Source organism: Flavobacterium potami, from assembly GCF_020026915.1.
Classification (GTDB): Bacteria; Bacteroidota; Bacteroidia; order Flavobacteriales; family Flavobacteriaceae; genus Flavobacterium; species Flavobacterium potami.
Genome location: NZ_JAINUY010000002.1, coordinates 692,056 through 807,398 on the forward strand (window position 1 = coordinate 692,056; position 115,343 = coordinate 807,398).

Below are 115,343 nucleotides of genomic sequence, written 5' to 3' on the forward strand. Positions count from 1 at the left end.
TGATCAGGCAAAGCAATTGCAGGATGTGCACCAATTGAAAAAGGTAATTTTTCAGTTCCTTTATTAAGTACTTTATATTCCAACTCTAATGAACTTTCGTTTAAAGTATAAATAAGCTGTAACTCAAAATCAAAAGGATATTTTTTTAAAGTTTCTTCTGAAGATTTTAAAGAGAAAATAGCTTTGTTTTCAGCTTTTTCAATTAACTCAAATTCCATATCACGAGCGAAACCATGTCTAGGTAATTGGTATTCTTTGCCATTAATTTTATAAGTATTGTTTTTTAATGTTCCGACAATTGGAAAAAGAACTGGAGAATGTTTCCCCCAGAAATCTGGATTTCCTTCCCAGATATATTCTTGTTTTTTATTGTCTTTTAAAGAATATAATTCTGCTCCAAGATGTTTTATTGAAGCTGTAAGTGTTGAATTTGAGATTGTTGTATTCAAAATATGTTTTCTAAAGTGGTTGTTTTTTATATTGACGTAAATATATTTTATAAAAATAACTTTTTTACAAAAAGGACTAAATTATTTTATTGATAAAATTTTGCTAAAATTGAATTTATGTTTTGAATTTTCTCTTTAAATAGCTTTTTTTTTCATTAATTTGCTACATAAACAGCTAAAAAATATGAAAAAGCAATGTGCAAAAGCCATTTTAACCGCGGCTTTATTTTTTGGGATTTCTTCAGTTTGGGCGCAGCAAACTCCTTCAGCGACAACAGCAAATCCAGTAAATAATTACAATTATCATGATGCCTTTGGACCGCATTTTTACACAAAAAACGGGACTTCAACTCGTACAGCAAGTGGTCAGCCAGGAGTTGAGTACTGGCAGAATAGGGCAGATTATCAAATCACGGCAAAATTAAACGGAACAACAAACGAGATTGTTGGTACAGATGAAATTACATATACTAATAACAGTCCAGATAAATTAGGTTTTCTTTGGCTGAATTTGGATCAGAATTTATTTAAAGAAGATTCTAGAGGTAACGCTGTTGTGCCTTTGACAGGAAGCCGTAACGGTGCTCAAGGACAGGTTTTTGACGGTGGAAACAAAATTAAATCTGTAAAAGTTATTTCTGGAGGGAAAACCAAAACAGAAGTTGAAGCAAAATATATCGTTACAGATACAAGAATGCAGATTTTCCTTCCACAGGAAGTAGCAGCAAAAGGAGGTTCTGTAAAAATTAAGATAGAATTCTCTTTCATCGCACCTTTTGAAGGATCTGATAGAATGGGAGTTTTAGAAACTAAAAACGGAAAAATCTTTACAATTGCACAATGGTATCCGCGTATGTGTGTGTACGATGATGTAAGAGGATGGAATACTGCTCCATATTTAGGTGCTTCTGAGTTTTATTTAGAATATGGTGATTTTGACGTAAAATTGACTGTTCCAGGAAATCACTTTGTGGTAGCTTCTGGAGAGTTGGTAAATGGTCAGGAAGTATTCTCTGCAGATCATTTGAAAAAATATAGAGAAGCTTCAAACAGTGATAAAACGGTAACAATTCGTTCTGAGCAAGAAGCTAATACTGCTTCAACTGCGGGAGCAGATAAAACTTGGCATTATAAAATTAAAAATGCACGTGATTTTTCTTGGGCATCGTCTCCAGCTTTTATCTTAGACGGAGCAAAAATCAATCTTCCAAGTGGCAAAAAATCATTAGCATTATCGGCTTATCCAGTTGAAAGTGCAGGGCAGGGCGCTTACGGACGTTCTACAGAATATGTAAAAGCTTCAATTGAGCATTATTCTAAACAATGGTTCGAATATCCTTATCCAGCGGCTACAAACGTAGCAGGAAATGAAGGAGGAATGGAATATCCTGGAATTGTTTTCTGTGGATGGAAATCTAAAGGACAAGATCTTTGGGGAGTTACAGATCACGAATTTGGTCACATTTGGTTTCCAATGATTGTGGGTTCAAACGAAAGATTATTCGGTTGGATGGATGAAGGTTTTAATACTTTTATCAATTCATTAAGTACTGCTGCATTTAATAATGGTGAATATAAAGAAGAGCCAACAAATTTACATGAGCAAGCAGAACCATTTACAAGACCTGATTTAGAAACTATTATGAGTTCTCCTGATAATATGAAGGAAGCAAATATCGGTATGTTGTGCTATTTTAAACCAAGTGCAGGTTTAGTTATTTTAAGAGAACAAGTTTTAGGAAAAGAGCGTTTTGATAATGCATTTAGAACGTATATTCAACGTTGGGCATACAAACACCCACAACCAGATGACTTTTTTAGAAGTATGGAAAATGTTGCTGGAGAAGATTTAAGTTGGTTTTGGAGAAGCTGGTTTGTAAACAACTGGCGTTTTGACCAAGGAATCAATTCAATTAAATATGTAAAAAATGATCCTGCAAAAGGAGTAATTATTTCAGTTGAAAATTTTGATAAAATGCCTATGCCGATTGTTTTAGACGTGAAAACAAAAAGCGGAAAAGTAACAAGAGTTAATCTTCCTGTTGAAATTTGGCAGAAAAATAATGAATGGTCTTTCAAACATAATTCTACTGAAGAAATTGAAAGTATTACTTTAGATCCTGATCATGCTTTCCCAGATAATAATGAATCAAATAATGTTTGGACGGCAGGAAAAGGTAAAGTTGTAAAAGATGTAATCTTAGATGGTTATTTAGGAACTTTTGTAACAAACAGAGCGCCATTAACTATTGAAGTGACAGAGAAAAACAGTACTTTGAATGTTGAAATAACAGACTTTCCAAAGTTTTCTGTAAAACCAGTTGAAAACGAAAAAGATACATTTGAATCGAAAGGTGCTGGTTTAAAATTCAAATTTAATGAAGCTAAAACTGGATTTGATATGATTGTTTTAGGAAATGGACAAGTAATTCCGTTTACTAAGAAGTAATATTTAAATTGCAATATTAAAAATTCCAAATTCCAACTTTTGTTGGGGTTTGGGATTTTTTTGTATTCAGGTTCCAAGTTTCAGGTTTCAAGTTCCAAGTTTCAAGTTCCAAGTTTCAGGTTTTAGATTGACGGTTTTTAGGACAAAAGAGAAACCTTAGAGCCTTAGCACCTTAGAATCTTAATACCTTCAAAACAAACATTACATTAAAAAAATGTTAGAATTTTAATTTTTTGTTTTGTAAATAAAAAAAATATGTACTTTTGCACCGATGAATAAAATAAGTTTACATATAACTTCTTTGTCACGGACAAACTCACCGATTACTTCTCCCGAAGTACGGACGCTATCTATATAGAGTTCACTGAGTTTTATAGCCGTATATTTATTCATATCCATTTTTCATTTTGAAATCACATAATTTGTCCATTGGACAAACATATCCTAAAAGTATTTATTATTTTGTAAATTTTCTTAATCAAGGTTTTGATTTTGAGAATGTTACTTCTTTTATGCTTAATTTTATTGGATTCAATTCTGGATTTCAAACGAGTCAATATGCTTTAATTTTTAACTCTAACTTCAATTATTGAAATGAAGATCTCTATTGTTGTTACCCAGGAAGAACACTTCAAATTCGCACAAGAAATCTGCGATACGATAGAATCATCTGCCTTGTTAAGAGGTACGGGGATTGCTAAAAGAACTCCTGAGTATATTCAGAAAAAAATGTCGAATGGTGATGCGATGATTGCTCTGGCCGATGGAAAATTTGCAGGTTTTTGTTATATCGAAAGCTGGGAACATGGAAAATTCGTGGCGCATTCTGGCTTAATTGTACACCCTGACTACAGAAGTTTAGGTTTGGCAAAAAAGATCAAATCGAAAGTTTTTGATTATTCTTTGAAGAGATATCCTGATGCTAAAATATTCGGAATTACAACTGGTTTGGCGGTAATGAAAATTAACTCTGAATTAGGTTATAAACCTGTTCCTTTCTCAGAATTGACAACTGATCCAAGTTTTTGGGCTGGATGTAAAACGTGTACAAACTTCCCAATTTTACAAAGCAAAGAAAACAAAATGTGTCTTTGTACTGGAATGTTGTACGACCCAAAAGAAAAACAAAAAAATCCGCCGAGACATCCTTTTAACGAGGCTGTTTTAAGCAGATTGAAAAAAATCAAACAGGCTTTATTTTTAAATAAAATATTGTCATTTTTTGTTTAATAAATTAAAATAGAAAAAATCTCAAACTGCTACATACGAAAGTATTAGCCTAAATTATAAAAAATGAAAAAAGTAGTATTAGCTTATAGCGGAGGATTAGATACCTCGTATTGTTTGAAATATTTAAAAAATGAAAAAGGATACGAAGTTCACACTGTTCTTGTTGACACAGGAGGATTTTCTGCTGAAGAATTAACAGCTATTGAAAAAAGAGCTTATGAATTGGGAAGTGCACAACACGCAAACCTAACAATCGTAGACAAATATTATGATAAAGCTATTAAATATTTGATTTTCGGAAACGTATTAAAAAACAATACTTATCCATTATCAGTAAGTGCAGAGCGTGTTTTTCAAGCTATTGAAGCAATTAAATATGCTAAAAAAGTAGGAGCAAGCGCAATCGCACACGGAAGTACTGGTGCAGGAAATGACCAAATTCGTTTTGATTTGATTTTTCAAACGATCGCTCCGGAAATCGAAATCATTACACCAATTAGAGATTTAAAACTTTCAAGACAAGAAGAAGTTGATTACTTATCTCAAAATGGAGTTCACTATTCTTGGGAAAAAGCACAATATTCTATCAATAAAGGACTTTGGGGAACAAGTGTTGGAGGAAAAGAAACTTTAACTTCAGGACAGCCATTACCAAGTGAAGCTTATCCTTCGCAATTACAAAAAGATGGAGAAGAAAAAGTTACGCTTCATTTTGAGCAAGGAGAATTAGTTGGTTTAAACGGAAAAACAGATAAACCTTCAAACAATATTGTAGCGCTTGAAAAATTAGCAAACGCTTACGCAATTGGAAGAGATATCCACGTTGGAGACACTATCATCGGAATTAAAGGAAGAGTTGGTTTTGAAGCTGCTGCTCCGTTAATTATCATCAAAGCACACCATTTATTAGAGAAACATACTTTAGGAAAATGGCAACAATACTGGAAAGAGCAGTTAGGAAACTGGTACGGAATGTTGTTTCACGAAGGTCAGTTTTTAGATCCTGTAATGAGAAACATCGAAACTTTCTTGCAAGACACTCAAAAAACAGTAAATGGAACAGTAACTGTTTCATTAAAACCATATCACTTCTCACTTGACGGAATCGAATCTGAAAATGATTTGATGAACACTGGTTTCGGTCAGTATGGCGAAATGAACAATGCTTGGACATCTGAAGATGCAAAAGGATTTATTAAGATTTTAGGAAATGCTCAAAATATTTTCTCATCTGTAAACAAATTAGACCATGATTAATGTCGGAATTATTGGTGGTTCGGGCTACACAGCCGGAGAACTCATTAGAATTTTAATGTATCATCCAAAAGTAAATATCGATTTTGTTTACAGTACAACAAACGCTGGAAAACCTCTTTCTGTAGCGCACCACGATTTGATGGGCGATATTGAAATGAATTTCACAGCTGAAATCAATCCGAATGTGAATGTTGTTTTCTTGTGTTTAGGTCACGGAAAATCGATTTCATTTTTGAAAGAAAATCAGTTTGCAAGTCATACTAAAATCATCGATTTAGGAAATGATTTCAGATTGAATAAGAATGCGCATTTCGAAGGAAAAGATTTTGTTTACGGATTGCCAGAAATCAATAAAGCTGAAATCAAAAAAGCAAATTATATTGCCAATCCAGGTTGTTTTGCAACGGCTATTCAGTTGGCTTTATTGCCTTTAGCAGAACATAATTTATTGAATAATGATGTTCATATTAATGCAACAACGGGAAGTACAGGAGCAGGAGTAAGTCTTTCAGAAACTTCTCATTTCAGCTGGAGAAACAATAATATGTCTCATTACAAAGCTTTTGAACACCAACATTTAGGTGAAATTTCAGAAAGTTTGGTTCAGCTGCAAGATGATTTTGACAGTGAATTGCTTTTTATTCCGAACAGAGGGGATTTTCCAAGAGGAATTTTTGCAACGCTTTACACATTATGCGATGACAGTTTGGAGCAATTAGTTGAAAAGTATGAAGAGTTCTATAAAAATGAACCTTTCGTAACGGTTACAACAGCCAACATCAACATGAAACAAGTGGTTCAAACAAATAAATGCATCATTAGTTTATTGAAAAAAGGAAACCGGGTTCTCATAACATCAATTATAGATAACTTAACCAAGGGTGCTTCAGGACAAGCGATCCAGAACATGAATTTAATGTTCGGATTAGAAGAAACCACAGGTTTACATTTGAAACCAAGCGGATTTTAGGAAAAATTTGTTTCAGGTTTTAAGTTTCAAGTTTCACGTTCTATGTGTAACCTGAAACATGAAACCTGAAACTCAAATCAGTTTCAAGTTCAAAGTTTCAAGTTCTGCAGATAACTTGAAACATGAAACCTGAAACAAAATAAACAAAACAAAATGAACTTATTCAACGTTTACCCATTATACGATATCACTCCAGTAAAAGCTATTGATTGTACAATCATCGACGATAAAGGAGTAGAATATTTAGATTTATACAGCGGACATGGTGTGATTTCTATCGGACACACTCAGCCGGATTATGTAGCAAAACTTAAAAATCAAATTGATCATTTAGGTTTTTATTCAAATGCGATTCAGAATCCTTTGCAGGTTGAATTGGCACAGAAATTAGGAAAACTTTCAGGATTAGAAGATTATGAATTGTTTTTATGCAGTTCTGGAGCTGAAGCAAACGAAAATGCTTTAAAATTAGCTTCTTTCCATAACGGAAAATCAAGAGTTGTTGCTTTTCATAATTCTTTCCACGGAAGAACTTCTGCAGCTGTTGCCGTTACAGATAACAAAAAGATTGTTGCGCCAATAAACGCTCAGCAAGAAGTTACATTTTTACCTTTAAACCAAATCGAATTGGTTGAAGCTGAATTAGCAAAAGGAGATGTTACGGCGGTAATTATCGAAGGGATTCAAGGAGTTGGAGGTTTGGACCAAGGAACAACGGAGTTTTTTCAGGCTTTAGAAAAAGCATGTAAAAAACACGATGTGGTTTTAATCTTAGACGAAGTACAGTCAGGATACGGAAGAAGCGGGAAATTCTTCGCTTTCCAACACCACGAAATCAATGCTGATATTATTTCAGTTGCAAAAGGAATGGGGAACGGTTTTCCAGTTGGAGCCATTTTAATTTCTCCAAAATTCGAAGCAAGTTTCGGATTATTAGGAACTACTTTCGGTGGAAGCCACTTGTCTTGTGCAGCAGGAATTGCAGTTTTAGATGTCATTGAAAAGCTTGATTTACAAAAGAATGTAAATGAAGTTTACGAATATTTCTTAGAAAAAATCAAAGAAGTTGACGGAATCAAACAAGTAAAAGGAAAAGGCTTAATGCTTGGAGTAGAGTTTGATTTTGATGTAGCGGCTTTAAGAAAGAAATTAATTATCGAAAAACACATTTTTACAGGAAGCGCAAACAATAAAAATCTATTAAGAATTTTACCGCCTTTAACTGTGAAAAAAGCAGATATTGATACGTTTGTAAAAGCTTTAAAAGAAAGTTTAGAAGAATTAAAAAACTAATTCTCATTAGTTAAACCTGACGGGTTTTCAAAACCCGTCAGGTTTAAAATAAAGTTTCGATAAAAAGAAACAACCAAAAAACAACCAACCCACTTGAAATTATGAAACCATTATCAATAGAAACACGCAATGCGGTTTTGCGGACTATGGCAAAGCTGGTCGAACAGGAGCGGAATCAGATTATTTTGACCAATCAGGAAGATTTAAGCGATTACGACGGTTCGGATTTAGCGATGGAGGAACGTCTGAAAGTAGATGATAAAAAAGTTGATGAAATGATTTTGTCACTTAATCAACTTGCTTCTCAGGAAGATCCTATTGGCATTGAGCGTTTTCATTTTACTCATGATAATGGAATTAAAGTGGTCAATAAAACCGCAGCGTTCGGAACCATTTTGATTATTTACGAATCTCGTCCAGATGTTACAATCGAAGCAGGCGGAATTGCTTTTAAATCCGGAAATAAGATTTTATTAAAAGGCGGAAAAGAATCTCTAAAATCAAATTTAAAGATTGTAAGTCTTTGGCATAAAGCTTTAGAGGAAAATGGAGTTTCTAAAGACTGGGTAGAATATCTGAATTATAACAGAACCGAAACCCAAGCATTTTTAGAAAAACCAACTCAAAAAGTAGATTTAATTGTTCCGAGAGGAGGAGAAAAATTAATTGAGTTTGTAAAAGCACACGCGACTTGCCCAGTAATTGTAAGCGGACGCGGAAATAATTTTGTTTACGTTCATCAAGATGCTGACACAGATTTAGCTTTAAAAGTAATTTTAAATGCTAAAACTGCTAAAATTTCGGCTTGTAATGCTTTAGATAAAGTTTTGATCAGTTCGAAACTTCCAAATTTTGAAGGTTTTACGGCGATGTTGATCGAGGCTTTGATTGAATCAAAAGTGGAAGTAATTGTCGACAAATCATTAGAAAATTTCGAGAATACGAAAACCATTCAAAACGAAGATATTTGGTACGAAGAGTTTTTGGATTATAAAATCGTAGTCGGAACCATCGATTCTCAGGATCATGCCATTGATATGATTAATAAATACTGCGGCGGACATTCAGCAGCAATTATTACAAGAGATAACGAAGTTGCACAACAGTTTATGGAATCGATAGACGCAGCAGCGGTTTACCAAAATGCATCAACAAGATTCACAGACGGCGGACAATTCGGTCTTGGCGGAGAATTAGCAATAAGTACTGATAAACTGCATCAAAGAGGACCAATTGGTTTACAGCATTTGGTAACTAATAAATGGTATGTTTATGGAGAGGGGCAAATTAGGTAATTGAGATAATTTGAAAATTGAGGCAATTAGATAATTAGAAAATTGAGGCAATTAGATAATTAGAAAATTCTAAAAAAAAACTTAGAATCTCAGCATCTTAGAACCTTAGTATCTTTTAAAAGAAATGGCAAAAAAGAGAATTTTATTAAAAATAGGAAGTAATACTTTAACCAAAGAAACCAATCATATTTCGCGGGGAAAGATTGAAGATCTTGGAGTGCAGATTGCAGCTTTAAACGACGAATACGAATTTATCATCGTAAGTTCTGGAGCAATTGCAGCGGCAAAGCAATTTGTAAAGCTGGATAATCAAGATAAAGATGTTTTTGTAAAACAGGCTTTAGCTTCTATCGGACAACCTCATTTAATGCGGATTTACAATGAGAATTTTAAGGATTTAGGATTAAATACTTCGCAGTGTTTACTTTCTTATTCTGATTTTGAAAAAGAGCAAACCAAAAAGAACATTGTAAATACCATTAATGTATTGGTTAAAAACAATTACATTCCGATTATCAATGAAAATGATACCGTGGCAACAGATGAGATTCGGTTTGGAGATAACGACAAATTAGCGGCTTTAACAGCGGTTCTTTTAAATGTTGATATTCTGATTATTGCAACCAATACAAACGGAATTTACACGAAAGAGACTTTTCAAAATGAAGTTCCGGAAACCATAAAATTGGTAAATGATTTAAAATCGCTCGAAAAAGAAATCGGAGATTCAAAATCATCGCACGGAACAGGAGGAATGCAGTCCAAAATCGAAGCAGCAGGAATTGCAAAAGCAGCGAATATAGAAACTTGGATTGTCAACGGATTGAATGACAATTTTATTCTGCGGGCACTGAAAGATGAAATTCCATTTACTAAAATAATTTAATGAGTCAATTAGATAATTAGAAAATGTCACAATTATCTAATTATCAAATTATCAAATTTTCTAATTAAAAAAAACATGAACTATATCTCAATAAAAGAAATCAACTCATTATCAAAATGGGTAAACCAAGCGATCAAAATCAAAAAGAATCCGCTTAAAAATCAAAGTTTAGGTAAGAATAAAACTTTAGGAATGTTATTCTTCAACCCAAGTTTAAGAACGCGTTTGAGTACTCAAAAAGCGGCTATGAACTTAGGAATGAACGTAATGGTAATGAATTTTACTAGCGAAGGATGGACATTGGAATTTGAAGACGGAGCAGTAATGAATTCTGGAGCTTCAGAACATATTAAAGAAGCTGCAGAAGTAGTTTCACAGTATTGTGATATCATTGCAATTCGTGCGTTTGCAGGATTGGTTGACAAAGAAAAAGATTATGCTGAGACAGTAATTTCAGGATTTTTGAAATACGCTACAGTGCCAATCGTAAACATGGAAAGTGCTATACGTCACCCATTGCAATCATTAGCAGATGCGATTACGATGGAAGAATTCAAACCAAGACATAAAAACAGACAAAAAGTAGTGCTTTCTTGGGCACCGCATCCAAAAGCTTTACCACAAGCAGTTGCCAATTCATTTGTAGAAATGATGCAAATGCAAAAAGATATGGATTTTGTAATCACACACCCAGAAGGTTATGAACTTAGTCCAGAAATTACAAAAGACTGCAAAATTGAGTATGATCAAGATAAAGCTTTCGAAAATGCTGATTTCGTTTACGTAAAAAACTGGAGTAATTTCAATGATTACGGAAAAGTAACCAACAGCGATCCAAACTGGACCGTTACAGCTGAAAAAATGGCTTTGACTAATAATGGAAAATTTATGCACTGTCTTCCTGTTCGTCGTAATGTAATTGTGACGGATGAAGTTTTAGACGGAGAAAATTCAATCGTAATCGAACAAGCAAATAATAGAACGTATTCTGCACAATTAGTATTGCAGAAGATTCTTAAAAAAATATAATTTTTTTAAAGTTGCTAAGATTCTAAGCTACTAAGATGCTAAGAAACTTTGCACTAAAAAAAAACTTAGCATCTTAGAATCTCAGAACCTTAGCATCTTATGAAGGCAAGCATAATCAAAATTGGTGGAAACATCATTGACAATCCGGCAGAATTAGAACAATTTTTAACTGATTTTTCTAAAATTGAAGGACATAAAGTTTTAGTTCACGGCGGTGGAAAATCGGCTACGAAAATGGCGCAGAGTATTGGTTTGGTTCCGCAGATGATTGACGGACGCCGAATTACAGATGCTCCAATGTTGGATGTTGTGGTAATGATTTATGCAGGTCAGATCAACAAACACATTGTGGCGCAATTGCAAGCAAAAGACAATAATGCAGTTGGTTTTTCTGGAGCTGATGGAAATTTAATTCAGTCAACAAAAAGAAATCATCCAACAATTGATTACGGATTTGTAGGCGATGTAAAACAAGTCAATACCAAATTACTTGCAACTTTATTAGAAGCCGGAATTGTACCCGTTTTTTGTGCGATTACGCACGATAAAAACGGACAATTATTAAACACAAATGCCGATACTATTGCAAGTGAATTGTCAATTGCTTTGTCTGAAGTTTTTGATGTTACGCTGACATACTGTTTTGAAAAACAAGGAGTTTTAATGGATTCAGAAGACGATTCATCTGTAATTACAGAAATCAACGAAGTTTTATATAATAAACTAAAAGAAGAAAAAGTAATCCATTCTGGAATGATTCCGAAATTGGATAACTGTTTCAATAGTTTGTCACGAGGTGTGCAGAAAATCAAAATTGGGCATCACAAAATGCTTCAAAATGGAGATGTTCCGCATACAACGATTACCTTATAAAAAATGTTGCCACAAATTGACGCTAATTTCCTCTATTAAAAGAGAAAATAATCTTAGTTGTATATTAAAAAGTTATTTTGATTTTAAATCTAAGACAAAAAAACAATTTGCGAAAAGTCGTTTAATTAGTGGCAAAAAAATAGAGCGCACAAGGTATTTTAAATAAATTTGCGCAAGTAAAAATGGTCATAGGAAAGCTCGAAAAATTTGATGCTTTGTCTCTTTGAGCCTTTGAAACTTATTAAAATGAAAAATATAGATACGCTTACCCAGGAAGCAATTAGTTTATTAAAAAGCCTTATTGAAACCCCTTCATTTTCAAGCGAAGAAGATCAAACGGCTCTTTTAATAGAAAATTGGTTCAATCAGAATGAAATTCCTTTCAAAAGAGAAAATAACAATGTGTGGGCTTTCAATAAATATTTCGACGAAAAGAAACCAACACTTTTATTAAACTCACATCACGATACCGTAAGACCGAATCAAGCTTACACTAACGATCCGTTTGAAGCGATTGAAAAAGATGGTAAATTATTCGGATTAGGAAGTAACGATGCAGGAGGATGTTTAGTATCGTTATTAGCAACGTTTGTGCACTTTTACGAAAACCAAAACTTATCTCATAATATTGTTATCGTTGCTTCGGCAGAAGAAGAGAGCAGCGGGAAAAATGGTTTAAACAGCGTTTTAAAACATTTACCAGAATTAAATTGTGCCATTGTAGGTGAACCCACTTTAATGCAATTAGCGGTTGCAGAAAAAGGTCTTTTGGTTTTGGATGTAAAAGTAAAAGGAACAGCAAGTCATGCCGCGCATCAAAATGACGATAATGCTTTATACAAATCAATTCCGGTAATGGAATGGTTTAAGAACTATAAATTCGATAAAATTTCAGATGTTTTAGGTCCCGTAAAAATGACTGTAACGCAGATCAATGCAGGAAAACAACATAATGTGGTTCCGTCAGAATGTGATTTGGTTGTCGACATTCGTGTAACAGATTGCTACACAAATGCTGAGATTTTAGAAGTAGTAAAAGCAAATGTAAACGCTGAAGTTACACCAAGATCTATGCATTTAAATGCTTCGTCTATTCCAATCGAACACGGTTTAGTGCAAGCGGGAATTGCTTTAGGAAGAACGACGTATGGTTCGCCAACACTTTCAGATCAATCCGTTTTAAGCTGTCAATCTTTAAAATTAGGACCTGGAGAAACATTGCGTTCACATTCAGCAGACGAATTTATTTTTGTAAACGAAATTGTAGAAGGAGTCGATTTGTATATTAAAATACTAACCGGTTTCTTTAAATTATAAGAAAAAAAACCGCCACGAATTCACGAATTGTTTTTTTACTATATAAACGAAATATTAATTCGAATTAATTCGAAAAAAATAATCGCAAAGATTTGAAAAAATAATTCGTGAATTTGTGGCGAAAAAAAACACAACCTATGAAACTTTGGGAAAAAGGAATACCAACAGATAAGCAAATCGAACAATTCACAGTAGGAAACGATCGTGAACTAGATTTGGTTTTAGCAAAATACGATGCTTTAGGTTCAATTGCACACACTAAAATGCTTGGGCAAATTGGTTTATTGACTTCAGAAGAAACCACTTCTTTAGTTGATGCTTTAAACGAAATTATTGCGGATATCGTAGTAGGTAATTTCGAAATCGAAGACAGTTTTGAAGATGTTCACTCTAAAATCGAATATTTACTTACGGTAAAATTGGGCGATGCAGGAAAGAAAATCCACACGGCACGTTCTCGTAACGATCAGGTTTTAGTAGATGTTCATTTGTATTTAAAAGACGAATTAAAAGCAATAAAGGAGCAGGTAAAAACACTTTTTGATTTGTTGATGGAATCAGCAGAAAAACATCAAAATGTATTATTGCCAGGATATACGCATTTGCAAATTGCAATGCCTTCTTCGTTCGGGATGTGGTTTTCGGCTTATGCTGAAAGTTTTATCGACGATATTACAATGTTGAACGCAGCTTCAAAAATTGTAGATCAAAATCCGTTAGGATCTGCTGCGGGTTATGGAAGTTCATTTCCAATCAACAGAACATTTACGACTCAGGAATTAGGTTTCGAAACTTTGAAATACAATGCCGTTGCAGCACAAATGAGCCGTGGAAAAGCAGAAAAAACAGTTGCTTTTGCGATGACTAGCGTTGCAGGAACATTGTCAAAATTTGCTATGGACGTTTGTTTGTATATGAGCCAGAATTTCGATTTTATCGGACTTCCAGCGCATCTTACAACAGGTTCGAGCATTATGCCTCACAAGAAAAATCCAGATGTTTTCGAATTAATCAGAGGAAAATGCAATAAGATTCAGGCACTTCCATACGAAATCACTTTAATTACAAATAATCTTCCAAGCGGTTACCATAGAGATTTACAGCTCTTAAAAGAAGGTTTGTTTCCAGCGATTCAAAACCTGAAAGCTTGTTTGGATATTGCGATTTTCTCAATAAAAGACATCACAGTAAAAGATCATATTTTAGAAGATAAAAAATACGATTACTTATTTACGGTTGATACTTTAAACGAAATGGTGGTTGCAGGAATGCCATTTAGAGATGCTTACAAAGCCGTTGCAGAACAATTGGAAGCAGGAACATACAAATCTCCAAAAGAGACAAAACACACGCATGAAGGTAGTATCAACAATTTATGCTTAGATGCAATTAAAGATAAAATGAAAGCTGCTTTCTAATTTTTGCAAAATGTAAAAAGTAAGCTGTAAAAAGTAAAAGGTCATTGATTTATTTCAATGACCTTTTTTTATGAAGTAAAATTTAGTTTTTAACCAATTTAAATGTCTTGCTTTTATTTTCTATTTGAACTTTACAGATATAAATGCCTTTTGCAAGATTTCCAACATTCAATTCTAGCTTTTCATCAGGAGTAACCTTTTTAGAATGCGAATATACTTTTGATCCATTTGAAGAAAATAAATTCACTTCAGCTAAACCGTTATCTGAACTTGAAAAATCAATATTTAAAAGGCGATTAATGACTGAAGGATAATATTTTAAATCTAAATTATTCTTTGTGTTATCATTTAATCCTAGATTATTACAGCTTGTAGATACAGCGCCTTGAGCTGTAACCTGAAGCGTTGCCCCAGCGCCACAAGTAGCGTTCGAAATATATCCGGCTACATTAGCAATTGGTAAAACGCTATAGGTATAAGAAGGCTTTGTTACCGTGGTTCCTGAACTTACAGGGGCATTTAAGCAATCTGTAAAAGCAATTCCAATTGTACCCCCATCGGTGCTCACATAGTTTTTAAAAGCGGTTCCAATTTTAGCAAAATCAGTTCCTTCAACATAACAAGTTGTATTGTTGCTTCCTCCGCCTAAGCCGATTGCTAATGAACCCGAAACAGAAGTATTATAATAACAGTTTAAAATATGAAGTTCGGCATTTCTGGCTCTAGGCATTCTTTCTTTACATCCTTCTGCCCAATAACAATTTTTAAAAGTAATACTATAATGGCCATCAGAAGGAGCATCGGTTTTAGAAGAACCTACTAAATCAGAAAAACGATGATCATCGGCTCCTCCAGATCCTCCGGCTTTTGGTGCTTTTAGATAAATAAATTTACACCAAGATACCGTTACATTATCTGCCGCACCTTTGTTGTCAAAATTACCATCCATTCCATCTTGAAATTCGCAATGATCAACCCAAATGTTAGTAGCTTCAGAAGTTAAATTGTCGCGACCGTCAACATCGTACGCACCGGGTCCTTCAAAAATTAGATTTCTAATAATAATATTGTTAGATCCAGGTTTTAAATTTAAAATTCCAGAACCTGAAGCAGTTTGATCAAGATTTACTAATCGCGCTCCTGGAAGACCAATAATAGTTTTGTCATTGACCTGCAAACTTGTATAAGTGCAGTTTATAGTTCCCGAAACTAAGATAACTTGCGGAGTAGTTAATTTTAATTTTGTAGTTAACTCGGCTAGAGTAAATACTGTTACTGGTGTTGCGCTTCCTCCGCCAGTGGCAGAAGCTCCAAATCCTTCGGGTGTACTCATAAAATAATTTTGAGCAGACAAAAAGGAACAGGACAGAAGTAGCACCAGTGTAATAAGTTTTGTTTTCATTTAAGTGTGGTTTTTTGTGGTTTAATAGTTTAATGTAATCGATTGCACAAATGTAAAAGAATAAAAATAATTTCAAATTAATTTGTCAATTATTTATGATTTAAAGCTTTGATTTTTAGAATAATAAGTGTTGTTTTTACACTAAATATTTGTGAGTATTTTTTATAGGTAGTTTATGAAATGAAAAAAGGTTTTTAAATCAAAGGCAGAATTTTCATGCTAAATACATATATTTGATCTACCAGTTTATTATCATAGCAATGGAAAAATTTAAAGAGCAAGCCACGATTAAACTTTTTGAGAAAGGCTTAATTACTGAAAATCAGTTTGAAGAAATAAAAACATACCGTAATCTAAACATCTTTTCCTTAAATGCAGAATTAAAACTTTTTCTCTATTTATCGGTAATATTGTTTACCTCGGGAATAGGTATTTTGGTTTATGAAAATATAGATTCAATAGGTCATATTGCAATTCTTTCTCTGCTTTTGATTGTTATCGTTGTTTGTTTTTTTTACTGTTTTAAGTATTCTAAAGGATTTCAGAAAACAGAAACAACTTTTGAACATCCTGTTCTGGAATATCTCGTCTTGGCTGGCAATATATTGACCTGTATTTTCATAGGATATCTTCAGTTTCAATACAAACCTTTTGGCGAGCATTACGGATTAGCAACTTTGGTTCCAACGATTGTAAGTTTCTTTTGTGCTTATTATTTTGACAACAGAAGTGTTTTAACCATTGCAATAACCGGTTTAGCTGCCTATGTAGGACTTTCGGTTACGCCTCAGGATATATTTAATGACAGCAATAACTTATATGCGAATCAAAATCTGAGTTATTCTGCAGTGATGTTAGGCGTGTTATTGATTTTATGGACTATTTATAGTCGTAGAATTTCGTTAAAAACACATTTTGGATTGGTTTTCCTGACTTTTGCTTTACATATTATAAGCATTGCTGCAATCAGTAATTTGACTCATTATGATATCTTAACCTGGCTGATATTCGCTTTAGTTTTGGCAGGTTCTACCTATTATTTTTATAAAGCCAGTTATGATTATAAAGCGATGTCTTTGTATGTATTTATGATTGTTTACGGATATATTGGTGCAAACATAGTTATCTTTAGAATTTTTGAGAATGTTGATTTTTCTCAGATTTGGGAGTTATTTGTATTCTTGCTTCCAGCTTATTTTGTAGGTTCAATTATAATGTTTATTAAATTGATTAAGAAATTTCATAAAGAAGTAAAAGAATGATAGCTTACGATAAAAAAATGTTGGACAATGAAGCTTTAATTGACGAAGCTGATACTTTATACAAAGGAGGTTTTATTAGTAAAGACCAAAAAAAGTTTATAGAAAAAGAATTACCTGATTTAAAAAGTCAAAGTAATATTCTGGTTAGAATTGGTTTCTTTTTATTAGGAAGTTTGTTGTATAGTTCGATTTGCGGAATGATTACTTTGTTTGGAATAAATCTCGAAGATATTTACCTGCAAATAGGCGGTTATATTTTTGCAATGGTTGGTTTCGCTGGTGCGGAAGTTCTCGCAAAACAAAATTATCGAAATCACGGTTTAGATGATGCTTTCATTTTAGGCGCACTTTCATGTTTAGGGGTTGCAGTAGCCATAACAACAGAAGGTTATGAAACTGTAATTGCTTTTTTTGTAGCAATTGGAGCTTTTTTTATGTTTGTTAGATACCTCCATTTGCTTTCAATGCTGGTTTTTTGTATTTCAGTAACTGCTTTTTTGTTTTTTGGAATGTTTGAATTCGGAGATTTTGGAAAAGCAATTTTACCATTCGCAGCAATGATTTTTGCAGGAGTTTTCTATTTTTTAACAAAAAAAATAATGAAAAACTTAACTGAAAGTTACTATTACAATGGACTTTTATTGGCCAATGGATTTTGTCTGGTTTTATTTTATTTTTCTTGTAATTATTTAGTAGTGAGAGAACTTTCAGGAGAACTTTTGGGAACGGATGTAAAGCCTGGTACCGATATTCCGTTTGCTTATTTCTTTTACGCTTTTACTTTTATAATTCCAGTTGTTTACTTGTTGCAGGCTTTAAAAACAAAAGACAGGATAATGCTTTGGTTAAGCTTTTTGGCAGTAGCATTTTCAATTTACACGATTCGTTTTTATTATGCTGTTTTACCAATTGAAGTAGCACTTACACTCGGCGGAGTAGTTTTGTTTGCAATAGCTTATTTTTCAATAAAAAAACTAAAAGAAAAAGAAAGCGGATTAACATTTAAACCAGACAGAATTAACCATTCGGATAATTTTTTAAGTGCAGAAGCCTTGGTAGTTGCATCCACATTCGGAATGAAACCAGAAGTTAAAACAGTTTCTCCAATGGAATTTGGAGATGGAGGTTTTAGTGGAGGAGGTTCTCAAGGAAGTTTTTAAAGAAAAAATTGTCACAGATTGAAAAGGATTAAAATGATTTAGGATCGACTCTAAATTAAGTTGCCACGAATTCCACGAATTTGCACTAAATTAATTAGCGTCAATTTGTGAAATTCGTGGCAAATAATCATTTTAATCTGTGGTAAAAAAATTATACTTTGCTTTTCAATGCTCCGGCATCAATATCGCTATGCGAAACATTGTAAACGGCTTGACCGTTTTTAATTAAAATTAATTGTGGAGATTCATGATGAACATTGAATCTATGAGCAATTTCGTTTGAAATATCACGATGCTCAATTAAATCTAAAAAGTAAGCATCAACAACACCTTCAAGATCATATTCTCTTTCAAATTGTTTCAAAGCCATTCGGCTAATACTGCATCGTGTACTGTGTTTAAATATAACTACAGGTTTTTCTATAGAAATTGCCTGAACTTCCATCAATTGGATAATATCTGTTAATTCTGTCCAGTTAACTTTACTTTTTGGAGCTTCTGAGTTCTCTGAACTTCCGAAGATTGAATTAAAAAAACTCATATTTGGCTTGTTTTATGACTTTTTGACGTGTTAAAATGGCTAAAAAATGCTTTTTAACGTCATTTTGTCTGTTTTTCGTGTGTGGAATATAATTTGTCTATTCGAATACAAAGTTAAATTATTTGAGTTAAAAATTGATCTCAATAAATCGTAACTTTAATGATATCGAATATTTCAAACAAAAATCAATCATAAATCGCAAAAAAATGAATATAAATAAGTTTACTATTAAATCGCAGGAAGCCATACAGTTGTCGCAACAATTAGCACAACGCAATGGCCAGCAGCAAATTGAAAATGAACACATTTTCAAGGCTATTTTTGAAGTTGACGAAAACGTGGCACCGTTTATTTTGAAAAAATTAAACGTAAATGTGCCGTTGTTTTTGCAAGTTTTAGACGCTACAATTCAGAGTTTTCCAAAAGTTTCTGGAGGCGAAATCATGCTTTCAAGAGACGCCAATAAAGCTTTGAACGAAGCGGAAATTATTGCACAAAAAATGAACGACGAATATGTTTCGATCGAACATTTAATTTTAGCCATTTTTGACTCAAAAAGTAAAGTTTCTCAGATTCTGAAAGATCAGGGAGTTACAGGAAAAGGTCTTAAAGCAGCTATTGAAGAATTAAGAAAAGGCGAGAGAGTAACTTCGGCCTCAGCAGAAGAAACATATAACTCGTTGAATAAATACGCTAAAAACCTAAACGAGTTAGCGCGTACAGGAAAACTGGATCCGGTTATTGGTCGTGATGAAGAAATTCGTCGTGTTTTGCAGATTTTAACTCGTAGAACCAAAAACAATCCAATGCTTATTGGTGAACCTGGAGTTGGTAAAACAGCAATTGCAGAAGGTTTGGCGCATAGAATTGTAGATGGAGATGTTCCTGAAAACTTAAAAGAAAAAATCGTTTTCTCGTTAGATATGGGAGCTTTGATTGCAGGAGCAAAATACAAAGGAGAATTCGAAGAGCGTTTAAAATCGGTTGTAAAAGAAGTTACAGCTGCAGAAGGTGATATCGTTCTTTTTATTGATGAGATTCATACGCTTGTAGGAGCGGGTGGAGGTGAAGGTGCAATGGATGCGGCAAACATCTTAAAACCAGCTTTGGCTCGTGGTGAATTGAGAGCAATTGGAGCAACAACTTTAGATGAATATCAAAAATATTTTGAAAAAGATAAAGCGTTAGAAAGACGTTTCCAAAAAGTATTAATTGACGAACCAGATACAGAAAGTGCGATTTCGATTCTTCGTGGAATCAAAGAAAAATACGAAACACACCATAAAGTTCAAATTAAAGACGAGGCAATTATTGCAGCGGTTGAACTTTCGCAAAGATATATAACCAATCGTTTCTTACCAGATAAAGCAATTGACTTAATGGACGAAGCAGCTTCTAAACTGCGCATGGAAATCAATTCAAAACCAGAGGAATTAGATGTTTTGGATCGTAAAATCATGCAGTTGGAAATCGAAATCGAAGCCATTAAGCGTGAAAAAGAAGAAAGCAAGCTGAAAATTTTGGGTATGGAATTGGCCAACCTGAAAGAAGAGCGCAACGAAATCTTCGCAAAATGGAAATCTGAAAAAGATATTGTTGATGGAATTCAGGCTGTAAAACACGAAATCGAAGACTTTAAATATGAAGCAGAACGTGCAGAACGTGACGGTGATTACGGAAAAGTAGCTGAGATTCGTTACGGAAAAATAAAAGAAGCTCAAGAACGTCAGGAAAACTTGCAAAAACAATTGCAAGAGTTTCAATCTGGAAATTCTTTAATTAAAGAAGAAGTAACTAGAGAAGACATTGCAGAAGTTGTAGCAAAATGGACTGGAATTCCAGTTACCAAAATGTTGCAGACAGAAAGAGAAAAATTATTGCATTTGGAAGACGAATTGCACAAACGTGTAGTAGGTCAGGAAGAAGCGATAGAAGCGGTGAGTGATGCCGTTCGTAGAAGCCGTGCTGGTTTACAGGATATGAAAAAACCTGTTGGGTCGTTCTTATTCTTAGGAACAACCGGAGTTGGTAAAACCGAATTAGCAAAAGCATTAGCAGAATATCTTTTTGATGATGAAAATGCGATGACTCGTATCGATATGAGTGAGTACCAAGAACGTCACAGTGTGAGCCGTTTAGTGGGTGCGCCTCCAGGATATGTAGGTTATGATGAAGGAGGTCAATTGACAGAAGCGGTTCGTAGAAAACCATATTCTGTAGTATTACTAGATGAAATCGAAAAAGCACACCCAGATACATTCAATATTCTGTTGCAGGTTTTGGATGAAGGACGTTTAACAGACAATAAAGGACGTTTGGCTGATTTCAGAAATACGATTATCATCATGACTTCTAATATGGGAAGCCAGATTATTCAGGAGAAATTCGAGAATCTAAAAGGCGGCGTTGAAGCAGCAACAGAAGCAGCTAAAAACGAAGTTTTAGGATTGTTAAAACAAACAGTACGTCCTGAGTTTATTAACCGTATCGACGAAATTGTAATGTTTACTCCGCTTACAATAGATAATATTTCAAGAATTGTAGGTTTACAATTAAAAGGAGTGACCAAAATGCTGGCACAACAAGGCATTACAATGGATGCAACTCCAGAAGCAATTGCTTATTTGTCAGACAAAGGATATGATCCTCAATTTGGAGCAAGACCAGTAAAACGTGTTGTTCAAAGAGAGGTTCTAAATCAGCTGTCAAAAGAGATTTTGGCAGGAAACATCACAACAGACAGCATTATTTTATTAGATGCTTTCGATGGCAAGTTGGTTTTTAGAAACCAAACAGCTAACTAATTTTTTATTTGGTTAATCTTAAAAAGCATCAGTTTTTAACTGATGCTTTTTTTTGTTATTAAGGTTTTTTTTACGGTTTTTTAATCTTTGTTTCCGTAAGAAATACTATATATTTGATTCGAAACTATTAAATCATTTATATGAAAAGAAACCAAAGAACATTTTTAATTTTATTAGTATCCGGTGTTTCCTTTATGACAAAAATATATTCGCAAGAAAGTATTGTTGTTACAGGTGGTAAGGGTACAGGAACTGGCGGTACATCAAGTTATTCGATTGGGCAAATTGCTGATTTACGATTGCAAGGAAGTGGAGGTTCTGGTCAAGAAGGAGTTCAGCAAGCTTACGAAATAGCGACTTTAGGCACAGATGAATTTAAAGAAATTAATCTTACCATGACGGCGTATCCAAATCCTACAATTGATTTATTAAATCTAGTTGTTGCCAATGATAAATTAGAAAATTTATCGTGTGATTTGTTTGATATCAATGGAAAAATGGTGTCTAAAACTGCAAGGTTAACGTCTTCAGAAACGGTAATTAATATGCAGGGATTAACACAGGGAGTTTATTTTCTGAGTGTAAACAGCAATTCGAAAACCATAAAAACTTTTAAAATCATTAAAAAATAATATTCTAAACCGCAGACAGATATATGAAAAAAATTACTCTCGCATTACTATTATTAAGTTCTTTTACTGCTTTATTTGCACAAGCTCCACAAAAAATGAATTACCAATCTGTGATTCGTAAAACAGATGGTACTTTACTTGTAAATACTTCGATCGGTATAAAAACAAGTATCTTATTGGGTTCTCCTATAGGAACAGCTTCTTATGTCGAAACTCAAACTATAACAACAAATGTCAACGGATTAGCAACATTAGAAATAGGAGGAGGGATACCAGTAACCGGTACTTTTGCAGCAATAAATTGGGGTGCAGGATCTCATTTTATTAAAACAGAAATTGATCCCGCAGGAGGGACAAATTATACCATTAGTGGTACAAGTCAGCTTTTAAGTGTGCCTTACGCTTTATATGCTGGAAGCAGCGTAAGTAAAGGAAAAACAAGTATTATATTAACCGGTGATATTACTGATGCAGATGCTGTAGCACAAATACAGGCAGAATTGGGGCCTTACACAGAAAATGTTTATGTCACTAATACTACCAACCTTACAACATTAGATTTAAGCACTGCAAAGAGTTTTATAAATTTAACCATAATGGATAATACAAAATTATCTTCAATCAAATTAGATAATCTGATTGAAATTTATGGTGATTTAGAAATCGAAAACAATGAAAAATTAAGTTCGTTAGTATTTCCTGTTTTTACTGTAATGCACGGATATGAGATCAGTATCGGTAGCAATCCAACTTTAACATCTATTTCTTTTCCGGTGTTAAGTAAAACTAAAGGGATTTATTTTACTTATAATGCATCTCTAACTTCTATTAGTTTTCCAATGCTTTCTAAAGTTTATACCTCTCAGACAAGTCTTAATTTCAATAATAATGCGCTTCCGAGTTCGCAGGTCAATGCCATTTTAAATAAGTTATTAGATATTTCACCTGCAAATACTTCACCTACTTCAGGAAATTTTATTCAATTGCAAGGTCAAAATCCGGCAGCACCACCAACAGGACAAGGTCTTACTGATAAAGCAACTTTAATAAGTAGAGGTAATAGTGTTTCTACCGATTAATTTAAAGTTTTCACTTAGAAAAAAGCATCAGTTTTTAACTGGTGCTTTTTTTATCCCAGAATTCTGAAACTTTTTTCTAGATTCATATAACGATTCATTTTTAAAAAATAATCAATTTTAAATAAATAAAAATCAGCAAATTATTAATTAAAAAATCAAAAATCATGAACAATTTATTTAGAGGATTATTAGCAGGTTACGGAGCAAAAAAGTTAGGTGGAGGATGTTTTGGAACGGTCTTGGTTTTTATTATTCTATGGGTAATTTTAGGACAATGCAGTTAAAAAAGCATTACAGAAAAGTAGGAATAAAAAACATAAATTTAATCTGATATTATTGGGCAGATTACGACAAAATGTCTAGATTCGCATCACTAAAAATAAATTTAAAAAATGGCTTCAGGTTTTTTTGTTCTATTAGATGATATCGCAGCAATTATGGATGATGTTGCAGTAATGAGTAAAGTTGCTGCAAAAAAAACAGCAGGAATTCTCGGTGACGATTTGGCTGTAAATGCTGAAAAAGCTTCAGGATTTGCATCATCAAGAGAGCTTCCGGTTTTGTGGGCAATTAGTAAAGGTTCGTTGCTTAACAAAATCATAATTTTACCAATTGCATTTTTGCTAAGCGCATTCCTGCCAGTTGCAATTATCGTTATCCTTATTCTAGGCGGACTTTTTCTTGCTTATGAAGGAGCCGAGAAAATTTACGAATTTATTTTCCCTCACAAGCACGAAGAATCAGAAGGAATTACTAATGTTGAGCTTACCGAAGAACAAATTCTAGAAATAGAAAAAGGAAAGATAAAATCTGCAATTATTACCGATTTCATATTATCTGTAGAAATTGTTATTATAGCATTAGGAACAGTTATAGATGAACCGTTAACACAACGTATTATAGTAACTTCGATAATTGCATTAGTTGCGACAATAGGTGTATACGGAATTGTTGCGCTTATTGTGAGAATGGATGAAGCAGGATATAAACTTATTAAATCTAGTAAAAGCGAAAAAAGTATTTCGAGAATTATCGGGAATTTACTAGTTAAAGCACTTCCTTTAGTAATTAAAGGTTTAACTGTAATTGGAACAATAGCTTTGCTTTTAGTAGCTGGAGGTATTTTTGTACATTACATTCCATTTTTTCACCATTACGTTCCTGAAATTAAACTCCCTTCCATTGTAAAAGAGTTTGTTATTGGTCTTGTTTTAGGATTTATCGTTGTATTATTTGTAAATCTTTTCAAAAAGATCTTTAAAAAGAAAACAGCTTAATTTCAAAGAAAAATATAATTTTAATAAAAACATCAGTTTACAGCTGATGTTTTTTTGTTTTAGGAGCAGAACGATAATTTTTCATAAGAACGTACAGTCCCGCTATCCGCTATATCTTTTTTGGGTACTCTCGATTGCTCGAGAACCCAAAAAAGGATACCTCTTCTATCGGGGCTAGGCTAGAAATTTTTAGTTTTCATAAGAAATAACGGTATTTTCCTTAAAAAAAAATAAAGAAATAAGTTTTTGATTTTCAAATGTTTAATTGTTTTGTAAAAATTTTTAACATAATCTCAAAGCAACCATTGCAACCAAGTGCCGTCTTCATAGTAATTAACAATTAATTATTATTTTATATGAAAAGTTTTAGATTAAAATCAGTTTTAGTAGTATTATTTTTATCAATTGGCTTGGTTTCATGCAGTAACGATGATGATGAAAAAGTACCAGCGACTACTTCAAAAGCAGCTTTAGCAACAGAAATTAAAGGACCTGCAACAGGAAAAGTAAATGATGAATTAAGCTATGATGTGACTTATGTTGTTGATAATGCATGCGGAGAATTTGATAAAATTGCGGAAGTAACAATTGGAGACGTAAAAGGTTTACAAGTAGTAGCAAAATACCCAACACAAGGAGTTTGTACACAACAAGTACCAGAGCCAAAAAAGACTGTGTACAAATTTAAAGCAACAACAAAAGGAACTTTCGAAATTAAATTCAAAAAATCAGAAACTGAATTCCTGACTCAAAAAGTTGTAATCGAATAACAGCTAATTTTAGTTGATATTTTTTTAGGTTGAAAACCATTTTGCAGAAGTTTAGTTTTAAGCTTATGTGAAATGGTTTTTTTTGACTATTTAATTGTAAGAATTTTTTTTATTTTTTACTCTATATTTACTTGGTTATAAATGTTTGTGAATAAAATTTTCTTACATTTGCCTATAATTCAAAAGCAATCATGGAAAAGACAATAATCATAAAACCAAACTCTAAGACAATTTCTGTTTTAAAGAAGATGGTAGATTTAAAAGAAGAACATCGCAAAGAAGTTTTGGAAAGATTAAAGAAAAAATAGATTTTATTCTTTATGTATCAATATATTTTTGAAGAGGGCTCGAGCCCTCTTTTTTATTTTACTACAAAATATGGTTTGGAATATTTTGTGAGTTTTCGAAGGATGGATTTAGAAAATGATTTCTTTAAAAATTTATTTGTTGTGGATTTTGGAGAAAGTAATAATCAAAAGTTTTTAAGTGATTCAAGAATAGAACGAACAATAGTGGGAATTATAAATAATTATTTTGATTCCAATCCAGTTGTTCTGTTAAATTATGTTTGTGATATTATTGATTCAAAACAGGATTTTAGAAAAAGATTATTTGATAAATGGTATAGGAATTTTAATAACGATGATTTTTCAAAAATTAATTTTCAGTATGAAATTCCAGAAGAAGATATTAAATATCACTTAGGATTTATTTTTAAAGGAAACATATATAGAGAAGAAGAATTAATTGAAAATGTTAATTTACTGTTGGAAGAATTTACAAATTTAAAATGACCTTAATTTAATATTGTATATAATTACTCACTTTGCCATTCCTCTAAAATTTACTATTTTTGCACTCTAAATTTTATGTCATGTCGAAAAGAAAGTATAAAATATCGGTTATTCAGTTAAATCTGAATGACAACGCCGAAAACAATCTTAAAAAATGTATCAGCTGGGTAAGAGATGCTGCAAGTCAAGGTGCAGAGGTTATCTTACTTCCTGAATTATATAGCAGTCATTATTTCTGCCAAAGTGAAGATGTAGATAATTTTGCGTTAGCAGAACCTCTTTACAGTACTTCATTTATTGCATTCAGCGAATTGGCAAAAGAATTAGGAGTAGTTATTATTGTTCCTTTCTTCGAAAAAAGAATGGCTGGAATCTATCACAATAGTGCTTATATTATTGATACTGATGGAACAGAAGCTGGTTTATACCGTAAAATGCATATTCCAGATGATCCACATTTCTATGAAAAATTCTATTTCACTCCAGGTGATTTAGGTTTCCAAGCAATTGAAACTAAAAAAGGAACTGTTGGAACATTAATATGCTGGGATCAATGGTATCCAGAAGCGGCTCGTATTACAGCGCTAAAAGGAGCAGAAGTTTTATTCTATCCAACAGCAATCGGATGGCATCCTAAAGAAAAAGAGCAATACGGAGAAAATCAATATGGTGCTTGGATGAACGTAATGAAAGGACATGCGGTTGCAAATGGAGTTTTCGTTGCAGCAGCAAATCGAATTGGTCTTGAAAAATATTTAGAAGGAACAGAGGGAATTCAATTCTGGGGTGCTTCTTTCATAGCTGGACCACAAGGAGAGATTTTAGCTCAGGCTTCTCACGATAAAGAAGAAATTTTAATCGCAGAAGTTGATTTAGATTTACAAGAAAATGTTCGTCAAAACTGGCCATTTTTCAGAGATAGAAGAATTGATGCTTTTGGTGACATTACAAAAAGAGCAATCGATAAATAATTCAATTTATCAATAAATTTTAAAGAGCTGTCTTAAAAAAGACAGCTCTTTTTTTTGCGCTTCAGAGGAGCAAAATATTTATAGGAAATAAACCGTATATAATAAAAAGCTCTAGCGGAGCGACATATTCACAATTTTTATGTCGCTCCGCTGGAGCTCTTTTCATTTGTATTATTGAAATTCTATAAATATTTCGCTCCTCCGGAGCCCTTTACACTTGTGTTTTCTTTTCTATAAATATTTCGCTTCTCTGAACTCTTTTGCATTTTCTTAAAACAAAAAAGAACTGCTTCATTACTGAAACAGTTCCTTTTCTTGTTTTTAGCTTTATATTTAGATTACTTCACTTGGAAAGTAACTCTTCTCACGATTTGACGTGCTTCTTTAGAATTTTTGTTCACAGAAGTATCTTCTCCATTAGCAATTACATTCAATCTTGAAGCATCAATTCCTGCGTTTACTGCTACTTTTTTCACAGCTTCAGCTCTTTTTCTTGATAACTCTGTGTTGTAGTTTGTGTTACCAATTTCGTCAGCATAACCAATAATATCTGCAGATTTTCCTGGGTTGTTTTTCAAATATTTCACTAAGAAATCAACACCAGATAAAGAAGCATTTGTTGGTTTAGACGAGTTGAAATCGAAATAAACATTTACATAACCTCCGTTGATTAATTCTTCAACAGTATTGTTTGTAGCAGAACCAGCTCCTTTTTTCTCGTAAGTTTTGTCTAAGTAGCTTTCTAACTCATCTGGAACACCATTTTGATTCGTGTCAATAGATTGTCCTTTTGTGTTAACAGCAACACCTGCAATTGAGTTTGGTTCTAAATCGTATAAATCAGCAACTCCATCTTTGTCTGAATCGATAAGACCAGTTTCGATTAAGTCCACTCTTTTTTCCAATTCACCAATTCTATCTTCTTCACCAACCCAGTCAGCATGTTTTGCTTGTTTTCCTAGGTAGAAAGTCAAACCTACAGAAGCATTTAATAAAACTCCGTCGAAAGATCCAGTAGTTGTGTTGCCCATTCCGTCAAAGTTCCAGTTTTGTCTTCCGTTAACAATTCCAGTTAAGTCTCCAGTCAAAGCGACTCTGTTACTTAATCTAATTTGTCCAGTCAAACCAGCGATTCCGTGAGCCATATAATCTTGACCTCCAAAACCTGTTTCAGTACTAATTTGCGAAACTCCAAAACCACCATGTGCCAAAAGACCAATTGTGTTTGTCCATGTTTCGAAGTTTAAAGCACGTCCAACGTTTACAACTCCTTGTAAACTTGCTCTTACGTAACGGCTTTCAAAATCTGGAGTATTTTTTTTCTCTTTGAATTGGTCGTATCCAACATCTAATTTCAAACCAAATTTTGGATTAAACATGTATCTCACACCTAAATCTCCGTGAAAGAAGTTCGCTGTTTCAGTTGTGTAACCTGGTGTCATTGTTCTTGTTGGTTTGTTAACCCCACCGTTAAGTTCAATAGACCATTTATTGTATTCTTGTTCTACACGTGGTGTTGTAGAAGTAGTAGCCATATTTTGTGCGCCTGCGGCAAACGATAATAATAATAAAGAGGCTGATACTAATTTCTTTTTCATGATATCAAAAATTAAATTGTTTTTATTTTAAACTCATGAACAAAATTAGGGCGTGTATCTTTAGAATGTGTTGTATAGTTACTTACATAATTCCCATCTTTTGGCTTTTAATTATGTAAATACGTTAAAATTAGCCTAATACAAGTCAAAAAAAAAGAGCAAAATTCACATTTTGCTCTTTTTGATATACTGAAAATATATTATTTCATATCTGGTTGGTAGATTTTTACCGTTCCATCACCTTCACTGCTTACTACTAACAAACTTCTTTTAGTTGGACTTTTAGAAGCTGGAATAAAAAGTAATCCTTCTGGTGCATCACCTGTTTTTACTGTTTGTAAATATTGTGGTGAAGTTGGATTTGTAGCATCATAAACCATAAATGCATCAGATCTTTCTAAACCAACAAAAATAATGTTTTGATTTCCCATTTTTGCAGTAACAACAGCTTCTGGCTCAGAACCTTTGTCATCACTTCTTTTATCGTCGTAAGTTCCTAATTCGTAAGTTTTTTTGTCAACATCATTTTTACTATCATAAACGATTTTTCCTGTGTTTCCGTTCCAGATAGAGAATGATCTTCCTCCAAAACTTACCATTTCGTCTAAATCTCCGTCACCGTCAGTATCTCCCATATCAGTTACAAGATTTAATCTTCCCATGCTAGGATCTAGTTTTAAAGCAGCAGCATCTGGAAAAACTGTTGGATCCAATTTCATGCTTTTCATACGCTTAACATCAGAATAAGCGTTGTATTCTCTTGCATCACCTTCGTTAGCAGTCACAAAATAAGGAACGTTATTTACTGTGTAATGAGCAATAGCATCTGGCATATAAAGACCTTTTACTTTCCAAGGATTAAAAGCAACTTTATCATCACTGTCGCTAACGTCGATTGCGTTTTCAGCAGTATTGTAATCTTTTAAACCTAAAGGATAAATAGCAGTAATAGTTTTAGAAGTCAAATCAACTTTTGCAACTCCATTGTTTTCTTGTAAAGTTACCCAAGCCGTTTTAGAGTCGTCAGAAATTGTAATGTATTCTGGTTCGATATCTTGAGCAAAACTAGTTTTAGCAAATTTAGAAATTCTAAATCCATCTTTTGCTAAAGCAGCAGCTTGTCCAGCAAATGAAGCGAAATCTAAAGTTGTAACTGTATAAGTGCTAGTTTCAATGATAGAAATAGTTCCGTTAGGATCTTGTGTATAATCTGTATTTGGTTCACCTTCATTAGCAGTCATGATAAATTTTCCATCAGGAGAAAAAGTGACCATATCAGGTAAAGCGCCAACTGTAACTTGTTTGATTAAACTATAATCTGAAGTGTTGAAAATAACAACTTTTCCATTTCCTTGTTTGTTTGCAGTCGATTCTAAAGCTACAGCCAATTTACCGTCAAAAACAGAAACACTGTTTGCAGCACCTTCATATGAAGCTAAATCAATTTTTCCAATTTTAATTGGTTTTGTAGGGTCTGTAATGTCAATAACATCAATTTGGTTAACACCACTGTTGTTTACTGTGAAAAGTCTTTTTGTTTTTTCGCAATATGCAGAGATTTCAGCAGCAGCTTCTCCACCAATTGTAATAGAACCAATTTCTTTAAAAGTTCCTGGGTTTTCGTTTGCTAGAACTTCTCCGCCGTTGTTGTCTTCGTTATTACAGCTCGCTAGAATCAATAATGCAGCAAATAATGAGATAGATAATTTTTTCATGTGTTAGTTTTTAGTTTCGGGTGCAAAAGTAATTCTGTGCTTTCTGTTAAATATTAAGAATGTATTATATAATCTTTAACTTAAATTTTGCAGGATATTTTTTGTGAAATTATTGAGGAATTTTACTCAAATGTTTTATAATCCTAACGAATGCTTATCTTTGCACTTTCTAAATTAGAACGTATTTATGTCAACAAATAATAGAAGATTTCCAGCAGAATGGGAAAAACAACAAGGAATTGTATTGTGTTTTCCGCATAATGGCAATGATTGGCCAGGAAAATATGAAGCTGTTCAATGGGCTTTTGTAGAGTTTATTAAAAAAGTAGCCACTTTTGAAACTGTTTTTTTGGTCGTAGCCGATGAAAAGCTAAAAGAAAAAGTTACTGATATGCTTGAGAGAGCTCGTGTAAAAATTGAAAATGTTTCTTTTATTATTCATAAAACCAACAGAAGCTGGATGCGCGACTCTGGACCAATTATTGTAAAAAACGGTTCAAAAAGAGAAGCTTTGAATTTCAATTTCAACGGTTGGGCAAAATATAAAAACTATCAATTAGACAAATTTGTTCCAGGTAAAATTGCAGATTTTATTGACGTGCCACTAACGCAGGTAATGTACAAAGGAAAACCTGTAATTGTTGAAGGTGGTGCAATAGATGTAAACGGAAAAGGAACTTTATTGACTTCTGAGGAATGTTTAATGCATCCAACAATTCAAGTAAGAAATGCTGGTTTTACCAAAGAAGATTACGAAGCAGTTTTTAAAGAATATCTTGGCGTTACCAATGTAATTTGGTTAGGAGACGGAATTGAAGGTGACGATACACACGGTCATATCGACGATTTATGCCGATTTGTAAATGAAGATACCATTGTAACAATTGTAGAAACAGATAAAAACGATTCAAATTACAAACCTTTGCAAGATAATTTGAAACGTCTTCAAAATGCAAAATTAGAAAACGGAAAATCTCCAGTAATTGTAGCATTGCCAATGCCAAAACGTGTTGATTTTGAAGATTTACGTTTGCCGGCGAGTTATGCAAACTTCTTGATCTTGAATAATTGTGTTTTAGTGCCAACATTCAACGATAGTAACGATCGTGTTGCTTTAAATATCTTGGCAGAATGTTTCCCAGATCGTGAAGTAATCGGAATAAGTTGTATCGATTTTATTTGGGGATTCGGAACTTTACATTGTTTAAGTCAGCAGATTCCTGCATAAAAATAGTAGCCAAAGACAAGAAATAAATTATTTTGATTTTTAAATCTGTGATGAAATTATCACATTTACAGAGGCTTTAAAATATTATTCTAAGCTGTCATTACAAGTGGCAGCTTTTTTTTGTTTTATATTTAACAGACAGATTTGTGGTGTGTCTTGGTAACCTTCTTATATTCGTATAGTCAACAATGCAGAAATGCAGATTTAATTTTATATGAAGAAGATACTTTTTATCCTTTCCGTGCTTTCTTCCGGAGTTCTTTTTTCACAGTCTGATTCACAAGAAAAAATAGAGCTTACATTTGCAACCTACAATGTAAGTATGGAATCTGATAATTATTCTCCAAAAGGCGCAATGGGAAAATCAGAGCAATTATTGATTCAGCAGCTTAATTCAGGCAATAATACTCAAATCAAAAATATAGCACAGATTATTCAAACCGTTAGGCCAGACGTAATCTTGCTAAACGAATTTGATTACATTAAAGATCCTGAACTTGGTGTTAAGGCGTTTATTAAAAATTATTTGAATATAAGCCAAGGTGGAGCAGCAGCAATCGATTATCCTTATTATTACTATTCAACAGTGAATACAGGCCAGCCAAGTCCTTACGATTTGAACAATGATGGAAAGTTCAATAATTTTGGGAATGATGCTTGGGGATTTGGTAATTATCCTGGTCAATACGGAATGATGCTTTTATCTAAATATCCTATCGATGTTAATGCAGTTCGTACTTTTCAACATTTTAAATGGAAAGATATGCCTGGAGCATTGCTTACCAAAAAAGCTGATGGATCAGATTGGTATAACAAAAAAGCATGGAAGGAATTTCCATTATCTTCAAAATCGCATTGGGATGTTCCTGTGCAGATTGGTAATAAAACGATTCATATTTTAGCCAGTCATCCAACTCCTCCAACTTTTGATGGTGCCGAAGATCGCAATGGGAAAAGAAATCACGATGAAATCCGATTCTGGAAAGATTATATTTCAGACAATTTGGCTTCGTATATTTACGATGATAAAGGCATAAAAGGTGGTTTGCCTTCGAATTTTCAGTTTGTAATTTTGGGTGATCAAAATGCTTCAGCAGTTGAAGGAGATGCCATTAGAGAAGGCATAAAGTCTTTAATAGAAAGTCCGAAAGTTAATAGCGATTTTATACCCGCTAGTAAAGGCGGTGCTGAACATAGTCCTGAAAATCCTTTAGCAATCAATCATACTGCCTTTTGGAGAATGCGAGCTGATTATGTGTTGCCATCCAAACTTGGTTTTAAGTATATAAACAGTGGTGTTTTCTGGCCGGCAAAAGGCGAGCCAATGGCGGAATTGGTTGAAAAACGTGAATCAAGTTCAGATCATCGTTTGGTTTGGGTAAAGGTAGTTTTTGAATAAAAGTTTTAAATAAAAGCATAAAAAAACCATGGCGATGACCAAGGTTTTTTATTTTCTATATCTCTTCAGACTTATCTGCTCTTCATTGTTTAATGAAGGGAGGTAATAATTGGCTAGAAACTTCTCCAAAACCAATTCTTACTTCAGTATTTTCACAGAAACCACGAATAATAACAGTATCGTTGTCTTCAATAAATTTACGATCAGTTCCATCTTTCATTTTTAATGGATTTTTACCACCCCAAGTCAATTCCAACATCGAACCAAAACTATCTGGAGTTGGACCAGAAATGGTTCCAGAACCCATCATGTCACCAGAATTTACGCGACATCCGTTTGAAGTATGATGCGCTAATTGCTGACTCATTGACCAGTATAAATATTTGAAGTTCGATTTCGAAACGATAGTTTCTTCCTGATCTTCAGGTTTTATAGAAACTTCTAAATGAATATCAAAAGCTTTTTTTCCTTTTGTCTGTAAATAAGGAAGCGGTGACGGATCTTGTTTTGGTCCTTTCGTTCTAAAAGGCTCTAAAGCATCCATAGTCACAATCCAAGGTGAAATTGAAGTGGCAAAGTTTTTTGCTAAGAATGGCCCAAGAGGCACATATTCCCATTTCTGAATGTCACGAGCGCTCCAATCATTCAATAAAACCATTCCAAAAATATAGTCTTCAGCTTCATAAGTTGGAATGTTTTCTCCCATTACATTAACATCTGTCGTAATAAAGGCAGTTTCCAATTCAAAATCTACTAAACGCGAAGCACCAAAAACAGGTGTCTCATGTCCAGCAGGAAGGGTTTGTCCCATTGGTCTGTGAACCGGAATTCCAGAAGGCACAATTGTAGAGCTTCTTCCATGGTATCCAACCGGGATGTGAAGCCAGTTTGGCAATAAAGCATTTTCTGGGTCACGGAACATTTTACCTACGTTTGTAGCATGCTCTTTACTAGAATAAAAGTCGGTGTAATCACCAATTAAAACTGGAAGTTGCATCTCTACATCTTCAATTTTAAATATAACAATATCTCTGTGTTTTGTTGAATCTCTTAATTGCGGATTAGTTGCATCGAATATCTCAGCGATACGATTTCGAACCAGACGCCATGTTTTTTTTCCATCAGAAATAAAATCATTCAGCGTATCCTGCATAAACATATCATCGGTTAATTCTATTCCTTCAAAATAGTTTAATTGCTGTAAAGCCCCTAAATCTATAGCATAATCGCCAATTCTTGTTCCTACTGTAACGACATTTTCTTTGGTAAGAAACACGCCGAAAGGAATATTCTGAATAGGGAAGTCGCTATTTTCTGGCACTTCTAACCATGATTTTCTACTGGTATCGTTGGCGGTTATAGGCATGTTTAATGTTAATTATTTGTTGAAAAATTGTATGTCAAATATATCATAATCTAGCAGTTTGACAAACGTTTTTTTGTATTTTTGCGTGAAATTAACGAAAAACATAGAAATGCAACGCGACGAACAAATTTTTGATCTTATCCAAGAGGAAAAAGAAAGACAAATTCACGGACTAGAGCTTATCGCTTCAGAGAATTTTGTAAGTGATGAAGTAATGGAAGCAGCTGGTTCTGTTTTAACTAACAAATATGCTGAGGGATATCCAGGCAAAAGATACTACGGCGGTTGCGAAGTAGTTGACGTTATTGAGCAAATTGCTATTGACAGAGCTAAAGAATTATTTGGTGCTGAATATGCAAACGTACAGCCTCACTCAGGTTCTCAGGCAAATACAGCTGTTTATCATGCATGTTTAAATCCTGGTGATACTATTTTAGGTTTCGATTTATCTCATGGAGGTCACTTAACTCACGGTTCTCCTGTAAACTTCTCAGGACGTTTATACCGTCCAGTTTTCTACGGTGTAGATGCTGAAACTGGTCGTTTAGATTATGATAAAATTCAAGAAATTGCAACTAAAGAACAACCAAAATTAATTATCGCTGGAGCTTCTGCTTATTCTCGTGATATGGATTTTGCTCGTTTCAGACAAATTGCTGACAGCGTAGGAGCAATCTTATTTGCTGATATTTCTCACCCAGCAGGTCTAATCGCAAAAGGATTATTAAGCGATCCAATTCCACATTGTCATATTGTTTCTACAACAACTCACAAAACATTAAGAGGACCACGTGGTGGACTTATTTTAATGGGGAAAGATTTCCCAAATCCACAAGGATTAACAACTCCAAAAGGAGAAATCAGAATGATGTCTTCATTATTAGATTTAGCTGTTTTCCCAGGAAATCAAGGTGGACCTTTAATGCACATTATTGCTGCTAAAGCGGTTGCTTTTGGTGAAGCGCTTAAAGATGAGTTCTTTACTTACGCAATGCAATTACAAAAAAATGCAAATGCAATGGCTGATGCTTTCGTAAAAAGAGGTTACAACATTATCTCTGGAGGAACTGATAACCACATGATGCTTATTGACTTAAGAAATAAAAATATTTCTGGTAAAGAAGCTGAAAATGCATTAGTAAAAGCTGAAATCACAGTAAACAAAAACATGGTTCCATTTGACGATAAATCTCCATTTATCACGTCTGGAATTCGTGTTGGAACAGCTGCAATCACAACTCGTGGTTTAGTTGAAAAAGATATGGAAACTATCGTAGCTTTAATCGATAAAGTTTTATCTAATCATACAGATGAAGATGTAATCGAAGAAGTTGCTGAAGAAGTAAACGGATTAATGAGCGAAAGACCAATCTTCGCATATTAAAAACTAGTTTCAAGTTTAAAGTTTCAAGTTTAAAGTTTTACGCTGTTCATAAAACAGTTTAAAACTTTAAACTTTTTTCGTTCCTAAGAGTACCTGAAACTTGAAACCTGAAACAAAACAAACAAAAAAGACTATGGGCGTATTAAGACTACAATTGCCAACCGACCCAAGATGGGTAAATATTGTTGAGAAAAACATCGAAGAAATCTTAACAGATCACGCTTGGTGCGAGCAAAAAGCCGCAACAAATGCGATTACAATTATTACGAATAACTCTGAACACCAAGATTTAGTAAAAGATTTATTGGCTTTAGCCAAAGAAGAAATCGATCATTTTGAGCAAGTTCACAACATTATCATCAAAAGAGGACTAAAACTAGGACGCGAGCGTAAAGACGACTACGTAAACGAACTATACCAATATATGAAGAGAAGCGGAGACGGAAGCCGTGTTTCTGGACTTGTTGAAAGATTATTATTCTCAGCAATGATCGAAGCAAGAAGTTGCGAACGTTTTAAAGTACTTTCAGAAAACATTAAAGACGAAGAATTAGCGCTGTTTTACAGAGAATTAATGGAAAGTGAAGCTGGACATTATACCACTTTCATCACTTATGCTCGTAAATACGGAACAGGAATCGACGTAGAAAAACGCTGGAGAGAATGGTTAGCTTTTGAAGAATCAATCATTACGAACTACGGAAAAGGAGAGACGATTCACGGGTAAGTTTTAGTTTCAGTCGCAGTTTTCAGTTTTTTGATTGTTTTGTTTCATGTTTTAAGTTTCAAGTTTGTCAGGCTGAGCGAAGTCGAAGCCCACGCAAAGTATATCAATTTTTGAAATAAAAATCCGTCTCAATCTTCGTTTTCGCGAAAGCGAATCCGTATCATTAGTGTTCAAATTGTTCACAAGTTCAGCTTTTTGTTAATCTAATATCTGAAATCCAAAATCAGAAATTCTTAAATTTGAGAGTAACCAAAATCTCGAACTATGAGAATAGAAATGGACCTGAAATTAGGGTTTAAAGACGTAATGTTTAGACCTAAAAGATCAACTCTTAAAAGCAGATCTGAAGTTTCCTTAGAACAAAATTTCAAATTTTTGCACAGTACTGCAAGTTGGACAGGAATTCCAATTATGGCGGCCAACATGGATACTGTTGGAACTTTTGAAATGGCAAAGGTTTTGGCAAAAGAAAAGCTCTTCACGGCGATTCATAAACATTACACTTTAGAAGAATGGAATAATTTCTTGAAAAATGTAAGTCCAGATTTCTACGATTATATAGCAGTCAGCACGGGAACTGGAAAGGAAGATTTTGAGAAAATTGAAAAGATAATTACTGCAAATCCGTTACTGAAATTTATTTGTATTGATGTCGCAAACGGTTATTCCGAACATTTTGTTCAGTTTTTAAAGAAAACCCGTAAACAATATCCTGACAAAATTATCATTGCAGGAAACGTGGTTACAGGCGAAATGACCGAAGAACTTCTTTTGGCTGGCGCTGATATTGTAAAAGTCGGAATTGGTCCAGGTTCAGTTTGTACAACACGAGTAAAAACTGGTGTTGGTTATCCGCAACTTTCAGCTATTATTGAATGTGCTGATGCTGCACACGGATTAGGCGGACACATTATAAGTGACGGCGGTTGCACAACTCCTGGTGATGTTGCCAAAGCTTTTGGCGCTGCAGCCGATTTTGTAATGCTTGGCGGAATGCTAGCAGGACATACAGAAAGCGGAGGAGAACTTATAGAAGTAAAAGGAGAAAAATTCAAACAATTTTACGGAATGAGTTCGAAAACAGCAATGGATAAACATTCTGGCGGTGTGGCAGAATACAGAGCAAGCGAAGGAAAAACGGTTCAAGTTCCGTTTAAAGGAGATGTTATTGATACCGTTTTAGACATTTTAGGCGGAATAAGAAGCACTTGTACTTATGTTGGAGCTTCAAGATTAAAAGAACTCACAAAACGAACAACTTTCATCCGCGTAAGCGAACAAGAAAATCAAGTTTTTAAAAAATAATATGATTCAAATTACCGAAGCATCGATTGGAGACATAGCTAAAATTCAAGAGATTGCACACATAACATGGCCAATTACTTATGGCGAAATCCTAACAAAAGAACAATTAGATTATATGTTAAATCTAATTTATTCTGACGAAGCGCTTTTAAAACAAATTCAGAATAAGGAGCAATTGTTTTATATGATTTCAGATTCGGAATCAATCATTGGATTTATTGGAATTGAACATAACTATAAGAAGGAAGCAATAACAAAAATCCATAAAATCTATCTTTTACCAGAAACGCAAGGAAAAGGTTTTGGTAAAATTGTTTTTGATGAAATTGGAAAAATGGCTTTAGAAAATAACTCAAAAAATCTTTTATTAAATGTAAACCGTTTCAATACCGCTTTAAATTTCTATAAAAAACTAGGTTTCGAAATTAAGGAAACGATTGATATCGAAATTGGAAATGGTTATTTAATGGAAGATTATGTGATGGGGAAACAGATTTTGCAATAATTTTTCAGCATTTTTGCCATTCCGAGGAACGAGGAATCACACTCGTAACTCGGCAAAGATTGACGATTTTCTTTACGGAAATTCTAGTGTGATTCCTCGTTCCTCGGAATGACAAACTTTGCGTTTATTTCTTGTCACTCACAATCACATCATGGGTAAACAATAATCCTTTTACTTCTTTCAAAGAAAAAATAGCTTTCTTCAATTTTGTTTTTGATGGATCGATCGTGTAATTATAACTCGTTTTAAAATCGGCTTTATTGGCGATGGCTTTATTAAATTCTGAACGATATAAATCGCAATTGTAGAAAACAACACTCGTAAGATCTGCAGCCATAAAATCGACAGCGATTAAACTGCAGTTGGTAAAAAATGTTCCTTTTAATTTTAGCGTATAAAACTTCGAAAAGTCTAAAATACAGTCGTTAAATTCGATTTCAAATATCAGTTTATCGCACATCGCGAAGTTGACGTCTTTAATTTCGCAACGGTTAAATCTTGCAGTTCTAAAAGCGACATAATTAATTTTAGCTTCAGTAAAAATACAGTCATTAAAAACGCAGTCGATAAAAGTAACGGCGAGAAAAGTGCAGGCAGAAAAATTACAATTATTAAAAACGCAGCATTCGAAGTCTTTAAAATTAAGATCATCTTTGGCGTAAACAATCGTATTGTATTCTTTGTCAAGAAAATATTCGCTTTCTTTTTTCAACTCTTTTTTGGTAATTATTTGAGGCTGAAAAGGTAATAATTTGCTTTAGAATTTTCGCCGAAAATCGTAAATCATTTTTAGTTTATTGTATACTTTAGATTAAAATTAATGTAGCTTTACACTTATTTTTTAGTCCAAATTTTATCAATTTCAAGATATGGAATCAACAAGAAAAGAACATGATTTTCTGGGAGAATTAGAAATTCCAAACCATTTGTATTACGGGATCCAGACTTTTAGAGCAGTAGAAAATTTTAATATTACTGGAATTCCAATTTCAAAAGAACCTTTGTTTATTAAAGCGTTAGGATATGTAAAAAAAGCTGCAGCTTTGGCAAATAAAGATTGTAATGCAATCGATCCTAAATTGGCAGAAGCAATTTGTTATGGAAGCGATCAGGTCATTGCCGGAAAATTTGATCAGGAATTTGTAAGTGACTTAATTCAGGGCGGCGCAGGAACTTCTGTAAATATGAATGCGAACGAAGTTATTGCTAATATCGGACTGGAATATTTAGGTCATAAAAAAGGAGAATACCAGTTTCTTCATCCAAATAATCACGTAAACTGTTCGCAGTCTACAAACGACGCCTATCCGTCAGCTTTTAGAATCGCTTTATATTTAAAAATGGAAAGTTTTATTAAAACTTTTGCAGGTCTTGAAGTGGCTTTTGCTAAAAAAGGCGAAGAATTCAAAGAAGTTCTAAAAATGGGAAGAACGCAATTGCAAGATGCCGTTCCGATGACTTTAGGACAAGAATTTAAAGCTTATGCAACGACAATTGGCGAAGATATTCAGCGTTTAAAAAATGCTCAAGAATTACTTTTGGAAATCAATATGGGCGCAACAGCGATTGGAACAAAAGTAAATGCACCAGAAGGATATCCGGAAATCTGCGTAAAATATTTGGCAGATGAGGTTGGTATTCCGTTGACACTTTCGCCAGATTTAATTGAGGCTACAGTAGACACAGGCGCTTACGTTCAGATTATGGGAACTTTAAAGCGTTCTGCGGTGAAAATTTCTAAAATTTGTAATGATTTAAGATTATTGAGTTCAGGACCAAGAACAGGTTTGAATGAAATTAACCTTCCAGCGCGTCAGCCAGGATCTTCAATTATGCCAGGAAAAGTAAATCCGGTGATTCCAGAAGTGGTAAACCAAACTTGTTTTTATGTAATCGGGCAAGACTTGACAGTTACAATGGCGGCAGAAGCAGGTCAGTTGCAATTGAATGTAATGGAACCTGTAATTGCTTTTGCAATGTTTACTTCGTTAGATTATCTTTCAAATGCGATTCAGACTTTAATAGATAAATGTATCAACGGAATCACAGCAAACGTCGATCATTGTTATAATATGGTCATGAATAGTATTGGCATTGTAACGCAATTGAACCCAATTATTGGTTACGAAGAAAGTGCCAGTATTGCCGGTGAAGCTTTAAAAACAAACAAAAGTGTGCATCAAATTGCTGTTGTAGAAAGAAAACTTATTACGCAGGAAAAATGGGATGAAATTTATTCTTTAGATAATTTGATCCATCCAAAATTTATTACAAAATAGATTTAGCTATAAAAAAATAATACAACAAGCCGTCATTTAATCGACGGCTTTTTTATTTTGTTTCTTGATGTAAAAGTATAATATGTTGAAAATTAGCTATATATTTACTTGTGAATTGATTATTGCTTCAAAAAAATAAGACTTTAAATGGTAAAATTTTTAAAAAATAATTATTTTCAGAAAAGCTATAACATCTTAGGATTGTTGTTTTTTATTCATTTGAATATGAATGCGCAAACCGATATTGATACAACTAGAATTTGCCCTCCTAAAACCATTATGGAAATCTTCAAAAAAAAAGACTCCATTTATGTTGTAAAACCTGTAAAAAACAGTTTTTTTCTAATAATTCCCGCAATTGGCTCTCAGCCCGCAACAGGTTTCTTTTATGGCGCAGTTGCACAATATACTTTTAAAGGGAAAGAAAAAGCAGATAAATATTCGATCGCCAATGTTGGAATCACATATACGACTAAAAAACAATGGCTTGTAAATGTAAAAAACAATATTTTACTCAAAAATAACAGGATATTTTTAAGCGGAGATTACCGTTTGTATATTTTTTCGCAGCCTAATTATGGATTAGGAACCAATATTATTCCGCCTCGACGACATCAGGTTCCCGGTTTCAGTATAGATTCTATTGCTGAGCCTATGGATTATAATTACTTAAAATTTCATCAGTCCGTTTCTTTTGAGGTTAGGAAAAACTTTTATGTAGGCGGCGGAATTAATATCGATTGGTATTCGTCAATTATGGATAAAGATTTAGATGTTGCCAACAATAAATTTACCTATCATTATAATTACAGTCAGAAATACGGATTTGATGATAAAGAATATTTTTTGAACGGAATGAGCCTCAATTTGGTTTATGATTCTAGAGACAATCAAGTGAATGCCTCGCACGGATGGTTTGCAAATGTAAATTATCGATTCAATCCCGTGCTGTTTGATAATCAGGAAGTAAGTAATGTTTTGTATGCAGAGTATCGAAATTTTATTCCAGTCTCCCAAAAAGATAAAAGATATATTTTGGCACTTTGGACATATGGTCAGTTTGTAACAAAAGGAAAAGTTCCATATTTAAATTTACCTGCAATTGGCTGGGATCAACGAAGCAGGAGTGGAGAAGGGTATACGCAAGGTTTGTTTAGAGGGACTAATTTAATTTATATAGCGTCAGAATTTCGATTTCCAATTACTTGTAATCAGATGTTTAGCGGTACCGTTTTTACCAATTTTGTAACAGCGAGCAATCCTGATACCGATACAAAACTTTTTCATTCTGTGCAGCCAGCTTTTGGCCTTGGTCTTCGTATTTTAATTGATAAAGCAACCAGAACAAACCTAATCGTGGATTATGCGTGGGGAAATAATTCTAAAGGATTTTACTTAAATGCTGGTGAAACTTTTTGATTTTTTAAGTTAATCGTTTGATATTTTTGTTTTTATGTTTGATGAAGTGTAATATCTTGAAAAAAAATCACGTAAATTACCAAGACGGTTTTCATATTTGTACTTTTCAATTTAGACTTGTTGCTGTTGTGAGTTTTAATTCTAAAAATTGACTTTTAAAGCATAAATCAATAAAAAAGACGAACTATTGTGTTTGCTTTTTTTATTGTTCACAATAAATTCATAATTTGTAGAAATGTTCGAAATTATGTAAAATTCAATTCCTATTTTTGTTGTATATACAAACTTCTTAAGATGAAATTACTGATAGTTGAAGACGAACCAAATCTATTGTCAATTCTTAGAAAAGGATTTGCAGAAAATAATAATGAAGTAAGTGTCGCTATGGATGGTAAAACCGCTATAGAGATGATTCATAATTATACATTTGATGTTGTGATCTTAGATGTTATGTTACCAGATATTAACGGAATTGAAATCTGCAGGAGACTTCGTGCCAGCAAGAATTTTGTACCAATTTTGCTTTTAACAGCTTTAGGGACTTCAGAAAATATTGTGACAGGACTTAACGCTGGAGCAGATGATTATTTGGTTAAACCATTTAAATTTGGAGAATTAGACGCCAGAGTAAACGCTTTATACAGAAGATCGCATCAGGAAACTGAAAAAATTGACACTATTACGATTGCCGATTTAGAAATAAACGGACGAGCAAAATCGGTACAAAGAAATGGTGAAAACATTATTTTGACTGCTAAAGAATTTAAACTTTTGTACTATTTAGCAAAAAACACTGGAAGAATTGTTTCAAGAGATCAGATTTTGGATAACGTTTGGGATATTAATTTTGATATGAATACCAACGTTGTCGATGTATATATTACGTATTTAAGAAGAAAGATAGATAAGCCGTACTCAACCAAATTGATTCATACTATGAAAGGTTTGGGATATGTTATAAAGCCATAAAATGGATATTAGAAAAAAAATTACTTTTAATTATGTTGCCCTTTCTACCTTTAGTACGTCGCTATTGTGCATCATTGTGTTCTTTTTATTTAGAGAAAACAATCGTTACCATTTTCTAAAACGTCTAGATGACAGATCAAAGATTGTAGCTTCTATTCATTTTCAAAAAGATCCAGAGAAGATTAGGTATTATAAAAATCTGAAGAAAAACGGCCTTGAAGAATTAATTGAAGAAGAAGAATATGTACTAAAAATACACAGTCACAACACTTTTGACTACAATACCAATTTAAATCTTCCGAATACTTTTTATACCAATATTCTAAAAACAGGAAGAGATTCTTTTGAAAGGGATAATAAATATTATTTAGGGCAAATTTTTCAGGAAGCCAATCAAAGATATATTGTAATTGTTGGCGCTAGAGATCGTAAAGGAAAAGATACGACCGTATATATTGTCAAAATTATGCTTTTCGGCGGAATCGGTTTTGTGATTCTGGCTTTTCTTTTAGGGCGTTTCTTGGCAAAACGTGTTATTAATCCAGTTGCGAGAATTACCAAAGAGGTAAAAAGAATCAGTGCTTCTAATCTTCATAATCGATTACCGGAAGTTAAAAACTCAGACGAAATATCAGATTTGACGAATACTTTTAATAATATGCTGGATCGTTTGGAAACCTCTTTTGAAATTCAGGCCAATTTTATTAATAATGCTTCTCACGAATTAAAAACACCTATTACAACTATTATCGCCGAAGCAGAGATTATGCTTTTAAAAGAACGCGAAAAGGCAGAATATGTTGAATCATTGCAAAATATTTACAGTCAGGCTTCGAAATTAGGAAATCTTACAGAAAGTCTATTGAAATTGACCCAAACAGGTTACGACGGACAAAAACAGGTTTCTGATATTGCCCGAATCGATGAGCTTTTATTGGATGTAAAATCGGATCTCGATAAAATTTATCCAGATAATCGTGTAACCATAAAACTGAATTTTGCTCCCGAAGATTCGAATTTGCTTTTATTGCCTTGTAATAGACCTCTATTAGAATTGGCAATCAATAATATCATTACTAATGGTGTAAAATATTCGGATAATAATGAAGTATTTGTAAACCTTTCGGCAAATGACGAAATGATTAAAATTGCAATCAATGATATTGGAATCGGAATTCCACCAGAAGATATTCCGCATCTATATGAACCTTTTTTTAGAGGGAAAATTGCAACGAAATATATAGGTTACGGCTTAGGACTTCCCTTGGCGTCTAAAATTATTAGAATGCATCAGGGAGAATTGCAAGTGCAGTCGGAACAGAATAAAGGTACAATCGTAACCATCATCTTTAAAAAAGTAAACATTAAAAAATCTAATGTTTAATTTTAGAAAATTCTAATTTTAGATTAATTAACGTCTAATTTCCTGAGAGTTACTTTGTAGGTATAACTAAAAGATTATACTTATGAAAAATTTTCTAATACCTACAACTTTACAAGATGATACGATCTCGGCTGTGAAATCTGCGGTGCATCAATCTAAAAATGCGAAATCAGAAATTATTTTAGTATTAGTTTCAGAAGCACCAGACACGTTTTCATCTTCTAGTTTCTTGAGAGAAATGAAATCCGGACTAACTAAAAGTCAGGAAGAAGTTCTGGAGACTTGCCGTTATATTATAGATCATACTCCTAATACCAAGTTAAAAGTCCATAATCAATACGGACTTTCAGCGCCAATTTTCAAACGTCTTATAGAAGTCTTTGCAGTAAAGCTGGTTATTCTGACACATTCTTATAAACAGGAAACTAAAAAAATACACCAATATCTGGTGCAATTGGCAGGAAATCAAAAATGTCCGATTCTTCATTTAAGTACAGAAATCAATAAAGAAGTTTTTCATAAAGCGCTTTATGTCGAAAATTCAAGTAGAAATATTCATGTAAAAGATGTACAAGAATTTTTGAGCGCTAATTTCTCTTTTGAAATTGTCAGTCAGACTGCAAGCTTTGAAGATGATTACGAAAGTGTAGCTCCATTTTTATCAGAAGCTATTTCAAAACATAATATTGATATGTTGGTTGAAACCCGAAAAGGCGAAAAAATCAAATTCAAAAAAGCCAAAAAAGAAAACGTCAATGAAAAACTCGGACTTCCTGTTCTTTCATTGTACGAAGAGATGGTCTGAGAGTCTGAGATTCTAAGTTTCTAAGACACTAAGTCTCTAAGCTTTTTTAATTCTTAGCGTCTTAGAAACTTAGCATCTTAGTCTCTTAAAAATATTAATTTAAATACCGAAAATATGTTGTTAAAGAAAAGAATACCAATGAAGTACGTTCTCGGGAAAATTAAAGTAGAAATTGCATTAGTGCTGGCTTATACCATACTATTCGAAATATTCCATCATTATTTTATCAATCTTCCGGTAGATATCCCGATTGCCATTCCAACCATGATTGGAACCATTATTTCCTTATTATTAGCTTTCAAATCGAATCAGGCTTATGACAGGTGGTGGGAAGCAAGAATTGTCTGGGGAGCTGTTGTAAATGACTCCAGAACCCTAATCCGTCAGGTATTGACATTTTATGAAGACCCTGATTTTTCTGTTGAGGCAAGCGAATTCAAAGAGAATTTTGCCAAAAGACAAATTGCATGGTGTTACAGTCTAGGTCAGTCCCTTAGAAATAGAGATGCAATTGAGCCTATTGAAGGTTTGATGAATGAAGAAGAAATTAAATACATTAAAAATCATCAAAACGTTCCCAATGCCATTTTAATGCTGCATGCCAGAGATTTAAAAAATGCAAAAAACGAAAAGAGACTTAATGTATATCAACAGGTAGAAATTGATAATACTTTGTCCAGATTGTGTGATGAAATGGGAAAATGTGAAAGAATTAAGAACACGATTTTTCCAACAACATACAGCATGTACATTCGATTGACATTGTGTTTGTTCATATTGTTGTTGCCTTTTGGGCTAACAAGTGTTTTAAGTTGGTTTGCAATTCCGTTGATTACTGCAATCGGAGCGGCTTTCTTTTTAATCGAAAGAATGGCAATTCATTTACAGGATCCGTTTGAAAATAGACCAACCGACACGCCAGTTACAACAATTGCCAATACTATCGAAAGAAATATCAAGCAGATGTTAAATGAATATCAGAGTGAATTCGATATTCTAAAAGAATTTGATTTAAAAGACGAACCTAAAAAAGTCGAAAAAGACGCTTATTTCGTTTTATAAACTAGGTTTTGGTTACTAGGTTGTTAGTTAATTAGGCGGTGCTTTAAACGGCGCTGCCCTAATTATAAAATGTATTTTGAATATAAAAATATACCTGCCATTACAGATTAAAAACTGTAGGGTAAAGAGAAGCGTTCCGCATTCGCTTACTTTGTTTATTATTAAATGTTGGAATTAGACGGAAAAAACCAGACAGTCAGAGTCTGGTTTTTCTGTTTTTATAAAGCAGCAGCCAGTTTTCCTAAAGTTTGAATGGCAATCCTTAATTCATTAGACCAAGGAAGACCGAAACTCAAACGCATGCAATTGGAGAATTGATTTTGAAAGGAAAAAATCCTGCCCGGTGCAATACTAATATTATGCTTCAATGCTAAATGATAAAAAGCCGCTGTATCGATTTTTTTGTCCAATTCGACCCAAAGAAAAAAACCTCCTTGTGGCTGACTTACTTTTGTTCCCGGTGGAAAAGATTCTAAAACGGTATTGATATAATTGGTGCAATTGCGATTTAAGATCTGACGAATTTTTCGAAGATGATTTTCATAACGTCCATTTTTTAGAAAATCCCCAACAACTTCATGTGTTATGGTTGTATTGGAAATCGTGTGATACAACTTAGTTCTCAAAATTTCTTTTTTGAATTTCCCGGGAGAAACCCAACCTACGCGGTAACCAGGCGCCAAGGTTTTAGAAACAGAACTGCAACATAAAACAATACCGCTTTCATCATACGTTTTGCAATTAGTTGGACGACTTGTGCCGAAGTATAAATCGCCATGAATATCGTCTTCAATTAGCGGAACATTGTAGAAATCCATTAAACGAACAATTTCTTTTTTATGTTCATTGGGCAGCATACTCCCCGAAGGATTACTGAAATTAGACATCAAAACACAAGCTTTTACTTTATTGCTAGCAAGTGTTTTTTTAACGGCTTCTAGTTCAATTCCTGTAGTCATATTGGTCGGCAACTCCATAACATATAAGCCTAATGATCTGGCCAATTGTAAAATACCAAAGTAAACAGGGCTTTCTGTAATAATGGTATCTCCTGGTTTTGTAAGCGTTAGCAAACAATCTGAAATTGCCGAAATACAGCCTGGAGTTGTTATAATATCATCTTCAGTTAGAGAACCTCCCCAAGTAAACGACCAACGGGCAATTTCTTTTCTTAGATTGCTATTTCCTTGAATTTCCTCATAACTAGTACCGCTGTTTGGTAATTGACGCATTGCCTGAACCATTCCTTTATTTAATTTGGCAATTGGAAGTAATTCATTCGACGGAAAACCAAGTGATAGCATTGTCACATTTTTGGTACGCATATCACCATAAACCAAGTCAATTAAATCTTCACGTTCAATGTTTTCAAGACTTAATCGGGGTTTGCTTGCAGAAGGTTCTGCAATTACTCTTGCAGAAATATTACTCACATAATAGCCAGATTGTGGTCTCGATTCAATTAGCGAACGGCTTTCAACTTCATAATAGGCTTTGCTTACCGTACTCATGCTGTAGCCCGTTTCGGCGCAGACTTCGCGTATAGAAGGTAGTTTGTCGCCCACATTTAAAACGCCCGATTTAATCTGTTTCTCGATTCTATCAGCAAATTGAAGATAAAGGTAATTCGAATTTTTCATGAGAAAACAAAAACTGTTATGGTGCAATTTACAAAAACTGTATCTGTATTGCTGTTTTATTTTTTAGAAATTTGCTTCATCAAAAGAAAATAATTCAAAAAACAATTTTTGTGAAAACAACAAAGTACTATATCGCGGCGATTTCTGCCTTTGTTACATGGGGACTTTTCAGTTTGGTTTTAAAACCAATACATGAATATCCGTCGTTAGATATTTTATTTTTTCGTGTTTTCAGTTGTGCCGTTTTAATGCTTTTGATTGCTTTTTTATTTAAAAGAAAACAAATAAAAGAAACCATTGAAATTTTTAGAGGTTTATCAAAATCAGAAAAAAGAAAATCTATTCTCTTGAACATTGGTGGAAGCGCATTTTTGATGGGAAATTGGTTTACCTTCATTTATGTTGTCAATCACGTTAGCGTAAAAGCGGCTTCTTTAGCTTATTTGGTTTGCCCGATTTTAACAACTTTATTGGCTTATTTTATCTCGAAAGAAAAACTGCTGAAAACACAATGGCTTTCTGTAGGATTAAGTATTTCCGGTTGTGTATTGCTTTCTTACAGCGATATAATGGATATGTTTTTCAGCATAATTATTGGCTTAACCTATGCTGCTTATTTGGTAAGTCAGCGTGCCAATAAAGGGTTTGACAAGTTTATCGTTTTGACATTTCATATTACATTGGCTGCTTTGTGTTTATTACCATTTTACCCAGCTTATGGAGGACCGGTTCCAACGGAATTTAAATTCTATTTCTGTATCGAAACAATCGCAATCCTGTTTACAATTGTACCGCTTTTCCTGAATTTGTACGCACTTTCCGGAATCAATTCTTCGACAGTTGGAATGTTATTAAACATTAATCCGATGATTGCATTCGGATTGGCAGCCTTTGTTTTTAAAGAAAATATTACGCCTTTACAAATTACAGCATACGGAATTATTTTTGCTGCAGTGTTAGTTTTTAATTCACATCATATTTTTGTCATAAAGCAAAAAATGACCTCAATATCCAAGGGTTCTTAATTCTTAGTTTTCATATTTTTTATTGGTTTAAAATCGAAAATTATCAGAATCTTAACAGGATGTTTAAACAGGAATGAGTATTTTTCATTCCTGTTTTTTTATGCAGTAAAATGAATAAAGCCGCAGATTGCACAGATTAAAGGGATTAATTTCTTTGTAAAAAAATGTTGCCACGAATTACACAGATTTTCACGAATTAAAATTTATGCAGAATTAAAATTTGTGAAAATTTGTGTAATTCGTGGCAAAAAAACTTTTTAATCAATTTAATCTGTGGCTATAAAAACTAATACAAACCGAATCTATTGATATGAAAAATACCAAACTTCAAGCCTTTACTCCGTTGTTTTATTTAGTGTGGTCTGATGATTTATTGACACAGAAAGAATTTGCCACTTTAAAAGAGTTTATAAATTCTCTAAACGTTTTATCTGAAGAAGAAAAAGAATATTTACTTTCTAAAGTAGATATTTCAAATCCGCCTTCGCGAAATGAACTCACACAATGGAAGTTGGATATTGAAAAAAGTATTCAGGACAAATCTTCAATCAAGTCGATTTTTGATATTGCAAAGGCGCTTTCAGGATCAGATTTGGATTTATCTCCAATTGAATCAGATTTCAAAAAACTAGAAAATGATTTAGGAATTTTAGGCGAAGAAGCCCTTCAGAACTTCAAAACCAAAGCAGGTTCTTTTACAGCAGATTCTCATACAAATGCCAGTTTTGACATTCAGAAAATCACACAAATTTTAGATGGGAAAGAAGCAGCGATAATCAAAAGAGTAAAATCAGTAATTTCTAGACCTGAATTTGTTTACGAAACCTCTACAGATATCAATGTTTTCAGAGAAACCGTTTATAATTGGTGTAAAATTCTAGCTGATGAAAATCTGGGAAGTATGGCGTATCCGAAAGAATACGGCGGTGGAGGAAACGTAGAAGATTATTTCGCCATTATGGAAACTTTGAGTTATCACGATTTGAGTCTAGTAATCAAATTTGGTGTTCAGTTTGGACTATGGGGAATGAGTGTTCAGTCTTTAGGAACTGAAAAACATTATGCTAAGTATTTAAAAGATATTGGTTCGCTGAAACTTCCGGGATGTTTTGCAATGACAGAAACGCATCACGGATCAAACGTAAAAGGTTTGGAAACAACAGCAACTTACAATCATAACGATCAGACTTTTACCATTCATACACCAAATAAAAATGCCCAAAAAGAATATATTGGAAATGCCGCTGTTCACGGACAAAAAGCAACTGTTTTTGCAAAATTAGTTATTGACGGTCATGATTACGGTGTAAACGCTTTTGTGGTTCCGCTTCGTGATCCAAACGGAAATGTGGCGAAAGGAGTTACAATTGGCGATTGTGGTCATAAAATGGGATTGAATGGAGTTGATAACGGAACTATTAGTTTTGATAATGTAGTGATTCCGAAAGAAGATATGTTGGATCGATTTGCTTCTGTAAATGATAAAGGAGAATTTGAAAGCCCGATTCCGAGTGACAACAGACGATTTTTTACCATGTTAGGAACTTTGGTAGGAGGAAGAATCGGAATCCCGCGTTCGGCTTTAGCGGCAGCCAAATCTGGATTAACAATTGCCATTCGCTACAGCGATCAAAGAAGACAATTTGGACCAGAAGGAGGTTCTGAAGTTCCTATTTTAAATTACAGAATGCATCAACGTAGATTGTTGCCGCATTTAGCTAAAACGTATGCAGTTCATTTTGCGCTTCAATATTTAACGAATAGATTTTTAAACAGAACCGAAGTCGAAATGCAGGAAATTGAAGCTTTGGCAGCAGGAATGAAATCGTATTCTACTTGGAGTACGAGAGATATTTTGCAAGAATGCAGAGAAGCATGCGGAGGAAAAGGATATTTGTCTGAAAACAGAATCGATGCGTTGAAAAATGATACTGAAATCTACACCACTTTTGAAGGAGATAATACTGTTTTGATGCAATTAGTGGCTAAAAACCGTTTGGCTGAATTCAGAAAAGCATTTGGAGAAATGGGTTCGTTAGGAATTATAAATTATGTATATGAAAATGCAAAAACGGCTATTGCAGAAAAGAATCCAATTGCAACCAGAAGAACAGATGATGAACATCTATTGGACGGAGAATTTCATTTGCAAGCATTTGTTCACAGAGAAAAAACAATTTTGGCATCAGCTGCAAGACGTATCAAAAAATTAATAGATGGAGGATTGGAACCTTATGATGCGTTTAATGTTGTTCAACACCAAATGATTGATGTGGCGCAAGCGTATTTGGAACGAATAGTTTTAGAGCAATTTCAAATTGCAGTAAACGCTATCGAAGACGAATCATCAAAAGCAATTTTAACGAAACTGAATCAATTGTACGCACTTTCACAAATCGAAAAAAATAAAGCCTGGTATTTAGAAGATGGTTATATGGAGGCGGTAAAAACCAAAGCAGTTCGTAAAATAGTTAATCAGCTTTGTTGGGATATTCGTCCAGATGCTGTCGCTTTGGTGAACGCTTTTGATATTCCAGAAAGCTGTTTAGCAGCACCTATTGCAGCGCATATTTAATTTAAAGTATATTTTTTGAATGAATGATTTCGGTTTATAATTCTGCTTTAGAAATATAAATTGAAATCATTTTTTTTATCGCATTATTATCGTGTGATTGTATTTTTGATTTCAAAAGAAGAAACCACCCCATATTTAGTACATTTTAACCATATTTAAATAATTCGTTTTTTCTATTTTCGCTTTGTTATATTTGTAATTCCTTTATATTAAATTGTCTTGAAAAAATATTACTTAATTCTGATTCTTATTATGATAAATTTTCCAATTTTCGCACTGGAAAATACAGATGTTATTTTAAAAGAATTAAATGAGGCAATCAAAAACAAACAACAATACGTAAAGATAAAAGAGGAACGAATTCTCAATTTTAAAAAGATAAAATCGGATAATCTTACGAAGGAGCAGGAGTATAATTACAATAAAACATTATATCTAGAGTATCAAAAGCTTAATTCGGATTCGGCAATTCAATATGTAAAAAAGAATTTAAAAATTGCTGAAGAACTTCAAAATAATGAACTTCTCAATTTGGCAAAATTACAACTGGTAACACTTTATTCTTCCTCTGGAAAATATCGTGAATCGGAAGCTATTTTGAAAAGCATTAATAAAAAGCAATTAGAACCTTCTTTACTTCCAAATTACTACGTTTCTTATCGTGAATTTTTTGAGCACTACGCGGCCAATAGTTATAGTATAGAATACAGAAAACAAATAGGAAGATATCGTGATTCGTTATTAACCATTTTAAATCCGAATACTTTAGATTATCAAATTAATAGAATTCAGCAGGATATTTTTAACAGGAAGTTTGATAAGCCTAAAAAACAATTACTTGCTTTATTAGTAAAAACAAAAGAGGAAAATCCGCAATATGCTATGATAACCTATTTGTTGGGCAAAATTGCAGAAGCTACAAAGGATTTAGAATCAAGAAAGAAATATTACGCACTTTCTGCAACATCGGATATAAAAAACGCCAATAAAGACAATGCTTCCTTGCAAGAACTAGCTTTGGTTTTTTATGAAATAGGTGATGTTGACATGGCTTACAAGTTAACGCAATCGGCAATTGAAGATGCTTTGTATTGCAATGTTCAGTTTCGTACATTATTGATGTCAGAAGTGTATTCTATCATTAATACCGTTTATCAGGAACGAGAAGCACAACGAAAAAGCGAATTGCAGATTTACTTGCTTTGCATCAGTTTGCTTTCTCTCTTTTTGCTTGTTGCGATAATTTATGTCTACAAACAAATGAAAAAGGTTTCGAGAATTCGAACAGAATTGTACGAAACAAGTCAGAAATTAGCAGAATTAAATAAAGATATTACCGAAACCAACAGCCAACTTCAGGAAAGCAACCTGCAATTGTCTGAATCTAATTTGGTTAAAGAGGAGTATATTGCTCATTTCTTCAATCTTTGTTCCACTTATATCAATAAGTTGGAGAATTACCGTATCATTTTAAATAAAAAAGCAACAGCAAAGCAGTTTGATGAAATTTATAAAATATTAAAATCAACTACTTTAGTAGATAATGAGTTGGAAGAATTGTATAAGAATTTTGATATCATCTTTTTAAATTTATATCCAACATTCGTTAAAGATTTCAATGCCTTATTAATTCCAGAGGAACAAATCGTTTTAAAGCAAAATGAATTGTTGAACACAGAGCTTAGAATTTTTGCTTTAATCAGACTCGGAATTACAGACAGTGTTAAGATTGCGGCATTTTTACGTTACTCTTTGAGTACAATTTACAATTACCGTACAAGAGCTCGAAATAAAGCTGCTGTTTCAAGAAATGATTTCGAAGAAATGGTCATGAAAATCGGTATAATGGCTTTGAAAGCGTAAATATTTATTTTAAATCTACTACTTTTTATGATGTAGTTTTTGTTTTAAATATTTGTAAATCAATATTTTAATTTTTTAAACCACTACTTTTTTCTATCTAAAATTATAACTTGTACGATAACGTTTTAGTTTTACAATATGATAGAAAAAGTTTTTATATAAGACTTTTAAATATTATCTAACCTAATGCTTAATTATTACTGTTATGTTAAAAAACGTTAAAACATTTGTTGTTTTACTTTTACTAAGTTCTTTGGGAATGAATGCCCAAAACAAAGTTCCAGTTTATCTAGATGATAAAAAACCGATTGAAGAGCGTGTAGAAGATGCGCTGAAACGAATGACTACCGATGAGAAAATTGCTATGATTCATGCGCAGTCTAAATTTAGTTCTCCAGGTGTAAAACGCCTTGGAATTCCAGAAAACTGGATGACCGATGGACCACACGGAATTCGTACAGAGGTAAAATGGGACGAATGGGATCAAGCAGGATGGACAAACGATTCTTGTATCGCTTTTCCTGCGCTTACAGCACTTTCATCTACATGGAACAAAGAATTGTCTTCTTTATATGGTAAATCTATTGGAGAAGAAGCGCGTTTTCGTAACAAAAATGTATTATTAGGACCAGGTGTCAATATTTATAGAAGTCCATTAAACGGTCGTAACTTCGAATATATGGGAGAAGATCCGTTTTTGACTTCAAAAATGGTAGTTCCGTATATTAAAGGTGTTCAAGCCAATGGAGTTGCTGCCTGCGTAAAACACTTCGCATTAAACAATCAAGAAACAAACCGTAACTCAGTTAACGTAATTGTTGACGATCGTGCATTATACGAAATTTATCTTCCTGCTTTTAAAGCTGCAGTTCAAGAAGGTGATGTTTGGTCAATTATGGGAGCTTACAACAAATACAAAGGACAGCAATGTTGCCACAATGAATATTTGTTAAATGATATTCTTCGTGGAGAATGGGGTTTCAAAGGAGTTGTAGTTTCAGATTGGGGAGGAGTTAACGATACGAAACAAGCTATTCACAATGGTTTGGATATGGAATTCGGATCTTGGACAAATGGACTTTCTTGGGGAACAAGTAATGCTTATGATAACTATTACTTAGCAAAACCATATTCTGAAATGATCAGAAAAGGAGAAATTGGAACAAAAGAATTAGACGAAAAAGTACGTCGTATTCTACGTTTGTCTTTCTTGACAACAATGGACAGAAATCGTCCTTTTGGATCTTTTGGAACTGAAGAACACGCTTTAGCAGGTCGTAAAATTGCAGAAGAAGGAATTGTTTTATTGCAAAACAACAACAATATTTTGCCAATCAATCTTTCTAAAACTAAAAAGATTGCAGTTATTGGAGAAAACGCTATCAAAATGATGACAGTTGGTGGAGGAAGTTCTTCGCTTAAAGCAAGATACGAAATCACACCGCTTGAAGGTTTAAAGAAAAGAATCGGAAACCAAGCTGAAATTGTTTACGCAAGAGGTTATGTTGGAGATCCAACAAGTAATTACAATGGAGTTGTAGCTAAAGTAAGTTTAGAAGAAAAACGTCCGCAAGCTGAATTAACTGCAGAGGCTTTAAAAGTTGCTAAAGAAGCAGATATCGTTCTTTTTATTGGAGGTTTGAACAAAAGCGAAAATCAAGATGACGAAGGGCACGATCGTAAACATTTAGAATTGCCTTACGGACAAGATAAATTAATAAGCGAATTAGCGAAAGTAAATAAAAACATTGTTTTCGTAAATATTTCTGGAAATGCAGTTGCAATGCCATGGATTAAAGAAGTTCCTGGAGTTGTTCAAGGATGGTTTTTAGGAACAGAAGCGGGAACTGCATTAGCAAATGTTTTGGTTGGAGATGTGAATCCATCAGGAAAATTATCTTTCACTTTCCCAGTAAAATTAGCAGATAACGGAGCTCACGCTTTAGGAGAATTCCCAGGTGGAGACGAAGTAAAATACAACGAAGGAATTTTTGTTGGATACCGTTGGGTTGACAAAAACAAAATCAAACCTTTATTTTCTTTTGGTCACGGATTAAGTTATACAACTTTTGGCTACGGAAAAGTAACTGCAGATAAAAAACAAATGAATGCCGGAGATAAGATTACATTCTCAGTTAACGTAAAAAATACAGGAAGTAGAGAAGGATCTGAAGTAGTACAATTGTACATTACAGATTCAAAATCTTCTTTACCACGTCCGGTAAAAGAACTAAAAGGTTTTGAGAAAATAGCGCTTAAAGCTGGAGAAGAAAAAACAGTAACCTTTACAATCGACAAAACGGCGTTAAGTTTCTTCGACGATAAAAAACATGACTGGGTTGCAGAACCTGGTGATTTCGAAGCCATTATTGGTGCTTCATCTACAGATATAAAATCTAAAGTGAATTTCTCACTTAAATAAGTTTTTATTTCTAAAATTGGTTGGTTTGTAAAGCTGCAAGTGTAAAAATTTGCAGCTTTGCTTTTGATTAAAATTTACCATTAAAATAGATATTAATTTTACCATTAAGACATTAAGTTTCATTAAGAAAGCCTTGCATTTTTGAACGGTCTAGGATAAGATTCATTAAGCCAAACTGAATATTTATAAAGAGAAGCTTTGTTTTCTTAAGTATTTCTTCAATTAGATTTATGAAGTCTGACTTAATTCTCTTAATATCTTAATGGTGAAAAAAAATAAACGACATGAAAAAAATTACACTCGCACTTTTGACTTTATTTTTTGCGAAGAATGTTTCAGCGCAGAGTTTGAATAAAATGCAATGGTTTAATGAACCTGAAAAATGGGAAATTAAAAACAATGCATTGATTATGAATGTTACGGCAAATAGCGATTACTGGAGAATTTCTCATTACGGTTTTACAGTAGACGATGCGCCTTTTTACTACGCTAATTACGGGGGAGAATTTGAAGCAAAAGTAAAATTGACAGGAAACTACATTGCTCGTTTTGACCAAATGGGATTAATGATTCGTATTGACGAAAAGAATTACATCAAAACAGGAGTGGAGTTTGTTGATGGAAAATTTAATGTAAGTACCGTTGTAACACACGATAAAAGCGATTGGAGTGTAACAACTCTCGAAAAAGTACCACCTTTTATCTGGATTAAAGCCGTGCGACGATTAGATGCCGTTGAAATTTTCTATTCTTTCGATGATAAAAACTACATCATGACCAGAAATGCGCCTTTACAAGATAATACTCCAGTTATGGTGGGCTTAATGGCTGCTTCTCCAGACGGAAAAGGCTTCGAAGCTAAATTCGAAAACTTCTCCGTAAAACATCTTCCAGACCAAAGAAGAGCAGAATGGCTGAAAAATCACCAATAATAATTGTTAATTATTAATAAGCAATCAACCATCAACTGTCAACCAAAAACTACCAACTCTTAAAAATAACCACATGAATATTAAACCAAAAAAACATTACGAAATACTGGACGGATTACGTGGAGTTGCTGCTATTCTAGTAGTTGCATTTCACATTTTTGAAGCTTTTGCTGGCGGAAGCCGTTTTAAGCAAATCATCAATCACGGATATCTTGCGGTTGATTTCTTTTTCCTTTTATCTGGATTTGTTGTCGCTTACGCATATGACGACCGCTGGGAAAAAATGACGCAATGGGAGTTTTACAAACGTCGTTTAATTCGTTTACAGCCAATGGTAATTATGGGAATGATCATAGGAGCCATATTTTATTATTTCCAAGCTTCAGATGTATTGTTTCCAATGATTGGAGGAATGGAAGTTTGGAAAGTCATTTTAACCATGATAATTGGATTTACTTTATTGCCAATTCCACCTTCATTAGACATTAGAGGCTGGGCAGAAATGCATCCTTTGAATGGTCCGGCATGGTCACTTTTCTTCGAATATATTGCAAATATCTTGTATGCCTTAATCTTTCGTAAATTTTCGAACAAAGTCATGTCGGTTTTTGTACTGATATTTGCTGGACTGTTAATTAACTATACCGTTTTTGGTCCAAAAGGAGACGTAATCGGCGGATGGTCATTCAATTTAGAACAATTGAATGTTGGCTTTACTAGATTATTATTTCCGTTTTTTGCCGGAGTTTTATTATGCCGTTTAGGGAAATTAATTCACGTAAAAAATGCGTTCTGGATCTGCAGTATTTTAATCACGATTGTTTTAGCATTACCAAGATTTGGAGATGAAAACAGCCTTTGGATGAATGGTATTTACGAGTCAATCTGTATTATTTTCATCTTTCCTCTTATTGTTGCCATTGGTGCAGGAGGAGAGATTAAAAATGAAACGTCTCTTAAAATCTGTAAAGCTTTAGGCGATATTTCATATCCAATTTATATCACTCATTATCCGTTAATTTATTGGTTTACAGCTTGGGTTGTAGACAATAAAGTTTCAATGAAAGACGGATACATGGAAGGAATTGGAGTTTTAATAGCGAGTATTATTATGGCTTTTGTATGTTTGAAATTATACGACGAACCAGTTAGAAAGTGGCTTGTAAGGAAGTTTCAAAATAAAAAGCCAATATCGGCATAAAGAGTTTTTTAGAGTTTGTAATTTTTGTTAGTTACAAATACAGAAAGGGATAAACAATTAAGTTTATCCCTTTCGTATTTATACTTGATTTACAAAGGAAACTTTGTTCCTTTGAACCTCTGTTACTTTGTATCTAAAAAAAACTTATTCCAAAACCAATTGACCTAAAGCTTCTTTAGTGAAACCTTTCAATTCATCTGTTTTTCCAGCTTTGATTTTAGCAACCCAATTTGGATCTGATAAAAGAGGTCTTCCAACAGCAACCAAATCAAAATCGCCTCTTTCGAAACGTCTGTTTAATTCTTCTAAAGAAGTTGGTTCAGAACTTTCTCCAGCAAATGCACCAAAGAAATCACCAGAAAGTCCAACAGAACCAACCGTAATAGTTGGTGCTCCCGTTACTTTTTTAGCCCATCCTGCAAAGTTTAAATCAGAACCTTCAAATTCTGGTTCCCAGAAACGACGTTGTGAAGCGTGAATAATATCAACACCAGCATCAACAAGAGGAGTAAGCCAAGCTTCTAATTCTTGCGGATTTTTAGCTAGTTTATAATTGTAATCAGATGGTTTAAATTGAGAAAAACGCATGATTACAGCGAAGTCATTTCCAACTTGTTTTCTCACTTCTTTAATTACTTCAATAGCAAAACGATTACGTTCAGGAAGAGTTTTTCCTCCGTAGATATCTTCACGTAAATTCGTTTCAGCTCTAAAGAATTGATCAATTAGGTAACCGTGTGCACCGTGAAGTTCGATAGTATCAAAACCTAATCTTTTAGCATCAGCGGCAGCTTTACCAAAAGCAAGAATAGTATCTTCAATATCTTTTTCAGTCATGGCAACACCATTTCTAAAATCAGGACGGTTTAATCCAGACGGACCTTCAAATGGAACAGGAGGAACCCATCCAGAGTGGTGGTTATCCATAATTCCCATATGCCAGATCTGCGGTCCCATTTTTCCGCCCGCAGCATGAACTTCATCAATTACTTTTTTCCATCCGTCTAAAGCTAAATCTCCGTGAAAGTGAGGAACATTAGCATCATTAGATGATGAAGGTCTGTCAATAACAGTTCCTTCAGATAAAATTAATCCAACTTCGCCTTCAGCTCTTTTTTGGTAGTAAGCTGCGACTTCATCAGTTGGAACTCCGTTAGGAGAAAAAGAGCGCGTCATTGGCGCCATTACGATTCGGTTTTTCAGATTTAACGACTTTAAGTTAAATTCAGAAAACAGGTTGTTTGTACTCATAGTAATTTTACAAATTAGATTGAATTAATTTACTAAGTGCTTCAAAGGCACCTTCGTTACGTTTATAATAAGTCCATTGCCCAACACGTTTGGCTTCGATAAAGCCGGCGCGCTGTAAAATAGACAGGTATTCGGATACTGTAGATTGTGTCAAACCAGCTTTGGCCTGAATCTGCCCAACACAGACTCCGTGCTCAAATCCAGCATGTTCAAGCTGTCCCGGAAAGTTAATTTCAGGTTCTTTTAGCCATTCCAGCATTTGTAATCTGGATTTATTGGATAATGCTTTAAAAATTTCGATCGTTTCCATAGTACAAAGATATCGACTTTTCCCGATATACCAATTAAGGGAGAAATATTTAGGATAATTTTATGATTGGAATAATGAAAAGCTAGCTGTTTTATGAAAGAAAATTTATATTTGCTTTTATAGAATAATCTCGCAAAGTCGCGAAGTCGCAAAGTTTTTAATGAGTTGCCTCCAGCTTTAGATGGAGGTTTAAAAAAGAATAAAAGAGGAAGGCTTTAGCCGAATAAATCAAACTTAAAAACAAAACTTAGCGACTCTGCGACTTTGCGAGAGATAATTTTCAGCCCCACAATCTAAATAATAAATTTAATCATGAAGAAAACTTTACTCATTGTAGCATTTGTATGTTGCATAATTACCAGTTCTAAAGCACAAGTTGTAGGTGTAGATGTTGGAGACATTGCTCCAGAAATAGATCTTCCAAATACAAAAGGAGAAAAAATAGCACTTTCTTCTTTACGAGGTTCATTGGTTTTGGTTGATTTTTGGGCTTCTTGGTGCGGACCTTGCATTAAAGAACAGCCATTATTAATCAAATTGCACAATGCTTATCCAGACAAATTATCGATTTATAGCGTTTCTATGGATACCAAAAAGCCATTATGGACAGGAGCGATTGCAAAGGGAAAATTACCTTGGATAAACGTTAGTGACTTAAAATATTGGCAATCACCAGCTGTTGCAGATTATAAGCTGCAATCTGTTCCGTTGAATTTTTTAATAGACAAAAACGGAATTATTTTAGCAAAAAACATTCATGGAAAGGCTTTGGAAGCCAAGGTTAAAGAGCTTTTAGAACTACAATAAATTTTCTCTAACCGCAAAGGCGCTAAGAATTACGCCAAGCACGCAATTTTTTAATGAATCTCGCAAAGTCGCAGAGTCGCAAAGAATTATAAACTTTGCGACTCTGCGACTTTGCGAGCATATTTCTTTAAAAAAAAACTTTGCGAACCTTGCGTAATTCTTAGCGCTCTTTGCGGTTACAAAAAAAAAGCCCAATCGGGCTTTTAATTCTTTTTCTAAGACTCTTTAATTACTTTTTTAACACCTCCAAAACTCGTTTTCAGCATTTCTCTAATCTGAAACTGCGTCTTGTTTGCTGCTGCGTTTTTCCAATCTTTGAGATCATAAATATGAATTTGATCTGCATACGGATTAGTTAAAAATGAAATTCGTGAAATCGTATATTTATAATATTTCAGTTCGTGAGAAACATGTCGATTTGGAACCACGATTAATATGTTTTCCCAATTCAAAAAGTCCTTCGGAACATCTTTTCTTTCTAATAATCCTAAAGATTCAAAAAAAGCCGTAATCTTCTGATCATTAAGCTTGCTAATCTTATGATCAAGGTTTTTAAAAGTACTCTGGAGTCTATTTTCGTTAATAATAGTACTCATAGTGCAATTGCTTTTTTATGATTTTTATATAAAATTACATCAAAAGAAAATCATTTTTGAATCTAAAGCCATTAGATTCATTCTAAATTTTAAAACCCTCTGTAGAAGCATTTATATTGAATGAATTATCATATTTTGATAAAATACTATTAATCTTTTTTCTTTAAAAACCTTATTTTTATCGCTATTTGATTTTACTAACAACCAAACCTATGAAAACCACATTTTTTCTGAGAACCATTCTTTGTTTTTTAATTCTATTTTCAATTTCTGTTTTTGCACAAAATAAAGCAGGAAGAGAATCAATATTAATCGATAAAGATTGGCGGTTTTCATTTGGTCATTTATACGATACCAAAAAAGATTTTGGCCACGCAGAAGGCTATTTCTCCTATTTAACCAAAACAGGATTTGGCGATGGACCAGCTGCAAAAGATTTTGATGATCGCGCTTGGAGAAAATTAGACTTGCCACACGATTGGGCAGTCGAACAGCCTTTTAGCGAAAACGCAAGTTTCAGCCACGGATTTAAAGCTGCGGGCAAAAACTTTCCAGAAAAAAGCATTGGTTGGTACAGAAAGAAAATAACGATTCCGAATGAAGATTTGGGAAAGATTATTTCGCTGAAGTTTGATGGTGTTTTTAGAAATTCAAAAGTTTTTTTCAACGGATTTTATTTAGGAACGGAAGAAAGCGGTTATAATGGTTTCGAGTATGATGTATCAGCTTACGTCAATTATGGTGGAGAAAATACAATAGTTGTTCGTGTTGATGCTTCGATGGAAGAAGGCTGGTTTTATGAAGGAGCAGGGATTTATAGACATGTGTATTTAAAGAAAATGAATCCGATTCATGTCGTTCAAAATGGAACTTATGTTACTTCAGAAATTGTAAATGATAACGCATTAATTACAGCAGAAGTTAAACTTGAAAATAAAGGCTATTTTAAAGGAAATGTAGAAATAAACCAAACTATTTTGGACGCTTCTGGAAAACAAGTTGCCACAAATTCTGAAAATGTTTCGGCTCCAGAATTCTACAAAACAAATACTTATGCATCAAAATTAAATGTCAAAAATCCGCTTTTGTGGGATATTGATTCTCCAAATTTGTATCAGTTAATTACAGAAATAAAAAGCGAAGGAAAAGTCATTGACAGTTATACAACTTCATTTGGAATCAGAACCATAAAATTTGATCCAGAAAATGGTTTTTTCCTTAACGGAAAGCACGTAAAACTAAAAGGAACCAACAATCATCAAGATCACGCTGGAATTGGAACGGCACTTCCCGATGAAATTCAGTATTACAGAATCGCAAAACTGAAAGAAATGGGTTCCAATGCTTATCGTTGTTCGCATCATCCGCCAACGCCAGAATTATTAGATGCTTGTGATAAATTAGGAATGCTGGTTATTGATGAAACCCGTTTAATGGGAATTAACGATTATCATTTGAATGATTTACAACGAATGATGGAGCGTGACCGCAATCATCCGAGTATTTTCTGTTGGTCGGTTGGAAACGAAGAATGGCAAATTGAAGGCGGCATTACAGGCGAAAGAATTACCAATATCATGCAGGATTTCAGCAAAAGCATCGATCCGACAAGATCTGTAACAGTTGGAATCAGTAGCGGATTTAAAAGTGGAATATCGAACGTAGTCGAAATCATGGGGTATAATTATTTAGGAAACGGAGATATTGATGCACATAGAAATCAGTTTAAGCAGCAGCCTGGAATGGGAACCGAAGAAGGTTCGACTTTTGCAACTCGAGGAATTTATTTTACAGATGATGCCAAACATTATCAAAGTGCTTACGACAAAAAACCACGCCCAACTTTTTATAGTATTGAAGAAGGCTGGAAATTTTACGCCGAAAGACCTTATTTAGCCGGAATGTTTATCTGGACAGGTTTCGATTATCGTGGAGAACCAACGCCTTATGGCTGGCCGTCTGTAACTTCTTATTTCGGAATGATGGACGTTTGCGGTTTTCCAAAAGACAATGTTTTTTACTTAAAATCTTGGTGGGGAAAAGAACCTGTTCTTCATTTATTACCTCATTGGAATTGGAACGGAATGGAAGGCAAAGAAATAGACGTTTGGGCGTATTCGAATTGTGATGAAGTAGAACTTTTTCTCAACAAGAAAAGTTTAGGAAAAAAGAAAATGGAGCAAAACGGACATTTAGAATGGAAAGTAAAGTATGCTCCAGGAACTTTGGAAGCCATTGGTTATAAAAACGGTAAAAAAGCACTTTCTGATATTCAAAAAACCACGGGAAAAGCAGAAAACATCAAATTGTCATTAGATAAAGAAAATGTTTTAAAAGGAAATGTTTCTGTTGTAACGGTTGAAACTACTGATAAAAATGGTATACATGTTCCAACAGCAAACGATGAAATCACGTTTTCAATTAAAGGCGGAAAAATTTTAGGAGTTGGAAATGGTGATCCAACTTCTCTAGAAAGCGATCAATTTATTGATGACATAACGCTTGTTGCTATAAATAATTTTAAGGAACAAAAAGTGACAAATGGGACTCTACCTCAGAATTTGCCAAATTATTTGGAAAAAGAATGGACAGAAGCTTTTAAAGATCGTGACTACAAAAAACAAGCGCCATCTTATATTTACAAAGGAGAATTTGATTTAAAAAACAATTCGGCTACAAATATGGTGAGCTTCTTTTATAAAAAAATAGGAGTAGAAACAGTGGTTTTTGTCAATGGAAGTAAAGTGGAACCAAGTAAAGAAGATGCTCAAAAATATATTTTGAATGCTTCTATTTTGAAAGAAGGAAAAAATACAATTCACATTGCGACAACACCTTTGCAAAAAATAAAAGATTGGGATGTAATGAACACCGATCCCGGAGTTATTCAAGTCATTACACCAGCAGAATCTTGGAAAAGAAAACTCTTTAATGGTTATGCACAAATCATTATTCAAAAAGATGAAAATGCAAAAGAAGTGGTTTTATCTGCTTCCGCGAAGGGATTAAAGAATGGTGTGATTGTGGTCAAGTAGTTTTTAACCGCAAAGAGCGCTAAGAATTACGCAAAGTTCGCAAGTTTTAAAAAAAAATATAAATGAATTGCATCCGGCTTTAGCTGGATGTACAAATGCGAAATTATTCAGGGCTTTAGCCAAATAGTTCTTAGTTTGGCTAAAGCCTTTTCTTTGTTTCAAATCTTATACCTCCAGTTAAAACTGGAGGCAACTCAAAAAAACTTCGCGTCTCAGCGACTTTGCAAGCATTTTCTCTTTAAAAAAAGACTTAGCCAACTTAGCGAAAAACTTAGCGCTCTTTGCGGTTAAACAAGCAAACGTTAAACTTCAAACCTGAAACAAAAAATTAACAAAAGAATAATGTTTGATTTTCATAACTTTGCAGAATGAATAATCAAACAGAAACTCAGAATTGCGATTTCACTTCAGATTTGAAGATGAAAGGTTTTAAAGTCTATCCTATAAATGGAGATTTCAGTAAAGTTCCCGTTTACAGCCGAAGAGATTTTTATAAAATCTGTATCAATACCAGCAAAAGCATCATACAGTACGCTGACCGCGGAATAGAAACCGACGGTACAATTCTGTTTTTCGGTAATCCGATTATTCCATATTCATGGGAAACGGTTTCGGAGAAATATGAAGGTTATGCCTGTGTGTTTACAGAAGAGTTTTTTAAAACCAAAGACCGATCAGAAACACTTCACGAATCGCCTTTGTTTAAAATAGGAGGAACGCCAATTTTTACTTTAAACGCTGAACAAAAGGTTTTTATCGATTCATTATTCCAAAAAATGATTCAAGAATATGAGACCGATTACGCATTCAAAGACGATTTAATGCGCAGTTACGTCAACTTGATTATTCATGAATCGATGAAAATGCAGCCTTCGGAGAATTTTTTCAAACATAAAAATGCCTCTTCTAGAATTACTTCCTTGTTTTTAGAATTATTAGAAAGACAATTTCCTATTGAGACCAAAAATCAGCCTTTAGCTTTAAAAACGCCTCAAGATTATGCACAAAGTCTTTCTGTACACGTAAATCATTTAAATCGTTCGGTAAAAGAAATTACAGGAAGACCAACGACTGCACATATTACAGATAGAGTCATCAACGAAGCAAAAGCTTTATTACAGCACACAGATTGGAGTATTTCGGATATTGGTTATTCACTTGGATTTGAATATCCGAGTTATTTCAATAATTACTTCAAAAGACTTACCGGAACGGTTCCAAAATCGCTTCGAATGTAAATTGTTTCAATTTCTTAATTTTTTGTTTGAATATTGTTATTTCCCAACATTAGTATTGCACTACATTTGTCCCGAAATAAACAACAAATCATTGTATCAGTTTTTAAAAGACTAAATATTACTTCACAAAAGCGATTTCCTGCTTTCCTGTTTGGTTTTAAATTTTGATCAAAAAAATATTTAAATTTTAAAGTATTAATTCAAATGTAATCTCCTTTTAAAAAGAGATTCGATGTTTTGATTGTTTCAATAACTTTTAAAATAAATTATTAACCTAAAAACAACGAAATTATGTCGACACTTTTCACTGCCGTAACCGAAGAAGGTAAAATTCCAAATACTTATATGACAGGTGAAGTGTCATATAAGAAACAGACCAGCGAAATTCACCCTGAAAATACTGTGATCAAAGATGTTTCTTTTGAACCAGGCGCAAGAAGCAATTGGCACAGTAACACTAGTCTGCAATTAATCATTGTAACAAATGGAGTTGGGTATTACCAAGAAAGAGGCGGGCAAATCAACCTTATCGAAAAAGGAAAAGTAATCACCGTTTTACCAGGTGTAGAGCATTGGTATGGAGCAACGCCAGAAGCGAAATACTCGCATATTTCTATTAGTACAGAAGTAGACAAAGGTCATGGAGTATGGTTAGAAAGCGTAACCGATGAAGAGTATTATTCTTTCGAAAGAGACTAATATTCTAAGTTGCTGAGATTCTAAGATTTTTTCTCGCAGACTTTACTGATTCGTAACAAATTTTATTTTTTGATTAGAAGAAAATAATCGAAATTTATATAACTATTTGTATATCAATACGAATCAGAAGGATTTTTATGCCGATTTCTTAACGGTTTTAAACTTCAAACCTGAAACAAAACAAAAAAACAAACTATAAATTATGGAAACAAAAAGTATTAAAGCCTTTGGTACAGAAGCTGCCGAAGCACCTTTACAAACCTTAAATATTAAAAGAAGAGAAGTACAAGCACACGACGTAGAGATCGAAATTTTATATTGTGGAATCTGTCACTCAGACTTGCACTCAGCTAGAAACGAATGGCACGGTACCATTTATCCGATTGTTCCGGGGCATGAAATTGTAGGACGTATAACAAAAGTTGGTGATCACGTAAAAGGTTTTAAAGTTGGAGATTTAGCAGGAGTTGGCTGTATGGTTGATTCTTGTAGAGAATGTGAACATTGCAAAAATGATTTAGAGCAATTTTGCGACGAAGGAAACATTCAGACCTTTAATTCGCCAGACAAACATTTAGGAGGACAAACTTTTGGAGGTTATTCTCAAAGTATTGTGGTTGATGAAGGATTTGTATTGCACATTTCAGATAAATTAGAACTTTCAGCTGTTGCGCCTTTATTATGCGCAGGAATTACAACTTATTCTCCATTAAAACACTGGAAAGTTGGTCCTGGTCAAAAAGTGGGAATTGTAGGTATTGGTGGTCTTGGACACATGGGAATCAAAATAGCAAAAGCTATGGGAGCTCATGTAGTAGTTTTTACAACATCTTTATCTAAAACAGAAGATGCAAAACGTCTTGGAGCAGATGAGGTTGTATTATCTACAGACGAAGCTCAAATGGCAGCACACGCTAGAAGTTTAAACTTCATTTTAGACTGCGTTTCTGCTGAACATAATATTGATGCTTACTTAAACTTGCTAAAAGTAGACGGAACATTAACTTTGGTTGGGGCACCAATGGATCCGCTTCCTGTAACTTCTTTTAGCTTGATTTTAGGAAGAAGAAGTTTCTCAGGATCTCTTATTGGAGGAATTGCCGAAACTCAAGAAATGCTTGATTTCTGTGCAGAACACAATATCACATCAGACGTAGAAGTTATTGGTGTTAATGATGTAAATGATGCCTACGAAAGATTATTAAAAGGAGATGTTAAATATCGTTTTGTAATTGATATGGAGTCTTTGAAATAAGATACTAAGTTACTAAGGTTCTAAGATGCTAAGTTTTTTACGCTTAGGATCTTTGTCTTAAATTACAAAAAAATCAAGATGCTAAGATTTAGGATACTAAGAGAAAACTTAGCATCTTAGAATCTTAGCATCTTAGAAACTTAAAAAAAAATGCATACACGTAAACTAGGAAATAACGGCTTAGAAGTCTCATCATTAGGACTTGGCTGCATGGGAATGAGTTTTGGTTATGGACCAGCTCATGATAAAAAAGAAATGATTAGTTTGTTGCGTTCGGCTTACGAAAAAGGAATTACCTTTTTTGATACAGCAGAATGTTATGGACCGTTTTTGAACGAAGAATTATTGGGAGAAGCATTATCGCCTTTTCGCGATAAAGTTGTAATTGCAACGAAATTCGGCTTTTTAGAAGGTGATTCAAAAAAAGGATTAGACAGCCGTCCAGAATGGATTAGAAAAAGCGTTGAAGGTTCGTTAAAAAGATTAAACACCGAGGTAATCGATTTGTATTACCAGCATCGTGTAGATCCGAATGTACCTATCGAAGACGTTGCGGGAACTATCAAAGATTTAATTCAAGAAGGAAAAGTAAAACATTTTGGACTTTCAGAAGCTGGTGTAGAAAGTATTCGTCGCGCACACGCGGTTCAGCCTGTGACTGCACTTCAGAGCGAATATTCACTTTGGTGGAGAACTCCAGAAGAAGAAATTTTTCCAGTATTAGAAGAATTAGGAATTGGTTTTGTGCCTTTTAGTCCGCTTGGAAGAGGTTTCCTAACTGCTAAAATCGATGAAAACACACAATTCGACAGCACTGATTTTAGAAATACTTTACCACGTTTTACACCAGAAGCAAGAAAAGTAAATCAAGCTTTAGTCGATTTGTTATCGAAAATTGCAGCAGAAAAGGGAGCAACAAACGCACAAGTAGCGCTAGCTTGGATTTTGGCTCAAAAACCTTGGATTGCACCAATTCCAGGAACAACAAAACTACCTCGTTTGGAAGAAAATCTTGGCGCAGTAGATTTAAAACTTTCAGCACAAGATCTGGCAGAAATTGAAAATGCCGCTTCAAAAATTAAAATTGAAGGTTCAAGATATCCAGAACATCTACAAAAAACGGTCGGGAAATAAGGAGATAAGATACTAAGTTTCTAAGTTTCTAAGATGCTGAGATACTGAGTTTTTAAGTAAAACTTAGCATCTCAGCATCTTTTTTTACAAACTTAGAACCTTAGCATCTTAGTATCTCAGAACCTTTTTTTTATCTTAGCATTTCAGAACCTAAGTAACTTAGTATGAATAAAGATTCGATTCCTATTTTATCTGTCGGCAATATACTTGGAGAAGAAACTTTAGGTATTACTTTGTTTCGTCACAGTGTTAAAGGACGAAATGCATTTGAGCAGCCTCATAAACATGACTTCTTTCTTGTTTTTTTCGTTGAAAAAGGGTCTGGAATTCACAATGTTGATTTTACACAATATAAAGTTCAGGATAATCAGGTTTACTTTGTAAGGCCGGGTCAAGTACATAATTGGTTACTCAATGAAGATACAATAGGTTTTCAGTTAATGCTTTCGCCAGAAATTGTCCATGTGTTTTCGGGATTAACTGCTTTTTCCTTTTTTGAACATAATGTGCCTTCGTGCTTAACATTAACAGCAATCAGATTTCAAGAAATTAAAAATCATCTGCAGGAAATTGAGCTTATCATACATGGAAAAGAATTACTTACGAAAGAAATCACACTGCTTCAGCTACATTTAATGTTGAAATTATTGCAGAAAGATTTTCTTATTCAGTTTCCCGAGCAAGATGCTTCTGCAAAACCAGAAAAGATTGTTCAGAATTTTAATTCCCTAATTGATAGTTATTTTAAAGAAGAATCTTCGGTTAACTTTTATGCTGATCAATTAAATATTACCCCTAATTATCTCAATATTCTTTCACAGCGATATTTGAAAACATCGGCAGGAGATATTATAAAAGAGAGAACGATTCTCGAAGCAAAACGACTTCTTACCAGCAGTGATTTATCTATAAAAGAAATAGCGTACCAGTTGGGATTTAGTGATAACACTTATTTTACTAAAGTGTTTAAAAAGTATACGGGTAAAACACCAGGAGATTTTAAGGAAAGTTATAAATTTTACCATCCTTATCCGTAATATTACCGTTGTAGTTTTCGGTCAGTACACGATTTTTGTAAAATCTTCAAAATTAATTTGAAGTACCGAAATGTAAAATTACAATATGGAAGAAAATCTTATAAGCAGAAAGAAATTTTTAGGATTAGGAGCTGCTGCAACAGGCGCTGCACTTTTCTCCGGAATTGGAGCAAAAGCAGCTTCGACAGTTTTACCCGTAGAAAAAGAAAAAACACTGGGAGAATACATTTTAAGTAATGTAAGATTGGAAGAAGGTTTTGAATACAATGAAAAAAATGAAGTTGTAGCAACAAAGACGTCTTTATATAGCTTGCACATTTCTGATGGAAAGATTAAAAATATTATTTCAGGAAAATCTAATCTGAAACTCAAAACAATTGATGCAAAAGGGCTTTTGATGCTTCCTGGCTTAAGAGATATGCACATTCATATCGATAAAACATACTACGGAGGTATCTGGAATGCAGCTCCGAGAAAAGGGTATACGGTAAAAGATATGATAGCATTGGAGCAAAAACTTATTCCGCAGCTTTTACCCGATTCACAACGTAAGGCAGAAGAAGCAATCAAACTAATGCAAAGTCAAGGAAGTTATTTTGCGAGATGTCAGTGTAACATTGATCCAGTAAGCGGTTTAAAAAGCTTGGAACATCTATTAGCCGCATTACAAAATAATAAAGATAGTTTTGGATGGGAAATTGTAGCTTTTCCGCAACACGGAATTTTATATTCACAATCAGAACCTTTATTGCGTGAAGCCGCTAAAATGGGAGTTGATTTTATTGGAGGACTTGATCCTACAACAGTTGACGGTAATTTGGAAAAGTCGCTTGATACCATGTTTCAAATTGCATTAGATAACCAGAAAGGAATTGATATTCATTTGCACGAATCACCTCCGTCTGGTAAAGCGGCAATAGAATATATTATCAAACGAACAGAAGAAAATAAGGAACTTCAAGGAAAAACCTATATCAGTCATGGTTTTGCTTTGGCCAGAATGGAACCAAAAGAGTTGGAAAAAATAGCGGAGGAAATGGGACATTTAGGAATTGGTGTAATTTCAACCATTCCGATGGGAAGAACCGTAATGCCAATTCCGACACTGAAAAAACATGGTGTAAAACTGATGACAGGAACAGACAGCATTGTAGATCACTGGCAGCCTTTTGGAACTTGTGATATGCTTGAAAAGGCTAAATTATGTGCACAGCTTTACGGATGGACAGACGAATTTAATTTAAGCCGTGCCCTTCATATAGCAACAAAAGATGAGATTTTACCACTTAACGATTCAGGTAAACAGGTTTGGCCGAAAGCTGGAGACGATGCTGATTTTATATTGGTAAAAGCAAGCTGTTCTGCAGAAGCTGTTGCCCGTCTTCCAAAAAGAGAAGGTGTGTTTTTTAAAGGAAAAATGATTTATGAAGATTCTGAGGTTCTCAGATTCTAAGAGACTAAGTTGCTAAGTTGCTAAGAGAAAAACTTAGAATCTTAGAATCTGAGTACCTTAGTATCTAAAAAAAAAACTCAAGCAATTCAACTCTTGAGTTTTTTTTTAGCAAAGATTTAAGGTTCTTAGATACTAAGTCGCTAAGCTACTAAGAGAAAAACTTAGAATCTCAGAATCTTAGAACCTTAGTATCTAATAAAAAAGAAAACCCCTCAAGCAATTCAACTCTCGAGGGGTTTATTTAGCAAAGATTTGAGGTTCTTAGATTCTCAATTACTTAGAATCTTAGAGGCTCAGCATCTTAGCTAATTAAAAAATAAATAATGATCATTTAAATTTATTTTACTTTTTGTCTAGGTTTTGTTTCAACATTTTAGCGTGTTCTAAATGCGCTGTTAAACCTGCAATATTGTTAGATGCCCAAGTTTTAACTTCTTGGTCATGTGCGTTTTTTGAAGCATCTTCAAGTTTTTTGATTGCTTTTTCGTGACCGTCAATCATCATGTCAGCGAATTTTTTATCGAAATCAGCACCTGTTTTTTCGTTCAATTTATTGTATTCCTCTTGTCCTTCTTCTGTTAACGATGTTGGTAGAGTAAAGTTTTTTGCTTTTGCTAAAGCACTCACTTCAGAAGCCGATTTAGTATGCTCATCAACAAGCATTTTACCGAATTTTTTCACTTCAGCGTTGGTCCCTTTTGTTTGTGCCAGTTTACCGATTTCGATTTCAGCTAAGTTAATTTCAGCCTGATCTACCAAGAACTCAGAATCATCTTCTTTACTGTCAATAGAATCAAATTTGGCTTCATTTGCATCTTCTGCAACCTCTTTTGGATCTTCTTGTTTCACTTCCTTTTTACAAGATTGAAGGCATAATATAAGTAATCCTGCTCCTAAGATGGTTTTTCCGGCTAATAGTAACTTTTTCATGATTTTAATAGTTTAATGTTATAATGTAAAATTATTAAGAAGCTGTAAGAAAATTTTACAGGATTTTTATGGATTGTTATAGGATTAAGATGTAGTTAAATTTCTATATTAGCTCCAAATCTAATAGTATGGAAAATGATTTTGTTTATGGAATGAAAGTTTCTTTAGATAATGAATTTGGAGTAGTTATAAGAGAGAAATCAGATGATTCTAATCTAATTGGAGTAATTTGTTGGGATAGTCCTCAAAAAAATAATACTGAAGATTGGCGAGGTCAGTTCGGAACATTTATTAGAATAGGAGGTAAGATTTTGGATAGCGAATATGTATTTCAATTTATTAATGATGATGGATCATTTAAAAATTCTTAAAAACAATTAAATTTAATATTTGCAATTCGTAAAAGCTCATTTATGAAACAAAAAATTACAATCCTATTTCTTTTAGCGACAACCTTCCTATCAGCTCAAATAAGTTATAAAGGTTTTATTGACAAATATCCTATCGAATTTGTCTCTTATGTTTATTCTGATGGTGTTGGCTCAGCAATTTATGCTTATTCTAATTATGATACTCCAATTGTTTTAAATGCAAAACTCAAAGGAAAAACGCTGGTTTTTACTGAAAAAGATAAAAATGACAAAGAAACAGCAAAACTCACTTTTGATAATTACGATGAAAAAAAGGAGCAACTAAATGGAGTTTGGAAAGATTTAAATTCAGGAAAAGAACTCAAAATATCTTTAACAAAAGAGTTTGATATCAATTATGGAAATGATGTAGAATGGACAGAAAGAGAAATTTTGCAGCCTGTTTCATTTAAAGACAAATACTTTAAATTGGTTATTTCTAAAGAAAAAGGCAATTTTTATTCTGGAGTTTCAGCCGTAAAAATTATTGAAAAGAAAACCGATAAATTAATTCAGAAAATCAATGTGCAATGTCAGCTTTGGGGACTGGATAATGTTGCTATCGGAGATTATAATTTTGATGGATTTGAAGATTTTTCTGTTTTCGAATCCAGTTATGCCGGACCTAATACATCTAGAATTTATTTTCTATACAATCCGAAAACAGGCAAATATTTTGAAAGCAGTTTTAGCGGCACTTCTTTAGAATTTGATGGTTCAACCAAAAGAATCTACGAGCACAATCAATGTTGTGCAGGCAGAAATATTGAAAGAGCCGAATATAAAGTAGTCAATAATAAAATGGTTTTAATTAAAAAGACTTGTATGGAGTTTGACGAAAAAACACAAGATTATAAGAATACAAAGTGTGATTAATTATTTCATTGTAAAAAAAACTATTTAAATGAAAAATTTACTGTTTGCTATATTACTTTCTATTTTAATAGCTTCCTGTAAACCTAAATCAGAGTTTAAAACCATTGATTTTGGAGATTTTGAAATAACTGTTCCTCAACAATGGAATGAATTAGAATTCAAAGGAATAGATAGTTATGTCGGCGGAATAATTACACCAGAAAAAGATTCGTTAATTTTTGATATCGGTCGCTATTCTCCAGATATAACTAAAAATAGTTTGTCTTTGGTTTTTGATAAAAAAAGTTATGCAGACTTAAGTTCAAAACAGAAAAAACTTCTCAAAAAAACGAAGCATTTAATCGTTGATTCCTTGTCTGGAGATATTGATTTTGGGAAGTATTCCGAATATAAAACTGTTTTTTATTCTCTAGATTGTTTTAAAGCCAAAGTAATAACACCAACCAATATTGAATTTGGCTCTACAGGTATTTATATTGATAGTTTGAGCGGAAACGCTAAAGATTTTAGCAAGGTTGGAATGTCCTTCTACGGACGTAATTTAAAAGAGAAAACACAAAATCAATTTGTGAAAGCTTTAAAGACAATTAAGTTCAAAGGATATTGTAAACAGGATAAATAAAAGGGTATAATTATGAAAAGAAAGCACATTTGGATGATTTCAATTTTTATCATTCTCTTTTTAATGGCAATTCCTGTTTTCCATGTTTTAAAAACAAAATGGAATGAAAAAGAAACTACCTCAGAAATTCCAAAAGGTTATACCAACGATGCAAGTCAGCTTAATTTGACTAAAGTAGATACGATAATAGCAGTTCCTAAAGATAAAACCGCTATTGAGAAACAACTTCAGGAAATTTTAAAATATGCTCAGGAAAATAATTTAAAAATTTCTATCGCTGGTGCACAGCATAGTATGGGCGGACATACGATTTACCCTGGTGGAATTGTAGTAAATATGCTTCCGTATAAGCATATGGAACTGGATCAAAAAAATAATATACTTACCATTGGTTCCGGTGCTTTATGGCAGGATGCAATTGCATATTTAGACCTTTACGGAAAATCTATCAGTGTGATGCAGGCTTTTAGTTCGTTTTCTGTTGGAGGTTCTATAAGTGTTAACGGACATGGATGGCAGAAAAATTCTCCACCAATTGCATCTTCCGTACTCTCTTTTACTTTAATGAATGATAAAGGCGAAATTCTAAATTGCAGCCGAACCGAGAACCCAGAATTGTTTAAACTTGTTTTGGGAGGTTACGGGCTTTTCGGAATTATCTTAGATGTAAAATTGAAAGTTGTAGACAACAAAGCTTTAAAATACAAATACTTTCGTTTGAGTCCGGAGAAATACGTTCAATATTATAAAAAACTTATTTCAGATAATCCGAAAGTTAATTTGGTTTTTGGAAGGTTAAAGATTGCAAATCAAGAGTTTTTGGAAGAGGCAACAATCAACTTTTTTGAAGAGGTAGACGAAAAACCACTTCCCATAAAAAAACAAAATGAAAAAAATGAGGAAGTAAAACGTTTGGTCTTTAGAAGTTCTGTTAGAAGTGAATACGGCAAAAGACTTCGTTGGGACTTGGAATACGGAATGAATAAAGTCACGCATCATAATATTTTTTCGCGCAATGAATTACTGAACGACCATGTTTCTTTAATTGAAAATAAAGATCCGAATTCTACCGATTTGCTTCAGGAATATTTTATTCCGGAGAAAGATTTCAATTCATATTTAAAAGATATAAAACCGATTTTGCTTCAATCTAAACTTGATTTATTGAATATTACAATCCGTGCCGTAAATAAAGATGAAGATGCTTTTATGAATTACGCTAGGGAGAATGTTTTTGGTTTTGTCTTTCTTTTCAATCAAAAGAAAACAGAAAAAGAAGAAAATGAAATGAAGATTTTAACCAATCAATTAGTTGATGCAGCAATCAAAAATAACGGAACATTTTATCTTCCTTATCGCCTTCATATCCATAAAAATAAAATGAGAAAAGTTTATCCACAAGCTGACGAATTTTTCAGACAGAAGAAAAAGTACGATCCAAAAGAATTATTTCAAAATCAGTTTTACGAACATTATAAATGATTTAAACAATGAGTTTATTAAAAAGCATTATAAGATATTTTGAACAACGTAAAATCATTAAAGAAATTTATGATGATTTAGGAAATCACAAAGAGGTTTTATTAGCAGAAAGATTAGAAGTTTTTGCAGAAAAAGCAACACCAAAATTTGCTGAAATAGGACTGAAGAATTGGAACGGAAAGTATATTTGGTTTAGCGATTTTAATGAATATGGAGTTAAACATGTAATTGAATATCATGTTTTTAAAGGTTTTGGAGGCTCATTTTCTTATGGGAATTGTTTTGATTTTGTTCCGACAATTTCTAACGGAAAATGGATTAATCATAAAACGGATAAATCGACAAAAAATTTATTTTTTAATAGATTTGAAGGCTGGCAGAAAAGTTTAGACAGAGATAGTTTAATTAATCCTGACAGAATTAGTACTATAAATGGAGATAAATTTAATGCTAGTTTAGACAAAGTGCTCAGCACTAATTTGCCGAAACTACAAAAGTGGTTCAATGCCAATGAAACGATAGAACAAAATATAGATACTTTAATCGCAATGACTAAGAATCCACCAACCGAGATCGGAACAAGGATAATTTCATTTGAATATTTGTTAGCGTTTTTATATTGGAATAAATCTAATTATCCAGAAGCCAAAAATTGGATTCAAAAACATTTTGAAAAAAGAATTGATGAATCTGAAAAGAAAATGATATTAGAACGATTAAATATAAATCCCAACTCCTAGAGTTGGGATTTTTTTGTTCACCACCAACCACCAACCACCAACCATCAACCATCAACAATTAACAATTAACAATTAACAATTATCAATTATCAATTATCAATTATCAATTACCACTTTACATTTCCTCTTTCATAATTCCCATCCTACAAATTTGAAATTTCAAACCAAAATTCTATAACGGAAAATTCTTAGTTATTGATGAATTTTGACATAACAGATATCGACATAATTAAATGTCGGGAATGTTAACCTTAAAAATTGAAATCATGCCCAATCCAAGAATCAAAAATGAAGAGCAATATGAAGCGTTGGTGAAAAAAGGATACAGCAAAGAAAAATCGGCACGTATTGCCAATACACCAAATGCGGGTAAGAAAGGCGGAGAAGCCAAACCTTATGAAGAATGGACAAAAGAAGAACTTCAAAAACAAGCTAGTAAAGTCGGCATAAAAGGAAGATCTTATATGAATAAAAAAAGTCTAATTGACTCTTTGAGAAATAATTAAAATTTAAAATGAAATATTAGTGTGATAAAAATTTAAATATCATGAATGCTGCAAGAAAAGAAGTTTTAATGGATCAATTGATAAAAGCGCCACATTTAGTAATCGAAAAACTGGATCTGGAATACATCAATGATAATCAATTGACGATTGTAAGATGCCGTGAAGGAGAAAATTTCGTTTACAAAAAAAACGGAAAAAATGTAAAAAGCAAACATGAAATTAAACGCATTAATAGTTTGGTATTGCCTCCAGCTTGGGAGAATGTCCGAATAACAGATGTTACAAACGGTCATTTACAAGCAGTCGGAACAGATGTAAAAAACAGAAAACAATACCGTTATCATCCGAAATGGAATCTGATTCGAAATCAGACTAAGTTTTACAAAATAGCGGAATTTGGTGCGAAACTTCCATCAATCAGAAAACAAGTTGATCTTGATTTGGAAAAGAAAGAATGGTCGAAAGACAAGGTAACGGCTTTAGTCATTCGATTGATGGAGGAGACGCATATCAGAATTGGAAATGAGAAATACGCTAAAGACAATAAATCGTACGGACTTTCAACGCTGAGAAAACGACATATCGACATCAATAAAAATTCGCTTCGATTTGAATTTATTGGTAAAAAAGGAAAACAGCATACTATTACAACCCGAAACAAGCAGTTGGTAAAATTGGTGAGTCGCTGCGAGGAAATTCCAGGATATGAAGTGTTTAAATATTACGATAAAAACGGAGAAAAAAAGGTTTTAGTAAGTCATGATGTAAACGAATATCTGCATCATATTTCTGGTGAATATTTTAGCGCAAAAGATTTTAGAACGTGGGCAGCGTCGATAATTTTCTTTGAAAGTTTAATGGAAATGGGAGTTGTTGCAGACGAAAAAGAAATCAAACACAATATTATCACCGCTTTTGATTTGACAGCCGAAGCACTTGGAAATACCAGAAAAGTGTGCAAAGATTATTACGTACATCCGCTTTTGATTTCGACTTATGAAGATGGTTCTATTCAGAAATATTTTGATAGAGCAAAGAAAAGTCGAAGTACTAAAAAGTATTTTACAAAATCAGAAATCGCTTTTTCTGAACTGATTCAGAATTACGAAATCAATTTAGAATCACCTTGTTCATAAAAGAGTTAAAGTATCTCTTAAAAAGCTTTGAAAAAAACATACAAACAAGATCAGGAATCATTATTAATTAACTAAAAAACTATTATTATGTTACGTTGGACAGTCACATTTATTATTCTAGCCATAGTGGCGGGAATATTTGGTTTTGGTGGAATTGCCGCTGGAGCCGCTAGTATAGCAAAAATTTTATTCTTTATATTTTTAGTCTTATTTGTTATTTCACTAATCAGCGGAAGAACAAGAGTTTAATAAAAATATCAGTAAATAAAAGCAACAAAACGACACATTCTGAGAGTGTGTCGTTTCTGGTTTCAATCTAAAAATAATAGTTATGGGAACAAAAAGTGGTGCGTATCAGGATGTTTACGTCAAAAGAGACGATGCAATGGTAAGTTTGAAAAATGATGTAACAGATTTTTGTGAAAAATATATAAAACCGGTTCATCCCAAAAATTGGGATTGGTCGATACGCGATTTCGATAATCCAGAAAATGACCCGACAGATGCAGAGGCGCGAGCTATTGCAAACGTTGTTTTTAAGGATTTGAATGATAAAAAACATACCGATGTTGATCTTTCTACAATGAACAATGTACATGCTATAAAAGCCTATTTAGATCCAAAAAGCAAACATGAAGCCTTTAATATGGAGGAATTTGCTTTTGCATTGAAAGTAGAATTAGAACACGGAAAAATAAAAGACGTAAATGTAACCAACAATCATCCGTTTTTGACTGCGATGATTGCATTGGCACATATGACAGAAAGTTTGACCTATTACAAACGTTTGAAAGTAATGGAAGCAGAAGGGGAGATTTATGAAATTCTTCGAAAATTGGAACATTCTACAACAGAAAAAGAAAAATGGCATGAAGAATTGATTAAAGCCGAACAAGAGCTTAAAGAAGCAAAAGCCGGATTGGCTGAGCGTTTAGAAAAAATGGACGATATCCCAGTATTGAAAATTATTGGAGATTAAGTAGTTGAATTTTAAACTCAAAAAAACCGTCCCGTTAAAAAGCGGGGCGGTTTTTTATTTTTTGTTGCGTATGTTTTTATAATCGGCGTGGATCATTTTCAGGATATTCTTCGTCATCATTGTCTTCCTGAACGTCATCTTCGATATAATCATTTTCATGATCGTCTATATCTTCTTCAATATATTCGTCGTCTTCATCATCTTCATCTTCATCTTCGTCTTCGTCCAAATCTTCTAAAACATCTTCCGTTTCGTTAAAATCGTAATCATCTTCTCCTGCAGCAGAAGGATTGTCTAATTCGTCGACTTCATCTTCGTAATCGTCGCCTTCGAGTTCTACCTCATAAATATCATCATTGTTGTCTTCCAAATCTCTGTCGGTATGAAAGTCATCATTTAAATCGTCCAAATCATCATCGGACATGTAATCTTCTTGATCTGGATTTGGTCGGTTCGGATTATATCCATTTCTCACCGTATATCCTCTTTCTGCAATTTGAGCATTGTCATTATCTGGTTCTCGAGTGTCATCTTTCAGATCCTTACTCAAATTTCTATCATTAGAGAAATGAGTTTGCATCTCTCTATTCAAACTGTTTTTTTTATCTGTAGTATTCATGACGTTTTGTTTTTATGATTTCTATCTTACAAAGCTACTTCCAGATTTGTAAGGTTTTATTATAGAATTGTACGGTCTAATTGTATAATTAACAGATGCTTAGAATACAATTTATATGTTGAATCATATAACCCATCCGATGTAACAGGTGTTAATTTTACAATCTTATTAATCGTAAAAATTATTACCATGAAAACTACAGATAGTAAAGCAACATCTGCAAAATCAACCGCTAAAAAAGAAACAACCCCTAGAGGAGTTACAAAACCAAAATCAAATGCAGCTTCAGGATTGACTGAATTGTTTGAAGATGGATTAAAAGATATTTATTGGGCAGAGAAAGCCCTAACAAAAGCATTGCCAACGATGGTTAAAAATGCTTCTTCTGTTGAGTTAAAAGATGCAATTGACAATCATTTAACCGAAACCGAAGAACAAATTACTCGTTTAGAGCAGGTGTTTAAAATTATGGGACAAAAACCTGCAGCCAAAAAATGCGATGCCATGGAAGGTTTGATTGAAGAAGCAAAAGGAATGCTGGAAGAAACCGAAATTGGAGTAGTACGCGATGCCGCAATTATTGCCGCAAGTCAGAAAATCGAGCATTACGAAATTGCAACTTACGGAACTTTAAGACAATTTGCAGAAACTCTTGGTTTACCCGAAGCAGCTACTTTGTTGGAACAAACACTTGATGAAGAAAAAGGTGCCGATAAAATTTTGACAGAAGTTGCCGTAAATGCCGTCAACCTAGAAGCGGCAGAAATTGAGGAATAATTGAAAATAAATTAAAGTGCAGTTTTCGAGCTGCACTTTTTACTTAAATAGAATGTATGCCCGAAGGTCCATCGATATTAATTTTAAAAGAAGAAGTAAAACAGTTTAACGGACAGAAAGTTATTTCTGCATCCGGCACCAGTACTATTGATTTTTCTCGTCTAACAGATAAAACTATCAAGGCTTTTAAAACCTGGGGCAAACACTTTTTGATCTGTTTTGATTCTTTTACGATTAAAATTCAATTGCTGATGTTTGGGACGTACAAAATCAACGAGCGGAAAACAGCCAAACCAAGATTAAGTTTGGTTTTTGAAGATGGCGAACTCAATTTTTATACCTGCTCAGTCAAAATCTTAAACGGAGATCTCAATTCATATTACGATTGGAGTTCGGACGTTATGAATGAAAATTGGAATCCGAAAAAAGCTCAAAATAAGCTGGAAAAAATGTCGGATACCATGATTTGTGACGCAGTTTTGGATCAAGAAATTTTTGCAGGAGTAGGGAATATCATAAAAAATGAAGTTTTGTACCGATGTTATATTCATCCGGAATCTATTATTGGAAAAATTCCTCAAGATGAAATAAGCCAGATAATTGCAGAATGTTCTATTTACAGTTTCGAATTTTTGTATTGGAAAAAGAAATCTGAACTCAAACAAAATTGGAAAATCTACACCAAAAAAATATGTCAAAGATGTAATCTGCCCATTCAATGCAGAAAAACCGGAGTAAGCAAACGAAATAGTTTTTTCTGTACTAACTGCCAACAATTATACAAATGAAAAATCAAGTATTAATAGGATGCTCCAGCTACTATAACCGCTTTTGGAAGAATATTTTTTATCCTTTAAATCTCCCTTCAAAAAAATGGTTTGATTTTTATTGCCAACATTTTAATACTTACGAATTTAATGGAAGTTTCTACAAATTTCCAACGGTTAGAATATTTAATAACTGGTATGATAAAACGCCTGACACTTTTTTGTTTTCGGTAAAAGTGCCGAAAGAAATCACGCACATCAAGAAACTAAAAGAATGTGAAGGGCTTTTAGAAGATTTTTACGAAGTGTGTAAATACGGAATGAAAGAAAAATTAGGAGCTGTCTTGTTCCAATTTCCTCCAAGTTATGATTTTAGTAAAAAAAGACTAGAAAACATTATTGGACTTTTGAATTATGATTTTAAAAATGTAATTGAATTTCGACATGAAACATGGTGGAATGATGAGGTTTGGAGTGCTTTTAAAGACAATAAAATCACTTTTTGCAGTGTAAGTCACCCGAAATTGCCGCAGACGATTTTCAAAGATTTTCCGTTGATTTATATTCGTTTTCACGGAGTTCCAAAAATGTTTTTTTCCAGTTACTCTACAGAAGAATTGCAGCAGGTAAATGAAGCAATAGAAAAAACTACAGGTTTTATTTATTTCAATAATACAGCCAGCGAAGCAGGAATTTTGAATGCTTTGGAGCTGAAAAGAATGAATGTATAAAATTAATTAACCGCAAAGAGCGCAAAGTCTTTCGTAAAGTACACAAAGAAAATTTCTTGTGAACTTAGCGTTTTGCCTTGCGCTCTTTGCGGTTAAATTAAAGTAATCTATAATTTCAAGCTTCCTTCAATTCCGTCATCCATTGTTTTTCCGGTAACCAATGCAGCTGTCATTTTTGCGATGGCAACCATTTTTCCGTTTTTATTGTTCCAATAGTAACCATCTTCAGGAACTACTTTTATGACACTCAGATTCGGGTCATCTACGCCTCCTGGCATCCAGATTTTTACAGCAGGATTCCATAATCTTTCGATAGTTTCTTTGTCATGTTCAATAGTTGCAGTTCCGTGCAAAGTCAGGAATTTATCGTGAGGCTCAGAAAAGAAAATTTCTACCATCGGATTTAATGTGATTTCTGCATTCTGACTGCTGTTTCGATCCGATAAAAACCAAAGTTGTCCTTTATCATCAATTTCCTGAACGGACATTGGTCTCGATTGAAGTCTGTATTCATTGTATGTACAAAACATACATGTTTTAATATTTTCAGCAAGATCTTTTATTTTCTCTACTGCAAATTCATCTGTAAGGTCTTTATGATCGCCCATAACGCTATATTTTTAAAAGTTTATATTGTATTTCTAATTATTTGATTATAGTAAAGTTGCGGCTTTTAAAGCTTTTTTAGCTTATATAATTCAACATAGAAATTATTAGATTTCAATTCTTAATATTTATGTAAGAATTGGAGTAATTAACGATTGTTGGAAAAAAATAGTCTATCTTTGGATTTCATATTTCCCTATAAATGCCATGACAGACTACACTATATTTTATACCGACGATGATGAAGACGATATTACGATCTTTACAGATGCAGTAGATTCGATATCTCAAAACATCATTCTTCAAACATATTCTGAAGGGCAAAAGTTGCTGAACGCTATATTTAATCCGCCTTCAACACCTTATGTGGTTTTTTTAGATTTGAACATGCCGGGAAAAAACGGATTTGACGTTTTAGAAGAATTGAGAAATTCGGATTATAAAAAAGACATTCCGGTTGTTATTTATTCAACTTCAAGCGAACCGGGAATTATTGAAAAATGCAGAACTCTGGGTGCAAATGGTTTTATTACAAAACCAGTTTTAATGAGCGATATTATAAAATCTATAGAACACGCGATTCAAATTGATTGGGGAAAATTTATTACAACCAAATCTAATTTTGTTTTAAATACCAATATTTAAGATAAATCAGGAATATAAATATTGAAGGTTGAACCTTCTCCCTTTTCGCTAGAAACAATGATGGAACCTTTATGGTTTTCTACAATTTTCTTTACAATGGCTAGTCCAATTCCTGTTCCTCGGTATTCGCTTTCAGTATTTAGACGCTGAAAAACTTCGAAGATTTTTTCTTTATATGCCATTTCAAAACCAATTCCGTTGTCGGAAACCTGGAGATGAAGATAAGTTTTGTCTTTAAATTCAGCATTTGGAATTGATTTTCCGTCTATTTGTTCTACTGAAATTTTTACGTGTGGCGGAATGCCCGGTTTAGAAAACTTCAATGCATTTTCTACCAAATTATGAAGCAATTGTCTGAATTGAAATTGTATAAGTGTTGCTTCTCCCAAATGATTGTATTCAATAACGGCATTTTTCTCTTCAATTCGATCCGAAAAATCACTTATAACTTCTTCTGCAATTTCGTCTATTTTAACATTTGTAAAAACACGGTCAGCAGAATTCGCTCTGGAATAGGTCAATAAATCCTGAATCAAATTCTGCATCCTTTTGGCAGAAATCTCAATTCTTGCTAAATACGTTTTGGCAATTGCCGAAATATTCTGTTCATCCAAATCGGCTAATCTGCTTGCAAAAGTCTGAATTTTTCTAAGCGGTTCTTGAAGATCATGACTTGAAATATAGGCAAAAGACTGCAGTTCAATATTCATATTGACCAAATCTCTGTTTTTAAGTTCCAGTTGTGTAGTACGTTCTAGAATTTGTTCTTCAAGGCGATTGGTAAAATTCTTTTGCTCTTCAATATCGGTACTGGTTCCAACCCACATTTGGATTTTTCCAAATTCGTCAAGTTGTGCAATCGCACGACTCAGTTGCCAGCGATATTCTCCATCATAACGTTTAAAACGATGAATAAAAAGAAAATCATGTCCTGATTTTACAGATTCCATCCAAAGTTTTACGTTTTCTTCGCGGTCATCCGGATGTATAATTTGAAGCCAGCCGTTCTTCGTAATTTCTTCTTTAGAAACGCCCGAATAGGTATAAAAAGTTTCATTAAAATAATTCAAATTTCCTAAAGTATCGCTGGTCCAGATTAGCTGTGGCATAGAATCGGCGAGAACTCTGAACTTTTTTTCACTTTTCATTAATACCTGTTGAATATCTTTTTCAATAGTTGAATCCATAACCGTTCCGAGCATTTTTACCGGATTGTTATGGTCGTCAAAAAAGACTTTTCCGTGTACTTTAATCCAGCCAATAGAGTTATCCATTTTCAGAATTCGGGCTTCGTATTTGTAAATACTGGTTTTGAAAGCTTTTTCTAAAGCATCAACCACGATATGTTCATCTTCAGGAAGAATTCGATCGCGAATGTCCTGATGAATAATTTTTCTGTTTTTATCAAAACCAAAAATTTCTAAAATGTTATCACTGTAAATTAATTTTCTCGTTAGAAGATTTAGGTCCCAAGTTGCAATTTCGCCAATTTCAGCTGCTAATCTTGCTCTTTCCTCAGCGGTTTCTACTTTTTTGCGAGCTTTAACCTTCGAAGTTACATCATTTACGGTAACCATAATTCCAGACGCTTTTCCGTTTTTTTCGTAAAGCGTTGTGTATTCGTAATCCAGATAGAATTTTTTTAGTTTTCCTTTAATGTCCACATAGGCAACAGATTCATATTCCCGAATTGTTTTGCCATTGGTGAGCACTTCATTCAATAATTCAGGATATTTTTGATTTTTAAGTTCCGGAAAAACTTCCAACAAAGGTTTCCCAATACAATCTTTCTCTTCTTTTTGCCAAATATCATTCAATAAAGTGGTATTGGCCATTTCAATAATATACTCTTTTCCTCTAAAAATAGCCATTGCAATAGGAGATTCCATCACAATATTTCTAAATGCTTTTTCACTTTCAGAGAGAAGATGTCTGGCTTTTACTTCTGCTGTAACTTCATAAGCTACCACAATTACACCTGTAATGTTCTCATTTTCTTCTTTTAAGGGATAAAAAACGAGATTAAAATAAGCTAATTCTTGTTTGTTGTATCTGTTTAAGGTTACCGCAAACTCGTCAGCGTAGTAAGGTTCGCCGGTTTCGAAGACATTTTTTAGAATAGGATAAGCGGTTTCCTTTGTTTCTGGAACCACATCAAAAATAGGTTTATTTAAGATATTACTTTCCGTTCTGTCTATAATATGGAGGTAAGTAATGTTTGCCATTTCGACAATCAACTCTTTGCCTTTTAAAATACAGATTCCGAGAGGTAATTGTTTAACTGTATTTCTAAAACGTTTTTCACTTTCTTCCAGATTTTTACGAATGGTAACCTGTTTTGTAGTTTCATTACAAATTACTAAAACTCCTGCTGTTTTTCCGTTTTCATCATTTACTGGACTATAACTAAAGGTCCAATAAACGTCTTCCATTTGACCGTTTCTATATATTGGTAATAATTTATCTTCGTACCAGGTAGCGTCTCCTTTTTCTAAAACCTGATCAATTAGAGGTTTGATGAAATCCCAGATTTCAGGCCAGTAATCTGCACCTTTTTTACCTAGAATATCAGGATGTTTGCCATCATTTCCAAGACTTGGACGATAGGCGTCATTATAAAAACAAATATGATCTGGTCCCCAAAATAAAAACATTGGGAATTTTGAATTTAAGAGAATTCCTAAAGTGGTTCGAAGACTTTGCGGCCACAATTCCGGATTGCCAACTGCTGTTTTACTCCAATCTTTAGCACGGATAAGTTTACCCATTTCACCTCCATTTGCCAGAAAATCATAATTGTTATTATTCATTAAAATTAAATTTATTGTCTTAAAAACGAGCAGATTTTCAATGTTATTAAATGTAGTAATTATAACTTGAAAATTCACTTTAATAAAATTAATAAAAAATAAATATTCCTTCAAAAGTGATTTTTGAATGAGCTAAGATTAAAATCGTTTGAGTTAATTTTATCTCTTTTCAATACGGAAATTTGAATAAAAGATTAAAAACATCAGCCATGAAAAGAGAAGATTCAAAACACGAAACCGACTATATAAAGAGATATCAAGAAGAAGGATACACCGTAAATTATGTTTTTGACGGTCATTATTTGATCAATTCTGATACAAAAGCAAATTACAAACCGGAAGATATATTTATTGTAGCCCATCATCGTTATGAAGGCATGAGCGATCCAGATGATATGTCGATATTATATATAATTGAAACAAAAGATGGTGGAAAAGGAACTCATTTATTAGGATACGGACCTACGGCAGATTTAGAAGAAGCCGAGTTTTTTAAAGACATTCCGAAAGCAAATTATTCTAAAAACTCAGACATAGGCGAATTGACATAAAAGGAATAAAAATAGATTGATATTTTTATTTTGCTGATGAGCAGTTGTTTCAAATTTATTTGGAGCAGCTGCTTTTTTTTTAGGGACAGAGGGACAGAGGGACAGAGGGGCAAAGGTATATAGGGCAAAGAAACAAAGAAACAAAGAAACAAAGAAACAAAGAGACAAAGAGACAAAGGGATAGAACGACAAAAGAGAAAATAAAGAAGTGTAAATGACAACAATTATCTTATGCCAAAGAAAACTTTGTCCCTTTGTCACTCTGTCCCTTTGTCCCTCAAAATAAAAATTATGAAAGTTCTCTCCGAAATTGTATAAATAGTTGAGCAGCAATATAAACGAAATTTGAGTTATAGAAATGAAGATAAAACCAGGGTTAGTTTTTATATGAAATAATTACTAGACGTTTATTAAAAAACCAAAGCAAAATAATGAAGAAACTTTACATAAATACTGGAAGCTTTGATGCTGTTTTCAACAACTTTAAAGAGAGTTTTGGCGGTGATTTATTGATTACTGCTAACGAATACAAATTAAAATTTAAATCAAAATGGGCCAATGGAAGTATTTCTGGAATTCGTTTTGAGAAAGAAATGACTTATTTGAGTTTTGATTTCACATTTAATCATGATGTTAGTCTAAGTATCGAATCGAATCCTTTGGCGCCAGTGTTTTTTGTGTATTGCGAACAAGGAAATTTACTTCATAGTTTTGGGCCAAATGGCGAAGTTAAAGGTTTGAAGAAACAACAATCCGGGATCATGAGTAATTCTTCTTCAATTAATAGTGTTTTGTATTTTGAAAGCCATAAACGCATCCAATTTTCATTAATAGGATTGCCAACAAATACTGCCAATTCAAATTCAGATTTTGCTCATCAAGTAAAAAACATATTTATCCACAATTCGGGCAACTATATTTATGTTGGATCTGAAAATCAAAAGATTGGAAATAAATTTCAGGAACTAAAAACAATTCCGCAGCAAGGAACCGTTCGTTATTTATTAATGCGAACTATTCTGAGAGAAATTTTAGAACTAGAAATTGCCCAGCATCGTTATAATTATTTAACGCCATTTCAACCTGTATTGAATTTTGCTGCGAAGCAATTGGGAGAAATAAAAAGACGCTCTCATATCAATTTAATGGCAATTGCCGCACCGGTTTACTTCTTGAAAAGAAACTTACAATCAAGAAATCTGGCCTTAAAACCATACAACCAAAAATTAGCTAGCTAGTAAGCCATATCATATTCTTCACAAAAAAACAGCTTTGGTCAAGCTGTTTTTTTCTTTTTAAGCTATTCCTTTTCATAGTAAATAATAAAATAAACCATAATAAGATTTAAAACCAGAGAAATGCTATTGGTAATTATAATTGGAAAATCGTTTTTTAGAATTCCATAGACAATCCACATAACAATTCCAAAGGTAAGTGTAGCAAACATTTTTAGTGAAATCTCTTTTACTTTCTTAGTTTTCCAAACTTTAAGTATCTGCGGAATAGTAGATAAAGTGATACAAGTTCCTGCGGTAAGACCTATGATGTCGATATAATTCATTTTTTTAGATTTTTGTTAAGTTGGTTTTAGTAATCTCGCAAAGTCGGAGAGTCGCAAAGTTTTTTCTTTGTAAGTTGTCATTGAAATGTTTTATTATTCCGAGGAATGACAAAGCTTTGCGATCTTATAACTTTGTTAATCAAACTCAAAAAATCTTAGCGAACTTTGCGTAAACCTTTGCGCTCTTTGCGGTTAAAAAACACGAAGAAAAATTTTATTAAGTTAGATTAGAATAATCTCGCAAAGACGCAAAAGCGCAAAGTTTTATTTTTAAAGCGTTATACTTATGGTTTTATGATCGAAATCGGAATTACAAACTAGATTTATAAAATAAAAAGAAAGCTTTGCGACCTCATAGCTTTGCTAATCAAACTCAAAAAATCTTAGCGAACTTTGCGAAAACCTTAGCGAGCTTTGCGGTTAAAAAATACAAAGATAAGCCGCAAAGAAAAAAACTCAGCACCTTTAAAAAAAAACTACCCAACAAGTTCCCCACCATTTATATGAATAAATTGCCCGGTAATGTAACTGCTGTCCTCGCAAGCCAAAAACACATAAGCAGGCGCCACTTCAGACGGTTGTCCGGCTCGCTCCATTGGATTGTCTTTTCCAAAATCAGACAATTTGTCGAAACTAGCCACAATCAATGGTGTCCATATAGGTCCTGGTGCAATACCATTTACACGAATTTGTCTTTTGGCCAACATGGTAGAAAGCGATCTTGTAAAACTTACAATTGCACCTTTTGTACTTGCATAATCGGCTAGATGTTCGCTTCCGCGGAAAGCGGTAACAGAAGTGGTATTGATAATAGTATCACCTTTTTCCAAATAAGGAAGAGCAGCTTTTGTAATATAGAAATACGGATAAATATTGGTTTCAAAAGTTTTATGAAGCTGTGTAGCCGTTATTTTTTCCAATTCGTTTTGCGGAAATTGCACAGCCGCATTATTTACGACAATATTGATATTCTTGAAAGTTGTATGGCATTTTTTTACTGCCGATTTACAAAACTTTTCATCTTTTAAATCACCGCTTATCAGCAAACATTGCTGACCTTCTTTTTCGATTAAAGCCTTTGTTTCAAGGGCGTCTTTATCTTCTTTTAGATATACAATGGCAATATTGGCACCTTCTCTCGCAAAATGAACAGCAACACTTCTGCCAATTCCGCTGTCTCCGCCGGTTATAAAAGCCGTTTTTCCAAGTAATTTTCCGCTTCCAACATAATTTTCTCTTATAATTTCAGGCTCAGGATTCATCATGTGTTCATTGCCGGGAAGATTTTGTTTTTGTTCGGGGAATGTTTGTTTCTTTTTCATGATTTTTCTCTTTTTAGCGATTTGTATGCTTCCTAAAATTAGCTGATAATTAAAGTTTTATTGGTCGTAAAAGAAATTTTGTTTGCCTCGATAAATAAAAAACAGACTTTTATGTATGAAAATACATTCATTTGTTTGAAATGTTAAAATAACAAGAAATTTCTAATAACTTCACAATCAGTACCGAAGTCTAAAAAAGATTTAAAAAGTGGGAATTGTGTAAAATATTTCGTTTTAGATAAAAAACCAGCTCGTTATTTTTTTTATACATTTGAGAATTTACATGCCATTTTTAAGAGATACTTCTTCAAATTATTAAAAAAATAAGAAAAATTTTATAGTATTTAAATTTAACAGCTTTGAATTACAACAGATTTAACTCCAAAACATGGTATTAATTGTAGACGATATAAGGGCAAATATCATTGCCTTAAAGAAAACATTAGAGCTGCATAATATCGATGTTGATAGTGCCGAATCTGGAGAAGAAGCTTTAAAGAAAATTCTAAAAACAGATTATTGCTTAATAATCATGGACGTTCAAATGCCAGGACTTGATGGCTTTGAAGTGGTCAAAATCCTTTCTGGAAATCAGCGTACAAAAGACATTCCGGTTATATTTCTTTCGGCTCTTAATACCGAGAAAAAATACATTTTTAAAGGTTACGAAACAGGTGCTGTAGAATATATTACCAAACCAGTAGATTCTGATTTGTTGATTTTAAAAGTAAAAACTTTCATTAAAATCTACGAACAGCAAAACGAACTAAAAGCGATAAAAGACTTACTTTCTAAAGAAATCAAAATTAGAAAAGAAGCACAGGATAATCTTGAAATTAAAATTGCTGAAAGAACAAAAGAACTGGTTCAGAAAAATGAAGAATTAGAACTTCGAAATCACGAATTGCAGCAATTTTCTTGGGTTGTTTCGCACGATTTGAATGAACCAATTCGCAAAATTCAGATTTTTATTAAAATCATAAAAGACCTTTACTTAAAGGCAGATGATAAAGCGGTTGATTATGTAGACCGAACAATAAAGTCGGCTGAGAGAATGCAGACTTTAATTACCGATCTTTTGGCTTATTCCAGACTTTCTGCACAAGTTAAACCAGAGAAAACAGATTTAAACGAAGTGTTGCAGGAAGTGCTTTCTGATTTCGATTATTTGATTGAAAGTAAAAATGCGACTGTAAAAACCAATGAACTTCCAACGGTTGACAGTATTCCGAGTCAGATGCGACAGGTTTTTCAGAACTTAATTGGAAATGCGATCAAATTTTCGGGCAATGATCAGAATCCCGTAATTGAGATTTCTTCTGAAATAATTATAAACAAATCAATTGATAGTCCAACATCTCCGGATGGTAAATTTTGCAGAATTACGGTAAAAGATAACGGAATTGGTTTTGATGAAATGTACCTCGATCGAATTTTTATTATTTTCCAAAGTTTAAATGATCGCCAAACTTACGAAGGAACTGGAATCGGGCTTGCAATAGCCAAAAAAATCATAGACAAACACAACGGATTAATTACAGCTAAAAGTCAACCGGGCGAGGGCGCTAGCTTTATTATTGTGCTTCCTTTACAATACGAATTAAAATAATCAAGAAATATATGAATGGCAATTTTAAAAGAAATTTATTAATAAGTTCGCTAGTTTCACTGCTTGTACTTACAGTCAGTTCTGTTGCTTCGTTTATTAGCATCAAAAGCTTATTAAGCAGTAACTTTTGGGTAAATCATACACAAGATGTAATTTATAATTTGAATGAAGGTTCAGCTATTATTACAGAAGCCCAAACGAGCATGAGAGGTTATTTGCTTACAGCTGATGAACAGTTTGTGGATCGATTTAATGATGCTGAAAGCAGATCAAATTCTTATTTTGAAAAATTAGATGAACTGACAACTGATAATCCTTCACAAAGAAAATTGCTAGAAGAATTAGCCAGCAAGCGTTCCGGTTTTTTTAAATATTTAAACAATCAGATTGTAAAAAAACGTTTAAGCAAAGAAACGCTGATTTTCGATTTGAATGAAGGAAGAAATATGATGAACGAAATGAGAACGCTCATCAAAAAAATTGAAAGTGCAGAACAAAAACTTTTAGCAGAACGTAATGCCAATTCAGAGCAATATGGCAATTATAGTTTGATTTTAATTGTTGTAGCTTTTCTAGTTGCTTTCCTAATTTCGATCGTTTTCATGGCGAGAATTCTGAAAGATTACAACGAAAGATCGTTGTTACAACAGGAATTACAGAAAAAAGACAAAGAAACAGCCGAAAGATTAGAAGTAATTGGCGGTATTGCCAGCCAAATTTCTAAAGGAAATTATGATGTAAATATTGATGATAGAAAATCAGACACTTTAGGAGCTTTAGGTGGTTCGCTGCACGAAATGAAAGATTCATTGAAAAGTTCTTTCGAATTGCTATCTCAAAAAGAATGGTTGCAATCTGGTGTTGCGTCGTTAAATGACAAAATGCTGGGCGAAAAAACGATTCAGAAATTATCTAAAGACGTTATCGAATTTTTATGCCAATATACCAATAGTAGCGCTGGAGTTTTGTATGTGCTTGATGGAGAAGAAATGACCGTTTCTGGAGGTTACAGCTATATTCCAAGTAAAAATAGAGAACGAATCAGAAAAGGCGAGGGGTTAATTGGTCAGGCGATTGTTTCTGGAAAAATGCTGGAATTGAAAACACTTTCTCCAGATGATATTCAAATTAATTATGCTTTAGGCGAAGTAAAACCAACGCATATCGTGGCACTTCCATTGATGGATTATAAAGTGGAAGGAGCTGTAGAATTGGCAAGTATTTATGGTTTTTCTGTCTTACAATTAGAATTTTTACAATTAGTAGCAAACAATATCGGAATTGCCTTAAAAGCAACACAAAACCGTAAGCGAGTTTTAGAATTATTAGAAGAAACAAAATCTCAGTCAGAAGAACTTCAAATTCAACATAGTGAACTAGAAGCTATAAATGCAGAATTGGAAGCGCAAACAGAAAAATTACAAGCTTCTGAAGAAGAACTTCGTGTACAGCAAGAAGAATTGGAACAAACCAATGAAGAACTTTCAGAAAGAAGCGTTTTATTGGAAGAAAAAAATACAGAAATTCAGAAAAAATCGGAAGCTTTAGAACTTAGTACACGTTATAAATCGGAGTTTTTGGCCAATATGTCACACGAATTAAGAACTCCGCTGAATTCTATTTTGTTATTAAGCCGTTTATTGTCAGAAAACAATAACGAAACTATGAATAACGAAGAAATTGAATTTGCAAAAGTAATTCAGAGTTCCGGAAATAGTTTGTTGGGCTTAATTGATGAAATCCTGGATTTATCTAAAATTGAAGCCGGTAAAATGGAGTTGGAATTTTTAGATGTTTCCACAAAGGAAATTACAGACAATCTGTATAATTTGTTCCATATTGTGGCAAAAGAAAAAGGAATCAACTTTGAAATTATTACTACAGACGCTCCAATTGTCATTAAAACAGACAAAATGCGTTTGGAACAGATTCTTAAAAACTTAATTTCAAATGCCATTAAATTTACCGAAAAAGGAACAGTAAGCCTTGAAATAAAAGTAGATTCAGACAATGACAAATTAATTTGTTTCATCGTAAAAGATACTGGAATCGGAATCCCTTTAGAAAAGCAGCCTTTAATTTTCGAGGCTTTCCAGCAAGCCGATGGTTCAACAAAACGAAAATATGGAGGAACAGGTCTAGGATTATCAATCAGTCGTGAATTGGCAAAATTACTTCGAGGGGAAATTACACTTCATAGTAAAGTCAATGAAGGAAGTTCGTTTACCTTATGTCTTCCGGTTTTAGGATTGGCAATCAATAAAATATTGGTGAATAAAATTCAGCCGAAAGAAGTAATCGAAGAAGAAACGGCAAGTAAAGAAGAAAAACCAAAATACATCAGCCAAGTTATTCCACAGGAAATTGAAGATGACAGAGATTCAATTGAAGAAGGCGATAAAGTAATTCTGATTGTAGAAGATGATATCAGTTTTGCAAAATCATTATTGGCTTTCACACAGAAAAAAGGCTACAAAGGAGTAGTTGCCGTAAGAGGAGATTATGCTTTAAATTTTGCCTTGATTTATAAACCAATCGGAATTTTACTGGATATTGAACTTCCCGTGAAAAGCGGTTGGGAAGTGTTGGAGGAATTGAAGAATAATTCGAATACCAAACATATTTCGGTGCATATCATGTCTTCGCATAAATTGAAACAAGAAAGTTTGTTGAAAGGAGCCGTAGATTTCTTAGACAAACCAGTCGCTTTTGACAAGATTCCAGAAGTTTTTATGCGTATTGAACACATTATCAATAAGGAATCTCAAAAAGTTTTAATTATTGAAGACAATCCGAAACACGCTAAAGCATTGGCTTATTTCTTAGAAACGTACAATATCAATTCAGAAATTAAAAGTGAAGTTTCAGAAGGATTATCTGTTTTAAGTAAGCAAGATGTCGATTGCGTCATTCTGGACATGGGAATTCCGGATAAACAAGCTTACGAAATTTTGGATGGTGTAAAGAAAAGTCCAGGTTTAGAAAACCTTCCGGTAATTGTCTTTACAGGAAAAAGTTTGTCTATTAAAGAAGAATTGAAAATTAGAAAATATGCCGATTCTATCATCGTAAAAACGGCACATTCGTACCAAAGAATGCTGGATGAAGTATCGCTTTTCCTTCATTTAGTAGAAGAAAAGAAAGAAGGAAAAGTAAAAGAAGTACACAAAAAACTGAATTCATTAAACAATATTTTATTTGAGAAAAAAGTATTAATTGTAGATGATGATGTTCGAAACATATATTCCCTTTCTAAGGCTTTAGAAGCTTTTAAAATGAATGTTATTACCGCTTTTGATGGAAAAGAAGCCATTAAGATTTTAGATGAAAATCCGGATACAGACGTCGTTTTATTAGATATGATGATGCCAAATATGGACGGTTATGAAACGGCGGAAAAGATTAGAAGTAATCCTAAATTCCTTAACTTAGCAGTTATTGCCGTAACAGCCAAAGCAATGACAGGAGACCGTGAAAAATGTATTAAAGCAGGAGCTTCAGATTACATTACAAAACCTGTAGATGTAGATCAGCTTTTATCGCTGTTACGAGTTTGGTTATATGATAAAATTTAACCCTTTAAAACGCTGTAAATGGGAAAGAAACGAGTCTTGATTGTTGATGATGATTCCAGGAATATTTTTGCTTTAGTAAATACACTAAAAGCGAAATCATTTGATTGTTTGTCTTGTTTGAGTGCCGAAGAAGCACTTAAAATATTAAAAGACGACGATTCGATTGATGCCGTTTTAATGGATATGATGATGCCAGAAATGGATGGTTATGAGGCAATTCCGCTTATAAAAGCAATTCCGTCACAAGAATCAACTTTGGTGGTTGCCGTAACGGCACAGGCGATGGCAGGAGATAAAGAAAAATGTTTGGAGGCTGGGGCAGATGCTTACATCTCAAAACCCGTAGATGTGGATAAATTACTACAGATCTTGGGAGAAATTTAAATGAATTATGATTGAAGATATTGAATTAGAAGCTCTAATTAATGACGTTTACGAATACTATGGTTTTGATTTTGGAAGTTATTCCAGAGCTTCACTTAAGAGACGTGTAAGTAGAGTTTTCTATTTAGATGGATTTAAGCATTTTCATGAATTTCTTTCAAAAGTCCGCACAGATCCAGAATACTGCAAAAGAATGATTGATGAAATCACGGTAAACGTGACAGAAATGTTTCGCGATCCTTCTTTTTATATGACACTCCGAAAAGATATTCTTCCCTTGTTGGGAACAAAACCTTTTATAAGAATCTGGCATGCAGGATGTTCTACTGGCGAAGAAGTCTATTCGATGGCCATTATGTTGAAAGAACTCGGTTTATTGCATAAATCTATTTTATACGCAACAGACATTAATGCAGCAGTTTTAGAAACAGCTAAAAGTGGTATTTTTCCGTTGCGAATGATAAAAGATTACGCAGATAATTATCGTGATTCAGGCGGACAAGAAGATTTTTCAGATTATTATATTGCCAATTATGGTTATGCAAAATTTAGTGAAGATCTTTCAGAAAAAATGGTTTTTTCGCAACACAATTTAGTGTCTGATACTTCCTTTAATGAATTTGACCTCATTTTGTGTCGAAACGTTTTAATTTATTTTGATAATAATCTGCAAAAAAGAGTCGTTAATTTATTTGATGACAGCTTGGCTGTTTTAGGATTTTTGGCGCTTGGAACAAAAGAAACTATAAAATATTCTATATCTCCAACCAAATACAAACAGTTTGAAAGAGAAAAAATATGGAGGAAAATAAAAGAATAATAAAAGATTGTAAAGTCGTTATAATTGGAGGTTCAGCTGGAAGTTTGCAGGTATTACTGCAAATTTTGCCTTTTATAGAAAATCCAATTTCATTTGCTATTGTCATTGTAGTGCATAGAAAACAATCTGATGAACAGACTTTAGAGGCTTTATTAGCTTTAAAATCTCAGGTTAAAGTAATAGATGTAGAAGACAAAGTGGCTTTAAAACCCGGCTTTATTTATATAGCACCTTCTAATTATCATTTACTGTTTGAGAAAGAAAAAACACTTTCTTTAGATACTTCTGAAAAGATAAATTACAGCAGACCAACTATTGATGTTTCTTTTGAATCTGCTGCTGAAATATATGGTTCTGCCTTGGTCGGAATATTACTTTCTGGTTCTAATTCAGACGGAACGATTGGAATGAAGGCAATTCAGAATGCGGGCGGAATAACCGTTGTACAAAACCCAGTTTCGGCAGAAATGTCTTTCATGCCCAATAATGCCATTTTGCACACCCAACCAGATTATGTTTTAAATACAGAAGAAATCTTAGCATTTATAAAAGAAATCAATCCCGATTAATTTTTGTCTTCAGGCAAAATAACTTTATTGAGTTCAGCCTCTTTTTCTGCTTTTTTCTGCGCTGCTTTTCCTCTTCCGATCGGAATTCCTGCCGTTAAATACAAAGATCTGTTGTATTGATTGTTTGGTCCGTCGCCTTTCATTACGGTGACTAATCCATAATAATACTGAACGGTAATGTTTAAACCATTGCCGACATTTAAATGATAACCGGTTCCAATAGCAAGTCCCGCATCAATTACATGAACTTGATCGCGAATGTTTTTCTTGTAAATGACATCGTCTTTATCAACTTCTTTTTTAAATTGATCAAAAGCTTTTGCTAATAGTCCAAATTGCGGACCGGCCTTGAGATAAATTCTGTTTTTAAATTGGTATTTTATTAAAATAGGAACATTAAAATAGCGTATTTCACGGTTTACACTTCCGCCTGCAAAAGTATTGTCCAGATTTTCGTCATTTAAAGAATACAGCGGAATATCCTGAGCTCCCATTGGCGATTTTACAATTACTCCCGTGTTGATCATCCAAGCGGGATTTTTTCTTGATTTAAGATCAAAATAAAAACCGAGATTAAATCCAGGATTGGTCTTAGAAGATCCCATGTTAGAAATCGTAGAAAAGTTTGCACCACCTTCCAGACCAAATTCTAAAAATTCCGAGTTCAGTTTATCTCCAAAAATCAAGGAAATTAAAACTTGAGATTGCAGAGAAGAAACACAGAAAAATGCAGCTATAATAAATAAACCCTTTTTCATATAAGAAATGAATTAAAGACCAAAACGATACTGAAGACCTCCAAGAACTTGTGTTCGACTACCTAAAAAACCAGCCTCGACTCTAAACATAAGATGTGGGTTTAATTGGTATTGCGACCCGACAATAAAATTCCACATATCTTTTGGCCTTTTTTGAAGAGAATATTGTACAGACGAAGATTCTGCGGTACTCAATGCACCGTCTAAAGTCGCCAAAATAGTTCCGGCACTTTCTAAAGCTCTGTTTGCAGTGTTATGTTTTACAATGTTAGACGGATTTTTTTGTTCAGCAGGTGTAAGACTATCCCACCAAGTATTAACTTGTGTTTGATTTTCGTCTACTTTTGCCAGACCGCTATCTACTTTTTGTTGCGCATTTTCTAAATCTATAAATTCAGATAATGGCAGATTTCCGTTGGTATCTCCAGAAATATGAACCCTAAAACCACCAACCCAAAAGGCAATATTCTGGTCTTTATCTCTAAACGGTTTAAAAGTTTTTCCCAATCTTGGTCCAAAGACATAAGAAAACGCAGGTTTATCAAGAGAACTGATATCGGTCCACGCCATATTCATATCCAAAGCTAGCCATCCGCCTCCGATACCGATAGTAGGAGTCATTCCTATACCAAATGTCGTAGCATTAAAATTGGCTTTTGTACTAAAACTTGCAATTTGCGACCAGTTGTTGTCTGCATCAGGAATGTAAATTCCGGCATTAATTTTTGTTGCTGTATTGGCTTTTCCAAAAACACCGTAAATGTTTAAAAAAGGAAGCAGCCAAATATCAGGACGTATAGTAAGCGCACCAGCTTCTACGTGCGACTTATCAAAGCGCACAATTTCATCAAGGTTATACATCGGTCCGTTGTTGAAACCAACCTGAAGATCATTGATAACGATTTGAGAATCCTGCCAAAAATAATTAACAGAAAGTCCTGCAGAATAAGGAAGTTTGTATCCTTTTTTGGCTACTTTTTCTCCCCATATAGGCAAAGCATAAGGATAATCGGCGACTTTGAGGCTGTCTTTGACTTCTTGATTTTTTTGTCCGACCACTTTGTCAGTGTAGACTTGTCCGAAGATTGGAATACTGCATAATAATAAAAGGGCTGATATTAGTTTGTAACATTTCATTTGTTTGTAGTGTTTTAAATTAATTAAACTGCTTAAATAAATGCGTACTAATGATTTCTTTGGGGAATTCTCGGCTTATTTTTTCTTTTACAGGATTGTAGAAAATGGTATGAACTAAATTTTTATGGTGTTAAATTGTGTTAAAGTTAATTAAAAATTTTTAACGATTTTCATTTTTTTTGATAAAGTGATGTTGTAAACTAAAGATAATCAAGGGTTTTTTGAATATTAAGTTTTACTTAAGAAGCTTTATTGATTGGATTAAATATTTAATTGTAATAAAATAAACCTTACTTTTGTTTTTATGAAATGGATAGCAATATTCTTATCGGTTTACCTGATGGCGCTTTCAAACATGCCTTGTGCTGATATGGAAGTGAATAGTGCTATGCATAAAACAGCGCAGTTTGCTTCAGAAGACAATCATTCGCACGACAAAGAAAATGATTTATGTTCTCCTTTCTGTGCCTGTAACTGCTGTGGAATTCAAGTATTAAGTTATCAAACTCCGATAACTTTTGAATTTTCAAAAGCTGATCCTCTTATTTTAAGTCCGTTACCAAGCTACAATTCTGTTTTTGTTTCTAATTTCTACGGAAGCATTTGGCAGCCCCCTCAGTTAGTATAATGAAGTCCTTTCCGATTAGTCGGAATTTGGATTAGAGAAGTGTGGATTTTCCACAAAATCAAGATAGACAAGAAGATTGTCTCATTTCTCATTTCATTATAAAATCAAATGTTAGATAAAATCATACAATTTAGTATAAGGAATAAGTTCATTATACTATTATTTACTTTGGTATTAATTGCCGTAGGGAGTTATTCTCTTAAAAAATTACCATTAGATGCTCTTCCTGATATTACCAATAATCAGGTTCAGATTATCACCACAGCGCCAACACTTGCCAGTCAGGAGGTAGAGCAGTTAATTACGTATCCTTTAGAACAAGCCGTAAAAACAGTTCCCGATGTTATTGAACTTAGAAGTATTTCCCGTTTCGGATTATCGGTTGTAACGGTTGTTTTTGAAGATGATGTTGATATTTATTGGGCGAGAGAACAGATTTTTCAGCGTTTAAAGCAAGCTGAAGAAAATATTCCCGCTTATGTAGGATCGCCAGAATTGGCCCCAATTAGTACAGGTTTGGGCGAAATTTACCAATATGATGTTTATGCCAAAAAAGGCTATGAAAAAAAATACAGTGCGGTAGATTTAAGAACAATTCAGGATTGGATTATTATTCCGCAATTGCAAGGAATTAAAGGTGTTGCGGACGTAAGTTCCTGGGGAGGAAAACTAAAACAATACGAAATTGCAGTTAATCCGAACACATTGAATAGTTTAGGAGTAACGATTACAGAAATCTTTGATGCTTTAGCCAAAAACAATCAGAATACCGGTGGAGCTTATATAGAAAAAGATCAATATGCTTATTTCATTCGTGGTGTCGGAATGGCAAAAGGAACAAAAGATTTAGGCAATGTCGTAGTAAAAAACAGAAATGGTTCTCCCGTTTTGGTGCGAGATGTAGCACAGGTTCGCGAAGGTGTGGCGCTACGTTATGGTGCTTCTACCAAAGATGGTAAAGGCGAAATTGTTTCTGGCTTGGTTTTAATGCTAAAAGGAGAAAATTCAAAAGCCGTTGTAGATAGAATTCACGAAAAGATGATTCAAATCAACAAAAGTCTTCCAGAAGGAGTAACCGCAGAAGCTTTTATTGACCGAGGGAAATTAGTTGATAACGCCGTTGGAACAGTGACTAAAAATCTATTGGAAGGAGCTTTAATTGTGATCTTTGTTCTGATTTTGTTTTTAGGAAATCTTCGTGCTGGGTTGATTGTCGCATCTGTTATTCCGCTTGCCATGCTTTTTGCTATTATTTTGATGAATCTCTTTGGCGTAAGCGGAAATCTAATGAGTTTAGGTGCCATTGACTTCGGAATTATAGTGGACGGTGCTGTAATTATTGTAGAAGCTACTATGCATCATTTGCAGAAATTCAAAAGCAAAAAAGAATTAACGCAGGAAGAAATGGATGCAGAAGTCTATAATTCGGCTTCAAAAATTAGAAATAGTGCTGCTTTTGGCGAAATTATTATCCTGATTGTCTATCTGCCGATTTTAGCTTTAATCGGAACAGAAGGGAAAATGTTCAAACCAATGGCAATGACAGTTGGTTTTGCAATTATTGGCGCTTTTATTCTGTCGCTAACCTATGTTCCGATGATGAGTGCTTTGTTTCTTTCAAAGAAAACAGAACATAAAGAAAACTTTAGCGATCGCATGATTTTATGGCTTGAGAACTTGTACATGCCATTATTGAAAAAAGCACTTGAATTCAAAAAAGTCGTTTTGGGAGTGGCCATCGGATTATTCGCCTTGAGCGTAATTATTTTTCAAAATATGGGAGGTGAATTTATTCCAACCATAGAAGAAGGAGATTTGGCTATGAATGCGACAATTATGACGGGAAGTTCGCTTTCTCAAACCATTGAAACCACTACAAAGTACGAGCAGATTTTAAAAGCAAAGTTTCCAGAAATCAAAACGATTGTGAGTAAAATTGGAAGCGGTGAAATTCCGACTGATCCAATGCCAATCGAAAGCGGCGATTTGATTATTGTTTTGAAGGACAAAAAAGAATGGACTGGAAAATATCATAATTGGGTGGATTTGGCGAATGCAATGAAGGAAGAAATGGAAGTAATTCCAGGAGCTAACATCGAGATTTCGCAGCCCATTCAGATGCGTTTTAATGAGTTAATGACGGGAAGCCGTTCTGATATTGCGATCAAAATATTTGGCGACGATTTAGAAATTCTGGATGCTAAAGCAACCGAATTGATTTCGAAAATCAAAACTATTGAAGGTGTTGGCGATTTGAAAGCCGATAAAGTAACAGGATTACCGCAGATTACCATTAAATACGATTATAATAAAATTGCACTTTATGGATTGAATATTTCAGATATCAACCAGATTATTCGTTCTTCATTTGCGGGCGAAAGTGCTGGAAAAATCTACGAAGAAAGCAGAAGATTTGATGTTGTAGTAAGAATGAACGAAGACAATCGTGCGGATATTACCGATGTCAGCAATTTGTTTATTCCGCTTCCAAACGGACAGCAAGTACCACTTTCACAAGTTGCTTCGGTCGAGTACGAGCAAGGCCCGGTGCAGGTTATCCGCGAAGACGGAAAACGAAGAATTACCGTGGGTTTGAATGTGCGTGGTCGAGATATTCAAAGTGTGGTGGAAGAAATTCAACAGCGATTAGATAAAAACTATAAACTTCCTTCGGGTTATTTTATAACGTACGGCGGACAATTTGAAAACCTAATCGAAGCTTCACAACGTCTTTTGGTTGCATTGCCAGTGGCATTAGGATTAATTCTGGTGTTGCTTTATTTTACTTTTAACAGCGTCAAACAAGCATTTTTAATATTTACCGCTATTCCGCTCTCTGCTATGGGCGGTGTTTTCGCTTTATTACTAAGAGGAATGCCTTTTAGTATTTCTGCAGGAATCGGATTCATTGCTTTGTTTGGAATTGCGGTTTTAAACGGAATTGTCTTGATCTCGTATTTCAATCAACTTAAAAATGAAGGAATTACAGATCCTTTGCAGCGTGTTTTTATTGGAACTAAAACGAGATTAAGGCCAGTCTTGATGACAGCAGCTGTAGCATCTTTAGGATTTTTACCAATGGCTTTGTCAACAAGCGGTGGAGCAGAGGTACAGAAACCTTTGGCAACGGTTGTTATTGGTGGATTATTTTCGGCTACTTTATTAACCTTAATCGTTTTACCGATTTTGTATTTGTTGTTGGAGCGTGGATTTAACCACAAAGAGCGCTAAGATTTACGCAATGAACGCTAAGAAAAATAAAAAAATGAAAGACTTACTATATAATATTTTAAGAAAAACAAACTTTGCGAACTTCGCGCTTACTTTGCGAACTTTGCAGTTATGTGCGTTTCTACTACTAAGCGCAACAGCATTTGCTCAAGAATCTATTAGCTTAGAAAAAGCAGTAGAACTCGCCAAATCAAACAACATCGACTTAAAAATAGCCGATAAAGAGATCGAAAAACAGACTGTTCTTAAAAAAGCAGCTTTTCAGCCGGATCCGCTTCAGGTGCAATATCAGGGCGGACAATTTAATAGTGTCGATTTTGATCATAATGTCTCGATTCAGCAGTTTTTCCCGCTAGGAAATATCACAAAAGCCAATCGACAATTGCAGGAAGAACTGGCAAAACTGGCTGAAAAAAGAAAAGCCTTGTCTTCTTATGAAATTGAAAAAGCAGTTACTTTGGCTTACTATCAATATTTGTATGGTATTTCGATTCAGAAATTAAACTCGGAATTGAATGCTATTTATACCAAATTTTTGAAGAATGCCGAATTACGTTTTAAAACAGGAGAGAGCGGTAATATAGAAGTGATTAGTGCCAAAGCAAAAGTCAAAGAAATCGAAACGCAGAAAGCGCAGTTGGAATACGATTTGGCAATTTATCAAAAGCAATTGCAGTTTTTTATTCAGACCGATGAAAATATTGTTCCAGATAAAAATACGGCTTTGCAATACACTTTCGTGGAAAATGATCTAAACACCAAAGCAGAAGTTTTGATGACCGATTTTTACAATCAGCAAATTTCGGTTTATCAAAAAGAAGCAGGGACTTTTAAAGCTTTGAGAACTCCAAAAGTAGGATTTGGCTATTTTGCACAGACTATAAACACGGAATCTTTATTTCAGGGTTTTACGGCGGGATTACAGATTCCACTTTTTGGAGGTGTGAATACAACAAAAGCCAAAGCTGCTGAAATCAGTATTTCGCAGTCGCAATTGGCATTAGATAAAAACAAAATGATGCTGAATTTACAAAGGGAAGAGTTAAAAAATAACTTCGAAAAACAGCAAAAGAATTTAGCTTATTTTCAAAATGAAGGATCGCAATATGCAGATCAAATTATTGAAACGGCACAGAAAAGTTATGCCAACGGAGATATGAGTTATTGGGCGTATATCAGTTTTTTGAATCAAGCTATCGATATTAAAAAACAATTTGCAGAAGCAACGCACAGCTATAATCAAAGTGCGATCGAACTTCAATTTCCAACCATCAAAAACAATTAAAAATGAAAAATATATTTGATAATAGTTTAATCGCAAAGAACGCAAAGTTTTCGCAAAGAACGCAAAGTTTAATTTCCTTGCGTGCCTTGCGCTTTGTCTTTGCGTGCCTTTCGGTTATTTCCATAACAAGCTGTAATGAAAAGAAGACCGAAGAACCACAGGAAGAAGAAAAAGAAACTACAGAAGTTTCCTTAACCGCTTCGCAATACAAAACGGTTGGAATTGAAACAGGAATTGTTGAAGATAGAAACCTGAATAAAATCATCAAAGCAAATGGTTATACCACAGTTCCTCCACAAAATTCTGCTGAGGTTTCGACTTTAATTGGTGGAACCGTAAAAGATATTTATGTTTTGGAAGGAACCTTTGTCAATAAAGGAAAAATTCTGGCAACGATTCAAAATCTGGAAGTTATCGGAATGCAGGAAGATTACCAGTCGGCTGTAGCCAATGTCGAATATTTGCAGTTAGAATACAATCGTCAGAAAACATTGAGTGATGAAAATGTGAATCCGAGAAAAACTTTTCAGGAAGTAAAAGCCAAATTAGCAACCGAAAGAGCCCGCGCTCAGGCCGCAAAAAACAAACTTGATGCTTTGCATGTTAATACAAAAGGAACGACTTCAGTTGTGCCAATTGTTTCGCCTATCAATGGTTTTGTTGGAAAAATCAATATTGCCAAAGGAGCTTTTGCCAATACTGGAGTTTCACTTTTTGAGGTGGTCGATAACAGTCAGATGCATTTGGACTTGAATGTTTACGAGAAAGATTTGGAATCAATTTCTATTGGTCAGATTATCGATTTTGTATTGACAAACCAGTCCAATAAATCGATTAAAGGAAAGATTTTCGGAATCAATAAATCATTTTCTAATGAAAGTAAAACCGTTGCGGTTCATGCCAAAATTGATCCCGCAGATGCAAAAGGATTAATTCCAGGGATGTATGTTTCGGCCAATATTAATATTACAAATGCAACAGTTCCTGCCTTACCAAAAGATGCTGTTGTAAGAAATGCAGATAAGTATTTTGTGTTTGTACAAGAAGATGATAAAGCCGAAGAAAAACACGATCATAAAGAGGGAGATAAAGAAGAAATTCACGAACAAGAAGTCCATTTTAAAGCAATAGAAGTAATTCCGGGAACAACAGATTTAGGTTTTACAGAAGTGAAGTTTGTGAATGAAATTCCAACCAATGCTAAAATTGTAACAAAAGGCGCCTTTTACTTGCTTTCAGCAATGAAGGGCGGAGGAGAACATACGCATTAGTTTTTTTGAGATGCTAAGGTTCTAAGATACTGAGAGGCTAAGTTTTTTTTCTCATTTTATGTCATTTCGACGAAGGAGAAATCACACTAGAATTTCTATAAAGTGTATTGCCAATTTTTGTCGATTCCCGAGTGTGATTTCTCCTTCGTCGAAATGACAAATAGTTTGGTTAATGATAATCAAACAAAAAAAAACTTAGAGTCTTCGCATCTTTGTGGCAAAAAAACGATACAAATTGCTTAAATTTAGAACATAATTTTTAACAAAGTTTCTAGAACCTGAAACCTGAAACTTTAAACTTGAAACTCAAAAATGATACATCAAGATAAAGAAATAAAAAACACAAAAAATAAAACCAAACCTTCCTGTTGCTGTTCGCATGATGAACCTGCGCATTCTGATGATGACGGACATAATCATGAAGGACACGATCATGAACACAATGTAGAGGGAAGCCTTTTCAAATTATTTCTACCATCCATAGTATCTTTTGTTTTACTGATTATCGGAATTGGTTTTGACAACTATTTTCCGCAAAGTTGGTTTACAGAATATGTTAGAATTGTTTGGTATGCAATTGCGTATCTTCCAGTTGGGCTTCCCGTTTTACGAGAAGCTTACGAAAGTATAGTAAAAGGAGACGTTTTCTCTGAGTTTTTTCTAATGTGTATTGCCACAATAGGAGCTTTTGCAATCGGCGAATATCCTGAAGGAGTTGCTGTAATGCTGTTTTATACTATTGGAGAAACCTTTCAGGGAATGGCTGTAAACAGAGCAAAATCGAGTATTAAAAGCCTGTTGGATCAACGCCCTGATGAGGTTAACATTTTAGAAAATAATGTTGCAGTAAAAGTTAAAGCCAAAGATGTTGCGATTGGAGCAATTATTCAGCTTAAAGCAGGAGAAAAATTAGGTTTGGATGGAGAATTGTTATCAGATTCTGCTTCGTTTAACACCGCAGCTTTAACTGGTGAAAGTAAACCTGATACCAAAAAGAAAGGTGAAACCGTGCTAGCGGGAATGATTAACGGAAATACAATTGCTGAGGTCAAAGTGACAACTGCCTATAATGATAGTAAGTTGTCTAAAATTTTGGAATTGGTGCAAAATGCCACAACCAAAAAGGCGCCTGCAGAATTGTTCATCAGAAAGTTTGCTAAAATCTATACGCCAATTGTGGTTTATTTAGCCATTGCGATCTGTTTAGTACCGATTCTTTTTGTGGATAATTATGTTTTTACAGATTGGTTATATAGAGCATTAGTTTTTTTAGTTATTTCTTGTCCTTGCGCATTGGTTATCAGTATTCCGCTTGGGTATTTTGGAGGAATTGGCGCTGCAAGTAAAAACGGAATTCTTTTTAAAGGGAGTAATTTTCTGGATAGTATTTCGACAATTCAAAATGTTGTGGTCGACAAAACCGGAACAATGACGGAAGGTGTTTTTAAGGTTCAAGAAGTTGTTGTAAAACCTGAATTCAATAAAGAAGAAATTCTGAAATTAGTCAATGTTTTAGAAAGCAGAAGTACACATCCTGTGGCAACAGCCATTCATAATTATGTTGGAACAATCGATGCTGCTATTGACTTAAAAGATATTGAAGAAATTTCCGGACACGGATTAAAAGCTTCGTACAACGGAAAAGAATTGTATGTAGGGAATTTTAAGCTTCTAGATAAATTTAGTATTGCATATGATACTGATCCGTCAACTATAGTTTATACCACGATTGCAATTGCTTACGAGGGTAAATTTGCGGGTTATTTAACCATTGCTGATGAGATTAAAGAAGACGCGAAAGAAACGGTTTCTAAATTGAATAAGTTAGGAGTAAAACTAACCATGTTAAGCGGTGATAAAAGCAATGTCGTTCAGTTTGTAGCAGATAAACTCGGAATAACAAAAGCGTTTGGTGATTTACTTCCGGAAGACAAAGTCAATAAAGTCAACGAAATTAAAGCCAAAAACGAAACAATTGCTTTTGTTGGCGATGGAGTAAACGATGCGCCTGTAATCGCTTTAAGCACGGTAGGAATTGCTATGGGCGGTTTAGGAAGCGATGCAGCAATCGAAACGGCAGATGTTGTTATTCAAGATGATAAACCGAGCAAAATCGCAATGGCAATCAATATCGGGAAACAAACTAAAAAGATTGTCTGGCAAAATATTACATTAGCATTTGTTGTAAAAGCTTTTGTATTAATTCTTGGTGCTGGCGGACTTGCCACGATGTGGGAAGCTGTTTTTGCTGATGTTGGCGTGGCGCTATTAGCGATTTTAAATGCTGTGAGGATTCAAAAGATGAAGTTTTAATCCAATTTCTATAAAATGTCTTTTATTATAAATTTAAAAACTTTTAGGAGTAATTAAAAAGGAAAAGCTGGTACAAATTTGCATTTTATTTTATGAAATGTGATTACTATGACTACAACTTTACGCCAGTTTTTTAAAACTTTATTATTACTCTTATTTTTTACCCATTCTCTTGCAGGAATAGCCCAGATTAAAATCAATGAGGTTATGGTTAGCAATACAATGAATTACGATCCAACCGTATATAATTTTTCTGATTGGATCGAATTGTATAATCCATCCAATTCAACAATTAATTTCCGTAATTATTATTTTTCAGATGATATAAATCAGCCTACAAAATGGCAAATTAAAACATCTAGAGCAACAATTTCCAAATTGGGTTTTTTTCTGGTTTATTTTGATGAAGCAGATAATACTTTCAACGCTAATTTTAGGCTAGAACCTAAGGGAGGCACAATCTATATGTTTGATGTCAACAAAAATCTGGTCGATAAAATTACTTATCCAGCCTTAAATAATGGCAATGTATCATATGCAAGAACAGTTGACGGGGGAAATGATTGGAGTTTGATGACTTATCCAACTCCCAAAACGACAAATACTAAAGGAGTACCTGCATCAAAACAAGCTGAGCAAGCAGTTTTCAGTGAATCAGGTGGTTTTGTAAATGGAACAAAACAAATTACATTATCTAGCAAAACTCCAGGAGCAGTAATTTATTATACTTTAAATGGAGATGAACCATTTGATCCAACAACTCAAATTACCGATGCTTCAAAAATGCTTACAGGTAAAGCATTGGTTTATAACGGACCAATAAGTGTTAGTAATGCCGTAATCAGAACAAAAGTATATGCAAAAGATTATTTACCAAGCACTGTAACAACACAATCTTATCTTCAAAACAAGCGAGGTATAAATTTACCTGTTTTTTCTGTTGCTATTAATGAAAAGTACCGAAAAGATGGAACATTAGGCATCTGGCGAAATTATAATAACAAGATAATGAAACGACCGTCAAATGTTGAATTCTTCCCATCACAAACCGAACAGTCTGATTTTAATTATCAAATGAATGTTGAGATTTTTGCAGCAAGTCAGCGTGCTAAAGAACATAAACAGTTTAATATTATCGCAGACAAAAGATTTCAAGGTAATAACCGATTGAAGTATGATTTTTTTAATGAAAAGAAAGGTCAGCAGAGAAAGTCGATAACTTTAAGAACATCAGGGCAGGATGGAAGTAAAACCATGATGCAGGATGCCTTAGTTCATGTTTTAATTAAAGACCAAATGGATATTGACAGAAGAGCTTACCAGCCTGCTGTAGTATATATAAATGGAAATTACAATGGTTTAATGAACATTCGCGAAAGAACTCAAAAAGATTATTTAGAATCTAATTACGGTTTGGAGAAGGATGAATATGATTTATTAGGAAAGCATAACGACTATCCTTCTATTCGTGCTTCTCAAGGAAATATGAATCAGTGGAATGAGATGATTGCTTATTTAAAAGCTAACAGTCTTAAAGAGGATGCAAATTATTTAAAATATTCTGATAAATATATTGACGAACAAGAGGTATTAAATTATTTTTTAGTTCAAACTTATATCAATAACCGTGATCAACCAGATAATAATATAAAAGCTTGGAGACCTTATAAAAATAAAACAAAATGGCGTTATATTCTGCATGATGCTGATTTGGCTTTAATAACATACTCTTCTTCAGATAATAATATTGACAGAACCCAAAAGAGTTCTACAAGTTCTATGGGGTACGTTTTCTACAGTCTTTGCAAAAATGCTAAGTTTAAAGAAAAGTTTGCTGGGCAATACTTAACACATGCGTATCAAACATTTGATCCTGTTAGAACAACACCTATTATTGACAGTCTTGCCCGTAACATCGAAAATGAAATTTCATATACTCATGATGTTCATTCTTCAGTGCCAACTTTGGCAAACTGGAAAAAATATATCCAATCTATGAGAGAATATTGGGGTAAGAGACAATCGTACGCTATTAAACATGTAAAATCTTCTTTTGGATTAAGTGGGAATGAAATGGCTTTTGCTGTAAACAACGAATTTAACAAAGGGGATGTACTTCTAAATACTGTCAAGCTTTTAAGGGATTTTGATGGTAAATATTTGCAGAATCTTTCTTATAAATTAGAAACAAAATCGAAACCTGGTCATCAATTCAGTTATTGGAATATTGAAGTGGATGGCGTTAGTACAAAAGAATATAATGCTAATTATTCAGGAATAATTCCTGCGAAAGCTTTGAATGTAGTTATTACAGCAATTTATGATAATGATGATCGTATCTTATCGAGTGCAAAAAAAATCATAAAAGAAAATACGGTACAAGATAATATCGAATCGATAAATAAAGCAGCTCTAGATGAAATAGCATTGTTAGATACAAAATTTGATGTTATGATTTATCCAGTTCCTATAACTGAAAATGAATTGAGCATAAATACAATAAATTGCACCATCAATGAAGTAGAATTTTATTCGATTAATGGAAGTTTAGTTAAGAGAATGAAAGCTGAGACCTTACCTTTGGATGTTTCATTTTTAAATAAAGGAGTTTATATATTGAAAATTTATACGGATAAAGGAGTAGTGGTCAAAAAAGTAATTAAATAAAAATAAATTAGAGTTGAAATTAAGTTTTTAATCTTCAAAAAAGCCTATTCTTACAGCGAATAGGCTTTTTTATGTTTTCTAAAACTTTATTTCAATTAAAGCGTCATCATTTTCTAATACAATTTCTATCGGATTACTTTCGGAAGGAATTTGAGTAGGATACCAATTTCGAGTTGGTTGTACGAGAATCAATAAACCTTCATGATCTCCAATTGCTGCAAATTTATCAGTATTTGTATTTTGAGAAAAGAAATGCAATCCATGTTCTTCAATTAATTGATTTCCTAATTCTAAAGGATTTTCGGTAACAATTCCGATTTCGCTTATATTTAAAATAGAAGCAGAGTTGAATTCTCCAACTTGTTCGTTATTAAGATCGTGTCTGGCAATGAACTCCAGTAAATTCCCGTTGTGATCGAAGAAATAAATAGAATGCGCATTCCAATTTTCGAAATTTGTCACTACGGTTTTATCTTCTAAAACAATCAAATCAACTTTGTCTTTGCACCACTGAATGGCTTCTTCAAGCTGATTTTCGGGAATATTAAAAGCAAAATGATAGATAGAATTAAACTCAGGATCTTCAACAAATTTTAAAATTGAAGTTCCCGCTTGAAATGTTATCGATTTCGAATCATTTTCCAGAATAACAAGTCCAAAAAGGTTCTGATAAAATGCTTTCGTTTTTTGAATATCGTTTGTTTTGATTTGAATTTGATCTAATTTCATAATGGTATATTTTTAAGAAAACTTCCTTTTTTGTCTTAGATCAAATTTAAGAAACGTCATTAATGTTTGGACTTCAATGCTATTTTATACTTCGATGAAAGTATAGTGAATTATTATATCGACAACTTTTATGTCATAAAAAAAGCCTATTTCATAATGAAACAGGCTTTACTATTTATTTTGTATTTAAAATTAATTGCGCTTTTGAGGAGCATGATTGTGCTCTTTTTTTCGGAGTTCGATTAATTCAGAATTGTGTTTGAAAGCATAATTAAGAAGATCTTTTGTAGACAATTTGAAAATATCTTGGGCCGCAGTTTTCAAGTAAATTTTATCTCTCAAATTTTGTAGTTCAGATTGCACTTTTGGATCATTCTTTTCAAATAATTCTTTAAGTCTATAAGGCATTTTTACATTTAACTTTTTTGCCAATTCTAGAACTTCATTCTCCTTCATCCATAAATAATAACTTAACCTTTTCCAAGAATAATTAATTCTAAAGGAAGCAATTCTTTCAGCATCCCAATCTTTAAATTCGGCCATTAAAACTACTCCTAATGAATCTTTGTAAGTTTTAATTCTTTCTGGAATGAATTTGTAATCAACAAATGCTTTTTCATAAACTTCCTTCGGAATTTTTATTTTAAAATTTTCGTCCAGATATTTATATTTATAAGCTAAAAAATCAATCTTTATCAAGGAATCAATTTTGAGATCTTTTTCGCGCATCAGTTTTTGCATGTCTTGTTGTGAAAACATTGAAGTAGATAATAAAAAGCAAACAATTAAAAGGCATAATGATTTCATAAGAGTTGATTTTAGAGTTACTTATTTTGGCATTTCTGGTGTAATAATTCTTCTTGTTGGCGTGCTTAACGTTTCAATAAAAGCTAATAAATCGCTGATTTCTTCTTTGCTTAAATCTAGTTTTCTCAGCATCGGATCTACTTTTGGAATCAGAGAATCTCTTGGAGTTCCTAAATATTTCTTTTGAATAGGAGAGGGATTTCCTAAATTATACAATTCCACAACATCCAACAAACTTGGAAAATGCCCATGATGCATCCATGGTTTTGTGTTCGCAACTTCACGAAGCGTTGGCGTTCTGAATTTTCCAATATCTTTCACATCTTTTGTCACATTATAACGCCCGAAATCTTCATTTTTGGTTCCGAATAAAGTCTGGCCGTCATTATGAAACTCATTATCACTAAAATAAGGCGTATTATGACAATTGATGCATTGTGCTTTCGTTCTAAACAAATGCATTCCTTTTACTTGCTGATCGGTATAAATGTCTGATTTTCCGCTTACAAACTGATCAAATTTGCTTTTCGGACTATTAATAGATCTTTCGAAAGTGGCAATGGCATATTGAATACGTTCTAAAGTCACTTTTTTGTCTCCAAAAGCCGCGCTAAACAGCGAATTATATCCTTTAATTTTAGCAATTTTGTCAACGGCAATCGTCAATTTTTCGTTCATTTCTAAAGGATCAGCAACAGGAAATTGCGCCTGATCTTCCAGACTTGAAGCACGTCCGTCCCAAAATAGAGAAGTAGCGTATGCCGAATTTAAGATCGTCATCGAATTACGTTTTCCAGTCTGACGATCGTGACCAAAAGAACGCGTTAAATTATCTGTCCAGCCCAATTCTGGATTATGGCAGGAAGCACAGGCAATTTGTCCACTACGAGACAATCTCGGATCAAAAAACAAAATCTTCCCCAAACTTTCTTTTTCCTTAGAATACGGATTATAAGCAGGATAAGGAACAGCGGGAAGTACACCAATATCCTGAAATTTAGATTTATCGACATTTTGATGCAATTCTGCGGCAGGCCATTTCGAAGAATCTCCGCTGGAATACAGTTTTCGTAATTCCTGAATATCGATGTAATCAGGATTTTCCACGCTTTTGTAAGCCGTAAGGCAAAGCAGGAAAAGGAGAGGGAAGATTAGTTTTTTCAATTTTGCTTGTTTTTGTTCTTTTTGTTCTTTTTGTTTTTGTTCTTTTTGTTTCAGGTTTCACGTTTCAAGTTGCTCGATAGAACGTGAAACTTGAAACTTGAAACCTTTATGTTTTTTGACGCCAAAAGCTTTGTCAAAGTTTTAAACTTTGACAAAGCTAATGCGCAAGATTATCAACTGCGACTGCGACTGCGACTGTGACTGAATACTGAATACTGAATTAAAGAGTTACTTCTTTAGGGCAGTCAATGCTTAAAGGCGTTGGCTTGGTGTAAACTCTGTTGTTGTACATTCTGTATTGCGTCGAAACCGTTCCTCCAAACAGTTTGTCGTTTGTTAATTTTAGTTCAAATGAAATCTCATATAAACCATTGCTGATTTCCTTGTAAGTTCATTCACCAGAAATCGCAATTACATGCGTATTTGATGCGCTAGAACCAATTGTAAGATCCTGTGGAATCACCAAAACAGTTCCTTGTGTTTTACTGTTTCCATTTGCAGGGAAAAATTCTAAAGCTGAGGTAATATTAAATCCAGGAGAAATTGCAGCTGAATTACTTTCGTTAGAAAACCATCTTTTTAGACCGAAAGAATTCACGGTATTGGATCCGGTTGCGACATTAAACCCGATTTTGAATGCATCATAATAAACGTCATCATTTGGATTTGCTGTTCCTTTGTCACTGTAAAGAATCGCATTTTCATTGTCTTTTGTAACCACAACAGGAAATGTCAACGCATTAAAAGTCTGCCATGAACACGTTCCATTGTTGTTAAACCAGTGTTCACCATATGTCAAGTAAAAAGCATTTGTAGGATCTGTAAATTTAGATGCAGGATAAGATTGAATATCTCTTGGCGATTTTATTGGTTTTACAATTGTTAAACCAATGCTTCCAGTTGCATTGTAATTGGGAGTATTTACCAAGGTAATTTTAGATTCATAACGTGCATCGTCATTTTGTATATCTTCTAAAAGGGTTAAATGATACGTGATTGAACTTCTATTATCACCAAAATCATCATGCGTCAGAGAGTATTCAAAACCATTTTGAAATTTGAAAATAGTTGCATTTTCTATTTCAGAAGGAAAAAATCCGTTTGGGAAATTTACTTTAAAATCTACTGTTTCGCCAATTTCACCTTTTACAGTAATTTGATTTACTGGAAAAGTATAATTGGTTGTAATTGCAGCCAGATCAATCTTAAAAGTATCGTTAGGATAAGTCGAATTTAAATTTCCAATTTGAATTTCGGGATCAGAAACCGTTTCTAATTTTAAAGTAATACTTTGATTTGCCGCCCATCTTTTATCAAATGAAACTGCAATAGTATCCGTTAATTTACTTCCTTCAAATACCAATTGATTTACTGGATTTACAGTAAAACTTTCATTATCATTTGTAGATGAAACTGCGCTGAAATTGGCGGTAACTGCACTTTTTAAAGATCTTGTAGTTAAAGCTACAGGGATTTTTAAAGTTTTAACCGAAGTATTAGTATAAGTCGATTGAGGAACTAAAAGCGAGTTAGTAGTTGGATATGTTAACGGAACATTGTTACTATTTACTAGAAAATTAAATCTCAAATAAGGATCAATTTCTGAACCTAATTTGTAATCATCTTTTGAGCAAGAAGCCAAAAGCAATGCTACTGATAATATGCTAAGTATCTTAATACGATTCATTTTGCTGTAAGTTTTCATTAAGATTAATATTAGATTGTGGTATTGGCAATACAAATTTTAAAGAAGGATAAGTCATACTGCAGTTTGTAGAAATACATCCGTCATTTCTGGTAATGCCTTTGTGATTTCGAACAAGATCAAAAAATAAATGTCCTTCAAAACAAAGTTCTTTTCTTCTTTCTAAAAGAACTTCCTCTTTTAGGTTTGAAGTACTCGTTAATAAGGTAGCATTCGAGCGCGCACGAATCGTATTAATATCTTGAAGAGCAAGATTTGCCTGATTGTTTTCTAATGCAGCTTCGGCTCGAATTAAATACAACTCACTTAATCTAATAGCAACATATCCTGCATTGTCCTGAAATTTTCTTGTAAAGTTGTAAGTAACAGGAGTTAAGAGTCCATTAACTAAAGTTTGAAGATTAACAGGAAGAAATAATTGTTTTCGAATGTCATTGTTTTCGTAAAGGTTAATTAAATCATTTGTTGCCACATATTTAGCATATGTAACTCCATTATATCCGAAATAGCTAGACATAGAACCTCCTACAGTGTTTTCAGCATCTCTTGGAATTGAAAACTCTAGTAAAGCTTCAGAAACAGGAAGATCCGGCTGTGCCCACTGTGCAACATAATCTGCTGAGCTCATCAATTTAAATCCTGAATTTGTAATAACATCAGTTGCAGTTTCATATGCATTTACCCAGTCTTTTTTGTAGAGATAAACCCTTGCCAACAGAGCTTTGGTGTTATTTTTATTAAAGTACGAATAAGTAGGACCAGCCATTGCAGCAGTTTCAGAATAATTTTCAATTGCTGATTTTAAGTCTTTAACAATTAAGGAATACGTTGTTGCTAAAGTTTCTCTTTTTGGATATTTAAGTCCTGATTTTATAGATTCTGTGCTGTATACAATTCCTAAATGTGATGCATCTGCAGTGTATCCATAATCCTGACAATAAACCTGAGACAATAGAAAGTGTGCGTAAGCTCTAATGGTTAATGCTTCGGCTTTTATCTGATTTTTTTCTACATCAGTAGCGTCATTTAATTTAGGTGTATATTCTAAAATTAAATTCGCCTGATTGATTATACTGTAATTAGCGCTATAAAAAGAAGCAAAGTTGCTGGTTTCGGCAGTATCTTCAAAAGAATATAATTCTCTAATATTTACTCCCGCCGTGATTTGTCCTGTACTGTTTCCTGAAGCAGTTGGAGTGAATTTTATATTTCCTCCCTGTAAATCAGAATAAACGGCAAATCTTTCTCCTCTAACATTGGCTTCCACATCGCGATAAAGTCCTTTTAACGCTATTAAAACACCTTCTTTATTTTGCAGAAGTTCATCTATTGAGGTTTGTGTTCCTGGTTCCTGTTCTAGAAAATCACTGCAACTTTGCAATGAAAACGTCAGGATTACTATTGTTATATATTTTAAATATTTCATCGTCTTAAAATTTTGCATTTACACCAAGTGAAATTGTTCTTGCTTGTGGATAGATATAACTAAACTCTCGAATTCCGTTCATTCCTTTCGGACTTTTTTCTTTGTACCAGTACAACACATTTGTAGCATCTGCAAAAACAGCAAGTGTATCTAGGAACATATTTTTGATTGGCACATTATAACTAAGGTTAACATTGCTTAATCTTACATAAGTAGCATCATAAATATACTTACTTAAGTTTGCAGTAACCGGAACAGTTGTTACGGCAGCGTAAGGCACAACATCTCCTGGATTTCTCCAATGGTAATAAGCATTTACAGATAGATTTCTATTTGAAGTATTCGAATACTTATCGATGACAGCATCTGATGCGAAGAAATCTCCACCTAATTGAAAATCACCTCTAAAGGATAAAACG

At 33.6% G+C, this 115,343-nt stretch carries 97 protein-coding genes and 1 pseudogene (2 of these 98 only partly in view); 72 read left to right on the plus strand and 26 right to left on the minus strand.

The genetic code is table 11. From position 1 onward, the window contains the following. Positions 1–449, minus strand: partial view of an aldose 1-epimerase family protein gene (locus tag K6T82_RS08885; protein ID WP_223705573.1) — the 5' portion only. The gene continues 403 nt to the left of window position 1, outside the view; only the first 449 of its 852 coding nucleotides appear in the window; its start codon is at positions 447–449; its stop codon lies off the left edge, out of view. A gap of 184 nt (positions 450–633) precedes the next feature. On the opposite strand from K6T82_RS08885, the gene K6T82_RS08890 reads away from it, so the two are divergent. Continuing rightward, positions 634–2,898, plus strand: a complete 2,265-nt coding sequence (locus K6T82_RS08890) for a M1 family metallopeptidase (protein WP_223705574.1) — start codon at positions 634–636, stop codon at positions 2,896–2,898. Positions 2,899–3,123: 225 nt separating this feature from the next. Here the strand turns inward: K6T82_RS08890 and K6T82_RS08895 are convergent, their stop codons facing one another. After that, positions 3,124–3,291, minus strand: a complete 168-nt coding sequence (locus K6T82_RS08895; RefSeq protein ID WP_223705575.1) for a hypothetical protein — start codon at positions 3,289–3,291, stop codon at positions 3,124–3,126. Between the two features lie 201 nt (positions 3,292–3,492). Between K6T82_RS08895 and K6T82_RS08900 the strand changes: the two genes are divergently transcribed. The 10 genes from K6T82_RS08900 (at position 3,493) to argH (ending at position 14,466) form a co-directional block, all read left to right on the plus strand. Beyond that, entirely contained in the window at positions 3,493–4,128 is a 636-nt protein-coding gene (locus K6T82_RS08900) for a GNAT family N-acetyltransferase (RefSeq protein WP_223705576.1), read from the plus strand. A gap of 63 nt (positions 4,129–4,191) precedes the next feature. Next, positions 4,192–5,385 (plus strand): argininosuccinate synthase, encoded by a 1,194-nt coding sequence (locus K6T82_RS08905; protein ID WP_223705577.1) that lies wholly within the window; start codon positions 4,192–4,194, stop codon positions 5,383–5,385. Next, a complete protein-coding gene (gene argC / locus K6T82_RS08910) occupies positions 5,378–6,355 on the plus strand; it encodes an N-acetyl-gamma-glutamyl-phosphate reductase (RefSeq protein WP_223705578.1) in 978 nt (325 codons plus the stop codon). Before K6T82_RS08905 ends, argC begins: the two co-directional genes overlap by 8 nt. A gap of 153 nt (positions 6,356–6,508) precedes the next feature. Beyond that, positions 6,509–7,648, plus strand: coding sequence for an aspartate aminotransferase family protein (locus K6T82_RS08915; RefSeq protein ID WP_223705579.1), 1,140 nt, complete (start codon positions 6,509–6,511; stop codon positions 7,646–7,648). A 101-nt stretch (positions 7,649–7,749) separates the two neighbouring features. Continuing rightward, on the plus strand, positions 7,750–8,943 hold the full coding sequence (locus K6T82_RS08920) for a glutamate-5-semialdehyde dehydrogenase (RefSeq protein WP_420828327.1): 1,194 nt from the start codon (positions 7,750–7,752) through the stop codon (positions 8,941–8,943). Between the two features lie 124 nt (positions 8,944–9,067). Further along, complete coding sequence (gene proB / locus K6T82_RS08925; protein ID WP_223705580.1) at positions 9,068–9,829, plus strand: glutamate 5-kinase; 762 nt, start codon at positions 9,068–9,070, stop codon at positions 9,827–9,829. 75 nt (positions 9,830–9,904) lie between these two features. Further along, entirely contained in the window at positions 9,905–10,858 is a 954-nt protein-coding gene (locus K6T82_RS08930) for an N-acetylornithine carbamoyltransferase (protein WP_223705581.1), read from the plus strand. Positions 10,859–10,957: 99 nt separating this feature from the next. After that, the gene (argB, locus tag K6T82_RS08935; RefSeq protein WP_223705582.1) at positions 10,958–11,731 is read left to right on the plus strand and encodes an acetylglutamate kinase; all 774 of its coding nucleotides are present in this window, start codon (positions 10,958–10,960) and stop codon (positions 11,729–11,731) included. Between the two features lie 246 nt (positions 11,732–11,977). Beyond that, complete coding sequence (locus tag K6T82_RS08940; RefSeq protein WP_223705583.1) at positions 11,978–13,048, plus strand: M20 family metallo-hydrolase; 1,071 nt, start codon at positions 11,978–11,980, stop codon at positions 13,046–13,048. 137 nt (positions 13,049–13,185) lie between these two features. After that, a complete protein-coding gene (argH, locus tag K6T82_RS08945) occupies positions 13,186–14,466 on the plus strand; it encodes an argininosuccinate lyase (RefSeq protein ID WP_223705584.1) in 1,281 nt (426 codons plus the stop codon). Positions 14,467–14,548: 82 nt separating this feature from the next. On the opposite strand, the gene K6T82_RS08950 is transcribed toward argH, so the two are convergent. Next, positions 14,549–15,868, minus strand: coding sequence for a T9SS type A sorting domain-containing protein (locus K6T82_RS08950; protein ID WP_223705585.1), 1,320 nt, complete (start codon positions 15,866–15,868; stop codon positions 14,549–14,551). A gap of 260 nt (positions 15,869–16,128) precedes the next feature. On the opposite strand from K6T82_RS08950, the gene K6T82_RS08955 reads away from it, so the two are divergent. Further along, a complete protein-coding gene (locus K6T82_RS08955; protein ID WP_223705586.1) occupies positions 16,129–17,130 on the plus strand; it encodes a DUF2157 domain-containing protein in 1,002 nt (333 codons plus the stop codon). After that, positions 17,127–18,290, plus strand: a complete 1,164-nt coding sequence (locus K6T82_RS08960; protein WP_223705587.1) for a hypothetical protein — start codon at positions 17,127–17,129, stop codon at positions 18,288–18,290. The genes K6T82_RS08955 and K6T82_RS08960 overlap by 4 nt, the downstream gene beginning before the upstream one ends. Before the next feature lie 151 nt (positions 18,291–18,441). Here the strand turns inward: K6T82_RS08960 and ytxJ are convergent, their stop codons facing one another. Next, positions 18,442–18,831, minus strand: a complete 390-nt coding sequence (gene ytxJ / locus K6T82_RS08965; protein WP_223705588.1) for a bacillithiol system redox-active protein YtxJ — start codon at positions 18,829–18,831, stop codon at positions 18,442–18,444. A 206-nt stretch (positions 18,832–19,037) separates the two neighbouring features. Here ytxJ and clpB point away from each other — a divergent pair, with 206 nt between their 5' ends. The 7 genes from clpB (at position 19,038) to K6T82_RS09000 (ending at position 27,158) form a co-directional block, all read left to right on the plus strand. Further along, positions 19,038–21,635, plus strand: a complete 2,598-nt coding sequence (clpB, locus tag K6T82_RS08970; protein ID WP_223705589.1) for an ATP-dependent chaperone ClpB — start codon at positions 19,038–19,040, stop codon at positions 21,633–21,635. Between the two features lie 140 nt (positions 21,636–21,775). Continuing rightward, positions 21,776–22,267 carry a T9SS type A sorting domain-containing protein gene (locus K6T82_RS08975; RefSeq protein ID WP_223705590.1) on the plus strand — a complete coding sequence of 164 codons (492 nt, stop codon included), beginning with the start codon at positions 21,776–21,778 and terminating at the stop codon, positions 22,265–22,267. 23 nt (positions 22,268–22,290) lie between these two features. After that, positions 22,291–23,346, plus strand: coding sequence for a SadB/YajI family lipoprotein (locus tag K6T82_RS08980; protein ID WP_223705591.1), 1,056 nt, complete (start codon positions 22,291–22,293; stop codon positions 23,344–23,346). A 392-nt stretch (positions 23,347–23,738) separates the two neighbouring features. After that, complete coding sequence (locus K6T82_RS08985) at positions 23,739–24,623, plus strand: DUF808 domain-containing protein (protein WP_223705592.1); 885 nt, start codon at positions 23,739–23,741, stop codon at positions 24,621–24,623. 356 nt (positions 24,624–24,979) lie between these two features. Beyond that, positions 24,980–25,393, plus strand: coding sequence for a hypothetical protein (locus K6T82_RS08990; protein ID WP_223705593.1), 414 nt, complete (start codon positions 24,980–24,982; stop codon positions 25,391–25,393). A 410-nt stretch (positions 25,394–25,803) separates the two neighbouring features. Next, positions 25,804–26,187, plus strand: a complete 384-nt coding sequence (locus K6T82_RS08995; RefSeq protein ID WP_223705594.1) for a DUF6169 family protein — start codon at positions 25,804–25,806, stop codon at positions 26,185–26,187. An 80-nt stretch (positions 26,188–26,267) separates the two neighbouring features. Then, positions 26,268–27,158, plus strand: coding sequence for a carbon-nitrogen hydrolase (locus tag K6T82_RS09000; protein ID WP_223705595.1), 891 nt, complete (start codon positions 26,268–26,270; stop codon positions 27,156–27,158). 338 nt (positions 27,159–27,496) lie between these two features. Here K6T82_RS09000 and K6T82_RS09005 read toward each other — a convergent pair whose 3' ends face one another. Further along, positions 27,497–28,756 carry an OmpA family protein gene (locus K6T82_RS09005; RefSeq protein WP_223705596.1) on the minus strand — a complete coding sequence of 420 codons (1,260 nt, stop codon included), beginning with the start codon at positions 28,754–28,756 and terminating at the stop codon, positions 27,497–27,499. 200 nt (positions 28,757–28,956) lie between these two features. Next, positions 28,957–30,471, minus strand: a complete 1,515-nt coding sequence (locus K6T82_RS09010; protein WP_223705597.1) for a choice-of-anchor I family protein — start codon at positions 30,469–30,471, stop codon at positions 28,957–28,959. 187 nt (positions 30,472–30,658) lie between these two features. Here K6T82_RS09010 and K6T82_RS09015 point away from each other — a divergent pair, with 187 nt between their 5' ends. Together K6T82_RS09015 and K6T82_RS09020 are read left to right on the plus strand one after the other, a co-directional pair. After that, positions 30,659–31,699 carry an agmatine deiminase family protein gene (locus K6T82_RS09015; RefSeq protein ID WP_223705598.1) on the plus strand — a complete coding sequence of 347 codons (1,041 nt, stop codon included), beginning with the start codon at positions 30,659–30,661 and terminating at the stop codon, positions 31,697–31,699. A gap of 214 nt (positions 31,700–31,913) precedes the next feature. Continuing rightward, a complete protein-coding gene (locus K6T82_RS09020; RefSeq protein ID WP_223705599.1) occupies positions 31,914–33,098 on the plus strand; it encodes an endonuclease/exonuclease/phosphatase family protein in 1,185 nt (394 codons plus the stop codon). An 82-nt stretch (positions 33,099–33,180) separates the two neighbouring features. On the opposite strand, the gene fahA is transcribed toward K6T82_RS09020, so the two are convergent. Further along, the gene (fahA, locus tag K6T82_RS09025; RefSeq protein ID WP_223705600.1) at positions 33,181–34,464 is read right to left on the minus strand and encodes a fumarylacetoacetase; all 1,284 of its coding nucleotides are present in this window, start codon (positions 34,462–34,464) and stop codon (positions 33,181–33,183) included. A 109-nt stretch (positions 34,465–34,573) separates the two neighbouring features. Here fahA and glyA point away from each other — a divergent pair, with 109 nt between their 5' ends. The 4 genes from glyA (at position 34,574) to K6T82_RS09045 (ending at position 38,385) form a co-directional block, all read left to right on the plus strand. Beyond that, positions 34,574–35,848 (plus strand): serine hydroxymethyltransferase, encoded by a 1,275-nt coding sequence (gene glyA / locus K6T82_RS09030; RefSeq protein ID WP_223705601.1) that lies wholly within the window; start codon positions 34,574–34,576, stop codon positions 35,846–35,848. 133 nt (positions 35,849–35,981) lie between these two features. Continuing rightward, a complete protein-coding gene (locus tag K6T82_RS09035) occupies positions 35,982–36,575 on the plus strand; it encodes a MiaE family protein (protein WP_057122755.1) in 594 nt (197 codons plus the stop codon). Positions 36,576–36,839: 264 nt separating this feature from the next. Next, entirely contained in the window at positions 36,840–37,880 is a 1,041-nt protein-coding gene (locus K6T82_RS09040; RefSeq protein WP_223705602.1) for a GMP reductase, read from the plus strand. A 1-nt stretch (position 37,881) separates the two neighbouring features. Continuing rightward, on the plus strand, positions 37,882–38,385 hold the full coding sequence (locus K6T82_RS09045; RefSeq protein ID WP_223705603.1) for a GNAT family N-acetyltransferase: 504 nt from the start codon (positions 37,882–37,884) through the stop codon (positions 38,383–38,385). Between the two features lie 124 nt (positions 38,386–38,509). Here the strand turns inward: K6T82_RS09045 and K6T82_RS09050 are convergent, their stop codons facing one another. Continuing rightward, positions 38,510–39,097, minus strand: a complete 588-nt coding sequence (locus K6T82_RS09050; protein WP_223705604.1) for a pentapeptide repeat-containing protein — start codon at positions 39,095–39,097, stop codon at positions 38,510–38,512. A 157-nt stretch (positions 39,098–39,254) separates the two neighbouring features. On the opposite strand from K6T82_RS09050, the gene aspA reads away from it, so the two are divergent. The 6 genes from aspA to K6T82_RS09080 all read left to right on the plus strand — a co-directional run bounded on the left by aspA (position 39,255) and on the right by K6T82_RS09080 (position 46,303). Next, positions 39,255–40,664 carry an aspartate ammonia-lyase gene (aspA, locus tag K6T82_RS09055; RefSeq protein ID WP_223705605.1) on the plus strand — a complete coding sequence of 470 codons (1,410 nt, stop codon included), beginning with the start codon at positions 39,255–39,257 and terminating at the stop codon, positions 40,662–40,664. A gap of 147 nt (positions 40,665–40,811) precedes the next feature. Beyond that, complete coding sequence (locus K6T82_RS09060) at positions 40,812–42,083, plus strand: BamA/TamA family outer membrane protein (protein WP_223705606.1); 1,272 nt, start codon at positions 40,812–40,814, stop codon at positions 42,081–42,083. Between the two features lie 294 nt (positions 42,084–42,377). Continuing rightward, complete coding sequence (locus tag K6T82_RS09065; RefSeq protein WP_223705607.1) at positions 42,378–43,052, plus strand: response regulator transcription factor; 675 nt, start codon at positions 42,378–42,380, stop codon at positions 43,050–43,052. A gap of 1 nt (position 43,053) precedes the next feature. Then, positions 43,054–44,436 (plus strand): HAMP domain-containing sensor histidine kinase, encoded by a 1,383-nt coding sequence (locus K6T82_RS09070; RefSeq protein ID WP_223705608.1) that lies wholly within the window; start codon positions 43,054–43,056, stop codon positions 44,434–44,436. Positions 44,437–44,518: 82 nt separating this feature from the next. Continuing rightward, a complete protein-coding gene (locus K6T82_RS09075; protein WP_223705609.1) occupies positions 44,519–45,241 on the plus strand; it encodes a hypothetical protein in 723 nt (240 codons plus the stop codon). Positions 45,242–45,355: 114 nt separating this feature from the next. Beyond that, complete coding sequence (locus tag K6T82_RS09080; protein WP_338083347.1) at positions 45,356–46,303, plus strand: bestrophin family protein; 948 nt, start codon at positions 45,356–45,358, stop codon at positions 46,301–46,303. Between the two features lie 218 nt (positions 46,304–46,521). On the opposite strand, the gene K6T82_RS09085 is transcribed toward K6T82_RS09080, so the two are convergent. Beyond that, positions 46,522–47,943 (minus strand): aminotransferase-like domain-containing protein, encoded by a 1,422-nt coding sequence (locus K6T82_RS09085; RefSeq protein WP_223705611.1) that lies wholly within the window; start codon positions 47,941–47,943, stop codon positions 46,522–46,524. A 110-nt stretch (positions 47,944–48,053) separates the two neighbouring features. Between K6T82_RS09085 and K6T82_RS09090 the strand changes: the two genes are divergently transcribed. The 6 genes from K6T82_RS09090 (at position 48,054) to K6T82_RS09115 (ending at position 57,961) form a co-directional block, all read left to right on the plus strand. Beyond that, the gene (locus K6T82_RS09090; protein ID WP_223705612.1) at positions 48,054–48,968 is read left to right on the plus strand and encodes an EamA family transporter; all 915 of its coding nucleotides are present in this window, start codon (positions 48,054–48,056) and stop codon (positions 48,966–48,968) included. A 310-nt stretch (positions 48,969–49,278) separates the two neighbouring features. Further along, positions 49,279–51,543 carry an acyl-CoA dehydrogenase family protein gene (locus tag K6T82_RS09095; protein WP_223705613.1) on the plus strand — a complete coding sequence of 755 codons (2,265 nt, stop codon included), beginning with the start codon at positions 49,279–49,281 and terminating at the stop codon, positions 51,541–51,543. 252 nt (positions 51,544–51,795) lie between these two features. Next, positions 51,796–53,406: a DUF6377 domain-containing protein gene (locus K6T82_RS09100; protein ID WP_223705614.1), complete on the plus strand. Its 1,611-nt coding sequence runs from the start codon at positions 51,796–51,798 to the stop codon at positions 53,404–53,406. Positions 53,407–53,611: 205 nt separating this feature from the next. Next, positions 53,612–55,828 (plus strand): glycoside hydrolase family 3 C-terminal domain-containing protein, encoded by a 2,217-nt coding sequence (locus K6T82_RS09105; protein WP_223705615.1) that lies wholly within the window; start codon positions 53,612–53,614, stop codon positions 55,826–55,828. Positions 55,829–56,112: 284 nt separating this feature from the next. Beyond that, a complete protein-coding gene (locus K6T82_RS09110; RefSeq protein ID WP_223705616.1) occupies positions 56,113–56,760 on the plus strand; it encodes a DUF1349 domain-containing protein in 648 nt (215 codons plus the stop codon). A gap of 73 nt (positions 56,761–56,833) precedes the next feature. Then, on the plus strand, positions 56,834–57,961 hold the full coding sequence (locus K6T82_RS09115; RefSeq protein ID WP_223705617.1) for an acyltransferase family protein: 1,128 nt from the start codon (positions 56,834–56,836) through the stop codon (positions 57,959–57,961). Between the two features lie 144 nt (positions 57,962–58,105). On the opposite strand, the gene K6T82_RS09120 is transcribed toward K6T82_RS09115, so the two are convergent. Both K6T82_RS09120 and K6T82_RS09125 read right to left on the minus strand, forming a co-directional pair. After that, positions 58,106–59,212 carry an NADH:flavin oxidoreductase gene (locus tag K6T82_RS09120; RefSeq protein ID WP_223705618.1) on the minus strand — a complete coding sequence of 369 codons (1,107 nt, stop codon included), beginning with the start codon at positions 59,210–59,212 and terminating at the stop codon, positions 58,106–58,108. A 7-nt stretch (positions 59,213–59,219) separates the two neighbouring features. Then, positions 59,220–59,522, minus strand: a complete 303-nt coding sequence (locus tag K6T82_RS09125; protein WP_091496855.1) for an ArsR/SmtB family transcription factor — start codon at positions 59,520–59,522, stop codon at positions 59,220–59,222. Positions 59,523–59,834: 312 nt separating this feature from the next. Here K6T82_RS09125 and K6T82_RS09130 point away from each other — a divergent pair, with 312 nt between their 5' ends. Beyond that, positions 59,835–60,329, plus strand: coding sequence for a TlpA family protein disulfide reductase (locus tag K6T82_RS09130; RefSeq protein WP_223705619.1), 495 nt, complete (start codon positions 59,835–59,837; stop codon positions 60,327–60,329). Positions 60,330–60,544: 215 nt separating this feature from the next. On the opposite strand, the gene K6T82_RS09135 is transcribed toward K6T82_RS09130, so the two are convergent. Further along, positions 60,545–60,925 carry a hypothetical protein gene (locus tag K6T82_RS09135; protein WP_223705620.1) on the minus strand — a complete coding sequence of 127 codons (381 nt, stop codon included), beginning with the start codon at positions 60,923–60,925 and terminating at the stop codon, positions 60,545–60,547. Positions 60,926–61,137: 212 nt separating this feature from the next. On the opposite strand from K6T82_RS09135, the gene galA reads away from it, so the two are divergent. The 7 genes from galA to K6T82_RS09170 all read left to right on the plus strand — a co-directional run bounded on the left by galA (position 61,138) and on the right by K6T82_RS09170 (position 70,776). Beyond that, the gene (gene galA, locus K6T82_RS09140) at positions 61,138–63,960 is read left to right on the plus strand and encodes a beta-galactosidase GalA (RefSeq protein ID WP_223705621.1); all 2,823 of its coding nucleotides are present in this window, start codon (positions 61,138–61,140) and stop codon (positions 63,958–63,960) included. 368 nt (positions 63,961–64,328) lie between these two features. Further along, positions 64,329–65,198 carry a helix-turn-helix domain-containing protein gene (locus tag K6T82_RS09145; RefSeq protein WP_223705622.1) on the plus strand — a complete coding sequence of 290 codons (870 nt, stop codon included), beginning with the start codon at positions 64,329–64,331 and terminating at the stop codon, positions 65,196–65,198. Positions 65,199–65,489: 291 nt separating this feature from the next. Then, positions 65,490–65,897 carry a cupin domain-containing protein gene (locus K6T82_RS09150; protein ID WP_223705623.1) on the plus strand — a complete coding sequence of 136 codons (408 nt, stop codon included), beginning with the start codon at positions 65,490–65,492 and terminating at the stop codon, positions 65,895–65,897. 202 nt (positions 65,898–66,099) lie between these two features. Further along, entirely contained in the window at positions 66,100–67,152 is a 1,053-nt protein-coding gene (locus tag K6T82_RS09155) for an NAD(P)-dependent alcohol dehydrogenase (protein WP_223705624.1), read from the plus strand. Between the two features lie 150 nt (positions 67,153–67,302). Next, positions 67,303–68,286 carry an aldo/keto reductase gene (locus K6T82_RS09160; protein ID WP_223705625.1) on the plus strand — a complete coding sequence of 328 codons (984 nt, stop codon included), beginning with the start codon at positions 67,303–67,305 and terminating at the stop codon, positions 68,284–68,286. A gap of 164 nt (positions 68,287–68,450) precedes the next feature. Then, positions 68,451–69,323: a helix-turn-helix domain-containing protein gene (locus K6T82_RS09165; protein ID WP_223705626.1), complete on the plus strand. Its 873-nt coding sequence runs from the start codon at positions 68,451–68,453 to the stop codon at positions 69,321–69,323. Between the two features lie 85 nt (positions 69,324–69,408). Beyond that, positions 69,409–70,776 (plus strand): amidohydrolase, encoded by a 1,368-nt coding sequence (locus K6T82_RS09170; RefSeq protein WP_223705627.1) that lies wholly within the window; start codon positions 69,409–69,411, stop codon positions 70,774–70,776. A 342-nt stretch (positions 70,777–71,118) separates the two neighbouring features. Here the strand turns inward: K6T82_RS09170 and K6T82_RS09175 are convergent, their stop codons facing one another. Continuing rightward, complete coding sequence (locus K6T82_RS09175) at positions 71,119–71,706, minus strand: DUF4142 domain-containing protein (RefSeq protein WP_223705628.1); 588 nt, start codon at positions 71,704–71,706, stop codon at positions 71,119–71,121. Between the two features lie 128 nt (positions 71,707–71,834). On the opposite strand from K6T82_RS09175, the gene K6T82_RS09180 reads away from it, so the two are divergent. The 9 genes from K6T82_RS09180 (at position 71,835) to K6T82_RS09220 (ending at position 78,457) form a co-directional block, all read left to right on the plus strand. Then, positions 71,835–72,077 carry a hypothetical protein gene (locus K6T82_RS09180; RefSeq protein ID WP_223705629.1) on the plus strand — a complete coding sequence of 81 codons (243 nt, stop codon included), beginning with the start codon at positions 71,835–71,837 and terminating at the stop codon, positions 72,075–72,077. A 42-nt stretch (positions 72,078–72,119) separates the two neighbouring features. Beyond that, positions 72,120–72,992 carry an XAC2610-related protein gene (locus K6T82_RS09185; protein ID WP_223705630.1) on the plus strand — a complete coding sequence of 291 codons (873 nt, stop codon included), beginning with the start codon at positions 72,120–72,122 and terminating at the stop codon, positions 72,990–72,992. A 28-nt stretch (positions 72,993–73,020) separates the two neighbouring features. After that, positions 73,021–73,614 (plus strand): hypothetical protein, encoded by a 594-nt coding sequence (locus K6T82_RS09190; RefSeq protein ID WP_223705631.1) that lies wholly within the window; start codon positions 73,021–73,023, stop codon positions 73,612–73,614. A gap of 12 nt (positions 73,615–73,626) precedes the next feature. Then, positions 73,627–75,096: an FAD-binding oxidoreductase gene (locus K6T82_RS09195; RefSeq protein WP_223705632.1), complete on the plus strand. Its 1,470-nt coding sequence runs from the start codon at positions 73,627–73,629 to the stop codon at positions 75,094–75,096. An 8-nt stretch (positions 75,097–75,104) separates the two neighbouring features. Continuing rightward, a complete protein-coding gene (locus K6T82_RS09200; protein ID WP_223705633.1) occupies positions 75,105–75,836 on the plus strand; it encodes a hypothetical protein in 732 nt (243 codons plus the stop codon). Between the two features lie 266 nt (positions 75,837–76,102). Then, positions 76,103–76,342 (plus strand): DUF7218 family protein, encoded by a 240-nt coding sequence (locus tag K6T82_RS09205; protein WP_223705698.1) that lies wholly within the window; start codon positions 76,103–76,105, stop codon positions 76,340–76,342. Between the two features lie 41 nt (positions 76,343–76,383). Beyond that, positions 76,384–77,478 carry a DNA topoisomerase IB gene (locus tag K6T82_RS09210; protein WP_223705634.1) on the plus strand — a complete coding sequence of 365 codons (1,095 nt, stop codon included), beginning with the start codon at positions 76,384–76,386 and terminating at the stop codon, positions 77,476–77,478. Between the two features lie 87 nt (positions 77,479–77,565). Continuing rightward, positions 77,566–77,727 (plus strand): DUF1328 domain-containing protein, encoded by a 162-nt coding sequence (locus K6T82_RS09215; protein ID WP_082586828.1) that lies wholly within the window; start codon positions 77,566–77,568, stop codon positions 77,725–77,727. Positions 77,728–77,809: 82 nt separating this feature from the next. Next, positions 77,810–78,457, plus strand: coding sequence for a DUF5661 family protein (locus tag K6T82_RS09220; RefSeq protein WP_223705635.1), 648 nt, complete (start codon positions 77,810–77,812; stop codon positions 78,455–78,457). A gap of 76 nt (positions 78,458–78,533) precedes the next feature. Here K6T82_RS09220 and K6T82_RS09225 read toward each other — a convergent pair whose 3' ends face one another. Beyond that, a complete protein-coding gene (locus K6T82_RS09225) occupies positions 78,534–79,076 on the minus strand; it encodes a hypothetical protein (protein ID WP_223705636.1) in 543 nt (180 codons plus the stop codon). 189 nt (positions 79,077–79,265) lie between these two features. Here K6T82_RS09225 and K6T82_RS09230 point away from each other — a divergent pair, with 189 nt between their 5' ends. Genes K6T82_RS09230 through K6T82_RS09240 form a run of 3 tightly spaced genes read left to right on the plus strand, consistent with a single transcriptional unit; the run spans position 79,266 to position 81,351 of the window. Then, positions 79,266–79,853, plus strand: coding sequence for a YciE/YciF ferroxidase family protein (locus K6T82_RS09230; RefSeq protein ID WP_223705637.1), 588 nt, complete (start codon positions 79,266–79,268; stop codon positions 79,851–79,853). Between the two features lie 56 nt (positions 79,854–79,909). After that, complete coding sequence (locus K6T82_RS09235; protein ID WP_223705638.1) at positions 79,910–80,641, plus strand: endonuclease; 732 nt, start codon at positions 79,910–79,912, stop codon at positions 80,639–80,641. Next, positions 80,638–81,351 (plus strand): DUF72 domain-containing protein, encoded by a 714-nt coding sequence (locus K6T82_RS09240; RefSeq protein WP_223705639.1) that lies wholly within the window; start codon positions 80,638–80,640, stop codon positions 81,349–81,351. Before K6T82_RS09235 ends, K6T82_RS09240 begins: the two co-directional genes overlap by 4 nt. 107 nt (positions 81,352–81,458) lie before the next feature. On the opposite strand, the gene K6T82_RS09245 is transcribed toward K6T82_RS09240, so the two are convergent. Beyond that, positions 81,459–81,959, minus strand: coding sequence for a pyridoxamine 5'-phosphate oxidase family protein (locus tag K6T82_RS09245; protein WP_223705640.1), 501 nt, complete (start codon positions 81,957–81,959; stop codon positions 81,459–81,461). Positions 81,960–82,164: 205 nt separating this feature from the next. On the opposite strand from K6T82_RS09245, the gene K6T82_RS09250 reads away from it, so the two are divergent. Continuing rightward, positions 82,165–82,602, plus strand: a complete 438-nt coding sequence (locus K6T82_RS09250) for a response regulator (protein WP_223705641.1) — start codon at positions 82,165–82,167, stop codon at positions 82,600–82,602. On the opposite strand, the gene K6T82_RS09255 is transcribed toward K6T82_RS09250, so the two are convergent. Continuing rightward, the gene (locus K6T82_RS09255) at positions 82,599–85,412 is read right to left on the minus strand and encodes a PAS domain-containing protein (protein WP_223705642.1); all 2,814 of its coding nucleotides are present in this window, start codon (positions 85,410–85,412) and stop codon (positions 82,599–82,601) included. The genes K6T82_RS09250 and K6T82_RS09255 overlap by 4 nt on opposite strands. Positions 85,413–85,621: 209 nt before the next feature. Here K6T82_RS09255 and K6T82_RS09260 point away from each other — a divergent pair, with 209 nt between their 5' ends. Both K6T82_RS09260 and K6T82_RS09265 read left to right on the plus strand, forming a co-directional pair. Beyond that, entirely contained in the window at positions 85,622–85,963 is a 342-nt protein-coding gene (locus K6T82_RS09260) for a hypothetical protein (RefSeq protein WP_223705643.1), read from the plus strand. Between the two features lie 431 nt (positions 85,964–86,394). After that, positions 86,395–87,201 carry a hypothetical protein gene (locus K6T82_RS09265; RefSeq protein ID WP_223705644.1) on the plus strand — a complete coding sequence of 269 codons (807 nt, stop codon included), beginning with the start codon at positions 86,395–86,397 and terminating at the stop codon, positions 87,199–87,201. Positions 87,202–87,263: 62 nt separating this feature from the next. Here the strand turns inward: K6T82_RS09265 and K6T82_RS09270 are convergent, their stop codons facing one another. Both K6T82_RS09270 and K6T82_RS09275 read right to left on the minus strand, forming a co-directional pair. Continuing rightward, complete coding sequence (locus tag K6T82_RS09270) at positions 87,264–87,524, minus strand: SemiSWEET family sugar transporter (RefSeq protein WP_223705645.1); 261 nt, start codon at positions 87,522–87,524, stop codon at positions 87,264–87,266. A gap of 476 nt (positions 87,525–88,000) precedes the next feature. Then, complete coding sequence (locus tag K6T82_RS09275) at positions 88,001–88,846, minus strand: SDR family oxidoreductase (protein WP_223705646.1); 846 nt, start codon at positions 88,844–88,846, stop codon at positions 88,001–88,003. A 388-nt stretch (positions 88,847–89,234) separates the two neighbouring features. Here K6T82_RS09275 and K6T82_RS09280 point away from each other — a divergent pair, with 388 nt between their 5' ends. The 5 genes from K6T82_RS09280 to K6T82_RS09300 are packed head-to-tail and all read left to right on the plus strand — an operon-like array spanning position 89,235 to position 95,803. Beyond that, entirely contained in the window at positions 89,235–90,455 is a 1,221-nt protein-coding gene (locus K6T82_RS09280; RefSeq protein ID WP_223705647.1) for a hybrid sensor histidine kinase/response regulator, read from the plus strand. An 11-nt stretch (positions 90,456–90,466) separates the two neighbouring features. Further along, positions 90,467–94,030 (plus strand): response regulator, encoded by a 3,564-nt coding sequence (locus K6T82_RS09285; protein ID WP_223705648.1) that lies wholly within the window; start codon positions 90,467–90,469, stop codon positions 94,028–94,030. Positions 94,031–94,048: 18 nt separating this feature from the next. Then, positions 94,049–94,414 (plus strand): response regulator, encoded by a 366-nt coding sequence (locus K6T82_RS09290; RefSeq protein WP_223705649.1) that lies wholly within the window; start codon positions 94,049–94,051, stop codon positions 94,412–94,414. Positions 94,415–94,421: 7 nt separating this feature from the next. Continuing rightward, a complete protein-coding gene (locus K6T82_RS09295; RefSeq protein WP_223705650.1) occupies positions 94,422–95,234 on the plus strand; it encodes a CheR family methyltransferase in 813 nt (270 codons plus the stop codon). Next, the gene (locus K6T82_RS09300; RefSeq protein ID WP_223705651.1) at positions 95,213–95,803 is read left to right on the plus strand and encodes a chemotaxis protein CheB; all 591 of its coding nucleotides are present in this window, start codon (positions 95,213–95,215) and stop codon (positions 95,801–95,803) included. The genes K6T82_RS09295 and K6T82_RS09300 overlap by 22 nt, the downstream gene beginning before the upstream one ends. Here the strand turns inward: K6T82_RS09300 and K6T82_RS09305 are convergent. Both K6T82_RS09305 and K6T82_RS09310 read right to left on the minus strand, forming a co-directional pair. Beyond that, positions 95,800–96,561 (minus strand): porin family protein, encoded by a 762-nt coding sequence (locus K6T82_RS09305; RefSeq protein WP_223705652.1) that lies wholly within the window; start codon positions 96,559–96,561, stop codon positions 95,800–95,802. The genes K6T82_RS09300 and K6T82_RS09305 overlap by 4 nt on opposite strands. Positions 96,562–96,573: 12 nt before the next feature. Then, complete coding sequence (locus tag K6T82_RS09310; protein ID WP_223705653.1) at positions 96,574–97,698, minus strand: hypothetical protein; 1,125 nt, start codon at positions 97,696–97,698, stop codon at positions 96,574–96,576. A gap of 304 nt (positions 97,699–98,002) precedes the next feature. On the opposite strand from K6T82_RS09310, the gene K6T82_RS09315 reads away from it, so the two are divergent. The 6 genes and pseudogenes from K6T82_RS09315 to K6T82_RS09340 all read left to right on the plus strand — a co-directional run bounded on the left by K6T82_RS09315 (position 98,003) and on the right by K6T82_RS09340 (position 109,093). Beyond that, positions 98,003–98,326: a DUF6660 family protein gene (locus K6T82_RS09315; RefSeq protein WP_223705654.1), complete on the plus strand. Its 324-nt coding sequence runs from the start codon at positions 98,003–98,005 to the stop codon at positions 98,324–98,326. A gap of 108 nt (positions 98,327–98,434) precedes the next feature. After that, a pseudogene (locus tag K6T82_RS09320) lies at positions 98,435–101,554 on the plus strand (efflux RND transporter permease subunit); the annotation flags it as partial. A 37-nt stretch (positions 101,555–101,591) separates the two neighbouring features. Beyond that, on the plus strand, positions 101,592–102,842 hold the full coding sequence (locus tag K6T82_RS24825; protein ID WP_223705656.1) for a TolC family protein: 1,251 nt from the start codon (positions 101,592–101,594) through the stop codon (positions 102,840–102,842). A 2-nt stretch (positions 102,843–102,844) separates the two neighbouring features. Beyond that, a complete protein-coding gene (locus tag K6T82_RS09330; RefSeq protein ID WP_223705657.1) occupies positions 102,845–104,113 on the plus strand; it encodes an efflux RND transporter periplasmic adaptor subunit in 1,269 nt (422 codons plus the stop codon). Positions 104,114–104,425: 312 nt separating this feature from the next. Beyond that, positions 104,426–106,426, plus strand: a complete 2,001-nt coding sequence (locus K6T82_RS09335; RefSeq protein WP_223705658.1) for a heavy metal translocating P-type ATPase — start codon at positions 104,426–104,428, stop codon at positions 106,424–106,426. A gap of 108 nt (positions 106,427–106,534) precedes the next feature. After that, a complete protein-coding gene (locus tag K6T82_RS09340) occupies positions 106,535–109,093 on the plus strand; it encodes a CotH kinase family protein (protein WP_223705659.1) in 2,559 nt (852 codons plus the stop codon). A 78-nt stretch (positions 109,094–109,171) separates the two neighbouring features. Here the strand turns inward: K6T82_RS09340 and K6T82_RS09345 are convergent, their stop codons facing one another. The 6 genes from K6T82_RS09345 to K6T82_RS09370 all read right to left on the minus strand — a co-directional run. After that, a complete protein-coding gene (locus tag K6T82_RS09345) occupies positions 109,172–109,822 on the minus strand; it encodes a VOC family protein (protein ID WP_223705660.1) in 651 nt (216 codons plus the stop codon). A gap of 192 nt (positions 109,823–110,014) precedes the next feature. Further along, entirely contained in the window at positions 110,015–110,629 is a 615-nt protein-coding gene (locus K6T82_RS09350; RefSeq protein ID WP_223705661.1) for a hypothetical protein, read from the minus strand. 21 nt (positions 110,630–110,650) lie between these two features. Next, complete coding sequence (locus K6T82_RS09355; RefSeq protein WP_223705662.1) at positions 110,651–111,793, minus strand: cytochrome-c peroxidase; 1,143 nt, start codon at positions 111,791–111,793, stop codon at positions 110,651–110,653. Positions 111,794–112,184: 391 nt separating this feature from the next. Further along, positions 112,185–113,498, minus strand: coding sequence for a hypothetical protein (locus K6T82_RS09360; protein WP_223705663.1), 1,314 nt, complete (start codon positions 113,496–113,498; stop codon positions 112,185–112,187). Continuing rightward, a complete protein-coding gene (locus tag K6T82_RS09365; protein WP_223705664.1) occupies positions 113,467–114,924 on the minus strand; it encodes a RagB/SusD family nutrient uptake outer membrane protein in 1,458 nt (485 codons plus the stop codon). Before K6T82_RS09365 ends, K6T82_RS09360 begins: the two co-directional genes overlap by 32 nt. A gap of 4 nt (positions 114,925–114,928) precedes the next feature. Continuing rightward, positions 114,929–115,343, minus strand: partial view of a SusC/RagA family TonB-linked outer membrane protein gene (locus K6T82_RS09370; protein WP_223705665.1) — the final stretch only. It continues 2,948 nt past the right edge of the window; 415 of the gene's 3,363 nt are visible here — the last part of the coding sequence; its start codon lies beyond the right edge, outside the window; the stop codon is at positions 114,929–114,931.

What these genes read in the sequence shown, in the direction of transcription:
- K6T82_RS08890 (WP_223705574.1), top strand. Translation starts at nt 634, where the DNA reads ATGAAAAAGCAATGTGCAAAAGCCATTTTAACCGCGGCTTTATTTTTT.
- K6T82_RS08895 (WP_223705575.1), bottom strand. Translation starts at nt 3,291, where the DNA reads ATGAATAAATATACGGCTATAAAACTCAGTGAACTCTATATAGATAGC.
- K6T82_RS08900 (WP_223705576.1), top strand. Translation starts at nt 3,493, where the DNA reads ATGAAGATCTCTATTGTTGTTACCCAGGAAGAACACTTCAAATTCGCA.
- K6T82_RS08905 (WP_223705577.1), top strand. Translation starts at nt 4,192, where the DNA reads ATGAAAAAAGTAGTATTAGCTTATAGCGGAGGATTAGATACCTCGTAT.
- argC (WP_223705578.1), top strand. Translation starts at nt 5,378, where the DNA reads ATGATTAATGTCGGAATTATTGGTGGTTCGGGCTACACAGCCGGAGAA.
- K6T82_RS08915 (WP_223705579.1), top strand. Translation starts at nt 6,509, where the DNA reads ATGAACTTATTCAACGTTTACCCATTATACGATATCACTCCAGTAAAA.
- K6T82_RS08920 (WP_420828327.1), top strand. Translation starts at nt 7,750, where the DNA reads ATGAAACCATTATCAATAGAAACACGCAATGCGGTTTTGCGGACTATG.
- proB (WP_223705580.1), top strand. Translation starts at nt 9,068, where the DNA reads ATGGCAAAAAAGAGAATTTTATTAAAAATAGGAAGTAATACTTTAACC.
- K6T82_RS08930 (WP_223705581.1), top strand. Translation starts at nt 9,905, where the DNA reads ATGAACTATATCTCAATAAAAGAAATCAACTCATTATCAAAATGGGTA.
- argB (WP_223705582.1), top strand. Translation starts at nt 10,958, where the DNA reads ATGAAGGCAAGCATAATCAAAATTGGTGGAAACATCATTGACAATCCG.
- K6T82_RS08940 (WP_223705583.1), top strand. Translation starts at nt 11,978, where the DNA reads ATGAAAAATATAGATACGCTTACCCAGGAAGCAATTAGTTTATTAAAA.
- argH (WP_223705584.1), top strand. Translation starts at nt 13,186, where the DNA reads ATGAAACTTTGGGAAAAAGGAATACCAACAGATAAGCAAATCGAACAA.
- K6T82_RS08950 (WP_223705585.1), bottom strand. Translation starts at nt 15,868, where the DNA reads ATGAAAACAAAACTTATTACACTGGTGCTACTTCTGTCCTGTTCCTTT.
- K6T82_RS08955 (WP_223705586.1), top strand. Translation starts at nt 16,129, where the DNA reads ATGGAAAAATTTAAAGAGCAAGCCACGATTAAACTTTTTGAGAAAGGC.
- K6T82_RS08960 (WP_223705587.1), top strand. Translation starts at nt 17,127, where the DNA reads ATGATAGCTTACGATAAAAAAATGTTGGACAATGAAGCTTTAATTGAC.
- ytxJ (WP_223705588.1), bottom strand. Translation starts at nt 18,831, where the DNA reads ATGAGTTTTTTTAATTCAATCTTCGGAAGTTCAGAGAACTCAGAAGCT.
- clpB (WP_223705589.1), top strand. Translation starts at nt 19,038, where the DNA reads ATGAATATAAATAAGTTTACTATTAAATCGCAGGAAGCCATACAGTTG.
- K6T82_RS08975 (WP_223705590.1), top strand. Translation starts at nt 21,776, where the DNA reads ATGAAAAGAAACCAAAGAACATTTTTAATTTTATTAGTATCCGGTGTT.
- K6T82_RS08980 (WP_223705591.1), top strand. Translation starts at nt 22,291, where the DNA reads ATGAAAAAAATTACTCTCGCATTACTATTATTAAGTTCTTTTACTGCT.
- K6T82_RS08985 (WP_223705592.1), top strand. Translation starts at nt 23,739, where the DNA reads ATGGCTTCAGGTTTTTTTGTTCTATTAGATGATATCGCAGCAATTATG.
- K6T82_RS08990 (WP_223705593.1), top strand. Translation starts at nt 24,980, where the DNA reads ATGAAAAGTTTTAGATTAAAATCAGTTTTAGTAGTATTATTTTTATCA.
- K6T82_RS08995 (WP_223705594.1), top strand. Translation starts at nt 25,804, where the DNA reads ATGGATTTAGAAAATGATTTCTTTAAAAATTTATTTGTTGTGGATTTT.
- K6T82_RS09000 (WP_223705595.1), top strand. Translation starts at nt 26,268, where the DNA reads ATGTCGAAAAGAAAGTATAAAATATCGGTTATTCAGTTAAATCTGAAT.
- K6T82_RS09005 (WP_223705596.1), bottom strand. Translation starts at nt 28,756, where the DNA reads ATGAAAAAGAAATTAGTATCAGCCTCTTTATTATTATTATCGTTTGCC.
- K6T82_RS09010 (WP_223705597.1), bottom strand. Translation starts at nt 30,471, where the DNA reads ATGAAAAAATTATCTATCTCATTATTTGCTGCATTATTGATTCTAGCG.
- K6T82_RS09015 (WP_223705598.1), top strand. Translation starts at nt 30,659, where the DNA reads ATGTCAACAAATAATAGAAGATTTCCAGCAGAATGGGAAAAACAACAA.
- K6T82_RS09020 (WP_223705599.1), top strand. Translation starts at nt 31,914, where the DNA reads ATGAAGAAGATACTTTTTATCCTTTCCGTGCTTTCTTCCGGAGTTCTT.
- fahA (WP_223705600.1), bottom strand. Translation starts at nt 34,464, where the DNA reads ATGCCTATAACCGCCAACGATACCAGTAGAAAATCATGGTTAGAAGTG.
- glyA (WP_223705601.1), top strand. Translation starts at nt 34,574, where the DNA reads ATGCAACGCGACGAACAAATTTTTGATCTTATCCAAGAGGAAAAAGAA.
- K6T82_RS09035 (WP_057122755.1), top strand. Translation starts at nt 35,982, where the DNA reads ATGGGCGTATTAAGACTACAATTGCCAACCGACCCAAGATGGGTAAAT.
- K6T82_RS09040 (WP_223705602.1), top strand. Translation starts at nt 36,840, where the DNA reads ATGAGAATAGAAATGGACCTGAAATTAGGGTTTAAAGACGTAATGTTT.
- K6T82_RS09045 (WP_223705603.1), top strand. Translation starts at nt 37,882, where the DNA reads ATGATTCAAATTACCGAAGCATCGATTGGAGACATAGCTAAAATTCAA.
- aspA (WP_223705605.1), top strand. Translation starts at nt 39,255, where the DNA reads ATGGAATCAACAAGAAAAGAACATGATTTTCTGGGAGAATTAGAAATT.
- K6T82_RS09060 (WP_223705606.1), top strand. Translation starts at nt 40,812, where the DNA reads ATGGTAAAATTTTTAAAAAATAATTATTTTCAGAAAAGCTATAACATC.
- K6T82_RS09065 (WP_223705607.1), top strand. Translation starts at nt 42,378, where the DNA reads ATGAAATTACTGATAGTTGAAGACGAACCAAATCTATTGTCAATTCTT.
- K6T82_RS09070 (WP_223705608.1), top strand. Translation starts at nt 43,054, where the DNA reads ATGGATATTAGAAAAAAAATTACTTTTAATTATGTTGCCCTTTCTACC.
- K6T82_RS09075 (WP_223705609.1), top strand. Translation starts at nt 44,519, where the DNA reads ATGAAAAATTTTCTAATACCTACAACTTTACAAGATGATACGATCTCG.
- K6T82_RS09080 (WP_338083347.1), top strand. Translation starts at nt 45,356, where the DNA reads ATGTTGTTAAAGAAAAGAATACCAATGAAGTACGTTCTCGGGAAAATT.
- K6T82_RS09085 (WP_223705611.1), bottom strand. Translation starts at nt 47,943, where the DNA reads ATGAAAAATTCGAATTACCTTTATCTTCAATTTGCTGATAGAATCGAG.
- K6T82_RS09095 (WP_223705613.1), top strand. Translation starts at nt 49,279, where the DNA reads ATGAAAAATACCAAACTTCAAGCCTTTACTCCGTTGTTTTATTTAGTG.
- K6T82_RS09100 (WP_223705614.1), top strand. Translation starts at nt 51,796, where the DNA reads ATGATAAATTTTCCAATTTTCGCACTGGAAAATACAGATGTTATTTTA.
- K6T82_RS09105 (WP_223705615.1), top strand. Translation starts at nt 53,612, where the DNA reads ATGTTAAAAAACGTTAAAACATTTGTTGTTTTACTTTTACTAAGTTCT.
- K6T82_RS09110 (WP_223705616.1), top strand. Translation starts at nt 56,113, where the DNA reads ATGAAAAAAATTACACTCGCACTTTTGACTTTATTTTTTGCGAAGAAT.
- K6T82_RS09115 (WP_223705617.1), top strand. Translation starts at nt 56,834, where the DNA reads ATGAATATTAAACCAAAAAAACATTACGAAATACTGGACGGATTACGT.
- K6T82_RS09120 (WP_223705618.1), bottom strand. Translation starts at nt 59,212, where the DNA reads ATGAGTACAAACAACCTGTTTTCTGAATTTAACTTAAAGTCGTTAAAT.
- K6T82_RS09125 (WP_091496855.1), bottom strand. Translation starts at nt 59,522, where the DNA reads ATGGAAACGATCGAAATTTTTAAAGCATTATCCAATAAATCCAGATTA.
- K6T82_RS09130 (WP_223705619.1), top strand. Translation starts at nt 59,835, where the DNA reads ATGAAGAAAACTTTACTCATTGTAGCATTTGTATGTTGCATAATTACC.
- K6T82_RS09135 (WP_223705620.1), bottom strand. Translation starts at nt 60,925, where the DNA reads ATGAGTACTATTATTAACGAAAATAGACTCCAGAGTACTTTTAAAAAC.
- galA (WP_223705621.1), top strand. Translation starts at nt 61,138, where the DNA reads ATGAAAACCACATTTTTTCTGAGAACCATTCTTTGTTTTTTAATTCTA.
- K6T82_RS09145 (WP_223705622.1), top strand. Translation starts at nt 64,329, where the DNA reads ATGAATAATCAAACAGAAACTCAGAATTGCGATTTCACTTCAGATTTG.
- K6T82_RS09150 (WP_223705623.1), top strand. Translation starts at nt 65,490, where the DNA reads ATGTCGACACTTTTCACTGCCGTAACCGAAGAAGGTAAAATTCCAAAT.
- K6T82_RS09155 (WP_223705624.1), top strand. Translation starts at nt 66,100, where the DNA reads ATGGAAACAAAAAGTATTAAAGCCTTTGGTACAGAAGCTGCCGAAGCA.
- K6T82_RS09160 (WP_223705625.1), top strand. Translation starts at nt 67,303, where the DNA reads ATGCATACACGTAAACTAGGAAATAACGGCTTAGAAGTCTCATCATTA.
- K6T82_RS09165 (WP_223705626.1), top strand. Translation starts at nt 68,451, where the DNA reads ATGAATAAAGATTCGATTCCTATTTTATCTGTCGGCAATATACTTGGA.
- K6T82_RS09170 (WP_223705627.1), top strand. Translation starts at nt 69,409, where the DNA reads ATGGAAGAAAATCTTATAAGCAGAAAGAAATTTTTAGGATTAGGAGCT.
- K6T82_RS09175 (WP_223705628.1), bottom strand. Translation starts at nt 71,706, where the DNA reads ATGAAAAAGTTACTATTAGCCGGAAAAACCATCTTAGGAGCAGGATTA.
- K6T82_RS09180 (WP_223705629.1), top strand. Translation starts at nt 71,835, where the DNA reads ATGGAAAATGATTTTGTTTATGGAATGAAAGTTTCTTTAGATAATGAA.
- K6T82_RS09185 (WP_223705630.1), top strand. Translation starts at nt 72,120, where the DNA reads ATGAAACAAAAAATTACAATCCTATTTCTTTTAGCGACAACCTTCCTA.
- K6T82_RS09190 (WP_223705631.1), top strand. Translation starts at nt 73,021, where the DNA reads ATGAAAAATTTACTGTTTGCTATATTACTTTCTATTTTAATAGCTTCC.
- K6T82_RS09195 (WP_223705632.1), top strand. Translation starts at nt 73,627, where the DNA reads ATGAAAAGAAAGCACATTTGGATGATTTCAATTTTTATCATTCTCTTT.
- K6T82_RS09200 (WP_223705633.1), top strand. Translation starts at nt 75,105, where the DNA reads ATGAGTTTATTAAAAAGCATTATAAGATATTTTGAACAACGTAAAATC.
- K6T82_RS09205 (WP_223705698.1), top strand. Translation starts at nt 76,103, where the DNA reads ATGCCCAATCCAAGAATCAAAAATGAAGAGCAATATGAAGCGTTGGTG.
- K6T82_RS09210 (WP_223705634.1), top strand. Translation starts at nt 76,384, where the DNA reads ATGAATGCTGCAAGAAAAGAAGTTTTAATGGATCAATTGATAAAAGCG.
- K6T82_RS09215 (WP_082586828.1), top strand. Translation starts at nt 77,566, where the DNA reads ATGTTACGTTGGACAGTCACATTTATTATTCTAGCCATAGTGGCGGGA.
- K6T82_RS09220 (WP_223705635.1), top strand. Translation starts at nt 77,810, where the DNA reads ATGGGAACAAAAAGTGGTGCGTATCAGGATGTTTACGTCAAAAGAGAC.
- K6T82_RS09225 (WP_223705636.1), bottom strand. Translation starts at nt 79,076, where the DNA reads ATGAATACTACAGATAAAAAAAACAGTTTGAATAGAGAGATGCAAACT.
- K6T82_RS09230 (WP_223705637.1), top strand. Translation starts at nt 79,266, where the DNA reads ATGAAAACTACAGATAGTAAAGCAACATCTGCAAAATCAACCGCTAAA.
- K6T82_RS09235 (WP_223705638.1), top strand. Translation starts at nt 79,910, where the DNA reads ATGCCCGAAGGTCCATCGATATTAATTTTAAAAGAAGAAGTAAAACAG.
- K6T82_RS09240 (WP_223705639.1), top strand. Translation starts at nt 80,638, where the DNA reads ATGAAAAATCAAGTATTAATAGGATGCTCCAGCTACTATAACCGCTTT.
- K6T82_RS09245 (WP_223705640.1), bottom strand. Translation starts at nt 81,959, where the DNA reads ATGGGCGATCATAAAGACCTTACAGATGAATTTGCAGTAGAGAAAATA.
- K6T82_RS09250 (WP_223705641.1), top strand. Translation starts at nt 82,165, where the DNA reads ATGACAGACTACACTATATTTTATACCGACGATGATGAAGACGATATT.
- K6T82_RS09255 (WP_223705642.1), bottom strand. Translation starts at nt 85,412, where the DNA reads ATGAATAATAACAATTATGATTTTCTGGCAAATGGAGGTGAAATGGGT.
- K6T82_RS09260 (WP_223705643.1), top strand. Translation starts at nt 85,622, where the DNA reads ATGAAAAGAGAAGATTCAAAACACGAAACCGACTATATAAAGAGATAT.
- K6T82_RS09265 (WP_223705644.1), top strand. Translation starts at nt 86,395, where the DNA reads ATGAAGAAACTTTACATAAATACTGGAAGCTTTGATGCTGTTTTCAAC.
- K6T82_RS09270 (WP_223705645.1), bottom strand. Translation starts at nt 87,524, where the DNA reads ATGAATTATATCGACATCATAGGTCTTACCGCAGGAACTTGTATCACT.
- K6T82_RS09275 (WP_223705646.1), bottom strand. Translation starts at nt 88,846, where the DNA reads ATGAAAAAGAAACAAACATTCCCCGAACAAAAACAAAATCTTCCCGGC.
- K6T82_RS09280 (WP_223705647.1), top strand. Translation starts at nt 89,235, where the DNA reads ATGGTATTAATTGTAGACGATATAAGGGCAAATATCATTGCCTTAAAG.
- K6T82_RS09285 (WP_223705648.1), top strand. Translation starts at nt 90,467, where the DNA reads ATGAATGGCAATTTTAAAAGAAATTTATTAATAAGTTCGCTAGTTTCA.
- K6T82_RS09290 (WP_223705649.1), top strand. Translation starts at nt 94,049, where the DNA reads ATGGGAAAGAAACGAGTCTTGATTGTTGATGATGATTCCAGGAATATT.
- K6T82_RS09295 (WP_223705650.1), top strand. Translation starts at nt 94,422, where the DNA reads ATGATTGAAGATATTGAATTAGAAGCTCTAATTAATGACGTTTACGAA.
- K6T82_RS09300 (WP_223705651.1), top strand. Translation starts at nt 95,213, where the DNA reads ATGGAGGAAAATAAAAGAATAATAAAAGATTGTAAAGTCGTTATAATT.
- K6T82_RS09305 (WP_223705652.1), bottom strand. Translation starts at nt 96,561, where the DNA reads ATGAAAAAGGGTTTATTTATTATAGCTGCATTTTTCTGTGTTTCTTCT.
- K6T82_RS09310 (WP_223705653.1), bottom strand. Translation starts at nt 97,698, where the DNA reads ATGAAATGTTACAAACTAATATCAGCCCTTTTATTATTATGCAGTATT.
- K6T82_RS09315 (WP_223705654.1), top strand. Translation starts at nt 98,003, where the DNA reads ATGAAATGGATAGCAATATTCTTATCGGTTTACCTGATGGCGCTTTCA.
- K6T82_RS24825 (WP_223705656.1), top strand. Translation starts at nt 101,592, where the DNA reads ATGAAAGACTTACTATATAATATTTTAAGAAAAACAAACTTTGCGAAC.
- K6T82_RS09330 (WP_223705657.1), top strand. Translation starts at nt 102,845, where the DNA reads ATGAAAAATATATTTGATAATAGTTTAATCGCAAAGAACGCAAAGTTT.
- K6T82_RS09335 (WP_223705658.1), top strand. Translation starts at nt 104,426, where the DNA reads ATGATACATCAAGATAAAGAAATAAAAAACACAAAAAATAAAACCAAA.
- K6T82_RS09340 (WP_223705659.1), top strand. Translation starts at nt 106,535, where the DNA reads ATGACTACAACTTTACGCCAGTTTTTTAAAACTTTATTATTACTCTTA.
- K6T82_RS09345 (WP_223705660.1), bottom strand. Translation starts at nt 109,822, where the DNA reads ATGAAATTAGATCAAATTCAAATCAAAACAAACGATATTCAAAAAACG.
- K6T82_RS09350 (WP_223705661.1), bottom strand. Translation starts at nt 110,629, where the DNA reads ATGAAATCATTATGCCTTTTAATTGTTTGCTTTTTATTATCTACTTCA.
- K6T82_RS09360 (WP_223705663.1), bottom strand. Translation starts at nt 113,498, where the DNA reads ATGAAAACTTACAGCAAAATGAATCGTATTAAGATACTTAGCATATTA.
- K6T82_RS09365 (WP_223705664.1), bottom strand. Translation starts at nt 114,924, where the DNA reads ATGAAATATTTAAAATATATAACAATAGTAATCCTGACGTTTTCATTG.